This window comes from Bacillus sp. cl96 (assembly GCF_900100505.1).
In the GTDB taxonomy this organism is placed as follows: domain Bacteria; phylum Bacillota; class Bacilli; order Bacillales; family Bacillaceae_G; genus Bacillus_A; species Bacillus_A cereus.
The window spans coordinates 628,768-744,110 of record NZ_FNDM01000001.1; the positions used below are offsets into that span (position 1 = coordinate 628,768).

Genomic DNA, 115,343 nt, shown 5'->3' on the forward strand with positions numbered 1-115,343 from the left:
GCTTTCGTTTCTTTTAATGTGTACTTTCCTGGTTCTAATTTCTGAGAAACTACTTTACCAGTTTTATCTGTTCGTAACGTATCTACTTTTTTACCCTCTTTATACACTTCGAATTCTGCATCTGATAATACCTTCGTTTTATCTTCCGCATCTACTTTCACAATTTCAAATTGACCTGTTACTTTTTCGGGAATCTTTTTATTCACCACATCTACAGTCAATACTTTATTAGCCTCTACATCAACAGAAACTGAACTAGATGATAATTCATACCCTTTCGGTGCTTCTACTTCTTTTAATGTATAGCTTCCAACTGGAAGTCGTTTCGATAAGGCTTCACCTTTATCATCTGTAACAATTGTTTCCACAACTTTCCCATCTTTATCGATAACATCAAATTTTGCACCTGGCAGAAGTTGACCGGATTCACTATCTTTTTTCAATAATTTAAATTGGCCATTCTCTACTTTTTTCGTATTCTTCATAACAAGTTCAATTACGTTTGTATTATCAATTGTTACTTTGACTGGTGTATCAACTTTTATATATCCTTCTGGTGCATTTATTTCTTTTACAAAATAGTCACCAAGTGGTAAATCTTTAACTTCCGCAATACCCTTTTCGTTTGTTGTAACAGTAGCCACAACGTTATTATCTTTGTCTATAACATCAAATTTTGCGTCTTTTAAAACAATATTTCCATCGTTTTCATCAACTTTTTTAATTTGTAAATGTCCTTTTTCAGCTGCTGGTTTATTCCATTTTGGCCAGTTAAATTTAAAGTTATGAACCTCAAAACCATCTCTTTGGTGTAATCCTCCAACATAGGCTTGTCCATTAATAGAACCACCTTTTGTTTCTACAACTGCATTAGGTGCAAACACACTACCTACTACACCATAACCTTTAGTTGTTATCTTTGTAGCATTAGGAAATACCCAAATTACCTTACTAGCTAACTCAGTAAAAGATGAATTAGGGTCGTATGCTTGAGATGTATTAATTAAATCCGTCGCCATCCCAGTATTTCTTGTATCATACAAAATTGCACCGCCACCAAAACTCACTTCTTCTGCATCTGAATAAATAACAATAAAGTCTTTATTCTCTACATTCGGAAGAAAAACGTCTTTTACATCGAATGCTTTCTTTCCCGTCTGGCCTGAAGAGACATAAATATTAGGGTTGTTTACATCTTCACCGATTCCAAAGCTCATATTAGGTTTTGGCTTATCAGTGTGTAGTTTACTTGCATCCCCAATTACACCATCAACGTCTTTTCTAAATTCTTTAAACTTAGCATCAATCTCCGCTTGCTCTTTATAAGAGATACGGTCATATGATGTTTTCATCGCGCCATCTGGGTCACCGTCTTTTGTCATCGCCACTGTTCCATCTTGAATAATTACCTGTCCTGCTCCCGCTTTCGTAAATTGACCGCCTAGTAATAATGATGGATATCCTTCATCTATCCAAGTTGCTCCAGCTAAGTTATTTGCTCCAGTTGCAGCCGCTACGACTGTATAACTTGATGCGTTCATATTTTTCTGAACAGCCATCGCACCTTCAATATCAGCACTCGTTGCACTATGATCCCCAAAAATGATGGCGTTGTAATAAGATACATCACCTAAACCTTTTAACTCTGTTGTAGCTGCCTCTGCTTTAAATGGTAAATGGATTAAAAAATTCATACATATTAGTAATACAACTATTAAACTACTACTTAACTTTTTAATTTTTTGATTAAATGATTTCCTCAAGAAATTCATTCCCCCTTTTAAACTTCCTAAAATCACAAAAAGAAGTACATTTCATATGTACCAGGTCTTACTCACATTAACTTAAAATAATCCATTTAAATACAACAAAGGAACGCTACAACTACTTAATAAAATTACTACAATTCATTTTTGAAATAATACGTGAACTAAACTGTCATGCGGAAATACTTTTACGTATGGGAGCCCAATAAAATTAATCTGAAGAATATTTCATGTGGTGTAACTATTTTGACAACATCCTTCACTTTACATTAGTTTTCTAAAGGATTCAAGTGAATTGTATAGATTTCATACACAATTCACATTTTAAAACGTTTTCATTCATTTTAATAAGCTCAACAAAAAACGTAGCCAAAAAGCTACGTTTTTCTTTTATCGTTTCGGTGTATTTTTATGATTCTTCAAAAACGGAAGCGGGAACTGCTTACGGAAATGCTCTTTAATCATGTACTCTACACCGTTTTCACTATTTGAACGTGTAATCCAATCGGCTGCTTGCTTTAATTCTACAGGCGAGTTCCCCATCGCTACCCCAAGTCCCACGTTTTCAATAACCTCTAAATCTTCCATACTATCTCCAATCGCAACCATTTCATTTAGCGAAATATTTAAATGCTCTCCAAGCAATTGTAACCCGCGTAACTTTGATACATTTTGCGGTAAAATTTCTATTCGTTTTGAATCACATTCAACATACTCTACATCTTGGAACGCTTTTCTTAATGTATTTAGCCCGCGTTCTTTTTCACCTTTAGTTTGGAAAAGAACATCAATTTTTGGCGCCGCTACCGGATGGTCACGAAGCGCGTCACCTAACGAATCTACAAATTGAACTGGATAAAATAACGGATCTGCGCTTGATAATACAGTGCGCGCAATTAAGTTTGGTGTATTTCTCTCACGATTTCCTATCGAAAACCGTTCATGAGAAATACGTACGTTACAATCAAAGTGCTCTAACACTTGCACAATGTTAAAAGTCTTCTCTTCAGACAATCTTCTTTGAACGTACGGCTTATCTAACGTTGCTGAAACGAAAGCACCACCATGTGTCACTAATATAGAATCTAATTTTAACGCCTTTGCTACTTTATGAGCGGATTGAAAATTACGACTCGTAAATAACGTAACGTATACATCTTTTCTTTTCACAAATTCAATTGTTTCTCTTAATCCTTTTGCAATTTTTCCATTGTTGTATAGTAATGTCCCATCTATATTAAGAGCTAGTAAGCGATAAATCATGTCGCACTCCCCCTCTTCGCTGTTGTACTCTATCCATAATTTATGAAATAAATGTAGCAAATAGAACGAGTTAGAATTACTACTGAAAATTTGGTTTACTATATACATATACACTTAGCAAAGGAGATAGTACAATGCAGGCACCTCCTTCTTTTTATGAAGGCGATACGTTAGAAGTCGCAAAAAAATTACTCGGGCAAAAACTTGTTCATATTGTAGACGGAATAAAGCGAAGCGGAATCATTGTAGAAGTAGAAGCATATAAAGGCCCAGATGATAAGGCCGCACATAGTTATGGAGGCAGACGGACAGATCGCACAGAAGTTATGTTTGGTGCACCAGGGCATGCTTACGTATATTTAATTTACGGTATGTATCATTGCTTTAACGTTATTACAGCGCCAGTGGGCACCCCACAAGGTGTTCTCATTCGAGCTCTTGAACCGGTAGATGGAATAGAAGAAATAAAACTAGCGCGCTACAATAAGACCGAAATTACAAAAGCGCAGTACAAAAATTTAACGAACGGTCCTGGCAAACTATGCCGTGCACTTGGCATCACTTTAAAAGAACGCGGTGTATCGTTACAAAGTGATACGTTACATATTGAATTAGTTCCAAAAGAAGAACACATATCATCACAATATAAAATAACAGCAGGACCTCGTATTAATATCGACTATGCAGAAGAAGCTGTACACTATCCGTGGCGTTTTTATTATGAGGGACATCCGTTTGTTTCAAAAAAATAAGCGATATCAACAATTTTTCAAATATATCTATCGTAACTTACAATATATCAACGATTTTTCGAATATATCTATCGTAACTTACAATATATCAACGATTTTTCAAATATATCTATCGTAACTTACAATATATCAACGGTTCGACAAGAAATATAGATTTATCGACAAATAATAACATTACGAATAAAAGAAGACTGTTCCAAAATGGAACAGTCTTTCCCTCTTACTCTGCACCTTCCGCAGTTGCAATATTATCCTCTAAATTTTCTCTTGATAATGCAGCCGCCATAAAATCAGCTGTTTCTGGAAGTGCTAAATGCATATGAGCTTTTTGACAAATTTGGATGGTACAGTTTTCTATAACATAGTCGAAAACATGTCCGCCCCCGCTTCTTTCATCATCAATGTAATGTAAGTGGAATCCAGCTACCCCAATACCTTGCGCATAATCTGGTGTCCAAAATCCAGCAAGCGTACCTTCTGTATTTTCAAATGAAAAGATTGGTTGTGATTTCGTCACTTCAACGAGCGGTGTATACGGTTTTTCTTGTCTTGGAACAGTTCTCGTCCTTACTTCACGAAACGTACCGTCCATTCGAATACCGTAAAACAAGTTTTTACTTGGCATTAATTCATGTAATAACGCTTCAACTTCTTCACGATTCATCGGACGCTCTACCGTATAACTCATTTCTTTTTCAAAAAACGTTACAGTCGCAAATGGCGTTGTTTCTTCTGGCTCTACTTTTTCCGCTGAACCGTCTGAACGTAAATGATAAAATTCATTATCAAATGCAATCATTTCACCATCTAATTGATCAAATGTGCCGATGCCGAAATCACCATGTTTTTTCAAATCTTCAAAGCTAATTACACCATCATATATACCATCTAATAGCGCAAGCATTGTAGATGTTTGATATACTTCATTACTCGTTTTCGTTTTTTTCGCATCAATATCAATTAATTGCGCAACAGTCATCTCAAATCTGCCTCCATTAGTTTAATTGGTTTGGTAATAATTTTTCGCTTAATTTAATGTTGTCACGATAGTCAATTGGAATATCAATAATGACAGGACCATCTGCTGCTAGCGCGGATTTTAACACACCTTCTAATTCATCAGGCGTGTTAACACGAAGACCTAACGCCCCGAAACTTTCCGCATATTTCACAAGATCAACATCGCCAAACTCTGTAGCTGATGTTCTGCCGTATTTCATCATTTGTTGGAATGCAACCATATCATATGTGCCGTCTCTCCAAACAAGATGGACGATTGGAGAATTTAAACGTACCGCCGTTTCTAACTCCATCGCAGAAAATAAGAAACCACCGTCACCTGATACGGAAACTACTTTTTTACCTGGTTCTACTAAAGTAGCTGCGATTGCCCAAGGAAGTGCAACACCTAGCGTTTGCATACCGTTACTAAATAATAATCTACGTGGTTCATAAGAACGGAAACATCTCGCCATCCAAATAGAATGGGAACCGATGTCACATGTAACGGTTGTATCGTCACTAATTAAAGAACGAAGTGTACGAATCACTTGAAGTGGATGCGTAACACCTTCTGAAGGACGATTTGGAACTTCTGCTTGTTCTGATAATTTTGCGCGTAATCGTTCTAATACCGCTTCTGATTTCGTACTTAATACAAGTTTCGGTAATTTCTCCGCGATGCTATTTACCGTTAAAGCAATATCACCAATTAATTCACGCTCTGGCTGGTAATCATGGTCGATATCTGCTTGATGGTCGTCAAGATGAATAATCGTTCTGTCGCCAAGTTTATTCCAGAACTTTGGATCATACTCGATTGGATCATAACCGATAGAAATAACAAGGTCTGCTTCTTCTAGTAAAATATCACCTGGTTGGTTACGGAATAATCCAACGCGGCCGAAGAAATGATCTTCTAACTCACGTGAAATCGCACCAGCTGCTTGATATGTTTCAACGACAGGAAGCTCTGTATCCGCAATTAATTTACGAACAGCTTTCGTCACTTCATTTGTACTTGCTCTCATACCGAGTAAAATAACTGGTAATTTCGCTGCTTTTATTTTTTCTACTACGTATGTAATATCATGTGTGGGAGCGATTCCAAGCTGTGGCTTAGAAAGCGCACCGATAGACTCTACAGTCGTTTCCGCAGTCATAACGTCTTGCGGCAAACTTACTAAAGTTGCTCCTGGATTTGTAGAAGTCGCACTTCGGAATGCATTTGATAATGCTTCTGGCACATTATCAGGATGCTCTACTTCTACGCTATATTTTGTGATTGGTTCGAATAGTGCAGCATTATCCATAGATTGATGCGTACGTTTTAATCGATCCGTACGCGGTACTGCACCAGCTAAAGCAACAACGGGATCACTCTCCGCATTCGCAGTAACAAGACCTGTCGCTAAATTTGATGTCCCTGGTCCTGAAGTTACAAGACATACGCCCGGTTTCCCTGTTAATCTACCAATAGCAGCTGCCATAAATGCTGCATTTTGTTCATGACGACAAACGATTAACTCTGGTCCTCTTTCTTGCAATACATCAAATACAGAGTCAATCTTTGCTCCTGGAATACCGAAAACATGTGTAACACCTTGTTTAATTAAACAATCAACAACAAGATCTGCTCCCTTTGTTTTTGTCTTCACGTCGTTTGCTTTTACACCTGTACTCAAAACTAATCACCCTTTATTTCATAATGTGTGTAATAAAGATTTTAATTTCACCTAGTTAATTAAGCTGGTGAAGTATCATTTATCATTATATTACAAATGCATTATTTTTCCAACAATATGAATTCGACATTATTTTGACAAGTTTTAAAGAATGCGCTTACAACCTTTTGTTTATCTTAAAATAACATTTTTATATCTCTTCTAAAAATGTACAAAAATACTTCCACCTATTCACATTATTAATAATTTTATAGTACCTTGCTATTAGTATACCCCTTTCAAAATAACCAATAAAAAATGGCTATTTTGAAAGGGGTTTTTAATGTTTGAGGATGCACTTCATCCGTTTCCTATAAAAAAAGGCCTCCTTAAAGGAGGCCCAAGCAAAAACAACAAACGCAAAATAACAACAAATAATGGACGATAAAATCACTATATTGACAAAGTATAGGATTTTTATCAATTGGAGTAACTCAACCCTAAATTACTCTTTTAACAATGCAATACTAATAACTGATTACAGCAATTTTTTACCGTGTCTTAAAATAATTGACTGTCTTTCAAATAATTATATTTATATTGATTGTTATTAATTAGTATATACTTGAATACGACTATACATCCTAATAAAAGGCAATATATTAAGCTGTTAGTCCTCGCGAGTTTATTTTGCCTTTAATGTAACTATACTATATTCTTCCATTTATATCACCGAACATTCCTCTCGTATTCACGCATTTTTCTTGCGTGAATACCGCAATTTAATAAAGAGCTACATTAAAAATTTATAGTTGGAATAAACCATAGTTCTTTCGCCTTTTGTACTGCTTCCATTCTTGATGAAACTTGTAACTTATGAAATATGTCGGTCAATTTATATTCTACCGATCTTTGACTTAAGTTTAATATTTCGGCAAGCTCTCTATTTGTTTTTCCTTTACCAACTTCAACTAGAATCATCTTCTCTTCATCATTTAAAGAAATTATATTTTTCATTTCGCCTTCTACATTTATATTAGATGCATTTTCTACTATCCTTAACTGTCTTACAAGTTGATGAGAAAGAACTACTTCTTTTTTCACTGCATGGCGGATTGCGTTTACCACTTCTTTCTCAGAAGAAGTTTTACTTAATACACCAAGTACTCCGTTATCTATTAATAAATTATAATGTGGAAGCACATCAAATCCTGTAAAAATAAGAATAGCTGCTTCTGGTTGCACACTAAGTATATATTTAGAAAGCTCTAAACCATTTATTTTTGGCATTTGTAAATCTATTAAATATACATCATACTGTTTATTATGCATAACTTCTCTTATTTCTTCACTATCATGGAAAACATCAGCCTCTATATCATCATATCTTTCAATTAATGCTTTAGTCCCTAGGCCAACTGCAACGTGATCATCTACAACAAGAACAGAAATCATTTTTTCATCCCTTCCACATCTAAAGATTGAATCAATTAATCAATTTTCATACTAACTTTAATCTTTAATCCATTATTCACCTTTGAATCTATTGACATTTCTCCACCTAAACTATGAATTCTAGCTACAATCCCGGATAAACCTAAACTACTATAAGAATGATTTAACTCGTCTAAATCTATCCCCATTCCTATCCCATTATCATCATAAGTTAAATTCAAATATCCATTTTGCTCATATAATCGAATTGTAACTTTAGAAGCTTTTGAATGCTTTAGTGCATTATTTAATAACTCCTGAATAATTCTATAAATTGCTTGTTCATATTCTACATTAGGTAGAATAATATTATCTTGAATTTCATAATAGAAGAAAAATGTAGCTTTAAGATTTACTTGTTTAAATAAATCTAATAATGCTTTTTTCAAACCTAATTCATATAGAAATGGAGGACGTAAGTTATTACATGTTTCACGAATGACATAAATATGATCTAAGACATCTTCATATACTTCGTTAATTATTTTTTTCATATCGACATCTGGAATATCTTTATGATATTCCTCTAATTTCCTAGACAAGCGTATTTGGTCTTGTAATACACCATCATGAATATCACTCGCCAAATTTGTCCGCTCTTTTTCAGACAAATTAAATAGTAACTTTGAAAGCCAAATTGGAGGCTGTTTCGGTTCATTTATCGTTTGCAACTGATTCACTAATTCTTCCACTTGATATGAGCATTCTAATAATAAATCAGCATAACTACACAATGTCTCTAACCATCCAATTTCTTGAATGTTCAAACCTCTCCTATTATTAGACTTACATAACAATATAATCATTGTTTTTGCTGAAATGGACAAAACAAACACAAAATGATCTTCTAATTGTATAATGGAACCAACAGTATATGTCTCTAACTGATATCCATTCAATTGCTTTAGCACATCTTCAGAAACATATCCATCCCCAATAATTTGGAGCGAATTATCCCCTTTACTCACTTCAATACAGCATATTTCTTCTCTTCTTAATACATCATTGATTTCTCTCTTTATGCTAACAATTAAGTTTGAAAACTTATATTCATTTTTTGCCTGATGTAAAAATCTATGTAAACTAAACTGATAATTTTTCTGAGAATGATATAATTTTTTCCTTAATTTAAAATCCAAATAATCCTTTATAAAGCAAGAAAGCATTAACGAAACAAACAAGATACCAGCAAATCGAATAACATCTAATATGTTATCGCTAGTATTGTGGAAAATTAAAATCCCTAGTATAACGATGAAACCCGTTAGACATATCGACAGTAAAGCATAATATTGAACTCTATGAATAACAAAATTATAATCAAATATTTTCCCTTCAATAATCATATAAAAAATGCAAATTGGAACCAATAAAAAAAAGATCGCTGTCGTCTCGACACTTATTATTTCTTTGTAATTTATCAAATTAGGAATTAAAAATAAGAATATAAATGGCATGGCTGATATGATTGTGCTCATAATAATAACTCTTATAAACTTAAAATAATAACTTTTTCTACTTTTAAAATAAAATCTAAACAATACATATACTGTTAATAAAAACAAAACAGAACTTAACAATATAATATAACTCGTCGATAAATCATTATATTTTAAATAAATAAAAATGGTTAAACAAACTAAAATAAACGCTATTATATTTATGTAGATTAATTTTGTTTTTGTTATAAACCTTATCTTCAAGCTTTTCGTAAACATGTCCATAAATTTTATAAAAAAGACAACTGAGTACGTTAAAGAAATAGCAACTACAATATACGCTATTGAATCTTTTCGTAACCCCGCCATAATACTAATGTAACTCATTCCTAAACAATGCAGAAAATAGATTAAATCTTTCGTTCCTGCATTCAAGTATGGAGCACGTATTAAAATATATGTAGCCACAAAAAAACACGTTAGATAAAACACAGTTGGTAAAAAAAGATGATAAACCAATTGCTTATCGTACGGATTATACTCTACTTTATATTCTTCTATTGTTCCCCCTTTCTTGATTGTAATTTTCTTTACCCTTTCAGTAGCACCATATAATGAAATATTAGAGTTATCATCAGGGAGAATCCCATCTATTTTTTCAATAATATCCTCGACTGCTAGATCTTGTTCTGCTGCCCAGCTATTTTTCACAATATTATTAATCACCAAATGATTTTCTTGATGCTCTATCTCAATCCCTACCCTAGGATATAACATAATTTCGATTGCAAAATAACTAAATAAACTAAGCGATAGTAACGTTACAATCAATTGATATTCATACTTAAATACTCGAATCACTTTTGTACAAAACTCCTTTTTAACTACAGCAATAACTCCATTTTCTACATTTTGTCATCATAAATTAAAGCATACACATTTCATTTAACGGTTATAAGCACAAAAAATATAGTTATCCTCTGATATAGAATAACTTTCACATTATCATTCATTCAATAAATCTCTACTTTGTTAGTTGTAATACTAATATTATTTATCCTAATTTCAGATTCATTTATAAGTAAAATTCCTACTAGCTGAGAATTTTGATAAAAAATCACTTTCCATTATCACATGTACCAACTTTTTTAATGATATTTCATATTTAAAGTGATATAACTCGATACAACGCCTCACAGTTCACCTTCCTCCTTGTCCTAATATGTAATTTTAAAGAAAAACCTTAGTTAATACTAATGAAAGTTTATTCATATTTCATCAAAAATTGATTACGCTTTACCGAACATGAATTATTCGGATATATAATATAAAACGTACAGTTCCCCTTATTCCAAATATAAGCCTTTTTCTACAACAAAAAAGACGCCCCCATAGGGGCGTCTTCCACTATTACGCTTGTTGTTGCGCGCTATATAATTCTTCAAGTGGCTTCATGATAATTTTGTTAACGTCACCGATTACAACGTTTAGGCGTTGCTCAGTTTCCATTAATTTTGTAATTTTAGCATCTTGTTGAATGCGAGCTACAACTTCTTGTGCTTGTTGGTTGTCTTCTTCAGTGATTTCTTGGCCTTGCATCATTTTCTGTTGTAGGCTAAGTTGCATTGTACGGAACTCATCGAATAAGTTCTTTGAAGCTGTGTCAGCTTGAACTGCTGCGTAGCTCTCTTTTAAAGTTTTGAAGTCTTCGTTTTCAGCGATTGCTTTTTGTAATTCATATGCAACATCATGAATGTTCTTTGTCATTTTATTTTTCCTCCTTTAGAAGGCTAGCGCTTTTCACTCGCACTGCCTTTTACGTGCATTTACATACGCACCTCTTCTTACCATATCAAACTATGCAAGAGATGTGAAGAAATTTCACTTTTATTTCTATGTACTCACCTTATTATCTAAGAAACAATAGTAACAATCCTTGTACGAGCCCGATCATTCCGCCTAATAACGCTCCTAAATACGTAATCATTTTCAATTCGTTTTTCGTAATAGACAGAACTAAGTCTTCTAATCTTTCTGTTGAGAATGTAGACACTTCTTGCTGGACAATTTCCGCAAGGTGTAGATTATTTAGTATACTCTCTACATTTTCTGTTCCCCACTTTAAGCCTTTCGCTACTGCACTTGGAACCACTTTTTCAATAATTGTTTCTCGAACTGGTTCACATACTTGCTGAACAGATTGATTTAAAAACTTACTCACTGTTTCCTCTACTTTAACTGCTGACAGCACGGAGCTTACAATCATTTCTTTCTCTACAAATGCTTCTAATTCTTTTACATCTCTTCCTTTTAACTTTTCCCACTCTTTTTGCAGTACGTCAGTTAAAAGCTGCTTTGTAGCATCTTGCCCTAAAAACTTAATAACTTCTGGCTGCACACGATCCACAACACTTACATTTCCTAAAAACATTCCGACTAAGTTAAGTAGCGTTCCGCGAGAAGCAAAGAAATCATCAATCATTTTTGAAAGACGTGCTTTCCCTTCTTCACTTTCAAAAAAGCTAATTCCTCGCTCTAAAATAAACGCAGAGACATTCGGAATCGCATTCTCTACTTTTTCATTTACAGAATGAGGTAAAGCCTGTTCCCATGTATATGTATAATACTCTGCTAAAAATGCATGAATTTTTTCTGTAATAACATGTTCGATTTTTCGAGTCGCTTCTTCTTCTACATGCGCTACATTCCATTTTTCTAACATATGTCGCAGTGATTGTTCATTCGTAATTACTTTATCCACTTCCACTTGCGCCCAGTGAATTAAACCTTTTTGAAACTCTTCATTTGTTAGCTTTTTTCCAATTCCTTCTGGTGTTAACAAATGTTCTACAACCATTTTCCCTAATTGAACAGCAAGTTCATCACGACGCTTCGGAATTAACCCTGGTGTAAATGGAACTTGAAACTTTCCGATATAAATAGGACGATGAGGACGAAATAACATTTTTATCGCTAAATGATTCGTGTATCCCCCAATAATTGCTCCGAGTCCTGTCGTCGTTAACATATTTAACCATATATTCATTACAATCAACCTTTCACTTCTCCAAAACTATAGCATATCATCATACGGACAAAAGTATAATGGTATAAAAACGTATTTGCAATATATAGCTTCGCCTATTATGCAAATAGTAGTAAAGGAGTGATTTCGTTGGTTCTCGGCCTTTTAACTTCTAAACTTCATTATGAGCAAACGTATTACACCGAAATCGCTAAACGCGCTCGGCTTTATCATAATGTCGTTGCCCAGTTTACGCCATTTTGTATTGATTCTAAAACAGACCTTGTTTCTGGTCTTATTTACGATACAGATACAGGAAAATGGAAAGAGCAAACATTCCCTATTCCTTCTTATATATATGATCGTTATTCTTTTCACGAGGAAACAGACTTTGAAAAAGCAAAATCAATTATTCACTCTTTGCACAACCGTCCTTCCATTACCTTTTTAAATAACACACTTATTAACTTAAGTGAACTACATGATTTATTTCTCACTAATAAAAAACTGTCTCCTTATATACCCAAATTTGAAGTGGCAACGATACAAAACATTTTCAAACTGTTGTTAAAATCTAAAGATATTATTATACGCCCCACTAATATACATTCTAAAGATAACTTATATCGAGTCGCTTACAAAAATAAAACGTTTCATATCGATACAGTAAATGAAAAATACCATACTTCTCTTCCAATCAAGCGGACAGATGAATTTATATCTTGGTGTAAATCTAACATACGTTCATCACGCTACATAGTGCATACCATGCTACAACCACCAAATCAATTAACATACCCACTCCACATTCGAACTATTTTGCAAAAAAACAAAGAACAAACTTGGAATGTTATAGGTCAATTTATACAAAAAAGTTCATTTCCTAATCAGCTTTTACCTTCAGCAACAGACGATGATTCATTGCATTCATTTTCAAAAATTAAATACGTACTATCTAGTACAGGTGTGCAACTATTGCAAGACGCTTTACACGACATTATAAATGAAGTATTCCAAACACTAGATCAGTCTTATTCTTCATTATTCGAACTAGAACTTTCCACAATTATGGATCAAAAAGGCGCAATTTGGCTTATGTATGTCAACACGATTCCTCCTTACGAACAATACATTCGTCATAGTGATTCATTAGCTGAAAAGATATTTCACGGACCACTTAAATTCAGTCGCTTTACACCATAATGAAAGGAGGTAAACCTATTTTGAAAGAGCATATATATACATTAAATATTTCAGATGACCATCCAAATAGCATTACTTTACCTTACGTTTTTTCTATTACACCGCCTATTACATCTCTCTCGTTCGGCATACGTCATATTGCAAGTGAAGAGGTGAAAATTCATTATTCCTTTACTCGCGAAATTATTATCGGAAAGCATATTGCCGAAAAACTTTTACTGCCTCAATCAACTACTATTCATGCATTTACACAAAACCAAACAATTATTTTCGGACCATTAATCGGCATTTTTACAACTGGCTTTAATGATGATTCTTCTAACCCTTTAGGAAATCGTTCAATTGCTCTGAGTGAGTTGTTAACACCACCATTCTCATTACGACCGTTCGTATTCGTCTTTGGCGTTCAACATATACACTGGGAAGAAGAAACGATTGAAGGATATTTCTTTCAAGAGAAACAATGGATAAAGAAAAAAGTCCCTTTACCAAATGTCATTTATGATCGCTTACCGAATCGGCAAGCGGAAAATTATAAACCAATCGTCAGGGCAAAAAGAAAATTAGAACAAGACTACTGCATTCCATGGTTTAACCCAGGTTTTTTCAATAAATGGGAAGTTCATCAACTTCTTACGAAAGACGAATCAATTAAACCCTTATTACCAAATACAGAAGCATTTCAGCATTTTGAACAAGTAGAATGGTTTCTTGGCACGTATAAATCAGTGTACATGAAACCAATACACGGGAGCTTTGGTAGAAATATTCATCAAATATTTTATTCTCAAACAGAGAATTGCTACTACTGTCGTTATCGCGAAAATGAAGAAAATAAACTGAGAAAGTATCAATCATTAGAAACGCTTCTAAACCACGTATTAAAAGGACATGATTTAAAAAAGTTTATCGTACAGCAAGGTATTTCGTTACTTCGCTTCGATGGGCAACCTGTTGATTTCCGCATTCATACAAATAAAAACCATTTCGGTAATTGGATAGTTAGTGCAATCGTCGCCAAAATCGCCGGCAAAGGCAGTTTAACAACGCACGTAAATAGTGGCGGTGATACAAAATTATTACAAGAGCTTTTTCCAGATTCAACGAAACAAGTTCAAATTGAAAATAAATTAAAACATACTGCCTTACAAATAAGTTACGTGCTCGATGAACAAGTAACTGGAAATATTGGAGAAATCGGTTTTGATATCGGTTTAGACACAAAGGAAAATCCGTGGCTCTTTGAAGCCAACTCTAAACCTGGGCGAACTGTATTCCAAGATAAAAAATTAAAAGAGCAAAGTGAACTAACGCGCCAGTTATTTTACGAATATGCCGTCTACTTAACTGAACATTCTTTACGTGATACAAAAGAAAAAATGTCTCAAATAAAATCAGGGGCTTCATCGAACACCGAACATATCCCTTCTCCTATGATTCACTCACAAATACAAAAACAAAAACTTCCACCTAGATAATAAGGTGGAAGTTTTCTATTTACACAAGTTTTACTACAACCTCAGTTTCCACGTTACATACTCTGCAATAAAAAATATGATTGCAATATTCATTTGAATTATTATGCGTTAAACCATCTACTGCACTTAATAATTCTTGATCCATATAGGCACTATAATCGTCTATGTAATCTACAGACTTCCCATAATCTTGGAGTATACTTTGGCAATTTTGACAAGAATATGTTTGTGATTCTAATGCGTTACAAAGCGGGCAAATCCCCATCATGATTCCTCCATACGTTATCGTTTATAAGCCTCTCTTTTTTAGAGTGAAGAGAGCAACCTATCCAGACATAGGAGCGCCCACTCCATCCCTACTTAAAAATAGAACTATGAAGTTGCTACCGATTTCATTTTTATTTCAATAAATCATAAATAAGAAGCTAATAATTAGCCTACAAGTAGCAGGCTACAATGAAAAAATTATATTTAATATCACCCTTAGTTTGGCCTGTTTTCTTAAAAATACAACGATTACTCTTATTTCATAATTTACGAAATCAATACGTTTTTTTGACAAAATTTACAAATTATTATTTTGTATATCTTTCTAGGTAACATCCATACTATGAGTACAAACTTAATTACCGATGGATTAGCGCCAACCGGGGCGATAATCTGGTTCAACTCCAGCTAGTCCAACCAAAAAAACTTTTATAACTCTAAGGAGGATATATTCCTATGGCAAACCAAAATTCTTCAAATCAATTAGTAGTACCAGGTGCAACAGCTGCAATCGATCAAATGAAGTACGAAATCGCTCAAGAATTTGGTGTACAATTAGGAGCAGATTCTACGGCTCGCGCTAACGGTTCAGTTGGTGGAGAAATCACAAAACGTCTAGTTGCAATGGCTGAGCAAAGCCTTGGCGGATTCCACAAATAAATATATATGGCAAAAAGGTCTCAAGGCATATGCCTTGAGACCTTCCTTAATTTATTGCAACATTTGTAAAAACTTCTTCGTGCGTTCTTCTTTTGGATTTGTAAATACTTCTTCTGGTGTACCTTGTTCGACAACGACACCACCATCCATGAAAATAACACGGTTCGCAATTTGATGTGCAAAACGCATTTCGTGCGTTACAATAACCATCGTCATGCCCTCTTTAGCAAGTTCTTTCATTACTTTCAGAACTTCTTGAACGAGTTCAGGATCAAGCGCTGACGTCGGCTCATCAAATAGTAACACTTCCGGCTCCATCGCAAGTGCGCGCGCAATTCCAACGCGCTGTTGTTGTCCGCCTGATAATTGGAACGGATATAAATCCACTTTATCTGCTAAACCAACTTTTTCAAGGAAATAGTTTGCTTTTTTCTTCGCTTCTTCTTTCCCCATCTTTTTCACTGTAACGAGCCCTTCCATTACATTTTGAAGTGCTGTTAAATGCGGGAATAAATTATGGTGCTGGAATACCATACCTGTTTGCGTACGAAGATTAACAATATCTTTCTTCGTTACTTTTTGAGAGAAGTTAAGCTCTTTATTACCGATACGAATATTACCAGCGTTTGGCGTTTCTAATACATTGAGACAACGTAAGAATGTCGTTTTACCAGATCCAGACGGCCCAATAATAACAACAACCTCGCCCTTCTCAACTGTTAAATCTATATGCTTTAGTACGGTATTATCTCCGAAACTTTTTTGTAAGTGCTGAATTGAAATCATAAAAACAAAAACTCCTTTTGTAAAAGGATTATTTTAATGTATAGCGTTCTGAACGCTTTTCTAACATCTGTTGTACGATTGATAATAAGAAACAAATAACCCAGTAAATAAGACCTGCTTCAAAATAAACAATTAAAAACTCGTAGTTCATCGCCGCAATTTCCTGCGCTTTTCGGAACATTTCTGTTACTAAAATTAACGATGCTAATGAAGTATCCTTCACTAAGCTAATAAATGTATTTGAAAGCGGCGGGATTGATACGCGCGTTGCTTGTGGTAAAATAACACGTTTTAATGCTTGTGGATATGTCATCCCAATTGTATAAGCTGCTTCCCACTGCCCTTTCGGAATGGAAAGGATAGAAGCACGAATAATTTCAGATGCATATGCACCGACATTTAATGAAAATCCAACAACTGCTGCTGTATATGGCTCAACTTCAATATTAAGAGTTGGAAGACCATAGAAAATAATAAATAACTGTACAAGAAGTGGTGTTCCGCGAATGATAGATACATAGATACGAGCAATCCATTGTAAAATACGACTACCTGAAATACGTGCGAGCGCTGTTAACGTCGCAAGTATAAGACCGATAATAAATGTAATAAGCGTTAATGGAATTGTTGTAAAAACAGCTTCCTTCAGCATAGGCATGAAGGAAGTCTGCATAATATCTATCCAAGTAGACAATCGATCTGAAACTAATGCACTACTTAGATACATTTTCACCGAACCATTTTTTCGTTATTTTGTCATACGTACCGTCTTTTTTCATATCTTCTAACGCTTTATCTACTTCTTGTACAAGCTTATCGCTACCTTTACGGAATAAGAATCCACTTTGTGAAGCTTCTTTTTCTGTATCTACAATTTTAATTTTTGCATCTTTTTTCGTTTCTAAATAATTTAATACTGATAACTTATCATTAATTGTAAAATCAACGCGTCCTGAAGCTAATAATTCTGCCGCTTGGCTAAATCCTTCTACACCTTCGATTTCTGCACCGTTTTTCTTAGCAATATCTGCATAGTTACTCGTTAAAGATTGTGCTCCTTTTAACCCTTTTACATCAGCAAATGTAGCAGGCTTATCTTTATCTTTTGCGATAACTAATGCCGCTGAAGATGAAATGTATGGTTTAGAGAAATCGTATTTCTTTTGACGATCTTCACGAATACCAACTTCGTTTGCAACCATATCGAAACGTTTTGCATCTAGGCCAGCAAGTAAGCTATCCCATTGTGTTTCTTTAAATACAGGTTTTACACCTAAACGTTTTGCAACTTCTTCTGCTAATTCAACATCGAATCCAGTTAATTTATTGCTTGAATCGTGGAACGTAAATGGTGGATATGTACCTTCTGTACCAATTACAAGTTCACCGCTTTGTTTAATCTTTTGTAACGCGTCTTGACTAGCTGTATCTTTTTTCTCTTCTTTACCGCAGCCGGCTACAATCCCGATCGCTAATGTAGTTACTGCAAGCACTGAAAATAATTTCTTCATGATAGTAATCCTCCAAGTATTCTGATAGGAATTTAAAAACTATATTGATTGTATGCAATCTTGAACAATTTTTCAATGAAAATGTTCTTATTTAGTTTATCCTTTTTCTTCATAATCAAACAAAAGGGAAAAATAACGCTACATACAAAAAATAAGTAACATTTTTTAATATAGCATTTATGGAGAAAAAGGTAAAACAATACTTCTTATTTAACTGTCGTAATTCGCTAAAGAGTCGACATGTTCATCAATAAAAAAGAACTTGTGAAAATCACAAGTTCTCCTCCATGCATATTAAGCACTCTGATTGCCTTCCATTTGCGTTTTATACATATCGTAATAACGCCCCCGCTTTTTCATGAGTTCATCATGAGAGCCTTTTTCTAAAATGGTTCCTCTATCGAGCACAATAATTTGATCTGCGCTTTTAATCGTTGAAAGGCGGTGAGCGATAATAAATGTCGTTCTTCCTTTTTTTACAACTTCTAGTGCTTGTTGAATCATCGCCTCTGTTTCTGTATCAATACTAGACGTTGCTTCATCTAAAATTAAGATAGCTGGATCAAAAGCAAGCGCCCTAGCAAATGAAATAAGCTGACGTTCTCCAGTGGAAAGCGTACTTCCCTTTTCTGTAATTTCTTCATTTATATTATTCGCAAATCTTTCAGCACCAACATCATGCAATGCTTTTATGATACGCTCTTTTGAAATTTTTTCATTTTCTAAGCTTACATTGGAAGCGACCGTCCCGCTAAAAAGAAACGGGTCTTGCAGTACGATTCCCATATGTTCACGGGTTGCTTGTTTCGGCATCTCTTTTACATCGTGACCATCAATCGTAAGCTTTCCTTTTTCAAACTCATAAAATTGAAAGAGTACATTCATGATAGAACTTTTTCCTGATCCAGTATGACCGACAAGTGCCACTGTCTCGCCTTGTTTCGCTTCAAAAGAAATATTTTTTAACACTTCATCTTTTCCATTATAAGAAAATGATACATTATCAAATTTTACATTTCCTTTTAAACGAGGCATACGTTCTTCTTCTACCGGTTCCCCTTTTTCCTCTAACAATTCAAAGACACGTTCTGATGCAACGCGCGCTTGCTCTAAGTTTGCAAGCTGGTTCACCATATTCGTAATTGGCGAGAATAATCGTGTTAAATAATCGACGAACGCATACAGTACCCCAAGTGAAATAATACCTGTAGCACTTAATGACGCACCGCCGAAATACCAAATTACTCCTGTGAAAGCGATATTTCTTAATACGGCTACTAAGTTATGCGAAGTTGCTGCATTTAAATTTAAAATTTTATTTTGATACTTAAAATAATCGCCATTTAATTCTTCAAATTCTTTTTTCGTTTCACGCTCTTGACGGAACGCTTGAATAATTGGCATCCCTTGAATGGATTCATTCACTGTTCCGTTAATATCAGATAAGCGAGAGCGCATTTTATGATTGTATACAGACGCATATTTTCTATAAAGAATCGCCCAAACAATTAAAATTGGGATAATTAATAAACATAATGAAGCGAGCTTCACATCTAATAAAAATAACGCAGCGAATATCCCGATAATATAGATGATACTAGAAACGAATGTTGCCAGCACCGTTACATATAAATCACGAATGGCCTCTGTATCATTCGTCACACGCGAAACAATTTTCCCCGCCGGTAAATGATCAAAGTACCGAATTGGCAACGTTTGAATATGAGAAAAAACATCTTCCCTCATAATTTGAATAATTTTGTTCGCTGCCTTCTGCAAGAAGAACTGCTTTCCGTATGCAAATAATGACACGACTACTAATAAAGCGAAATAGCCACCACCAAGTAATAATAGACGGTTTATTTCTGGTTTATAAAATGCAAACACTTCTTCTTTCGTTAATGCTTTCGCTTTATACACTTGCACCGCCTTACCATTTTGAACGGTAATCATATCCCCTTTTACAGTCCGTGACCCTTCCGCATTTACTTTATTCGGTACAAAATAATATTGAAAACCGACTTGCATTACGCGTACTTCTTTTCCTTTTTTCTCGCCTTGTTCAAAGCGATCACTTCGCTTATAAAAAGCCCCATTATACGAAACAGCATCTTCACTCTGTTCTGTTTCATACCAAGGTTTCTCTATCCCGACGATATGATCGTCAATCATCGTTTTAGCGACGAAAGGACCAGCAAGCTCTGCGATGACGAAAATAAATAACATTAACATCGCAGCAAAAATCGTCCCCTTCACTTTCATCGCGTATTGAAACAACCGTTTTGAAACGCTCATATTTTCACCCCACTATCCGCACTTTCACTTTCACCTTGTTGTCTTTCAAACTGCTCAGCATACCAGCCTCCCTTTTGGATAAGCTGATCATGCGTACCTTCTTCTATAACTGCGCCTTCATCCATAACGAGAATCCAATCCGCATGTTGCACTGCAGATAAACGATGCGTCGTAATAATCGTCGTCTTTCCGCTTCTTTCCGTTCTTATATTTTCAATGATCGCTGCTTCCGTACGAGCATCTACAGCTGATAAAGAATCATCCAAAATTAAAATTTCTGGATTTTGAATAACAGCTCGTGCAATCGAGATCCTTTGTTTTTGCCCTCCTGATAAAGAAACACCTTTCTCTCCAACGAGCGTTTCTAACCCTTCTGGTAAAAACTCTAAATCCTTTTTAAACGCAGCAATTTCAATTGCTTTCTCTAGTTCTTCTTCAGTCGCTTCCCTATTTCCGAATAAAATATTTTCTCGCGCTGTTTTTGAGAACAAAATATGCTCCTGCGGTACATAACCAATCCAGCCGAGTACATTTTCATTCGTCATTTTATCTAAAGTCACATCAGAAACTGCAATATCTCCATCTCCAAGCGGATATTGGCGAAGAAGCTGACGTACAAGCGTCGTTTTCCCGCTTCCTGTTTTTCCGACAACCCCTAGCGTTTCTCCTTGCTTTAATGTGAAAGAAACCTTTTTTAAATTTTCTTCAGTTGATGAAGGATATGAGAAAGACACATCATCAAACTGAATATAATCCGGCTCTTGCACAAGCTTTGGATGTTTCGGATTCTTTACATCTGGCTCATACGCTAACGTTTCATTCACACGGTCAAGCGAAGCATTTCCTCTTTGCATAACATTAATTAATTCCCCAATTGCAAACATCGGCCAAATCATCATCCCTAAATACACGTTAAAAGAAACGAGTTCACCAAGCGTCACCTTTGACTGGAACACAAGGTATGCACCGTACACTAAGCCGATTAAATAACTAAGACCGACAAGCATTTTCACAGTTGGTTGGAATAATGCATCAATCTTTGCTACCTTCATATTTTTTTCGTAGACGTCATCTCCTAAATGATGAAATCTTTCCTCGTCTGCATTCTCTTGTACGTATGCACGAATAACGCGCACACCAGCGATTGATTCAAGCACTTTATCGTTCATATCACCAAACGCATCTTGTGCAACTGTAAATCTTTCATGCAATTTCTTTCCATATATATTCATCGCATACGCCATAATTGGAAGCGGAATAAGCGCTGCAAATGTAAGCTCCCAACTAATTGTAAACCCCATCATAAAGACAATCGTAAGCATATATAAACTAGAATCCACAAGCGTTAATATACCAAAACCAGCTGTCATAGCGATTGCTTTCAAATCATTTGTCGCTCTCGCCATTAAATCACCAGTACGATTTTTTTGATAAAAAGTCGGCGTCATCTTAAGTAAATGCCCCATAAATTTAGAGCGCATCGTTTTCTCAAGTACGAATGCACCGCCAAACAATTGATGTTGCCATACAAAAGTGAGGCCATATCCAACGATCGTAACCCCTATTAAAATAAGAATAGACTGTATAATAGCTTCGTTCGATAACGTTCCTGTTTTTATGTTATCTATCGTAACCCCTAACACTTTCGGGGGAATCACTTCAACTATATTCACAATTAAAAGAGCTCCAATGGCAATACTATATCTCTTCCAGTGCTCCCTAAAAAACCATTTTAGCTTTAGTAATACTGATAACAATGTAACCTCTCCCTTCTCGTTCTCGTTTACCTCTCATTTCTTTATCCACTATCCAGACCTATCACATTTACATTTCGTAACCCATACAATCTCATCACATTTTTCCACCTTCCAAAGTTTTTTATCGGAACTAAACAAGGGAAAATAAACAAAAAAAAGCATACCGCCGCTTGACGATATGCACAGGAATGCATAAAAAGCGTACGTTACGATATACGCAACGTACGCTTCTTATAAGACAAAGATGCCCTATATATCCGTACGGGTTGCGTAATGATATGAATGTTTTCTGCCATTTAACAGAGCTAAGCCCATTACATTTACGATTACAATCATTACGCACACCCCTTTCATTTATTTTCCATTTATAATCTTACAACTTTATTGAGTATTCTGTCAATTATTTTTTCACACTTTAAATAAAAATATATGATACACCATTTTGAAATAAGGGAATGTTCTGTAAGAAAGGGCATACAAAATAAAAAAAGAATAAGAAATCGTTTTCACAAACATTTCATTTGAAAAATGTTATCAAACCCCCTACAATCACCTTATACTCACTCTTACAAGTTGCTATTTTAGGAGGACTAATCATGACAACTAGCAATACGTACAAATTTTATTTAAACGGAGAATGGAGAGAAAGCTCTTCAGGAGAAACAATCGAAATTCCATCTCCATACTTACACGAAGTAATTGGACAAGTACAAGCAATTACTCGCGGAGAAGTAGATGAAGCAATTGCATCTGCAAAAGAAGCTCAAAAATCATGGGCTGAAGCTTCCCTACAAGATCGCGCAAAATACTTATATAAATGGGCTGATGAGCTCGTAAATATGCAGGATGAAATTGCCGATATCATTATGAAAGAAGTCGGTAAAGGATATAAAGATGCGAAGAAAGAAGTTGTTCGTACAGCTGACTTCATTCGTTACACGATCGAAGAAGCTTTACATATGCACGGAGAAAGCATGATGGGCGATAGCTTCCCGGGCGGTACAAAATCTAAGCTTGCGATTATCCAACGCGCACCACTTGGTGTTGTATTAGCAATCGCACCATTTAACTACCCAGTAAACTTATCTGCTGCAAAACTTGCACCAGCATTAATTATGGGTAACGCTGTTATTTTCAAACCAGCAACTCAAGGTGCAATTAGTGGTATTAAAATGGTTGAAGCACTCCACAAAGCTGGCCTTCCAAAAGGTCTTGTAAACGTAGCTACAGGACGCGGTTCTGTAATTGGTGACTACTTAGTAGAGCACGAAGGCATCAATATGGTATCGTTCACAGGTGGTACAAACACAGGTAAACATTTAGCGAAAAAAGCTTCAATGATTCCACTTGTATTAGAACTTGGTGGTAAAGATCCTGGTATCGTTCGTGAAGATGCTGACTTACAAGATGCTGCAAACCATATCGTAAGCGGTGCATTCTCTTACTCTGGTCAACGTTGTACAGCTATTAAACGTGTACTTGTACACGAAAACGTAGCGGACGAGCTTGTTAGCTTATTAAAAGCACAAGTAGCTGAACTATCAGTTGGATCTCCAGAACAAGATAGCACAATCGTTCCATTAATCGACGACAAGTCTGCTGACTTCGTTCAAGGTTTAGTTGACGACGCTGTAGAAAAAGGTGCTACAATCGTTATCGGTAACAAACGTGAGCGTAACTTAATTTACCCAACATTAATCGATCACGTAACAGAAGAGATGAAAGTTGCTTGGGAAGAGCCATTCGGCCCAATCCTTCCAATCATCCGTGTTTCTTCAGATGAACAAGCAATTGAAATTGCTAACAAATCAGAGTTCGGTCTGCAAGCAAGTGTCTTCACTAAAGACATTAACAAAGCATTTGCAATTGCTAACAAAATCGAAACTGGTTCTGTTCAAATTAACGGACGCACAGAGCGCGGCCCTGACCACTTCCCATTCATCGGTGTAAAAGGTTCAGGTATGGGCGCACAAGGTATTCGTAAGAGCCTTGAGTCTATGACACGTGAAAAAGTAACTGTATTAAACTTAGTTTAATCTTATAAAAAGAAGCTGATCTATAAATAGATCAGCTTCTTTTCTATATAAATACTTCCAAAAATGGAGTATTTCATTCTACTTCCGATTTGGTTTTCCAAATCGAACTAAAACATGCCATAATAATTTTAATTCCTGAAGCACTTCTTCATAAGTTCCACGATCACTCCAAGATAATGGATTGCGTTTCAAATCCACTACAGCAGAGCCAATTATATTTGCATCGATACAATGATTCCGTGCAATGCGTCTTGCTAAAGATGGCATTTTTGAACCTCTAAAATCCATCGGAACTTCGTCTACCGCAAGTACAAAACCGATGTGCCAATACAAATCAATAGCATACTTCAGGCAAATTTCTTCTAAAACTCTTCCTACATCCGTACCCTTAAATGAAGGATCTGCAACAAGCGCTTCCACGTCTTCTTTTAGAGAAATCTCTCCATGAATCTGCGCTTCAATATAATGATTAAGATTATGGGCTGGCTCTTTGCTTACTACATCTATAAACGGCCTTTTCAGATTAGCCAGTAAATGATTAATTAATATTGTTGGAGTCAAATTTCCTTCACCAATTGCAAAATCTCTTACGAATGTCTCTTCCAAAAGAGCAGCTAAAATCATATCAAACTCCTCATAAGTCCCCTTTTCTTTCGGATCTTGATGCGAATCTAAATATGTATATGTAGAACGCGAAGAAACTTTTGGAGATAAGAGAAAATAACAGGAACCAAAACGCGGAGCCGGCCCATCTGGATGTAACATTAAATTTAGCGCTCCGTATTTTGGACGTTGATCATTCGTTACGCCTTCTAATTGATATGCCCCTCCAAATATTCTCTTTTCCCAAAGGTCACGTTCACCACCAGGATAAGCAGATACGCTTCCATTAGATAGCAATGTTTCAAACTGACTTTTATATACTCCTTGCTCAAATAGTGCTTCAGCAACACTTTTCTTACTCGAATCTAGTCTGTCTGGATGAAAGTGTAAAGCAATCCTTGCGTGAGATTTTAAATTAGCGACAGCCTCTTCAAATATTTCATCTGTAATATTAGACATTTTAAGTATATGATTAATCGTTGCTTTAGCCTCACGTTTTTCGTTCTCTGCATATTTTGAAATATACTCCAAAGCAAATAATTGAGATCTTGATAATTCCATAATCAAACCTCTCCTTTAATTAAAATGACCTTAATCATTTCAATTAAAAGCTTATTCTTTCCTTCTTATGAAACGAACCTAATTTATTTAAAAACGTAATTTACTAAATCTTAATTATGCATACACGCATTTTTCATAGGCAAATGTACACATTCTACAGAAATTTGATACCCTAGCCATCGCTCAGCAATATGTTCAAATGATAAAACAGATCCCGTTGTAAAAAAACGATGCTTCGGATTCAGATTGTCAGACAAAATTCCTTTGTGCTGTAAAATGGTACTTAACTCTATCGCTGTTTCTTCTGCAGAACTAATAATCGTTACATCTTCTCCTAGTTCCTTTTTTATATAGGACTCTAAAAGTGGATAATGCGTACATCCAAGAATTAACGTATCTATATCTTCTTTCGTTAATGGAAGTAAAGCTTGTTTCACTTGCTGCGTGACATATGCTATATCTTCTAATCGATTTTCTACAACTGTAGCTAAATTCGGACACGCATGACTATGCACTTCCAAATATGTATCAAGCTCGTGTAATGCTTTTTCGTACATATTAGATTTTATCGTACCTACAGTTCCAATTACTCCGATTTTCTCTTTCTTTGTTACTTTAATTGCCGCTCTTGCTCCTGGATGTATAACGCCAATAACTGGAATGGAAAGTGCTTCTTGCAGCTCAGTCAATGCAGCAGCTGCAGCAGTATTACATGCTACGACTAGCGCTTTTAATGGAAACTGTTTGAGGAACTCAACCATTTCAAATACGAAAGATTGCACCTCCTCTACACTTCTTGGCCCATACGGGCAACGCTTATTATCACCAATATAATAAATGCTTTCTTTAGGCAATTGTCTTATAATTTCGCTCGCAACTGTTAATCCCCCAACTCCCGAATCTAGCACACCTATTACTGAATGTTTATGACATACAGACATTTACTTCATCCCCTTTTCAATCATCTAGCGCTAATAACATGTATTATATTACGAAAATTCAAATATCACATAACAATCCCTCTTACTTTTAATCACACACTCTTCTCTATAATCTGATTATTACTATATCCATTGACGTATAAAAATACATTTGTTACTCTTAAAGACGTTAATTTAATATTTAAATCCTCATTCGTATCTCGGTGAGGTAGAGGTTGCAATCATTAAGAGTATCATTTCAGGAGATGTAGTGGCATTGATGAAGGAATGAGAAAGGAATGGTTGCCGAAGTAAGTCGTGTCCACCATGCACGCTTGCTGGGTCTGCATTTAATAAGTGCAGAACTGTCACAAACGTTTCGTTTGTGGAGAGCTATCGAGAGGTATGTCGTGGGTTTCTTATAAGATAGAAAGCATGTAGCGGCAAATTACGTGCTTTTTTTGTTTTGTTTGGGACTTCTCTTCCTGACTCAGGAAGACATACATATCTCCTCGCTTGACTTGGTTATACTAACTTTGGAGGTATTTTCTATGCAACAAAAAAAATGGGGCTTTTGGGTACTAACAGCTTTCGTTGTCGGTAACATGGTTGGCGCTGGTATTTTCATGGTGCCAAGTACGTTGGCACAAACAGCAAGCCCACTCGGTGTCACTTTAGCTTGGTTAACTACAGGGTTCGGTGTTTTAATGCTAGCTCTTGTTTTCGGTAATTTAGCAATTCGTCGTCCTGATTTAACGACAGGGCCACAAAGTCATGCATATGCTTTATTCTCAACACCAAAAAAGAAAAAAATGGCTGGCTTCAGTATGGTATGGGGATATTGGGTTGCAAACTGGGCAAGTAACGTTGCCATCATTACATCATTTGCGGGATATTTATCACTCTTCTTCCCAATTATGAAAGATACGCGACTACTATTTTCAATCGGCTCGTTTAACGTAGAAGTCGGAAAACTAATTACATTTACGATTTGTTCCATCTTACTTTGGGGAACTCATATTATATTAACAAACGGTGTAAGCGGAGCTGGAAAACTAAACTTCTTAGCAACAACAACGAAAGTAACTGGATTCCTTTTATTCATCGTCGTTACGTTATTTGCATTCGAAGCTTCTAAATTTGGACAATGGTATACACCGATGATTGATAAGTCAGGGGCATCACACGGTCTTCTTTCACAAGTGAATTTAGCTGCTCTTACAACACTTTGGGCGTTTATCGGAATTGAATCAGCTGTTCTTTTATCAAACCGTGCTGTTTCTCCAAAAACGGTAAAACGCGCAACAGTTGCGGGATTACTTATTACAGTTGCCATCTACTTAGGAATCACAATTTTAACAATGGGTGTACTTCACGTTGATAAATTACAAGCTTCTGAACGTCCATTAGCAGATGCACTAAACGCTGCAATGGGTCACGGCGGCGGGAAACTGATGGCATTACTTGCTCTTACTTCCCTGTTCGGTTCTATCTTAGGCTGGATTTTATTAAGCTCAGAAGTACCTTATCAAGCAGCAAAAGAAGGTTTCTTCCCTTCCTTCTTCACAAAAACAAATAAAAAAGGAAGTCCAATTTACTCATTACGATTAACAAACATTATGTCGCAAGTATTCCTATTCTCAACATTATCAGGAACCATTGCGGAAGCTTATACATTCGTTATTACCGTATCGACACTGGCCTACCTCATTCCATATCTCGTTTCACCAATCTTCCAGTTAAAACTAGTCGCAACTGGTGAAACATATAAAAATGAAATGCGGGCAAGAATTACAGATGGCATAGTCGCAGTTATCGCACTTTGCTACGCACTATGGGTTATTAAAACGGGCGCATCCGATATAAAAACGTTCCTTCTCGGAATTGGTTTATTCGTAATCGGATTTGCTTTCTATCCATTAATGAATCGTGATCAGAAAAAAAATAACGAAAAGAAAAACGGGCAAGTTGCATAACGCAATTTGCTCGTTTTTTCTTTTGTAAAACATATATAATAGAATAAAGAGGTGAAAAACATGTCAATCGAATCGCTATGGAGCAGTCGCTTCCAACAACATATTCAAAATATCATTACATACTTTGCACGTATGATTAACGGTTTACTATATAGCTTTATCTTTATTTCATGCGTTGGTGCATATTATTATGCTCAGTTTCTAAAAGCATCTCCTTCTAAAGGAATATCTTTAATAATTATAACGATTGTACTTACATTCATTATAACGAGATGCCCTATCCGTACATTTATTCAAAAACCTGATGCTGTCTATTTACTAGCACTAGAAGAGAAATTAACATCTTATTTTAAAAAATCTCTTCTATACAATTACATCATGCAGCTTTTCCCATTATTATTTACGTTCCTTATTCTCGTTCCACTTGCTATGCAATCATTGCAATTAACTGTACCTTTTTTATGTACAATCTTTATCGTGTTAATGATTACGAAAGCCTGGAACATGTACATACATTGGATGTGGCGTGATAGTCACGAAAAAAATATATGGCTAATCATTCGTATTACTTGTAACGCCCTAATCATTTACATGCTGTTTTATTCCGCAAATGTTCTCATATTGGGCGGACTACTCTTACTACTTGCTTTCCTACTTCTATATACGAAAAAACAGCCTACAAAACGAATACCGTGGGATTACATAATCGAGCAAGAAGAAAAAATGAACGTTCGTTTTTATCAATTTGCTAGCATTTTCACAGATGTTCCGCAACTGAATAAACAAGTAAATAAAAGAAAATGGCTTACAAATTGGATTGAACCTTTATTACATAAAAAACGAGCAACTTTCTTCTATTTACATACATTAGCATTTTTACGTGGAAATGATTATTTCGGTATATATATTCGCTTAGGATTGATCGTTGCCTTCGCCTTATATTTTATACCAAACATATACGTAAAAGGCGCTATCGCTTACATCGTTCTATATATGATTTCTATGCAGCTCCGTTCCCTGTGGAAATATTTTTCGGGAAATATTATTGTAGCATTATATCCAATCCATACTGAAGAAAGGATGAAGCAATTTCTTCACTTAATCTTTATATTGCTAAGTATTCAACTCATTGTATTTTCGAGTGTTATACTCATTGCTACAGGTCAATTTTTACATATCCTTATCATTATGATTGTCGGGTTACTCTGGATCAAATTTATTATTGTACCAAAAACGAAGCAAAGAATTTCCGCATTTTAACGAAAAGAATTATCTTAAAAGCCAAGGAGAAAATAAACTTTCTCCTTGGCCTTTTTATTTTTCTTCCTTAAACAAGAATCACCAGCACAACCAATGTATTATGATTTTTACATACAAAAATTATAATACATGTTTACGTCCTAATAAAAAGGGTATCTATTAAATTAACAAAGTAAAGGAGGGGCCTATATTGTGAATAAAAAAATGGAGCAATTGAAGCACCATGTTACGGATAATCAACGCAAACATGCTTTAACAACAAACCAAGGAGTAAAAATAGCCGAGGATGAATTTTCTTTAAAGATGGGCTTAAGAGGCCCAACCTTAATGGAGGATTTCCACTTTCGCGAGAAAATGACCCACTTTGATCATGAACGAATTCCTGAAAGGATTGTTCATGCACGCGGAGTTGGCGCTCATGGTTATTTTCAGCTTTATGAATCGTTAGAAGCATATACGAAAGCAGATTTTCTTACTAATCCTTCAAAGAAAACACCTGTATTTGTACGGTTCTCAACCGTTCAAGGTTCTAAAGGATCCAACGACACAGTAAGAGATGTACGCGGATTCGCCACAAAATTTTATACAGATGAAGGAAACTATGATTTAGTGGGTAATAATATGCCCGTATTCTTTATCCAAGATGCTATTAAATTTCCTGATTTTGTCCATGCAGTTAAACCAGAACCACATAATGATATTCCTCAAGGAGCTAGCGCTCATGATACCTTTTGGGACTTTGTTGCGCATAATCCTGAGTCCACTCATATGGTCATGTGGCAAATGAGCGACCGAGCTATTCCGCGTAGTTTACGAATGATGGAAGGTTTTGGAGTTCACACATTTCGACTCATTAACACAGCAGGAAAAGCCCATTTCGTAAAGTTTCACTGGAAACCTACCCTTGGGGTTCATTCATTAGTATGGGATGAAGCTCAAAGGATTGCTGGGAAAAATCCTGATTTTCATCGTCAAGATTTATACGAAGCAATTGAAAAAGGGGATTATCCTGAATAGGAGCTTGGATTACAGTTAATTCCAGAAGAAGATGAACATAAATTTGATTTTGATATTTTAGATCCAACGAAATTATGGCCAGAAGAAGAAGTTCCCGTAAAATTAGTTGGTAAAATGACATTGAACAAAAATGTTGATAACTTCTTTGCTGAAACAGAGCAGGTAGCTTTTCACCCTGGTCATGTCGTACCAGGTATTGATTTTTCAAATGACCCTCTTCTGCAAGGAAGATTATTCTCCTATACAGATACACAATTATCTCGTTTAGGGGGCCCTAATTTCCATCAAATCCCTATCAATCAACCCGTATGTCCTTTTCATAATAATCAACGTGATGGTATGCATCAAATGCAGATTCATCGCGGTCAAACAAGCTATCATCCTAACGGATTAAATAACAATCAACCTGCAACCGTCCAAGCCGAACAAGGAGGATATGAACATTATCAAGAAAAGATTGATGGGCATAAAATTAGAGGTCGTAGTAAAAGCTTTCTTAACTTTTATTCTCAGGCTAAACTTTTCTACAATAGTATGAGCCCTATTGAAAAGCAGCACCTAAAAGAAGCTTTTTGCTTTGAAGTTGGGAAGTGTAAATCAGACATGGTGAAGACAAATGTAATTGCTCTCCTAAACCACGTCGATCGTCAATTAGCACAAGAAGTCGCTAACATTGTTGGAGCTCCTTTACCTAAAGAAAATCACGAAGTAAATTCAGATGCAAAATCACCTGCACTAAGTATGTCCAATACTATTTTTAAATCTGATTCTAAAAATGTCGCAATTCTATTAAATGGTGACCCAAGCGTCTCCCTTCTGTCCGAATGGATTCAAGCTTTTGCACAGCACCGAATGAACTATAGCATCATAGATAATAAAATTTATCATTTCAATGATTCCATTAAAGTAACTGATACTTATACAACAACAGACTCTTCGCTTTTTGATGCAGTATTAGTGTTTAGTAGTGAGTCTGTCATTCACCCCCCTGTTTTAGAATTTACAGAAACTACTTTTAAACATTTTAAACCGATAGCTCATGTCCTTAGTAATCCTCATGCTTTGGACAATAGTAAAATTAAATTAGATGGAGCAGGAGTTTATAACTTAACAAACACTTCAATTGAATCATTTATAGAAGGTATTGCCCAAGGAAGATTCTGGAACCGATAATATAATATAAGGAGCGGATTAGAATGAGTAAAAAAATTGCTATTTTAATAACGGATTATTTCGAGGACACAGAATACACAGAGCCAGTAGGAGCTTTTAAACAAAAGGGATATGAATTAACAACTATTGAAATGGAAAAAGGGAAAACGGTACACGGTAAACAAGGAAAAAGTGAAGTCGTAATTGATAAAAGTATTGACGATGTTTCTCCAGAAAACTTTGATGCCCTCTTCATACCAGGCGGGTTCTCCCCAGATATACTTCGTGCAGATGAACGTTTTGTTCGCTTTAGTAAAGCATTTATGGATGCGGACAAACCCGTTTTCGCTATTTGTCACGGACCTCAGCTACTCATCACTGCACAAACACTTGAAGGACGTGATGTAACTGGATATAAATCTATTGAAGTCGATTTAAAAAATGCCGGCGGGAACTTTCATGACAAAGAGGTTGTCGTATGTCAAAATCAGCTAGTAACAAGTAGACAGCCAGAGGACATCCCAGCGTTTATTGAAGAATCGTTGCGTATATTAGGATAACTAACCTCCTTTTATTTACATGAAAATAGTTAATCAGTGAGGTTTTATTCATCCCCCACTGATTAATTAGCCCCCACCAACTGGTCGTTTACAGGCAATCCGACCACCACAAATAGCAAGATAAATAAAAAGAGGGGAATCCAAAAGTTCAGTTTTAATAATCTTTTGGATTCCCCCTTTTTCTCGCCCAAAAATTCCTTATCACTTTTCATAGGCAGTTCTCATATAGTGAAAATGACTATATAATTCCTATCCATAAGTTAAATAATGATTTCGCACATATATAAATACAAAAGATGGGAGCCTTATTTATGAATAACAATCCACCTTCAACGCCCCCAAATCCAACGGAAACGAATAATAATGAAGTGAGCTTACAAACGTTACGCGTTATTGGGCTAATTGTACTGATTAGTGGCTACATATTAGTAACGCTTTCTGAAGTAGGCACATTAAAAAATCTTTTGCTACAGCCTAGTACTACTCCAAATTTAGCTGAAGTTGATCCGTTCTAAAAATTATATAAAAAGCGAATCCCAGTATAACTGGTTCGCTTTTTATATAGTTTCATCCAATTTGAGAAACATTTCTCTCATCCTCATACTTCTCTTTCCCTATCGCTTTCATAAATAGTAAAATACTGCTCATACCAACGATAAAGTACAGAGCACTCATGCCCCAAGAGGCAATAAATGAACCTAGCATAACACCTAATGCCCCGTTCATTTTTGCCACTTGAAAGACCATTCCGTTAATCGCCATATAAGAACCTCTTGCCTCATTTGGCACCATATCTGCCATAATAGATTGACGCACTGGCACATACATCATCTCACCTACCGTTTGGAAAAGCCCTGCAATTAATAAAATCCATAAGCTATTGCTCGTTCCGAGTATTGTAAATCCAATTGTATAAATGAATAAACCTACATATAAGATTTTCAAATCGTTGAAGCTTTTCAGCATTTTAATAAGAAGTGCTGAACATAACACAATTAAAATTGTATTCTCTGCAGAAATCCAGCTCAGCATGCGAATCCCTGTTAAATCAAACGTAATACCATTCCCGAATAAAAAGTGCACCGTTTCAAATTCCTTCTGCAAGCGAACACCTAAATAATTATTAATTTGAAACTCTAAAGACAATGTACATATACTCGCTGCACAAAAAATTAAAAATGCTTTATCTTTCATCACGACTTTATAACTATCTGCCATACCTTTTAATACATTTTTCTTCTCTACTGTTTTTCTCACTACATACACTTCTTCCATATATACAGTCATCACATATAAAGTAATAATTGCAACAAGCGTTAATACGATAAACAATTGCAATCTATAGTTTTCAAATAGTAACCCACCAAATATTGCTCCAATCGCAATGGATAAATTAATAGCCCAATAATTAATGCTATACATTACTTTTCGATTTTCAGGTGTACTCACATCAATTAACATCGCCTCTGTCGCAGGATTCATAAGTCCAGATCCTAAACTATTCACTAGCATAAAGATAAATGTTAACCACGGTGAATCTACATAATCCGAATTCGCAACTCCCATACAAGCAATAGAAATGACTTGTATACTTTGACCGATAATCATAACCTTTTTACGCCCAAGCCGATCCCCAACATATCCACCGTATAAACCAATTACTAATGAAGCTATGACATTAATGAGTAGTAAAGCACCAGCAATCGCACTACCTAACTTTATTGAAAAATAAATCGCCATAAATGGAAAAATCATCGTGGACACAGTACGTGTTAAAAACGAAGTTATAATTCTAATTTTTATATTTCGATGCATACTCCAAAATCCCATTGTTTCCTCCTCCTTATGCTTACTTATTTTACTTTGAAAAAAAGGAAGAAAAAGGTTAGAATATTCTAAAGAGTTTCCCCTTTTATAGATAGAAGGAAGTGTATATATGAAAATTATGGACTATTACATTAGACTAAGACTACATGCACAAGATCAAAAACATATACAAAATAGCTTACAAGAATTAGCGGATGTTTTATATTGCAGTACGAAAAACGTAAAGATTTTATTAAAGAAAATGAGCGAGGAACAATTAATTAGCTGGACTCCAGGGCGAGGCCGCGGAAATAAAACGGAAATTCTATTTATACATAATTTCGTAGAAGCGATTGAATCCTATACAGATGAACTGTTAGCGCAAGAAAAATTAAAGGATGTTTTTCTTCTTTTAAAAGAACCTCTACCCCTTGCACTTCAAAAAAAGATAGAAAATAAACTACATCATCATTTTGGATACGAACCTTCAAATGATATGTACGACGTATTAAAGATTCCTATATCGAGAAAGATATTCCCATTAGATCCGGCTTTTGTGGCTGTAACTACAGAGAGCCATCTTACGAGTCAAATTTTTGATACGTTAGTCGTCTATAACGATGTTACTGAAAAAATGGAGCCTCACATTGCGCATACGTGGGAATTAAGTGAAGATGGACTTACGTGGACCTTTTATTTACGAAAAGATATATATTTTCATAACGAAACAATTTTAACTTCTAAAGATGTACAATTTTCATTTGAAAGACTAAAACAAGTTCAATCCCCTTTCGAATGGTTAACAGAAGAAATTATTCAAATTGAAACACCATCACCACTGCAAATTCGATTCCATTTAGCAAAACCAAATTTATTTTTCTTACACTATGTAAGTTCCATGCAGCTCGCAATTTTACCGCGTGATACGAGTATTCAAAATCATCATTATATAGGTACTGGACCTTTCAAACTTGCTCATTACTCTGAAGATAATATCGTACTCGAAGCGTTCACCCATTATTTTAAAGAGCGCGCGTTATTAGACCGTATTGAATTTTGGGGTATTCCTGACCATGTGCAAATAGATGCTGATTATGAACTACCAAACGAAGAGGAAAATGAAAGGCATGATATACAAATAGAAGAAATAGGTTGTATTTATGCTAGCTTCAACTTTAAAAAACCTGGTCCTCATCACGACATTTACTTTCGAAAAGCTTGGAGAGAACTATATGATGTTGAAATGATACTTCGTAACATAGAGGGTAGACGGACAATTGCTGCATCAAGCTTCTTCCCTGATAGAAGCCGCCTTGCAACAAGAAGATCCTACTCTTTAGAAAAGGCAAAAGAGTATTTGAAAAAGAGTACATATAATGGAGAAACGATACATATTTACTTCTTCGCATTTAAAGATAGTGCAAATGATGCATATTTCTTAAAAGAACGATGTGAAAGTTTAGGTATACAAGTAGCGCTTCACCCATTTCCCGTTTCAGATTATATGGATCGCTCTATTGATAAACATGCTGATATTATTTTCATGGGAGAAGTCTTTGCTGCCAATCATGAAATTGCATTCTTAAATGTATTTAAAAATAAAAGTTGCTTCGTAAATCGGTTCATAGACCCGCACTACGAAAAACAAATTAACTGTTTACTAGATACATTTTTACTAGAAGAAAATAAAGAAAAGCGTTATGAACTCATGTATGAGATTGAAGAGTTTTTACAAGCAGAATACATCATTTTATTTAACTATCACGTTTTAAAAAGAAAAACATACCCTTCTTCTTTAAAAAACGTAACAATTGATTCATTCGGTTGGGCAAATTTTGCGAAGTTATGGATACAGCCATCCACGTCTTAAAATGCGATTCATTATAAAAGGAGAAGGTACTACATCCTTAGTAGTACCTTCTTCACATACAAATATAAACTATTATTTAATTACTTCATCTAAGTGATCTTTCAAGTTCAATAAATATTGCTCAATATCCGGATTCTTCACCACATCATAACAAGCAAAACTCTTTAACGGACTCATACCGAGAAACTTTTGCACGCGGTGTAAATGACTAAGCGCTGATTCTAAACTTTCTCCTTCAAAGAACTTCGTCTTATCTCCAAATGCTTTTTCAGGTGCATTCCAAGTTGTAGAGAACATATACTCTTTCTCTTTTAATAAACCACCTGTTCCATATTCATCTGCACCTTTAAAGAACAAACCGTATTCATATACTTCATCCATATACGTTTTAAATAAGCCCGGTACACTAAACCAATAAATCGGTGTTTGATAAATAACAACATCGGCCCATAAAAACTTATCTTGTTCTTCTTTAATATTGTAACCATCTTGAATCGTTGTTGTTTTCACATGATGATTCTCGCCTAATACAGTAACCATATAATCTACTAACGTTCTATTTAATCGTCCTTCCTTTGTACCGTATTTTTCATGTCCATTTATAATAAATATATTTTTCATTACTTTTCTCTCCCCTATATGATCTATCCTTCGGCTATTAAGCCGAGTTGCTGCTGTAGTGTAAGATTATCTTCTAAATGCCAATCTTCCGTTATCTTTCCGTCTTTCACATGTAAAATATCAATTGCAAAAAAATTAATTTTCTTACCATTATGCGTTCCTGTAAAAGAAAGACGGGCTGTTACTTTATCACCAACAACTAATAAGTCTTCAATCTCACAATGTATATCAGGCACAACTTTACGAAAATTTTGCGCTGCAAACTTTAATCCTTCAATGCCTTGTGGTCGCCCTTTCGGCAATGTATTATCGAAAAATTTTTCAGTAACAGTCTGCGGAATAAGTTCCTCCTTACCTGTATCCCAAAATGCATAAAAACGCTGCGCCGCATGAACCATTTCTGTCGCTTCTTTTTTACTTAGTGAGGGATCAATTGTCATTGCTTTTGGCCTTGGCATTTCTTTTAATAACTGGACTTCAGTTTTTTGTTCCACACCACATGCTACAAGCACAATACAAATAACAAACAAACTAAGGAATCCAAATAACTTTTTTATCCCCATGGAAATCACCACCTCCTCATATAAATCCTTTATGTTTCGTATTGCTATTGTATATGCACTAACTTCATTTATGGAAGTAGTGATATTTTTTTCATATAGTTACCAAAAGTATAGTTTTGTGATACTATAAAGCAAATTCATCCAAAAAAATTTTATGGAGGCTTGTTCCATGAACAATATAGATCCAGTTGAATTAACGAAAGGTTTACCTGGCATACCTTGTCCTATCGCTAAAACGCTTGATGTAATTAGTACAAAATGGACATTTTTAATCATTCGTGATCTTCTTATCGAAGGAACATTACGCTTTAGTGATTTACAAAAATCAATGGATGGGATTAGTCCAAAAACATTATCGCTTCGACTAAAAGAATTAGAATCGCAAGGCATTATAACGAGAAAAGTATATCCAGAAGTTCCGCCTCGTGTAGAGTACACATTAACGGATAAAGGAAAACAATTAGAGGGGATTTTTATTGAATTAAAACGGTTTGGGTTAAGTTTATAAAACAAAAACCCCTTACAGTCGTAAGGGGCTTCATTACTTCGCAAAACTTTCAGCCAACTGTTTCTCTCTCCACATAAATGTAATAGCGAGACCAACTATTAAAACAACTCCTGAAAATGCATATGGATAATGAATATTCATATCAAATAATATTCCGCCCATCGCTGGTCCTGCGATATTTCCTAAACTCGTATAAGTCGAGTTCATTCCAGCAACGAATCCTTGCTCTTTTCCAGCTGCTTTTGATAAAAACGTCGTTAAAGCTGGACGAAGTAAATCAAATGCTAAGAAAATGAAGCAAGTAACGAGAAGTACAATCCAATAATTAAAGACTACAGTTGAGACGAATGCTAATACTGCACCTACAATTAAACATATTTGAATTAATACTTTCTCACCGAACATGTCTACCAATTTGCCAAACATAAATACTTGCACAACTACCCCAAAGATTGAACTGATTGTAATAATTGCTGCAATATCTTTCGGCGAGAAACCAAATTTATGATCTGAGAATAAGCTAAACACAGTTTCATACGCCGATAATCCGAATGCGAGTACAAATACGATAATAAATGCAATTGCATACATTGGATGTAATGATTTCTTTAAATCACCAATAAAACTTGATTCTTTCGTATTAGAAGAAATCTCTGCAAGTTCTTCTTTCGTTAACGGTTCTTTTAAAATAAAGATTGAAATCACACATGCTATAAAAGCAATTGCTGCTGCAACGAAAAACGGCACACGTATACCGTATTCTGCAATAAATCCGCCGATTCCAGGCCCTATAATGAATCCAGTACTAATAGCCGCAGATAAGTATCCCATCGCCTTTGGACGTTCCTGAATAGATGTAATATCCGCAACATATGCCGTAACACCAGGCATAATAAAAGCAGCACTAATTCCGCCTAATACCCTTGCCACATAAAGCATCCACACATCTTTTCCTAATCCAAAAAGAAGCTCTGAAACACCAAAAATAAATAATCCAATGATTATCATTTTCTTCCTACCGTAAAGATCAACCCATCGGCCTGTAATAGGTGAAGTAATGAGCTGTGCCATTGCAAACACTGCAACGAGATATCCCATCGTCTTCCCTGTTAAATGCATATCATTCATAAAGGACGGCATAACCGGAATGATTAATCCAATCCCTAAAAAAGCGATAAATATATTACTCAAAAGAATAACCAATACCATCTTTTGTTCTTTTATCGGTTTCTTCACTTTTTAACACCTCTTCCCATAAGTTCCTCTCAAAAAATAATACCCAAGAAGCTTTTTCTTTATCCTGCTCTTTGCGGGCTAGTAATGAGTGAGGATGCCTCCACTCATTAGAATTTCACTCTATCCTTCTACACATACATAAGTATTAGGTGAATGACTATCATTCAGTTTTCCTCAAAAATGAACCTACCTTTTCAGACAGGTTCATCTTACTACTTCTTTATATGTAGTGCATGTGTTAAAAAATCTAGTACTTCTGCCTTTTGCAAATCCACTTGCTCATCATCTTTATGATCATATAAATAAACTTGTTCCGCTGCTGATTCAACAAGAGCGATAAATAACTTCGCTGTTCGCTCTGCGTGAACCGAATCACGAATTTCACCGGCTTCTTTCGCCTCACTTAAAAATTCGCTTAACCACATATAAAGAGGCTCATACACAGCTTCCCACTCTTTTATATGTTCAGTAGATGCAAGACCTGCATACATTAAAGCTTGTATTTCACGGTATTCCTCTATAAAGTGAAACACCGCATCGATTACTTGTGCCACTTTATTTGAAAAAGGTACATCTTTTTGTACTTTTTCTTTCACTGCAAGTATCATCTTTTCAACCATCACTTCTGCTATTGCAGGCATAACAGATAGCTTAGAAGGAAAATATAAATAGAAAGTTCCTTGCGCAATGCCAGCTAATTTCACGATATCAGAAATCTTCGTTTTTTCGACGCCCTTTTCCTGAAACACTTCAATAGCTGCATAGACAATTTTCTCTTTTTTATTCATCATCTAAACCCTTTCACACGCATATTGAATGACTGTCACTCATTTTATAAGATAATCGATTGTACTGTCAATGATAGTGAACTCTAAGAGGAAATCATTTTTTTATAATAAAATCTCCTAATAAACAATTAGGAGATAAAAATGCAATATATCTTTAAGAAAGTGCCTTTAATCCTGTCACTCCACATACAATAAGAAACACACTAATGATACGCGCTTTACTTTTCGACTCACCAAACAAGAACATGTTTAACAAAACTGCACCTGCTGTTCCGATACCAATCCAAACCGCATATGCGACACTTACTTGTAAAAATAAGAAGGAAGTATACAAAAATGCGAAGGATGTAGCAAACCCACCGATATAAATTGCACCATTGGCTAATGTCTTATCTTTACTGTACATTTTAAGACCTATCACACCGACTATTTCACTAATTGCAGCACAAAATACGAAAAACCAACCCATCTTTAAGCAGCTCCTTCCACAGTTTCTTCTTTATTATCAGCTAGCTTTAAACCGATAACGCCAGCTACAACCATCACGATAAAAAATAACTTCCCTACACTGAAACTTCCACCGAAAAGAAATACATCCATTAAGAAAGTACCTACCGTACCAGCTCCGGCGAAAACAGCATATACAGTCCCTGTTGCAAGATGTTCACACGCTTTAGAAAGGAAGTGAAAATCAACAGCGATAACTCCTAAAATAATAATCCAATGCCACCAAGTATTGGCTGTATTAAAACCAAACACCCAAAAAATTTCAAAGATACATGTTAATATGACATATAACCAAGCTCTATTTTTCATACCTCTCACCTCTTATGACTGACTATCAGTCATTTTTATTTTAAAAAAATATACTCTTTCATCAATACTATATAAAAACAACTATCATCCTCATTTACCATTGTATTTGTTCCATTTCTAAGCTAACTGCATCCTGTCACATAAAAATGACTGAATGTCATTCATATATATTGTACATGAACATTTTAAAAACTGTCAATGCCGAAAGTTTATTTAAAATTTCTTTCATCTGATTTGTATATTTCTTAATAATCTGTCAATACTGCTAGTAACATAATATTTTCTCCACTCCCCCTTGGAGAGATCCCTTGAATGGAGCAGTTAGCTTTTGCTAGCTGCTCTTTTTTATTTGTCCGCACACTTATGATGAAATACTCATAGATCAAATCCATTTTTCATCACATAACAACCATCTATTTATTTTCCAATAAGTTTTTGTATGCACGAATTTTATTCTCAAGCATCTTCTCTGTAACCTCTAAGTTTTCTCTTTGAATCTGAATAGATTTCCTATGATCTTCTAGGAGCTGTAAACGAGCTTCTGTTGTATGCTCCCCTTCTGTATATAATCTAGCGTATTCTCTTATTTTCGCTATTGGCATTTGCGTTTGTTTTAATTTCATTACAAACTGCAACCACTTTATATGTGACTCTTCGTAAAGTCGATTTCCATTTGTATCACGATTTGCAATTAATATATTTTCCTTTTCATAATAACGTAGTGTATGTGTGCTCACGCCTAATAATTTTGCTACCTCGCTAATTGTGTACATACTAAAACTCCCTTCACATGCTTACCCTCATATATTTTATAACCGTATCAAATTTATAAAAAACGTTTGACTTAGAGTATACTCTAACAAATACAATCTAACCATAAATGAATTTGAATTTAGGGGGATTTTATATGAAATACACTGTTATTACTGGCGCAAGTTCCGGAATTGGTTATGCAGCAGCTTTAGCATTTGCATCTCGCGGAAAAAATTTAGTACTTGTAGCTCGAAGACAAGAAGAATTAAACGGATTAAAATTGAAAATTAACGAAATGCATCCTGAGTTGGATGTTGTCATTCGAAAAACTGATTTATCTGTGACTGAAGATGTTTATAAACTTTATGAAAGCCTACAAGCTTTTCAAATTGAAACGTGGATTAACAACGCAGGTTTTGGTAATTTCGCCTCAATTGCTGAACAAAATTTAAATAAAATAGAGACGATGTTGCATGTCAATATAGAAGCACTAACAATACTCTCTTCTCTTTTCGTTCGAGATTATTCAATGATTGATGGAACACAGCTTATTAACGTTTCATCGGGCGGCGGATACACAATTGTTGCTGATGCTGTTACGTATTGCGCTACGAAATTCTATGTAAGTGCATTTACAGAAGGGCTGTCTCACGAACTGAAAGAACAAGGCGCAAAACTGCAAGCAAAAGTTTTAGCTCCTGCTGCAACTGAAACAGAATTTGCGAAGCGTTCATTTGATATTGATGAATTCCAATATGATAATGTTGTACCAAAATTCCACACTGCAAAACAAATGGCACAATTTATGCTCGACCTTTATGATAATGATAAAGTTGTAGGAATTGTCGACGGTTTAACGTATAACTATGAACTTAAAGATCCACTTTATAATTTTGCCGTGAGACAAAAGAATTCAAATTCTTAATAACCTGTCCATTTCTTATGGAAATATATGTTCCCACTATATATGTAAATAATAGTGGGAACTTTTTCTCTATAAATTTTTCATCCAACATACCGCACCATCGCCACTTCATCACAATAATCCACCTTTGGACAATGTCTACAATCAATCCATACTTTCTCTGGCAACGATTCTTTATTTATAAAATCAAATCCACACTTTTGAAAAAATACTGTTTCATATGTTAAGGAAATTACTCTTCTTACATTTATTTTCGTAGCTTCCTCCATTACATGATTTACGAGCATACGCCCTATCCCTTTCCCTGCATATGTATGCGAAACTACTAACGATCGTATTTCTGCAAGATCTTCTCCTAATACATGCAATCCAGCAACTCCAACAATTCTCTCATCTTCTTTCATAACATATAAACATTGCAAATATTGATAAAGAGACAAAAGAGAACGTGGTAAAACAACTCCCTCTTTTGCATAAACCTCAATAAGACTATAAATTTCTTTCACATCACTCGTCACTGCATTACAGATTTTCATATTACATCCCCTTGCCCCTCAATATTAATATTTATAACTTAAAATGAATTTTAATTCATAATTTTATATAATAATACATCTCTCTTTTCTCCTCGTCAATCAATTTATACAAACAAAAAACCAAGCAATCTAATCGATGCTCGGTTCCTCATTTCGTATCGGCAATACCGTCGAATATTTAATTTCACGAAGTGCTAAACTTGTCTGTATCCTTGTAATACCAAGCTTATTCAACTTTCTAATAAACTGCTCTAGTTCTTTACGATCACGATTTGCAACCTTTAATAAATAATCGTACTCTCCTGTTAAACAGTGACATTCTAACACTTCCGGCATCGATTCTAATTCTTTCTCCAACACTTCCAACTTGTCAAATTGATGAATATTCGTACTCATAAAAATAAAACATAATAAATCAAACCCAAGCTTTTCTTGATTTAAAATCGCAACTTGCTTATCGATGAAACCTTCCCCATCCAATCTTTTTATTCTTGCATGCATCGCAGCCGGTGATAAATTAACGCGACGTGCCAGCTCTGCATTACTTACTTGTGACTCCTTCTGCAATATATCTAAAATTTGTACATCCAAATCATCCAACACTTTAATAACAGACGACTCCATTACAATTCCCCCTTTTTTCTTACCGATGATTATTCGAAAAAACACCTTATACCTTACAAAAAACTGAATATCATTCCGTAAATATCATTCGCAACTAAAGATTTTATCGAATTTTCACCATTATACAAAAGAATATATTACATAATAAAGAAAAATGCTAAAATTATTTACAATTCGTATTGATTACAAAAAAGGGGATTTTAGCATGCCTTATTTTTACGTCTTTTTACTATTACTAACGAGCTTATTATGGGGAGGAAATTTTGTCGTTGGAAAATCACTCGTCGATCATGCATCGCCGATGACACTGACAAATTTAAGATGGATGATTGCGATTGTTTGTTTATTACCGATGGTATGGTTTAAAGAAAAGAAAATCCTTCCACCACGTACCGCAATACTTCCTTTAATATTGATGGGAATTTCAGGGGTCGCTCTTTTTAACATCTTTCAATTTTTAGCATTAGAAAAAACATCCGCTACGAATGTAGGTCTTATCTCTACATTGAATGCAATTTCAATCGCATTATTTTCAGTATTATTTCTAAAAGAAAAAGTAAATACACTCCAAATCCTATCCATGATTCTTTCATTCTTCGGGGTTATCCTCGTCCTATTAAAAGGTGATTTCTCGCTTTTATTTTCACTACATTTTAATAGCGGCGATTTATGGATGATTGCAGCAGTTTGTATTTGGGGAATCTATTCTGTTTGTAGTAAATGGGCAACAAAAACAACTACACCACTTATGGCAACGTTGTACTCTGGTATTTTCGGCGTTATTTTATTACTACCGTTTAACATAGGTAGCTTCACTGTTTCAAATATAAATACTTCTTTCATCACATCACTTTTATATACTGGGCTTATTTCGACAGTTCTTTGTATGGTATTTTGGAATATTGGCGTACAAAAATTAGGCGCAACTACATCAGGTATTTTTCTAAACTTCAATCCAATTTTCACAGCCATTTTAGCATTCATATTCCTCGGAGAAGAATTAACGTGGATACAAATTTTAGGAACAATTGTCGTTGTAACAGGGTGTTATTTATTTTCTCATTTCAAAACTGTTGCCGTTCAGCCTGTTAGACCTTTAATGCGAAAACATTCTTAATGAAAAAACATCGTCATCTGGGTTGGCGATGTTTTTATTTACTCTTCATTTCTTTTATATACTGTTTTTCCTCTTCTGGCGATAAACGTTCCGTCGCCTTACCAGTATCTCCACCTTGAAGGCTCCATAAAAAGTTATGCTCCTCAACAGTTTGAGAAAAATCTCCTTTTTCCCATCTATTTATAATAGAAAATAACTTCATTTTATATTGAAAACCTGTACTATTTTCAATATCCCTTTTCACATTAGAAATTTCCTTTTTTGTCATCTCTACAAATCCCCATTTTTCAGAGGATTTTACCTTTTGGTGCACCATTTTATGCATAGTAGAAATAATTTCACCTTCACTAATTTGCGGAGCTTCTTCTGCAGCTTTTTTCTCTTTTTCGTTTGCCGCTCGCTCGATTTGAATATTTTCATTTTCTTTTTCCACATATGCAAGCAATTTCTTTCCGCCAACTATAGACGAGAAAATTACTATAATTGTAATGCATATACCTAAGATCCATTTAAAAAGCATTATCTCTTCATCGCTTCCCTAACAATATGACTATCTACATATTGCTTAAACTTCACGATTTTTCCGTTCTCAAGTTGCCATACATGAACAAATTCTGCTTCAAATGATTTTCCTGTTTCTTTATAAACTCCAGAATACATACCTTCAGCAATAATTGCATCTTTTCCGTTTACTTCATGATATGTATTTACCCTTGCTTTATAATCATCCCATTCTGATCCTAAACGGCTAAATACATTTTCCATTATAGCTTCTACGCCTGTATATGTTCCGCCATACGGGAAACCTTCTGCCTCTGTCCATTCCACTTTTTCAGAGAGGGCTTCTGCTAAATGCTTTGCATTCGAAGAAGCTGATCCTTCATACGTGCTTTGAATAATTTCTAAATTTGATTTAGGCATATTACTTCCTCCCGTTTATTTATTTTTACACAAGATGTAACCTATACAGTTACATCTTGTGTAAAAAAATATTTAAATTGTTTCATTCGTAATTCATTAGTTGTAATCATTATAGTTACAATAATTCTTCAAGTCAACAATTTATAAATAAAATTTACTTCGTTTTCATTACTTTCTCTTTTAAGAAACGATCTACATATCCTTCTGCTTTTACTACGAATAAATACGCACCCATTGATAATAATGCAAGATCTAATTCATATCCTGGATTCTTTCCATCTCCTAATAAACCTGCTGCTCCATTTACCTTTACGATAGCTCCAGCTAAAATAAGAGCGAATAACAATCCTACATATCGTACACCTAAACCGATAATTAATAATATACCACCAACTAATTCTACAGTTGCTACGCCGTATGCAAGGCCACCTGGTAAACCGATGCTTGTAAACCATCCTGCTACATTATCGATACCTGATTGAAACTTTGCTAAACCGTGTGCAAAGAACGTAACTCCTAACACGATACGAATAATTAAATTCCCAATATATTGATTCATTTTGAACTCTCCTTTTTGTTTTGTTATGGTGAACTTTTATTTACAAGTCAAAACAATACGGTATTTTATTTCATTCGTCAAATACTTTTTTAAAGAAAACAAAAAACATTATCCGTTTTACGGATAATGTTTTCCTACAAAATAGCGCTAATTCAAGCTTTTATTCTATCGCATAGAAAAAGTTGAAACATTTTTCCAGCGCCAATATAAGGCAGTAAAGAAACGTCCTCTTCCACAACTATTCCAACAACATTCACTTTCTCATCTACAGGTAAATCATGTGTAGCAACTTGCATCTCCCCTGCATATCTACCGTACAATTCATTATCAATTGTAATACTGCCTTTCTTTCTTACAATTGTATGCATCGGCTGTAACACCACTCTATTTCCTTCCCTTGATTCTACAGATCGAATAACATCACGAGCTGGATCTAGTCTATTTGTATGCACTTGCTCCACCACTTTTAATACTTCTTTATCAGTTATAAATGATTTGTAACGCAATGGAATAATCCCTCTACTCGCACTAGCTACTTCTTGCATACTTTCCAAACTTGCGCTTATATCTCCAATCAATACTTTATCAACACCACAATCTTGAACAAGTTCTAAGTACGCTTCAAGCGGGCGCATATTGCGATGTTTTTCTAACGTTGGTAACCCTTCATATAACGGACCTCGTTTTTCCGCATCTCCTGGAATAAATGCCATCATCTTTATTCCGCACTCCTGTAAATATTGATTTTGCTTTTGTAAGAAGGACTTTGCTAGTCCTGTCTCTGGACGTGGGTAAAAATTATGCCATGCTTCTACATTCTCTACTCTTATATGTTCTGCAAGTAATTCTTTCCAAAATGGCTTTGTAATCGTACTCGCATTTAAAGCTACTTTCATCTTATGAGATACGCTTGCAATTTCTTTTGGCGCAATGCCGTAATCCATTCTTAAACCGGTAATGCCCCAGTCCAATAGTTCTTCCACATTTTCATATGTTAGCCCTAAATGGTGTAACGATTTTGGAGAAACATCAACCATTAACTCCATTTCATGTGCAAGAGCTTGTTTCCCTAATATTTGAATTAACTCTTTATACGTATTTGGATCATCTTCTGGAATGTGCAGTGATGTAAAAATAGATGTAAACCCATTTTCCTTCGCTACTTTTAGCCACTCTTCTTGTTTCTCTACTCGTTCTTTTGAAAGATAAATGGAAACTCCGATCATATAAATCTCCCTTTCTATTAATAGAAAAAGAGAAAGGAATCCCTTTCTCTATATGTTTTCTGCCATTTCTTCTTTAAATCCGAAGAAGTACGTAAAGATAAATCCGAAAGCATATGCAATTACTAAACCTAAGAAATAGAGTAAATATTTATTGTCAGCAATTAACGGAATTAAAGATAGCCCTGATACGCCAATTCCAAGAGAAGCTGTTTGCATAACTGCTTGGAATGCACCACCGACAGCCGCTCCTAAACAAGCAGTAATAAACGGTTTCCCAAGTGGTAATGTCACCCCGTATAATAACGGCTCACCAATTCCTAAAAAGCCAACTGGCAATCCACCTTTAATTACATTTCGAAGTCGTTTGTTTTTTGTTTTCACATAAATCGCAATTGCTGCGCCCACTTGGCCAGCACCAGCCATTGCGAGCACTGGTAATAAAGGTGTTACGTGTGTTTGATTAATAAATTCCATATGAATTGGTGTTAAACCGTGATGCAATCCGACCATAACGAGAGGTAAAAATGTTCCCGCAAGTACTGCGCCAGCAAATGCTCCGCCAATATTTAAAATAGCATTAATTCCGCTCGTAATACCATCTGATAAGAAACCTGCTAATGGCTGAATGGCTAACATCGTTACGATACTTACAACTAATACAGTAATGAGTGGTGTCACGATAATATCAACTGCGTTTGGCACTGCTTTTCGAACTTGTCTTTCCACTACAACCATAAGCCATGCTGCAAAAATAACTGCAAATAATCCGCCCCGTCCGGGCACTAATGCTTCACCAAACAATTTTACGTTTGCCATCGCCGGGTTGAAAATTAAAATACCAGCAATTGCCCCAAGAACCGGTGTCCCGCCAAATTCTTTCGCTGTATTCCAGCCGACTAAAATTCCTAAGAATGTAAAGATACCGCCGCCAATGAGTAGTAACATTTGTAACCACGTTGCATTTGGATCAGCACCAGCGTTTTTCGCAAAGTTAGCAACCCCGTTTATAATTCCTGACGCAACAAGTCCTGGAATTAACGGAATGAAAATACTTCCTATTTTTCGTAAAAAGTTTTTCACCGGTGTATTATTTTTCTTCTTAATCTCTGATTTCATCTCTTGCCCAATATCTTCAAGGTGATGATCTGCTACCTCACCAATTCGTAGTCCTGTCAAACCTTCCATTTCAGCTGCCACTTTATTTACTGTTCCCGGACCAACGACAACTTGAAGCGTCTCATCTTCTATAACACCCATAACGCCTTCAACTTTTTTCAAAAGGTTCATATTTACTTTACTTTCATCATGAAGCGTTAAACGTAGTCTCGTCATACAATGAGCAATACTACGAATATTTTTTATTCCTCCAAGTTGCTCCGAAATTTCCTTGGCCATTCTCTCTTCTTTCTTCATAATAGAATCCCCCTCCCTATTATTTTATAGTGCTTTCTTCACAAACCCTTTAGCGTATTTTAGTTTCTCCAGTGCTTCCCCATATTCACACTGCAACAACACCATAACAATTGCAGCTTTTACGTTACGTTCTGCCTTTTCATAATACTCTGCCGCTACTTCATAACTAGCGCCTGTTGCTTCCACAATAATTCGTTTTGACCGTTCTACTAACTTTTCATTTGTGGATTGAACATCTACCATTAAGTTTTTATATACTTTTCCTACACCAATCATCGAAGCTGTTGAAATCATATTCAGCACTAATTTTTGTGCTGTACCAGCTTTTAAACGCGTTGATCCTGTTAATATTTCTGCACCTGTTTCTACTTCCACATTTAAATTTGCATATTTACTTATTTCAGCATTTTTATTACAAGAAATACTCGCTGTACTCGCTCCTACGCTCTGTGCGTATTTCAAGCCGCCAATTACGTAAGGAGTTCTGCCACTGGCAGCAATTCCAATCACTGTATCTTTCTCATTTAATCCAATACTTTTTAAATCTTCTTCTGCTAACTCTTCGCGATCTTCGGCACCTTCCACCGCCTTAGTAAACGCTTTCAATCCACCTGCTATAAATCCTTGCACCATTTTATCATCCGTTCCAAATGTCGGCGGACATTCCACTGCATCTAGGATACCTAAACGACCACTCGTACCAGCACCAATGTAAATTAAGCGTCCCTCTTCTTCAAAAGATTTAATAACAGTCTGTACAACCTTTTCAATTTGTTCTATCTCTTTTTCAACTGCTAACGCAACAGTTCGATCTTCTTCATTCATACTTTGCAACACTTCTTTTATGCTCATTTCATCCAGTTTCATTGTTTTCTCATTACGATGTTCTGTCGATAAATTTTCTAACATATTTCCACCCTCTTTGAAATTATATTTCACACTTTTATTATAACTTTAAGAAACTAAAAATCAATAACCCTTTCTTATTTTATGAAATAAAATTTCACAACATGACATATTTGTGTCAAAGATAATAAAAAAGATGAGTCTCCTCATCTTTTCTTCTACTTTAACTTCCGTAACCGCAACGCTTCTTCTCGCGTCTCCATAAATTGATCCAATACTTTATTACCAATTCGATTGAAAGTAATAACATATAAAGCATCGATCATATTCAATTGTGTCATTCTCGAAGCAATACTCGCAATACGATGATCTTGTTCTACATCTGGCATACAAAGGCGAATATCCGCTTCTTTATATAGGGGTGATGATTGATCTAATTTCGTAATTCCAATAACAGTTGCACCTTGTCTCTTTGCATACTGCGCCATTTCAAGCACATCTCTCGTTCGACCAGATGTTGAAATCGCAACAAATATATCGCCTTCTTTTAAATTCGTCACAAGCGGCAACATCATATGAAAATCAGATAGCATCATCGCTGTAAATCCAAGCCGTGTAAATTTATACGCCCCATCCATCGCTGGCGTAGCTGATCCACCTACGCCGTAAAATATAATTTTGCCCGCATTGACGATACGATCCGCTGCTTTCTCAAGTTCCTTCTTATCTATCGCAGTAACACTCGCCTCAATTGCAGCTTTATTCACATAAGTAACTTTATTAAATAAATCATACGGTCCATCTTCTGTATTCATCACTGAAAAATCGTTAATATTATAATCAGCAATCGTTAATTCACGAACGAGTGCTATCTTAAATGCTTTAAAACTTCCGATTCCAATCGATTTACAAAAGCGAACGACACTCGCTTCACTTGCGCCTGCATTCGTTGACACTTCTTTCGTCGTTAAATTCGGTACAATCTCTGCATTCTCCATTATGTACATGGCAACCTTCTTCTCAGCTGGTGAAAATTGATCCATATTACTTTCAATTTTAAATAGTAATGTTGAAGCTTTCACTATTTAACCTCCACTTCTTACGGTTGCGTTCACTTATTTTCTCTTGCTTCAAGAAGGTAATAACCATCATCGCCAGGAGGATGAAACACATTTACAATGCGATTCCCTTTTTGATAAACAGTTCTTTCCCCCTCTGTCCACTTCTTTTCCCAACCGTTCATCCAAATCGCAACATCAGGTAAAAAAGCAGTATATTTCAGCTTCTGACCGTACTCACCATCTGCTTCTTCCGAAAAAATAGAAACCGGAAAATCTTTCACTTTTGATTCTTTCCATGCAGTAAATGGTATACATACTGCAATAAGTACGATTACACCGATAACCTTCTCCTTCGTAATCTTCACACTTCCCTCTCCTTGTCATATCACATACATAGATTTTACCATAATTACAAACCCTTCATGCTATATGATCATTGCTTTTGGGAATAAAAAAAGAGCTTACCTACATCAGATAAGCCCTTCCTGTCTATACAAAATATTTCTTCAAAAGTGGCGGTGTAATAATCGTCGTCAATATAACAACAATAACAATCGCTGTGAAATTTTCTTTCGCTAATAAATTCGCCGTAAGTCCATTTGCTGCGATGATAAGCGCTACTTCACCACGTGATACCATCCCCGCACCAATACTGATAGAAGATTGGCGATTAAATCCTGTCAGTCTTGCGCCTAAGCCGGATCCGATTAACTTTGTGAAAATCGCAACGAGAGTCATAATAATAATGAACCAAAGCTGACTTCCAATGCCTTGAAATGTAATTTCCATTCCGATACTTACGAAGAATACTGGAACAAATATTGCATAAGCAATCGGTTCAATTTTATGTTCCACTTCATGCTTATACTCTGTTTGAGAAATAGCAATTCCTGCTGCGAATGCTCCAATAATGCCTGCAATTCCCATCATTTCACTGTAATAAGAAAAAGAGAAGCAAATAATAAGAGCTGCACTAATTAACGCTTCTGTTACACGAAGCGGGACAAGCATTTTCATAATCCAAGGAACGACTTTCCAAGCAATAAAAACAATACTTACAAAGAAAATAATTTTCTTTACAATGACCAGTGTTATATTCACATCTTGCGTTCCTAAAAAACTCATTACAAATGCTAATAAAATAACGACAATGACATCATCAAATACGGCAGCACCTAAAATGGTTGTACTTTCTCTCGTATTCATTTTTCCTAGATCACGTAGCGTCTGCACCGTAATACTAACCGATGTTGCGCAAAGTAATAACCCTAAAAAAATGGCATGGGATTGTATTAATCCAAACAGCAATCCTGTTACATAACCACCGATGAAAGGAAAAATAATTCCACCGGCCGCTACTGCAAACGACGATTTCAAATTCCGATTTAACTCTTCTAAATCTGTTTCAAGTCCCGCCATAAACATAAGTAACAAAACACCAATCTCACTCAATTCATCAATCAGTTCAGAACTATTAATAATACCAAGTACAGCCGGACCGATAATAATACCAACAATTAACTTACCAAGTACAGAAGGCTGACCAAGTCTTACACTAATGTCACCAGCTAATTTCGTACAAAGTAAAATGACGACAAGTTCAAAATAAAATAACATAGCATCTGCTCCTACTTTAACTTTAATCAGTGGGTCGTTAACCCCCGTCCATTTCTGCAAGTAGTTTCCCCTATTGATCCGCATTTTATTTGTCATATTTTTATTTGACAAAATATTCTGAATTATATTAAGATTAATCCAGCAATTTTAAAAAACTACATACCATAACTGCACCTCCACTTCCTTACTTACTCTTTTTTAATGGACTCATACTATAGTCGCAGTTATGGAAATGAAAAAACGGGGGGAGAGTCCAAAGTGAAGTCATTATTACGAAAAAAAGCGCTTAGTACTGAATCACCAAAGCAGCTAGCTAGAACATTAACTGCACTCGATTTAACATTTTTAGGAATCGGCGCCGTAATTGGGACAGGGATCTTTGTATTAACAGGTATTGTTGCAGCAAAACATTCTGGTCCTGGTATTATGCTATCATTCCTTATTGCTGCATTTACTTGTGCTTGTGTAGCCTTTTGTTACGCTGAATTTGCTTCTTCTATTCCTGTCTCAGGAAGTGTGTATACTTACGCATACATGACAGTCGGAGAAGTCGTCGCCTTCATCGTCGGATGGTGTTTAATGCTCGAATATTTACTTGCCGTTGCAGCAGTAGCTGTCGGTTGGTCTGGTTATTTGCAATCATTACTACAAGGGTTCAATATACACCTGCCCGCCATAATCGCCTCGGCCCCCGGCGTAGGAAAAGGTGGTCTCATCGATTTACCTGCTGTCTGTATTTTACTTCTTATTACAGGCCTTTTAAGTTTTGGTATACGCGAAAGCGCACGCATTAATAATATTATGGTTCTTATTAAGTTAGCCGTTATTATCGCTTTTATCGTAGCAGGTGCAAAATATGTAAAACCTGAAAACTGGACACCGTTCATCCCATTCGGATACGACGGTATTATTACTGGGGCTGCCACTGTGTTCTTCGCCTTCTTAGGATTTGATGCAATCGCAACAGCTGCAGAAGAAACGAAAAAACCGCAGCGTGACTTACCAATTGGTATTATCGGTTCTCTTCTTATTTGTACTGTTTTATATATGATCGTATCTTTCGTTTTAACAGGTATGGTTCCTTATACGCAATTAGACGTTTCTGATCCAGTTGCATTTGCATTGCATTTCGTTGGTGAGGATACAATTGCAGGACTACTCGCTGTTGGAGCGATGACTGGAATGACAACCGTTCTCTTAGTCGTTATGTATGGACAAGTTCGCGTTTCGTATGCGATGAGCCGTGACGGTTTACTTCCAAAAGCGTTAGCACGTGTAAATAAAAAAGTAAAAATCCCTTTATTAAATACGTGGATTACTGGCGTTGTTGCTGCTTTATTAGCAGGCCTTTTAGACTTACATTTGCTAGCGAATTTAGTAAACATCGGTACGTTAACAGCCTTTACATTCGTTTGCTGCGCAGTACTTATTTTACGAAAAACACACCCTGATTTAAAACGTGGATTCCGTACACCTTTCGTACCTGTATTACCAGTTGTCGCGATTCTTTGCTGCTTATATTTAATGATCAATTTGTCTAAAACAACATGGATTAGCTTTGCAGTTTGGCTTATGGTCGGCTTATGCTTCTATTTCTTCTACTCTAGGAAACATAGTCATTTAGCTATTGAAAAAACAAATGATGAAAAGAAAAAAGCATAACAAAATAGCTCGCCGTTTTAGCGGCGAGCTATCTTTCTGTACTATTATATTTTTTCGTCAACGATTGTAAAATGAAAAATATGCCGATGCAAGCTGTAAACCATGCCCAATTTCCTATTGGCGTTGCGTATTTCACAATTCCAATACCTACAAGCAATAGGAAAATAATCACCTGATATATGAGCTTCCACTTTTGCATATATTCCCTCCTTTACTTCGTTCCCTTCTTTTTATTCTTCCAGGCATTTAAACTATCAAAGAAGAAATTAATAAATAACGTGCCTAAACCCGCTAATAAAAACGTCATTAAAAATAAAACCCATATACTTTTTTCTTTTAAGAAATAATATCCTACAAGGAGCACAACCGCGATCCATACATATTCAAGAATTCTTTTTAGCTTTTTCTGTTCCAAATTATTCGCTCCTTCATTCTATGCTATTTTTAGTATAACAAAAAAGAAGCCTATCATGATAAGCTTCTTTTCTTCTCTCTTATTTGTTTATGCTTTTTTCAACGAGTGAAATCGTATACTCTAATGTACGATTCATTGTTTCTACCTGTGTATCTTTTACTTTTACATCTTTCACTACAGCTTCGGCCACTGTAATTTTTTGACTCAGTGCTTTCACTGAACCGTCCGTTATATTTGCATCTTGCGCTTTTTTCACTACTACTTTTGCAGATTCAATATTGATTTGTAATTTTTCTTTCGGTGTTTTCGGTTGTTCTACTACTTTAGATTGTACAAATGTTACATTAGCTGTTTTTAATTCGTTATATGTTTGAACGATTTGCTCTCCCGTGCTCCCTACATTTTCAAACACTTGTTTTGCATTATTATAGCTTTTCTCTAGTTCTTGAAATGCTTCCTTTGAATATTGACCTGGCTTATCACCAAACTCATACGTACCAGCTAACACTTCTTTCCCTTTTCCAAGCTCTTCATATAACGCGTTCACTTGCTCTAATTTCGTACGGTTAGAAAACTCATTGTACGCTGCTAATACTTCTGAAGAACTTAACGCTTTACTATATAATTTCGCAAGCGCGATTTGTCCATTTAACGGAATGCCACCATTTCCATTGCTATCAGGATCCGCTCCAAGTGCAAATGGTACATTTGGATGATACACTTTCCCTGTAGCTGGTTGGCTATTTACTTTTTTACCATCGACATAAATAGCTACTTCACTTCCGTTATACGTTCCTGTTAAATGATACGTTTTGTTCGCTTCTAATTGAACTCCAACACGTTTATAGCTGCCACCAATGTGAGCCCATAATTCAACATATCCACTTCCTGTAGACTCAAATCCAATTCCGCCGCTCTCTGTATTTTGCAAAATACCTTGTCCACGGATTTGATTCATTGAAAATACCGTTTCTAACGTAAATGTATTTGCTACTTTCTCTTTTTGTGCTGCTGAAAATGGAAGGTATCCAAATGTATTAGATTGTCCGTTTAACTTCATAACATTCTTTTTCAATGCTTTATCATATTCAATAGTCACATTGCCCTTCACATCACCTTTTGTTCCAAATGGTGAATTGTCTTTAAATGTACCATCTGCAAAATTCACATCAAAAACATCAGCCTTTGGCACTTTTACATTCGGATCAATATCATCTTTTTTCGTAGTAATTTCTGCCGTTAACGGCTGCACACTTTCATTACCAAACGAATCAATTGCAACGACTTCAAGTGTATATGTTTTCCCGCCATCTAACCCCGCAAGCGTAAACGTAAGATCTTTCGGCACTGGATCACGATAAAACTCTGAGAATGCTAACAATTTATTTTTTATTTCACCCGTTTGCTTATCTCTAGCCTGCACACGGTAAGAGTGAACAAGGAGGTTGTCCAATGCTTGTGGGAATGTTACTGTTGCCGCATTTTCTGTTACATTTGATACAGCAAGCTTTGCATCCTTAGCAAAGTATGGCTTTTCTTTATCACGATCTTCTACATGTGTAAATGTTTCTTTCTTTGCTGGTAATTTAATTTTCCAAGGCTCGCCTGTCCAAGAATTCGTATGGAAATCACGACGATTAATCGTTACTTCTTTATCATCTACTTCTACTAATAAACCTTGGCTTAACGTACTAGCTCCTGGCGGGATATTCCCTTGTACTTTACCACCTTCAACTTCCATATAACTTACTGAAGATGTACCAACTGATGTAAAGTCTTTTTGATGTATCGATCTCGGATCATCTAATGGATAATGTGAATGACCTGAAAACGTAATAACTTGTGGGTATTCTTTTAATACTGCATTAATTTTTGCGCTATCTTGTGTTCCCCATTCATGACTACCGTATACTGTCTCTTTAATGTGTTGATGTAAAAATACAAAAATCGGTTTTTCTGGATCATCTTTTTGCGCTTTTGCCATTTCTTCTTTTAACCAATTAATTTGCTTGTCCGAATAATAGCCATGAGTTGTTCCATTCTCTGGAGACATAACAAGGAAGTGATAACCTTTTACCACTTTATGATAATAAATTGATTCCATACCTGTTTTTTCTAAGAAACGCTTCTGTGCGCCCTCTACAGATAAACCGTTCCAATAATCATGGTTACCAAGAGAATTCATTCTCACGGCATCTTTATTTGCATTTTCATTATACACTTGCATGAAACGATCATATTGCTGCACTGATCCTGTATCTGTGAAATCACCTACAATAACAAATGCATCTTGCTTTGGTGCTAGTGTATTAAACTGTTCAATCGCTCTTTTCCAGCGAAACGTATCATCTGTTCCACTGTTTTTAATATGCACATCACTTACAACTGGAAAAACTATCTTCTTCTCACTTGATGCCTTTTCTTGCTTTTTCTCTTCCGCCTTGACTGATGTACTCCATGGAAATGATGCGAATGCTAATACAAAAAACATTAATAATCCAATAAGGCCTTTTACTTTTCTTAAAGCATTTCTGTCCACGTGAATCCTCCTCATAATAATTGATTCATTACAAGGGCTATTTTATCTAATACATGTTAATGTCGTTTAAATAACAAATGAACTTTATTAGATTTTTGTAAATATACAGTTAATTAGAAATTAAGTTCAACATTACTCGTACTATTGTATACAACCACCTTTTGTCTAAAAGAGTCTGATCATTCTTTTCCTATGACTATTCACATATAATCTTTTCTATAACACTAATGATAAGTTAAGGTTTAAGCCTATTAGACAATCTTAATTTTTAATATTTCCTTCTTTTTTTAACACATCGGCCATGCTTTTACATTTAATAGTAATAAAAGACAACTTAAAAGGAGGGGTTGTATTGAAGAATAAAAAAAATATCGGCTGTTTCGCTCCTTTATCTATTATTTGTCCAGACCCTTGTCCACCGCCCCCTCCTCCAAATCCAAATTGCGAGCGAGTAACAAATGAATTTGCAGGGAATTTCCTCATAACTAATAACACCATCTCCTCTGCCAAAGATACATCACAATTAATGATACTATGGCAAAGTGATGGGATACTACTTATATCAGGTACTGTCTCGGTTTACAATAGTACTAGCAGCACCGAAGCAATTACAATTCAAATCGTTGGAACAGTAACCAATATTTTCACTGTGTTTCCTGGTAATACAATATCGTACACAGGAAAAGACCTACAGTCGATCAATATTATCAATATAACAAGTAATCCTTCACTATATTTAGAAGGCAAGTACTGTTGCGAATTTACATGTTGCTTATAGAATACCAATTTCATTATTTCCTTAATATAAAAAGCATACCGTTCACGGTATGCTTTTTATGAGATTGGATAACGTACTGTAATACAAAACTCTCCTTGATTAACAGTCGTTCCTGTCGTAGTAATTCGGACAGTAGTAAAATATCGGACAGTGAAAGTACCACTACTTTGTGGTTGTACAGTAATTGTATCAACCACTGTTGCACCTACTAAAAAATCAACTGTAATCGGGTTGGCACCTACATCATACTTCACGTAACCTGAACCATATACTTCTTGCGTGATATTATTTGTATATACAATTTGAGTACCAGCACCTGTAATAGACCAGTCTGTACATACTTGGTCTTGCACAAGTGTTTTATTAGAACAACAAGACAAACTGGAACTTCTCATTCCCATTTCGATCCTCTCCTATTCTGCTATGAAAGTGGATAACGTGTTGTAATACAAAATTCTCCCTGATACGTTCCAGCAGGTGTTGCAGGTAACACAACTTGTATACTATCAAAGCGGCGATACGTAAAAGCAATACTCGTTCCTGGGTTTAATGTTTGTGTATCAATTGTACCCCCAGCAGAATCAAGTACCTCTACAGTAATTGGGCCTGGTCCAACATCATATTTAACAAAGCCAGTACCAATTACGTTTTGGTTAATATTATTTGTATAGAGAACATTATCAATTGCTGTTGCAACTACAGTAGCAGACCACGGACTACACACTTTATCTTGCACATAATTTTTATCTGGACAACAAGTTAATGCTGACCCTGAGCACTCACAAGACATAGTTGTTTCCCCTCTCTCTTTTATATTCCCTATATGTGTATGTCCCTCAGAGTCTTTTGCCTGTACTATTCATCTATTTTCAAAAAATATTCAAATGACTAAATAGATTCCGTTTTATTTCTTTTCTTCATATATTTATAGACAAAGATACTAGCAACGATAAGAATAACGCCTCCTAATATTGGTAGCATATATTGTCCAACAACGTCCGCTGCCTTTTCCCAATGTGGACCTAATTTCATTCCAAAATAAACATACAAAGTCGTTAACGGGAACATTGCTACAAATGTATATATGCTAAATTTCCATATGTTCATTTTCGCCATACCACATGGAACAGAAATAAGCGTTCGAACTCCTGGCACAAAGCGTCCAACAAATGCTACAACCGGTCCATATTTCTCAAAGAAATCATCTGCTTTTTGAATTTGTTCTTCTTTAATGAAGAAGTATTTCCCGTATTTTATTAATAGAGGACGACCACCGTAATAACCGAGTGCATATAACGTTAAAGGTCCTGTCGTTCCGCCGAGGGTTCCGGCTAATACAGCAAGCCAAAAATTCATATCTCCCTCGTACACCCAATAACCAACCATGGGCAAAACTACTTCTGCTGGAATAAATTCAAACGTTAATGCTAACACAACTCCAAAATAAGAAAATTGCTTTAAAAACTCGATTATATCTAAAATAATTTGCTCCATATTTTCTACCCCAACTCCTATCCTACGTTTACGTTATGCTTTTCTTGTAATTGAACTGGCGCCATTTTTACAATTCGGTTCAAAATAAATAATACAATTCCAATATCATCTAAAATACCGATAAACGGTAAGAAGTCTGGAATTAAATCGAGCGGCATCGCAACATAACCAACTAAAAACGCAATAGATAAAATTTTCTTCTTTATTGAAACCTCTTTTGAAGTGAAAAAGTCAAATAGGAATGGAACAAATCGGCGAACATGAAATACAACTCTTAATCTACTAATAAGTTTTTTCATTTTTATATCTCCTCTCTTTGTATACAAAAAGGCCCCTACCAAACATGGTAAGGGTCCTAAAAAAGACAATAAGGGGCCTTTACCATTGCTGGTAAAGGTCTCACTAACAACGAAACGTTGCCAATAAAGCCGAGGGTTTCTCCCTGTAATGACGACTTTACTGTAATAAGTTACTCCCCTTTATATACACAATTTTATACAATCACATTAAAATATTTTGGAGGGCTTGTCAATATATTTTATATCCCACATCCTCCTGCTTAACATTCCGTAAAAACAAAAAACGTATAGGAAATTTCTTACTATCTCATAATATACATAATCATTTTTGAATGAAAGGAGAGGCTTCATTTGCATACCGTATGGAAAGGTGCCCTTTCACTTGGACTATTAAATATAGGAATCAAACTATACAGTGCCGTAGAAGAAAACGATATAAAATTTTTAAGTCTTCATAAAGAATGCTTAACACCTATTAAATATAAAAAATTTGCTCCTGATTGTACGGATGAAGAAATTGATGATAAAGATATTGTAAAAGCCTATGAATACGCACCTCATAAGTACATTATTATGGATGAAAAAGAACTAGCTGAGTTGCAAAAAGCTCACGAACCAAGATCTATTCGTATTATATCTTTTATCCAAAATAACGAAATTGATTCTGTTCTCTACGATCGTTCTTATTTTATAGGCCCTACCTCAGGACATGAAAAATCATATTTATTATTAAAAGAAGCACTTGAACGTACGAATAAACTTGGTCTTATCCATATTTCCATTAGAAAAAAACAACATTTAGCTATTATCCGTAACTTTGAAGATGGGCTTATATTACAAACTATTCACTACCCTAATGAAATTCGCGATATAACAAATACACCTAACTTACCAAGTAACGAAAATTATCCGATTCAAAAACAAGAACTCACGGCAGCAATCAATTTAATCCACCATCTTACAAATCCTTTTGAAAAAGAGATGTATACAGATGAGTATAAAGAAGCCCTTACCGAACTAATCGAAAACAAAATTGAACAACAGGAAAAAACCGAAACAATCTCTCCAACTCCAAACATCATCAATATTATGGAGACATTACAGGCAAGTATTGAACAAGCAAAAATAAAAAGAGAAAATAAAGCAGAAAAAGAGGCCAAATAAAATTGACCTCTTTTTTCTTTAAAGCGGATTACATTTTGGCATCTCAAGTCCAGACGATTGTGCTAATTTTAATAAGTAATAACATTCTTCTCTTGCCATATGATCCGCCATTCTAGCAGATAATGCACTTAATATTTCATTCGATAACTCCAGCTCTTCGACCTCATGGAGAAAATGCGAAAATAATTTTAACTCAAGTGAAACATCTTTTGTAAACTTCTTTAATGCAGGAAAATGATGAAGCTCTGTCCGTAAATACCCCGTCATTTCAACTGCCTTTAAGTAAAATTGTTCAAAGTGCTTCGTAAATTCTTCGCTTTTCTCTTTTAATCTTTTTTCAACAAGATCTAATCCACCAGAAATAGACCCTGCATGGCCAGCCGCATCCGTTAACCAAACGAGATGATAATGTAATTCATGAAAAACAGGCGGAACTTCTCCTTTATTTAAAAATTCTAACACTGTTATATACTCTTCTACTTCGTTTACCATATGATTGATGAAAGTTGGCGTAAAATGAATAGTGATTTTTCCCTCGAGTTGTTTCTGTATAATACTTAATTTAAACGTTCGTATTTCCTTTGCGGCTCGTTCTGCCTCTTTTGAAAACGCAATGAGATTCACATTACGAACTTTATTTAACAGATTCGTAAATGTTTCAACAAAATAAGTGGCCTTTTTTATATCCTCTTTTTCCTTCGGAGCTAATGCATCAAGTAAAAATTGCGAATGATCAGTAAGCACCTTTAGCCAAAATTGATGCTCAAACAATGCATTTTCTTCATAATTCCTCTCCACTAAATCCCCTCCGTTTATTCGTCCTTCTCTATCACTTGAATTTTATATCCATCTGGGTCTTGTACTACAATACTCTTCTCACTTTTGTTTTCTATATATGCAATTTTATAAAACACTAACCTCTTCTTTAAGTTCTCTATGTTAGAAATTGAAAACATTAGTACATCAACCGAATCCGTAACACTCTTCTCACGCCCACCCAAACTACGATTCATTACAAAACTAACTCTCATTGAATCAGCATCATACCAAACCCCTGTTATATCTAATTGGGGTCTTTCTAAACTAGGCTTGATTCCTAAAATCCCTTCATAAAAATACAAAGTTTCCTTTAAGTTTTTCACTTCCAATACAATGAATTGTTTCACATTCTCCACATTCATTCCCCCCGTACCTATTACTTTTTTATATGTGTCATAAAGGCCTATTATGTCTGAATACAATACGTAGTGATGAAGAATATAGGGAGGTTTATTAATGGATAAATATATGAAATCATATGTGCCATATCATAGTCCTCAAGATCCTTGTCCTCCTATTGGTAAAAAATATTACTCTACCCCTCCTAATTTATATTTAGGTTTTCAACCGCCAAATTTACCACAATTCTCACCGAAAGAAGCACTACAAAAAGGAACCTTATGGCCTATCTTTTATGATTATTACGAAAATCCTTATAAAAAAGGGCGGTGACTACTGACGTGAACCAGCCACTACCAGAAGAGTATTATCAACTTTTAGAGAATCTCCAAGAATTAGACTTTGTATTAGTTGAACTAACCCTTTACTTAGACACCCACCCAGACGATACAGCAGCTATTAACCAATTTAATGATTTTTCCTATAAACGAAGAGTATTAAAACAACAGATGGAAGAAAAATATGGACCGCTTCAACAGTATGGAAATAGCTATTCTAATGCCCCTTGGGAATGGAGCAAAGGTCCTTGGCCATGGCAAATATAAAGGAGAGAAACTATGTGGATTTATGAAAAAAAATTACAATACCCTGTTAAAGTAGGAACTTGTAATCCAGCACTTGCAAAATTATTAATTGAGCAATACGGTGGTGCAGATGGAGAATTAGCTGCTGCACTACGTTACTTAAATCAGCGTTATACAATCCCGGATAAAGTCATTGGCCTCCTTACCGATATTGGTACAGAAGAATTTGCGCATCTTGAAATGATTGCTACGATGGTTTATAAGCTGACAAAAGATGCGACTCCTGAACAGATGAAGGCAGCTGGTCTCGACCCTCATTACGTCGATCATGACAGCGCACTTCATTACCATAACGCAGCTGGTGTTCCATTTACTGCAACCTATATACAAGCTAAAGGTGATCCAATTGCCGACCTATACGAAGATATTGCGGCTGAAGAAAAAGCGCGTGCCACATATCAATGGCTTATCAACCAATCTGACGATCCCGACATAAATGACAGTTTACGCTTTTTACGCGAACGAGAAATTGTCCATTCACAACGTTTCCGAGAAGCGGTTGAAATTTTAAAAGAAGAACGCGATAGAAAAATATATTTTTAATACACGTATCCTAGCGATATGTGTTTTTTTTACGTTAAAAGTTAAATCCTTCCTATTAAACATACAAATAGTATATTTATTCGATTTAATGCATTATTTTTTAATTTTTTCAAAATTCCCTATTGCTTTCTAGTCATCAGACCTTTAAAATAATAACAGTTACTCGACAAATTATTTGAATTTTCGACAAAAATACTCATTAGGAGGATTTTCTTTATATGCGTACAACTTTGAAACCAGCGCAAATACTTTCGATTAGTTTATTACTCTTCGCAGTTTTCTTCGGTGCTGGTAATATGATTTTCCCGCCCCTTCTTGGCCTTTCTTCCGGAGAAAATATGTGGGTTTCCATTACAGGGTTTATTATTACAGACGTCGGTTTATCTTTACTTGCTATCGTTGCTGTTGCCCTTGCTGGTGGTAGTTTTAACACTTTAGCGAGCCGTGTTCATCCAAAATTCGCAGCAGTATTCGCTATCATTATTTATCTTTCAATCGGCCCACTATTTGTTATTCCACGAACTGGATCTGTATCTTATGAAATTGGGATTGCACCACTTTTCCCAGATCAATGGTATTCTATGTTAGTTTTTAGTGCGATTTTCTTTACAGTCGTTTACTTCTTATCATTAAATCCATCCAAGCTAGTAGATCATATTGGTAAAATATTAACGCCAATTTTACTTGTAATTATTGCAATTATGGCAACAAAAGCGATTCTTTCACCAGGAACGTTTGCAGAGCCTATCGGTGACTATAAAGACATCCCGTTTTTCAAAGGATTTCTTGAAGGATTTTTAACGTTAGATGCAATTGGCGCTCTCGTACTATCAACAATTGTTGTAAATGCAATTCGTCAAAACGGTATACAAGAGAAGAAATCTATCGCGAAATATACAATCATTTGCGGAAGTATCGCTGCTCTATTCTTAACAATTGTTTACTTCTTACTCGGTTATATCGGAGCTTCAAACGGAAACTTGGGACAATTCGAGAACGGTGGTCAACTATTAGCAACTGTTATGTACCAATTCTTTGGGACAAGCGGTAATGTTTTATTAAGTATCGCCATTATCTTCGCTTGTTTAACAACAGCAATTGGTGTTGTAAGTGCATTCGCCAACTATTTCGCAACAGTATTAACAAATGTTTCTTACAAAAAGCTCGTACTATACGTTTGTATCTTTAGTTTCGTTATTTCAAACTTAGGATTAAGCTTATTAATTAAAATCACACTACCTGTATTAATTATTTTGTACCCAATTACAATCATTTTAATTTTCGTATCATTTATCGATAAATATACGAAACGTAAACCTTCTGTCTACATCGGAGCAATGATCGCAGCATTCATTATTAGCTGTATTCATGCACTCGATAATGTGGGAATGATACCAAGTTTTATCGCTAATATCGTACACACGATTCCTTTTTATAACTTAGGAATCGGCTGGATCGTTCCAGCAATAATTGGTGGTATAATCGGATACTTTATTCCGCAAACAGAAGCTGAAGGTGAAGTTTCTGCAAAGTAAAAAGAAGCAAGCATGAAATCCATGCTTGCTTCTTTTTCTCTTCACATCGTATGTTTAAACGTAAACAACTCTTCCTTTGACTGTACAGCAGATTGTTCCTCTTCTACAACTTCCTTCTTTATCTCTCCCCCTAATCGAACTTTCAACATCGCCTCTTCTAGACTTTTTACAATCATATTTCCTGAAAAAATGGTAAGCCCGAAAAATGTAATTGGGACGAGAGGAATCCATGGATGCACTGTTAAAGATCTAAAATAGACTCCAATTAGCCCTGACCATTCATGTGTGTAAGATTCTATTTCTTCTATCGGTCCTAAAAACTTAACCGTTCCGCCAAAGAATATTTCTAGTAACCCTAAGTGCAGTAAAATAGTAAGAGTCTGCGTAAACTGCTGAAAAAATACAAGTATAAACGTCATATAAAGGTGCGGGAAAAGATGCTTTATAACAATATGTCTTCTCGATCCACCTAATATGCGTGCGGCATCAACAAATTCCTCCGTTCGCAATTTACGAACTTCCTTCGCAACATACAGTGCAATAACTGGCATTACAAGCATTACAAGTAAGACAACTTGAAACGAAGCCCTTTCAAAAAAGGTTGTTGTTTCCTCCCCGCTTCCAAATGCATTTACAGATTGAAGAAAAAAATACGCAATCATAACTGTCGGAATAACTGTAAAACTATCAAAGAAAGCCTCAATTTTTGAAAATCCTCTTTTTATATACGTTCCGAGTACGACACCGAAAAACACACCTATTACCATTCTAAGTGCCGCAATTAAAATAGATATACCAATCGTCCACTTCGCGCCTTCAATAACTAAATGTAAAAGGTCGTATCCTTTCCGATCTGTCCCGAGTAAAAATTGGAATGAAGGTGAAAACGGTGGCACTTGTGGATTTTCATCCGCATCATATTGCAATGTAACTTGTCTAATATGTCCATCATTCCATAACGTATTTCCGATGCTCAAAAGAACTAATAGGAGAAGAAACCCAATGCTTATCCAAAATCTTTTATCACGTTTTATATACGTCCACATATTATAATCTCTCCTTCATCGCAGCCGGAATGAGATAATGAAACAATTTAAATAAAATAAAAATCGGAATATATATAAGAAGCACACTAACGATGAAAACCTCAACTCTAATACCAAAATAAGATTTCAAAAACATAAAAATACCACCCGTATTAAAAATCCATTCTATAATATATAAATTAGATAACATAAAAAAGATATTCGTTTTCGCAAAGAATAATGTACTAAGCAACACATTTCGTAAAATATGACGATTTAAAATATGAAAGCGCCCCAGCCCTTTCGCCTTAGCAAATAGTACATAATCTTTTTCTAGTTCATTTTCAAAACGAAGCACGACCATTTTTACAAACATAATCGTAGTCGGGATGCTCAAACAAAGTATCGGCAATCCTCTAATTGACTCGCCTCCAATTGAAGCAATTTGAAAAGGTAAAAAACCTGTTTGTTTAAAAAACCATATAACTAAAATTTGTGATACTAAAATAAGAAGGATATCTGGAATAGATTCTAGGAAGATAAGAAATGATTTAATTCGATGTTGTATACGCGGTGAACTACTCATAATTACATAAACAATACAAAATGCTACAAATAATGAAATAAAAAAAGCAGCTAAAAAAATAATAATCGTTTCTTTATAATGGACGAACAGCTGCGGAAATAAAAATTTACCTTTCACATATTGCAAATTGGAAATATCCATTAAGTTCACAAACACTTCTTTTAAACTCTGTATGTACTTTGATACATCCAGCTTAAATCCATAAAACAATTTCGGCAGAGCCCCTAACATAATAATCCCCAAAATCGAAATAATAAATTGAATTGTCACTTCCATCCCATTCAGAAAAACTTTTTTGACCACGTTTTCCCTTCTCTCTCTTTATATTTTACTCTCTAATTTTATTCTTAATTTTCTGAATTGTAAATATTCAATCATAAAAAATCACTAGGTTATGATCCTAGTGATTCTTTATGCGCATGCCTTTCTCTTTTTGCAAACGGCATATACAAAATAAAACACCCAATAAGCGCTGCGAGTTCTAATGAAATAATATAGTAAGGATGCGGTCCTAACATATCGAGTAATGAAGCTGTTTCTGGCTTATGAGCTAAAAACATATAATTACCGCCTGTTTTATAATTCACAAACGAAACAAGCGGAATCAATATGTTTAAAAATATCATCGTACGCTTAATAGATTGCAAGGTCGGTCTATAGCCTTCCACCCAAGTCATAAAGAGTGGTGCCCAAATGAGCAATATATGCGCGCTAAAATATTCAATGAAACGAAAATGCGGAAAAGCATACTGCAAGTTTGGCGTTAAAATAGCTTGTGATGCACCAATAATTCCCGTGAAAAATACAATCTCATATATGCGGTAACTTTTCGTTACGATCATAATCGACGCTAATAATAAACTAATCGTACATAATTCAAACGGTAATGAAGTAGCTAGCTCAAAAATCCCCGCTTTCCACTCCCACATATGAAGCCCAATTTCACTACCTATAAATAAAAATGCAATTGCATATCGAACCGTTATATTCCACTCACTTTGACGTAATACATCTTGGTATTGATACAGAAAAAATATCCCCACCAACATAATAAATAATATAAGGGCATGTTGCCTTGAGTATGGAATAAATGGTTTTAATGGGTGTGCGCTAAAATAAGCTTCCATCTTCCTTCCTCCTTTCCTCCATACAATATTATTGTAAGAAAGAAACGACGAGTCAATTCATTTGCTTACACTAGGACAACCTCTACCTTACATTTACATATTCATACCTTACAAAACTGTAAGGTTATTGTAAGCTAAAACGATTTGTCAGATTCTTTACCTCTTCTATACTTAATGTAGATACTAAAACGAACGAAAAGGTGATAAATAGATGAAGAAGAAAAATAAAGTGTTAATTACTAGTGTAGTAGCAATCGGAATTGCAGCTGGATCATACTTTGCATTTGCTGGTGGCGGTTCAGATGTAGCAATGGCATATAGCGGATATAAAGTAACCGAAAAACAAATCCAAAACGCGCAAAAATTTGGTGGCGAAGTTATTCCAAATGGAATTGAAACTATTTCATTCGATCCAACAAAAGGAACATATGAATTAGCTGTGAAAAAAGGCGATGAAGTGAAAAAAGGTCAGCTTCTATTTAAATACAATGATCCGACTGCGAAACAAGGTGTAACAGAAGCAGAAATGCAAAAGAAAATCGCACAAAAAGAAGTAACGTTGCTCCAAAAACAAATTGATGTAGCGAAACAAAAATTACAAAAAGATAAAAATGCAGGCCTTCCTGCTGAAGCATTAAAAGCATCAGAAGCCGAAGTTGGGCAATTAGAATCACAAATTGAAATGAAAAAGTTTGAAGTTGAAAAAGCTGATGAAATGATTAAAGCAGCAAAAGAGAAAGTAAACAATCTTTCTGTAACAAGTCCTGCTGATGGCGTAATTGATGATATCGTAAAAACTGCTGACGAAAAAACAGGTATGAGCGGAATTACCCTTCGTCACGCTGGTCAATTTAAAGTAAAAGGTCAAATTTCTGAATATGAGCTTGCTAGTATGAAAGTTGGGCAAGAAGTAACTGTTTCATCAAAAACTGTCGCTGGTAAGACTTGGACAGGAAAAGTAACAGAAATCGGTTCTACACCATTAAAGAGCATGGATGAAAATAAAACTGTTTCTAACTATCAATTCACTGTCACATTAGATAATAGTGACGAATTACAAAACGGCTTCCACGTTTACGTAACAAGTAAATCTGGCGAAGCAACTGGTACAATTGTTCCGAAAAGCAGTATCGTGAAAAAAGGTGACAAAAATGTTGTCTTCGTTGTAAAAGACGGTAAGGCGAAAGAACAAGCAGTTACTGTTGAATTCGAGACTGATAGCGAAGCAAAAGTTTCTGGAGTGAAAAAAGGAGAGGAAATTATCTCTAAACCTGAAAAAGACTTAAAAGATGGTATGGAGGTTGTCGCCCAGTGATTAACTTAAAAGGCATCACGAAATCCTTCCAAAATGGTGCAGAGTCCGTTCAAATATTACACGGAATTGACGTAACACTGAACCAAGGAGAATTCACTTCAATTATGGGACCTTCTGGTTCTGGTAAATCAACATTAATGAACATTATCGGTTGCTTAGATAAACCGACGACAGGTACGTACGAACTAGCCGGTCAAAATATTTCAAACATGACTGAAACAGAACTTGCACACGTACGTAATAAAGAGATCGGATTCGTATTCCAAAACTTCATGTTATTACCGAGACTTACAGCGCTTCAAAATGTAGAACTACCTCTTATTTACGCTGGAGTCGATAAAAAAGAAAGACGCGAGCGCTCATTAGCCGCTTTAACAAAAGTCGGTTTAGCTGATCGCGCTACTCACTTACCGAACGAATTATCCGGTGGTCAAAAGCAACGTGTCGCCGTTGCCCGCGCAATCGTAAATAACCCGAAATTCATTTTAGCCGATGAACCGACGGGAGCACTTGATACGAAAACAAGTACACAAATTATGGACCTCTTTTACGAATTAAATAAACAAGGCTCAACAATCATTATGATTACCCATGACCGTGAAATCGGGGAAGCTGCAGCACGTCAAATTGTAATTCGTGACGGAAATATCGTCCAAGATTGGAGAGGTTAATTTTGAATACGAGTGAAAATATACGCATGGCCCTTTCCTCTATCTTTGCTCATAAAATGCGTTCTATCTTAACGATGTTAGGTATTATTATCGGTATTAGTGCCATTATTACTATCATTTCAATGGGTGATGGTACAAACGCAAAGTTTAAAAAAGAATTAGGCCAAGGAAAAGATAACGAAGTAACGATTTACTACAACAATCCTGATTACGGAACAGATAGTGCCAAAATCACACCTGATATGCTAAACCGTCTGCAAACTGTACCAGGCGTTAAAGATGTGTATCCAGACGTAAGTATGAAAGTAAAAGCATCTGCTGGTTCAAAAGATGTAAATCTTGATTTAAAAGGTGGAACAGGCGCCTTTATGACAGATTCGAAAATAAAATTAGTTCACGGTCGTGAATTAAATGACAGTGAACTAAATCAAGCAATCCCTGCTGTTATATTAAATGAAGAAGCTTTCAACAAATTATTTAGTAGTGGTTGGGAATCAAATCAATACACAGATATAAAAGGAAAGCCGTATAAAATAGTTGGTGTATACGAAACGAAAAATGACTTTGGAATGCCTATGCCTGAAGGTTATACATCACTTGAAAATGCGCCTGTCATTTCAGGAGTAAATGAGTATGACTCTGTAAGATTAACAATGACCTCTCCGACCGAACGTAAAAGTGTAGAAAAACAAGCTGTTTCTGTCTTAAACGAAATGAAAGCTCCTAAATTTGAGCACAAATTCGAAGCACAAGATTTAGGTGAATTTACGAAACAACTAGACGAATCAATCGGTATGATGAAAATGGTATTCGGTGGTATTGCCGCTATCTCCTTACTTGTTGGTGGTATCGGTGTAATGAACATCATGCTCGTATCTGTAACAGAACGTACACGTGAGATTGGTATTCGTAAAGCACTTGGTGCAACACGTGGTAAAGTATTAACACAATTCTTAATCGAATCTTGTATATTAACAGGACTTGGTGGTTTCATCGGATTCATGCTCGGTATTTTCTTCGCTTGGATCGTCTCAATCTTTGCTGGATGGCCACTCGTTGTCTCAAAAGAACTTGGACTTCTTGCAGTAGGTATCTCAATGTTAATCGGTATTATATTCGGTTTACTGCCAGCTAACAAAGCTGCCAAACTGGATCCAATTGAATGTTTACGATATGAATAAACAAAAACGTAGGAGTTTACACTCCTGCGTTTTTTATTTATCTACTAAATTGAGTTTCTTCTATTATATATGTTTCACGTTACAACTACCATTCTAATACTCTTCATTATTTATAGGTACTAAGGCTATTATCTAATTCTATTATTGCAAAAATACTATGTAACAGACGAAAATCAAGGCGTAATTTTTTCCATACTTCGACTGATTTTGTAACAATTATATCGATATTTTATTAAATTTCACCTCATTTATATATTTTCACGCCTAAAAAGATTATCGTTTCATAACTAAATTTCCATTCAAACAGTAAAATAAGCTATTTTTGTAACGCTATAGATATCACTAAGAAATATTACTGTAACATTATTAACGTTACAGTAATTGAAATACTACTCATTTTGTGTTTCATATGCCCTAATACGCCAAAAAACAACAAGGAAGCGCTATCAGGATATTTATGGAATTGTTACAGAATATTAATGCCCCGTTACGAAAGCTTTGTAATTTTATGTTTTTCGCAAATAAGAAAATAATGGTTGCTATAATGAGGTCAACGAAAACAAATGCAATGGAGGCTATTATGAAAAAATTTATGGGTATAGCAACAGCAGCGGTTTTTGGTCTTGGGATTTTCACAACATCTGCTAAAGCAGAAACAATCGTAACGACTGACGTACTAAACGTACGAGAAAACCCAACTACTGAATCAAAAGTTGTAGGAAAATTATTAGATGGATATAAAGTAAATGTTTTACATACAGAAAATGGTTGGTCAAAAGTTCAATTGAATAGCGGTAAAGAAGCTTTCATAAGCGCTGACTATACAAAAGACACTTACTACGTAACAGCAAACGTATTAAACGTACGTGCTGGAGCAAACACAGACTCAGAGATTCTTGGTAAGTTGAAAAAAGATGATGTAATTGAAACAACACACCAAGTACAAAATGATTGGATTCAATTTGAATATAACGGAAAAACAGCTTATGTTCATGTTCCTTACTTAACAGGTAAAGCACCAGTTAAAGTTCAACCAGTAGTTAAAGTTGAGAAAACAACTACAGTTCAAGATACAACTAAAGTTCGTGAAGCAGCTAAAGCTCAGGAAGTAGCTGAAACTCAAGCAAAAGCTAAAGCAGTGGAAGCAACTAAAGCTCGCGAAGCAGCTGAAGCTCAAGCAGAAGTTAAAGCTCAAGAAGCGGCTAAAGCTCGTGAAGCAGCTAAGGCTCAAGAAGCAGCTAAAGCTCAGGCAGATGCTGAAGCTCAAGCAGAAGTTAAAGCTCAAGAGGCAGCTAAAGCTCGTGAAGCAGCTAAAGCTCAAGCAGATGCTGAAGCTCAAGCAGCGGCTAAGGCTCAAGAAGCAGCTAAAGCTCGTGAAGCAGCTAAAGCTCAAGAGGCAGCTGAAGCTCGTGAAGCAGCTAAGGCTCAAGAGGCAGCTAAGGCTCAAGAAGCAGCTAAAGCTCGTGAAGCGGCTAAAGCTCGTGAAGTGGCTAAAGCTCAAAAACAAGCTACACAACAACCTGCTGCAAAAGAAACTGAAACAAGTGCACCATCATCTTCTCGTGAGTTACGTGTTGTAGCAACAGCTTATACAGCAGATCCACTTGAAAATGGTTATAAAGCAGGCGACCAAGTAAAATCAGCTATGGGTCATAACTTAACAGCTAATCCAAACATGAAACTAATTGCAGTTGATCCAAGTGTCATTCCATTAGGTTCAAAAGTATGGGTTGAAGGTTACGGAGTAGCAATTGCTGGTGATACTGGTGGAGCTATTAAAGGAAATAAAATTGATGTTTTAATGCCAGATAAAGGTTCATCAAGTAGCTGGGGACGTAAAACAGTTACAGTTAAAGTATTAAACTAGTTAGTAAAAAAAGAGCCAGTCTCATCGTTGAGACTGGCTCTTTTTTTACTCTATTAAACTACTGAAAAATAACATAGTAAATGAAATTATATCAACGATTTTTCAAATATATCTATCGTAACCTACAATATATCAACGATTTTTCGAATATATCTATCGTAACTTATAATATATCAACGATTCGACAAGAGATATCGATTTACCGACAAATTTTGACGTTAAAAGTACTTTAATATTAAAAAGGCGGTCCAAAATTTGGAACGCCCCCTATCTTCCCTATTCCACACAAGTAAACTGCGTCCAAGCTCCTACATAATCTAGTAAGAATAACTCCTCTTCCGCAATTGTACCGACGATATTTTTCCGTTCATCTATCGGCATTTCTTTCAGAATGATTTGCAGTTCACCTTTATACTTACCAAATGAATTGTTTCCAATTACAACTTGCCCTCTTTCCTGCAGCACACTTTCACGCACTGGGAAGTCATAATCTTTGTACTTTTTACGTACTTCTGTAGAACGTACCATATACTCTGTTATGTCGCCGCGCCTTACGTGTAATTCTTGCAGCGTAGCTCTCTTCTCTACTTCAGTCGCTTCGTCTACAAAGTGCACTTTTAGCTGTAACATGTAGCGATTTAAGTTTCCTAGTTTCTCTAACTCTTCCTCACTCGCATAAGCATTTCCGATAATGACATCATCAATTAACCCTGTTGCCCATAAATGCTTCGCTTGTACTTCAATTGGTAAATTACGATGCTCTTCTAATGTACATAATCCATCGTTAATATCCCATGGACCGATGTTTGCGACATGTGATGTAATAAAGGCTGCACTGCGAATACCATGCTTTTTAAAGCGTTCACTACAGCGAATGAAATAATCGTATGGAAGACCAGTGAATTTTTGCGGATAAAAATTATGGCAACCAATTAAAGCTGATTTATTCGCTTGATGCGAAAGAATATTTTCTAAGTACGCAATATCGTTACTTACATTTAACTCAATTTTTAAACCGTACGGATTATTCGTCATTTTCGCTTCCGTTAATCCGTCAAAACCTACATCTAAACGAATACCGTCTGCGCCTAATTCTGCGAAAAATGATAGATCGCTATAACTAATACCAAGCTGATCAAACACAGCTGGAGCTACATCTAAAATAACTTCCATATTGTTATCTTTTGCGTGATTGATAATCTCTTTAAATTCAGCTACAATTTCTTCTTTCGGACGATTCACAGATAACAAACAAGTAAATATTCTTGAGAAACCGTGTCGTGCCGCTGCGGAAATATAAGCCATATCTTTTTCTTTCGTTGAATGTTCTGGATAAAGTGAAATTCCTAATTTACGCTCCATGCTTTTGCATCTCCTTCACACGTTGTATTAATGCCATGCTCGTAAATCTATATTTTGCAGATAAACACGTTGCACATAAAATTGTCGGTACAATAATTACGTACGGTGATTGCAATCCTAACATTACATATGCACCCATTGAACAACCGATAAATAAAACTGATACTAGTAGTAACACTAATAAAGATTTACTTTGTACCCATTTCGAATAATGGGCAATACACTGTCCGACCACGAATGTAATTAAGATGATAATTGCTCCGAGCATTCTGTTTTCTCCTCTCCTGCTAATTGTTGTTTCTCATACATTTTGAAGAATGGATAGTAAATAACGAATGAGATGACAAAGTTAACAAGTACAAGTACACCAGCCATAATTGTCCAGTCCGTACTAATTACCGCTGCAATTGGTGCTAACATCGTAAATGGCAGTTTCGCCATCATAAGTGGAATCATACCTGAAACAACTGCAAAATATGATACTGTCGTTGTCACTAACGGTGTAATAACGAACGGAATAATTAGAATTGGGTTCATTACAATCGGTGCCCCAAAAATAATTGGTTCGTTAATATTGAATAAACCTGGTACGAATGATAATCTACCTAACTCTTTTAGGAACTTAGATTTAGAGAACATAAACATAATTACTAAAGCTAACGTTGAGCCTGATCCGCCAATCCATACGAACCATTGAATAAATTGCTCTGTAAATAAGTTTGGTAACTGATGTGCATTTCCTGTAGCCGTGAATACTTCCATATTTTCAAGAATTGCTGAATCCCACATCGGACGAATAATTGGTCCTAAAATCGCTGGTCCATGTATACCGAATGACCAGAAAAACACGATTAAGAATACTGTTAATAAACCACCGAATAAATTATTTCCTACTAATACTGATTTTAATGGTGCGATTAAATATGTGATCGTTGTATTCACATCAAATTTCAAACCGTAGCGAATGCCCCAGAATAAAAGAATAACTGCTAATGTTGGAATTAATGCTGCAAACGAATTTGAAACTGCTGGTGGTACACTATCTGGTAATTTAATCGAGATATTATGCTTAATCATAAAATGATAAATTTCTACTGCAATTAATGCTGTAACAATTGCGCCGAATAAAGACGTTGCACTTAATGTTCCTACTGAAATATATCTCCCTGCATCAATAACACCTGGTACAGCTTTCGTAATTTGAATTGGTTCAACTGATGCTAGTAAAAAGGCGAGTACAGATAATAACCCTGCACTTAACTGATTGAGCTGATAAAAGTTCGCGAGCGAAGCCCCTACACCAAACGCTGCGTATAACGCCATTAGTCCTACTGTAAATCGGAATGGAATATCTAAAATATGGCGAAACGGTGCGATCCATTCCATATATGCATCAATTGGTAAATTTAAAAAGATAACAAAAAATGATCCGACGATCGTTAACGGTAATGTAGAAATAACCCCGTTTCGAATTGCTAATAAATGTCGTTGTCCTGCAATCTTTTGCGTTGTTGGCATAATCTTTTGTTCCATAAAACTCATAAACCCATTCATCAATAGCCCTCCTCTTTCTCTCTACTATAAAAGAACGAAATAAACTTTATAACATTATAATGTTTATATTTAAAAAGATATAATTATGCTAAAGCTAATTGTTCTGCTTGCTTAAGCACCTTCAAACCATCACACATGCCATAATCTCGTTGGTCTATAATCGCAACTGGTATATTGTATGAATTTGCAAGAAACTCTACAGCTGGAAATAAATATTTCACCTGTGGGCCAATTAAAACGACATCGGCTTCCTTAATTTCAAGCTTCACTAGTTCTGAATCAACTGCCTTAATTTTATAATTCTTCCCCTGTTTCTTTGCCTCTTCTTGCATTTTTCTTACGACCATACTCGTTGACATACCTGCTGCACAACATAATAAAATGTACATCTTATACGGTCACTTTCTCTTCTACTCGTTTATGAAGAGCAATAAATTCTTCAGCCAGTTCTTTCACTGTAATTGCATTCATTAAATGATCTTGTGCGTGCACCAACAGTAAACTAATTTCTGCATGATTTCCTCTTGCCTCTTCTTGAATTAAATCCGTTTGAATACGATGCGCTGCTGAAATTTCCTCACTAGCAAGTTTCATCTTTTCACCGGCATTCCCGAAATCCCCTTGTCTTGCAAAAGCAATTGCTTCAAGCGCAGCACTTCTCGCATTGCCACCATGTAAAATTAACGCAAATGGAGTTTGCATATCAGCCATTTTAAATTCCCCCAAGCTATATGTTTTCTATATTTCCATCTTATTATGAAAACGCATACAATTAAACATAAAAAACTTCCGTTATGTAACGGAAGTTTTTATATACTTTTTCAAAATGATAATAAAATCTCTTGAAAATCTTCAATTACCTCGGTCTGAGTAAGTTTCTCTATCGTAGTTTGACTAGACATAATATCATATAAAAAATCATAAAGCCTTTGCAAATCTTCATTATTATTGCGCTTTACACTAAATAAAATAATTACTTGTACTTTTTTATCTCCCCAATCAACAGCCTTTTCAAGTGTGCAAAACATCAAAAAAGTTTCCTCACTTAATAACTGCATCGGATGCGGGATTGCAACTGAATTCCCAACCGCTGTCGGAGACGTATTTTCTCTTTCCATAACAGAAGCATAAAAGTTTTCTGGTACATAGCGTTTCTCAGCAGCTTTCTCACATAAAAACTGAATAACATCCTCTTTCGTAGAAGCACTATAATTTAAAAAGATTAAATCTTCCTTAATATAAGGCTGCACACTAGTATTCACATGCGTAAACAACCGCTGACCAATCGATTTAATCTCTTTATCATCAAATATTGAATTCACTTTTATAACTGGAACAGGCAAGCCACTCGGTATATGAATCGTACTAATAATACAATCTATTTTTTCTTTATAAAGATCTTCTACTTTCAATTGATAATAGCCTGTAATACCTACAATCTCTAATTTATCTCGGAACTGTGATAAAATTTTATATTTTAATAGTTGGGCACTTCCTTGACCAGTCGCACAAACTAATAAGCATCTTTTCTTTTGATTTTGCTCCTGCAAACGGCTCATAGCTCCACCGAAGTGAATTGCAATATAACCAATTTCACTTTCAGGGATCGATTCACCCGTATATTCACCAATGATATCTCCAACGAGAACCGCAATTTCAAAAGCATACGGATAATTCTTTTTCACTTCTGCCAAAAGAGGATTTCTCGTATTTAACTTATACTTCAAACGATTTAATAACGTTTTTAAATGAATACCAAATCCAAATAATAATTCTTCATCATAATAAAAAATAAGATTCCGTTCTTCCGCTACTTTAAAAAGAATATGTTGCATAAATGCATATATATCTTTCCCTAATAGCTCTTCTATATTTTCATAGCGATTTCTCGTTGTAACAGCAGTACTTAATAAATGCATCGTCACATATAATACTTCTTCTTCTGGAAATGAAAATTTTAATGCTTTCTCTAAATCTCCTAAAATCTGCTTCGCAATTGTATATTCTTTCTTTATTATAAGTTCTGATTGCTCCGCATGCAGTCCTTTCATATAATGTTGACTTTGACAACGCTTTAATGCGATTGCAATATGAATGACTAAATTATCAATTTCTATATCAGATAAATATATTGTTCCGCCTTCAATATACTTTAATATAATTGAACGAATGAGTGATATATGCGGTAGCGATAAATATGTCTCCGTCTGCTCAAATTGCTCATGAAACGGAGTATGGTCATAACGCGGTAAACCATATTGTGATAAACAAGAACGAATATTAAATTCCTCTCCAACAATACGTATACCATAATACGGTCTCTTCTCAATTTGTAATTTATAGCGACCACATATATCTGTAACATCTTTCATAATTAAATTGACCGTTGATTTGCTCACATACATCTCTTCCGCTAATTCTGAAAGCTTCACATATCCCTCTGTCATTAAAACACGCTGCAGAATGTACGCTATTCTTTCTTCATAAGAAGTTGGGATCTTTTCCGTCTGTTTTTGAAATAGACTCACACAAAAGTCTTCAAATTTCTTCTTTTGTATAATTTCTAATTCGTACCCAGTCCCTCTTTGCGATTCGATTTTCGCTCCATTTTCTTCCAATATATCATTTAATAATTTTATATCCTTTTGAATCGTCTTCGTCGATACATGTAAACGGCCCGCTAAAAAAGCTCGATTTAACATCGATTTCTCTTCTAAAAATTCCTCTAAAATAGAAATTAATCGCTGATGCACCTTTGTCATAGCTCTTCCTCTCGCTCTTTATATATAAAGGGGGAAAAGCTGCTGAAATCAGTAGTTTTTCCCCTTTATATTCTCTCTATTTCTTTAATGTAAATCCGAATTTATCCCATGCTTGTAAATAGTCTAGTAAGAAAATCTCTTCTTCTACAATTCGACCAACTACATTTGTTTTTCCTGTATTCACCATATCTTTTAATGCAATTTGTAATTCGCCTTTATACTGACCATATTGTTCATTATCAATTAATAAATCCCCACGCTTAATTTCACGCGTATTATGAGGTTTAAACTCTTCTTTTTTATATTTCACACGACTTTGTGTAGAACGAATCATATATTCAGATACATCTCCGCGATAAAAATGTGGTTCGTTTAATACGATAATTCTTTCTAGTTCTGTCGTTGTATCATATATTTCTATATCAAATGTTTGTTTCTCTTTATTTAATGCACCTAGTGCTTGTAATTCTTCTTCTGACGCATATGCGTTTGCAATAATAACATCATCAATTAATTCCGTCGCGAATAAATGTTTCGCCTGTGTTGTCATCGGTAATTCACGATGCTGCTCTAATGTACATAACCCTTCTGTTACTGGCCAAGGTCCATATGTTGCATCAAATGATGAAATAAAAGCAGCCGTTCTCATACCGTAATCTTTAAATTGTTTCGAGCATTTAATGAAATGATCGTATGATAACCCTGAATAACGATGCGGATAAAAATTATGACAACCAATTAAATTTTCACGATTTGGTCTATGACTCATAATGTTATCTACATACTTCGTACCATTGCTCATATTAATCTCAATTTTCAAACCATACGGATTATAAGTCATAATTGATTCTTCTAATCCTGAAAAACCAACATCTAAACGAATACCGTACGCACCCAATTCATGGAAGAATGATAAATCATTATACGAAATACCTAATTGTTCAAAAACAGATGGACTAATATCCACTAATACTTGGAACCCTAATGCATTCGCATGTGAGATCGTTTCTTTAAATTCTTCAATAATTTTCTCTTTTTCTCCATCCACAGATAATAAACATGTGAACACACGTGTAAACCCATATTTACTTGCTAATGTTAAATACTCCTTATCTTTCTCTACTGTTGAATGTTCTGGATAAATAGAAATACCTAATCGTCTCATATGTACACGCCTCTTTCTTCATCATATTGTAAACCTTTTCAAATATATGTAGTGAAAAAGTATATATCCCCTTCTTGTTCACTACTCCTTTGAATCCGCTTTCTTTAAAGAAAAAACAATTTCTATCATTCTTAACACCTACAAGTCTATACATCTATACTTTACATCTTTTTTTCATAGTTGTGTAGCCTTTACACAAATTTGTCAGTTTTTCACCTTAAAAATTGTTATCCGTTTTCAAGACACCTTCCTTGACTGTTGCATTGGCCAATACATATACTCGAAAGAAAAGAGAAAATTTTATATAGGGGATGAATATATGGGAGAAGCAATACTCGTAAAACGAGAACCGTTATGGACAAAAGAGTTTGTTGCTTTAATTTTTGCAAACTTATGTATGTTTTTAGGGTTTCAAATGTTAATTCCAACCTTACCTGTTTATGTGAAAGAAATTGGTGGCACAAGTTCAAATATCGGATTTGTTGTCGGCATGTTTACCGTTGCGGCACTTTTTGTTAGACCGCTAACTGGGAACGCCTTGCAAAAATTCAATAAAAAAATCATTTTAATGACCGGTACTGCTATTTGTTTACTCGCTATGGGCAGTTACCTTTTCGCCTCAACTATTTTTCTCTTGCTTGCTGTTCGTATTTTGCACGGAGCTGGTTTCGGTATTACAACGACTACATATGGAACTGTCGTTTCTGATTTAATTCCCTCAGCTCGCCGCGGAGAAGGCATGGGATATTTTGGTCTTTCTGGAACACTTGCAATGGCCCTCGGTCCACTTATCGGACTATGGCTTATGCAAACATATAACTTCACAATTCTTTTTTTATGTGCATTATCGTGCACAATTGTTTCATTAATATTAACGAAACTACTTCAAATCCAAAAAACGAAACAGCCTCCACAACAATCATCTAGTACTTTTCTCGATGGATTTATTGAGCGTAAAGCTTTACTTCCTTCATTATTAATATTATGTATTACATTAATGTACGGAGGAATCGGAAGTTTTATCACACTATTTGCTACAGAAGTCGGCATAGCTGATATTAGTCTCTTCTTTTTATGTAACGCACTAGCAATCGCTGTGACTCGTCCATTCTCTGGAAAGCTATATGATGCGAAAGGCCATACATTCGTCATCATTCCGGGAGTTATTATAACGTTTACAGGTATTATTTTATTGTCGTATACGACGACAATTCCGAGCTTAATTATTGCTGCAGCATGTTACGGAAGTGGTTTTGGAGCGATCCAACCTGCACTACAAGCATGGATGATTGACCGCGTAGCACCGCATCGACGCGGCGTAGCAACTGCTACATTCTTCTCCGCATTTGACCTTGGAATCGGCGCTGGAGCGATTATCTTTGGATTTATTGCTCACTTTACAAACTATGCAACTGTATATCGTTACTCCTCTCTATTACTTATTGCTTTTCTCTTCATTTACATTACAAGCATAAGAAAACAAAAGCATGGCGATAAAAACACGGAAAAAGCTGCTGGATAATTCAGTGGCTTTTTTATCATGTTAAAAGAATTGTTTTCCCTCATTTTGCTGTTCTAAAACTACATGCATTTCCCTACATATTTTTTTTAAGTTCATCAAAAAATATACGATGAACTTGCAGACGCTTTCCTTGATATTCGACTGAACAACATTATTCTAAAAAGTGTGATTTCTTTACAAAATTAAGATTTATACAAGATAAAAACCAATGAAATGCAGTTGTTTCTTTAAGGGATTGTAAACTTTTATTCCCTTTGTAAATTTAGTGTAAATTTTACTAGCAAACCGTTTACAGTGACTCAAGGTTCAGTTAATAATTACATCGTACATGAAATTTAAGGAGTGGAATGCGTGGAATATAATGTTCAAGATATGATCTTCCAGTTCATTGGTGGATTAGGTATTTTCTTATTCGGGATTAAATACATGGGCGATGGACTGCAACAAGCAGCTGGAGATCGTCTTCGCGATATTCTAGATCGTTTTACAACAAACCCACTTATGGGTGTACTAGCAGGTATGTTAGTTACTGTATTAATCCAATCCAGTTCAGGAACAACCGCTTTAACAGTCGGACTTGTAAGTGCCGGATTTATGACATTAAGACAAGCAATCGGTGTTATTATGGGTGCAAACATCGGTACGACAGTTACTGCATTTATTATCGGAATTAAAATCGGAGAATATGCTCTCCCAGTTATGGCAGTTGGAGCAATCTTACTATTCTTCTTTAAAAATAAAAAAGTACATTCTGTAGGTCAAGTTGTATTCGGTTTTGGTATGTTATTCTTCGGTTTAGAATTAATGAGCGCAGGTATGAAACCTCTTCGTTCTTTAGAATCATTCCAAGAATTAACAGTGAGCATGAGTGATAATCCAATTTTAGGAATTGTTGTCGGTACAGTCTTTACTTTAATTGTACAAAGTTCAAGTGCAACAATCGGTATTTTACAAGAACTATTCGGTCAAGGTGCAATCGATTTACAAGCAGCTCTTCCTGTATTATTCGGTGATAACATCGGTACAACAATTACAGCTGTATTAGCAGCAATCGGTACTTCAATTGCAGCAAGACGTGCAGCATTAGTTCACGTTATCTTTAATATTATCGGTACAATTATCTTTACAATTTTATTAATACCATTTACAAGTTTAATTCAATATTTCCAAACATCATTAAACTTGAATCCAGAAATGACTATTGCATTTGCACACGGAACATTTAACGTAACAAATACAATCATTCAATTCCCGTTTATTGCAGTGTTAGCATGGATCGTAACAAAAATTATTCGTGGTGAAGATGCAGCGATTGACTTCAAACCACAACATTTAAATCCAATCTTTATTGAACAATCTCCAGCCATCGCTTTAACTGAAGCTCAAAAAGAGATTATCCGTATGGCTGAGTTCTCATTACATGGATTAAAAGAAGCAAATCAATTTTTAAATACACAAGACAAAAAACACGCAAACATGGCTACTCAATTAGAAGGAGCTATTAACAATTTAGATAAAAAAATTACCGAGTATTTAGTTTTACTATCAGAAAAGCCACTTTCACCTACGGATTCTGAAAAACATTCTGTTTTAGCAGGTGTTGTTGGAGATATTGAACGTGTCGGTGATCATGTAGAAAACCTTGTAGAACTTGTAGATTTCCAAATTTCAAACCGTGTTTCACTATCAGATGAAGCATTAGCTGAATTAAACGAAATGCTTGAGTTAACAATTTCAACACTGCAAGACTCAGTTGAAGCTTTAACAAACTTCGATACTGAACTAGCTCAAACTGTTATTGCCAAAGAACGCAAAATCGACCAAATGGAACGTGTTCTTCGTAAACGTCACGTATTACGTCTAAACGAACGCAGCTGTTCAGGTGATGCAAGTATCATCTTCGTCGATATGGTAAGTAACTTAGAGCGCATTGGCGATCACGCTGTAAATATCGCTGACGGTGTTTTAGGTGAACAAGGAAAAATCAATCTAAAACAATCATTATAATAAGAAAGAGACGCTAACTTAAGCGTCTCTTTTTTCATTATATTTTAACAACTGTTCTTCCTTTTAACTTTCCTTGCAATATAAGTGCAAACTTCTTCTCTAATTCTTCTAATGTACATTCTTCTGTATAAGATAGTAACTCTTTATTTCCCCATTCTTTCGCTAAAAGCGTCCAAACATCTCTTCTCACATCTACTGGGCATTGCACGGAATCTATCCCTAAAAGGCTTATACCTCGTAAAATAAACGGATATACCGTTGTTTGTAGTTCCTGGCCTGCCACATTACCGCATGTCGTTACACAACCACCATACTTTACTGTTTTTAAAGCTGTTTCTAGCATATGTCCACCTACAGTATCGATAACTCCCGCGTATATCCCTTTTAACATCGGTCTTCCTGATTCATCATTCAATTCCGCGCGATGAATCACCTTTTTCGCTCCTAGACGTAGTAGCATATCTTCCTCTTCCATTTTTCCTGTCGCTCCTACTACGTTAAACCCTAGCTTACTTAATATACTAACAGCTACACTCCCTACGCCGCCTGTAGCACCCGTTACTAAAACATCTCCCATACTAGGCTTGACTCCTGCTCCAATAAGCTTATATACCGACAAAGCCGCAGTAAAACCTGCTGTCCCATACATCATACTTTCCTTTAATGACATTCCTTCCGGTAAAGGCACGACCCAAGATGATGGCACGCGAATATATTCTCCGAAACCACCAGAGGTATTCATACCTAAGTCATATCCCGTTACAATAACTTGATCTCCTGCTTTAATGGTAGCATCTTCACTACTCACAACCACTCCTGCAGCATCAATTCCTGGCGTATGAGGATATGTTCTCGTAACACCCTTATTACCAGTAGCTGAAAGAGCATCTTTATAATTTAATGAAGAATAATGAACTTGTATGAATACGTCTCCTTCAGGTAAACTACTTACTTCTCTCTCAACAACTTTTCTTACAAACTGATGATTTTCCTTTTCGTTCACAACGATTGCTCGGAATGATGTATGATTCATTATGCTCTCTCCTTTATCCGTCAAATTCTTCTTTATTATATAGAAGAAATAAGTAAGCTTACTCATTTCTTCTTGGCTATATTTCAACAAATCTTACTTCTCTATCACTTTCTCACAATACATATTTTCATTTCTACTAAAACAACTTATACTTATTCTACATCTAAAAAAGATAATATAGAAAATCTGACTTTTTATAAATATATTGAATTTTTACGAAATGTAAATGTTTTGTAATGTTTTTTTTCGCTAAATTTCATTATAATAAGTGGATATGAGTGTCGTATTTCAATCCAAATGAAGGAGTACAGGAAATGGAGCAAAACCCATCTTTGCAAGAAAATACACGCAATAAACCGAAAAAAAATAAGAAAAAAATAAAAATTATTATAAGCGCTATACTATTCGTTTTATTAATAGGCGGCGGTTATACTTGGTTTTTAGTAAATAAAGCATCTTCTGCTGTTCGAAATGCCGCACACGATTTAGCACGCGGTGATAAATCTGATTTACGAGATAAAGCTGTAAAACCTATTACAAATAACGTCTCTGTTTTAATAATGGGTGTTGATGAAAGCGATGTCCGAGGAAAAGAATATGGTGAAGCTATAAGAACAGATGCGCTTTTACTTGCAACATTTAATAAAGATAGCAAAACTGTTAAACTATTAAGTATCCCACGTGACACATATACTTATATCCCAATAGAAAAGAAAAAAGATAAAATTACACACGCTCATGCATTCGGTTCTGCTAAAAACGGAAAAAATGGTGGACCACAAGCAAGCATTGATGCAGTTGAAAAATTAATGAATGTTCCTGTCGATTATTTTGTAAAATTCAACTTTAAATCATTTATAAAAATCGTCGATGACTTGGGCGGTGTTGAAGTTGATGTACCAGTTGAATTTACTGAGCAAGATAGCAATGATAATGCTGAGGCTATTCACCTAGAAAAAGGTGTTCAAAAGCTAAATGGCGAAGAAGCTCTTGCTCTTGCTAGAACAAGACACATCGATAGTGATGCAATGCGTGGACAACGTCAACAACTCGTTATCGAGGCTATTTTAAAGAAACTAACAAGTGTTGGTTCTGTAACAAAAGTTGGCAACATCATTGATGATATTAACGGCCAATTCGTTACAAACTTAACATTTGATGATATGCTTTCATTCTATAAATATGGATCGGATTCGGAAATTGAGAAATTACAAATCCAAGGTGATGATTGCTATATGGCAAAAGGTGACGATACTTGTAGCAAATCTGCTGGTGGTGGTCGAACTTACTACTACAATCCAGATAAAAAAGAATTAGCTAATGTTACAAATGAACTTCGTACTCATCTTGGGCTACCTGCATATACAAAGTCTGACTCAGACTCTGATTCGAAAAAGACAAAAGAATCTAAGTCTGAAAATTCAAGTGAACGCGAATCAAGTAACAATGAAGTGAAAAATAAGAACAAAAATAGCAGTGAAGATACAGAAACATCGTCTAACGACAATGAATAGTAAAGAAGCCGTACTCTATGGAGGTAGAGTACGGCTTCTTTTTATTTCTTCAGAATTAAAAATCAGAACTTTCTAACTATCTTTTTTAATATTTTTAAATTATAATAAATAGTAGCAATCTATTCCAATTATCAGGGGGCTCATACATATGAAAGCTGCAGTAAAACATAACATCTCAGATTTTAAAGACTACTTAAAATCCAACGATATATACATGGAAGAAAATATAGATGAAAATGATGGCTCTGTTCATTTTTCAGTAGGATTAGAGACTGAAGCTGGCGCAAAAATTCAACTTATCGCTGCTTTCCAAAACGAACATCCTACGGTGGATATATACTGCTTCAATGTTGCTCACGTACCTGATGCAACATCAACAAATGATATTTTACATGTCATCAATGAATTAAATACATCTTATCGCTTTGCAAAATTCACATTAAATAAGCAAAATGCAATTGATATTTCAACATCTCTTGCATTCTCAGAACCAAACTTTAATCCAGCACTTGTCTTTGAACATACGAGAATGCTATATAAATTAGCGAATGACGAATATAAAAACTTAATGAAAGTTATTTGGGCATAAATAAAAGGATGGGCTGCAAGCAGCCCATCCTTTTATTTCGATATCATATCAATCCACATCTTAATAGCAGTGCCGACAATTAAAATCGATAACATATATTGTAGTACTTTTTGATTTATCCTCTTCCCGACTCGCGCTCCAAGTGGCGCAGCAAATATACTTGCAACCGCAATAATTAGAGCTGGAATGATAACTACTTGTCCAGTAATCACTTTTCCAGTCGTAATCCCTACTGAGGAAATAAACGTAATAGCGATAGATGTCGCTATCGTCATGCGCAATGGTAATTTTAAAATAACTAGCATAATAGGAACTAAAAGAAACGCACCTCCAGCTCCAATAATGCCCGAAACACCTCCTACAATAAACGCTAACACACTTGCTAACCATTTATTATACTTAACTGCTCCACTATTATTTTTCTTTGGTACAAACATCATCATAGCTGCAATGGTCGCCAATACTGTATAAACAACATTTACAGCGTGTTCATCTAATAGATTTGCACTAAAACTTCCTATAAAACTTCCTATTAATATACTAGCTCCCATATACACAACTAACATTTTATTCATATCAGTACTTTTCCGATATGCCCAGGCGCCTGCAAAAGTTGCAAAGAATACTTGTACCGCTGTAATACCGCTCACTTCATGTGACGTATAGCCAGTAAATCCTAACAATACTGGAATATATAAGATCATCGGATAATTAATAATTGCACCGCCAATTCCAACCATTCCTGATATAAACGATCCTATAAACCCAATTATAAAAAGTAATAATACTCCACTCACCTTACATCCCCCTCCTTCTAAAAAGAAGGTGATTAAATGAATAAGTTTACATTCCCATCCGAAGCATCTGCTAAATATGCCCCTACACCTGCAAACTCTACGCCTTCCATAATCTCTTTCTCTTTTAACCCTAATAAATCTACTGTCATTTGACAAGCTACAAGTTTAATCCCCTGTTCTTTTGCCAAATCAATTAAATCTGGCAAAGGCATTGCATTATGTTTTTTCATAATGCCTTTAATCATCTTTGGTCCCATACCTGCAAAATTCATTTTTGATAATCCCATCTTATCAGCACCGCGTGGCATCATTTTTCCAAACACTTTTTCTATAAAAGTTTTCTTTACCTTCAGATGCTCATCTTTCCTTAAAGCATTTAATCCCCAAAAAGTATGAAAAATAGTTACCTCTTGATCATACGCCGCTGCACCATTTGCAATAATATAAGCAGCCATTGCTTTATCATAATCTCCGCTAAATAAAACGATTGTTGTTTTCTTCTGTTGTTCCATATTGTTCTCCCTCCAATTACCTATAGGGGTATTTATTTGTTTATAAAAAGGCCCAAATCACTTACTTCACTATATGACTTTACCTTCCCACGCTAACATACCACCTACCATATTGATTGCTTGAAAACCATAACTTTCTAAAAATTGAACAGCTCTTGCACTTCTCCCGCCTGAACGACAAACGATAATATATTCCTGATTTTTATTTAATTCATGCATACGAAACTCTAATAGTCCTAGTGGAATATTACATGCTTCTGGAATTTTCCCTTCAGCTACTTCTTCTACTTCACGTACATCCACAATATTTACCGCTTCTTTACGCAACAATTTTTCTTCTAATTCTTTTGTAGTCATTTCTTTCATTTTAAATTTCCTCCTCACAAACCATTCATCCCGCCTGAAACGTTTATTACTTGCTGAAACCCTAGTTTTTTCAATACCTTTGCTGCTTGCTTACTTCTCATTCCACTTTGGCAAATAACGATTACTTCCTTATTCTTATCTAATTGATTCGCCTTACTTGCTAGATCATTTAGGGGGATATTTTGAAAGCCTTTCATATGATTCCCTCTATATTCACCTACTGTACGGACATCAATAAAATACTTCCCCTTTTTCCCCACTATACTTTTCAATTCTTTGCCATTTATATTTTGAACACCTTTCACTGGTAAAAATCGTGAAATAACAAACCATGCAGCAAGTACAATGAAAAGCGTACTTAATATTGTGTTCATATAACCAACCTCTCTATATTTACAAAACTATTGCTTCACTACGCCTTCCTAATCCAAAACTTCAGCACATCGCCTTCTTCTTCAAGCTTTACGATGTCATGGCCACATTTATTTGCCCACGCTGGAATATCCTTAACTGACCCTTTATCCGTTACATGTATTTCTAACACTTCTCCAGTTTGCAAAGTATCCATTGCTCTCTTTGTTCTTACAATCGGCATTGGACATGCTAAACCTTTCGCATCTAACACTTGTTTTATATTCATCATCAATTCCTCCATTTTTTATTTATTTCATTATTCGTGCACTGCACAACGATTTGGACCAATCTCCATTTCACGCTCTTTATCCACACTTGGGTGAATTTTACCCATATTGGTTTGACGAATTTCTTCATATGCATTTGGCTGAGGTGGTAAGTTTTCTGTTACAACTTTACGGAACTCTCCCTCATCCTCAATATTTAATCCTGCATTATGCTCAAATAAATCTTTTAATTTTGCGCTAACAATACCACTTTCGTTCATTTCACTTACTTTTGAATAATGAGCCGGTAACACAACTAAATTTTGAGATAGCTCTTTATATCGGCTATACAAAGTATTACGTAAATCACTCACCCAATCTTCAGCCTTACCAGCAAGATCAGGACGCCCAATTGAATCTACAAATAAAATATCGCCTGATAATAAATAAGAATCATTTACAATGAATGACGTACTTCCAATCGTATGCCCTGGTGAGTATAACGCGTCAATTTCAATTTTAGTCCCCCCCACCGTAATAACAGATCCTTCAACGAGCGGTTCGTATGAGAAAACGACTTCCTCCGCATCTTTTGGCGGTAACCAATACGTACCCCCTACTTTTTCCGCTAACTTACGTCCTCCAGAAATATGGTCTGCATGTAAATGTGTATCCATTACATTCGTAATCGTAACAGCATGCTCTTTCGCAAATTCTTCATATGCCTCGGCTGTCCTTACCGCATCAATAACTGCTGCTTCACCGTTTGAAATAACCATATATGATAAACAACCTTTTCCAAGACGGTTAAACTGATACATACTTCCGCCATCTTTTAAATCTCCCACTTTTATAGGCTTTACATATTCACTCCAAGCCTTCATACCACCAGATAAATAATAAATATTTTCTAATCCAGCCTCTGTTAATTGCTCTGCCACAAATATAGAAGACCCTTCTTTTGCACATACTACTAAAACATCTTTATCTTTAGGTAGTTCACTGACAATATGATCTACACCATCTAACAAGTCAAAATAAGGTTTATTAATAGAAGAAACTTGTTTCCCTTCAATTTTCCAATCTTCATAATCCGCCTCATTACGAACATCTAAAATGAATAACTCTCCGAATAAAACTTTCTCTGCAACATCTTTTGCTTGTAATGCTTTAATATCCATCTCATTACCCCCGTAGGTATATTTTTATTTAAAAAATTTTATTTTTCCACATTCCCTTTCCACTCTAACATGCCTGGGATGACATTTTTCACATTTGCATAACCTTTCTCTTTCAACATGTGGCAAGCTACATCACTACGGTTACCAGTTCGACAAATAACATAAATTTGCTTCATCTTATCTAATACTGCGCTGTCTAATTCACCTAATGGCACCGAAATGGCGGATGGAATATGGCCAAAAGCAAATTCCGCTGCTTCGCGAACATCTAATACAATGCTCTCTTCTCCATGAGACAATATAGACTGTAATTCTGCATTCGTAATTGTATGTGGATATTTCACAACTTCATTCACTTCATGCTCGTTTGCTTTCCTAACATAATGCACCAATACATCACCCTCGTGTTTCGTCCCGATATATTGATGTCCTACTTTACTAGCCCAACTTTTTATATCTACCGTAGATCCTTTATCTGTTGCCTTAACTTCAATCACTTGCCCTGGTGCTAATCCTTCTATCGCCTTCTTCGTTTTCACAATAGGCATCGGACAAGCCAAACCTTTACAATCTAAACTCATATCCACTTTTATACTCATAATCGATTCCTCCACAATTTATATACATATACCTATAGGGGTATATTGAACCGTTTTTGAAAATCTGTCAACACTTACGTTTGACAGATTATCGGCTTTTTACAAGTAATTGAACGGCTTCTTTAATTAACTCTTCATTTGAACCATTTCCACTTTCAAACTGTTCACGCAAACATTGCTCTAAATTCGTTCCAACAACGAGTCCAATTGTACGATCAAGTGCAGAACGAGATGCCGTTAACTGTGTAATAACCTCTCGGCAATCTTTTCCTTCTTCCATCATACGAAGCACACCACGAACTTGACCTTCAATACGTTTCAATCTATTTTTCATATCTTGATTATATTCCATCCTATAATCACCTCATTACCATTATGTCACTATTTATAACCTATGACAATATATTATACCCTATAGGGTATTTTGTAAACCTCTATTTTTATTTTTCGCCTTATATGTTCGCAAAACAAAAAGTAAAACCTTAATCTATAGGTTTTCATCTTCCACTAAATCTTGAAATAGAAAATGAAAAATATCAATATACAACACGTTCTGGCAATACTGTCCCATACAATTTAAAACCACCATCTACATTCTTTACCTTATATCCCTTTTCCATTAACATACGCGCTGCAACATACCCTCTCATACCAAGTTGACAAGTGATATATATTTCTTTGTCCATTGGCACTTCATCCAATCTATCACGTAATTCATCTAACGGAATATTAATAGAGCCTTTAATCATTCCTTGTTTTAGTTCATTGGGCTCCCGAACATCTATAAGATATCCACCATTGTCAACAATACGATCTATTTCATGCCATTGTACCGTTTCCACAAAACCATCTACTATATTACTTGCGGCATACCCCACCATGTTTACTGGATCTTTTGCAGAAGAATACGGCGGGGCATATGATAATTCTAAATCTGGTAAATCGATTACAGTTAAATTTGCCTTCATTGCCGTTGCAATAACATCGATACGCTTATCTACTCCATCACGCCCTAAAGCCTGTGCTCCGTAAATTTTTCCGCTATCTTTATTAAAAATTAATTTTATTAGCACTGGCGTAGCATTTGGATAGTATCCTGCATGAGAATTTGCCTGTACATGTACTACCTCATAGGGTATATTTAATCGTTTTAATATTTTCTCATTTACTCCAGTCGAAGCAACTGTTAAATCAAAAACTTTAGCCACAGAAGTTCCCATCGTACCTTTATATAAAGACTCCGTATGGCCATGAATAATATCTGCTAACATACGACCTTGACGATTAGCGGGCCACGCTAAAGGAATCATCGTTTCTGTTTCTGTAACAAAATCTTTCACTTCAATCGCATCACCAATTGCATATACATATGGGTCAGATGTTTGAAATTTCTCATTTACCTTTATCGTTCCTTTAACTCCTAATGATAATCCTGCATCTTTCGCTAAACTACTCTCTGGTTGTACACCAATTGCTAAAATAATCATATCTGTTTTTATAACTGAGCCACTTTTTAAACGTACAACAGTCCCATTCTCTTCTAACGCATCTACACCATCTTCAAAAACAAGCTCAACATTGTGCACCTTCATATGCTCATGTACATATGCCGCCATTTCGTAATCAATTGGTGGCATCACTTGATTTGCCATCTCTACAAGAGTAATCTCAATCCCGCGTTCTCTTAAATTCTCAACCATTTCCACTCCAATAAATCCTCCACCAATAACCGTCGCATGACGTGGTTTCTTCTCATCAATATACGCTTTTATACGATCTGTATCAGGTACATTTCGTAACGTAAACAACGCCTTCGCTTCTTCAATGCCCGGAATAGGTGGAACAATTGGTTTCGCCCCTGGTGAAAGAATCAAAACATCATATTCCTCGTTATATGTTTCATCTGTAGTTACATTCTTTATCGTAATTGTTTTCTCTTCTTTATTAATCTTTACAACTTCACTCAATACACGTATATCTAAATTAAAACGTTTTGACATCCTTTCAACAGTTTGTACTAATAACTTTTGTCTTTCTGTAATGACACCGCCAATATAATATGGCAATCCACAGTTTGCGAACGAAATGTATTCACCGCGTTCAACCATAATAATTTCATCTTCCTCACTTAAACGACGAAGCCTTGCAGCTACTGATGCCCCGCCAGCAACTCCGCCTACTACTATAATTTTTCTAGACATATGTCAAACCTCCATACTATTTATTATTTAATTCCCTCATATATCACACATATAAAACCTATACCTGTACGGGTATATAATAAATTATAAAAAATTTAATTTCAATCAATATGTCTTTCACAAATTTGAAACAAAAAAAGAACTTAGATATTTCCAAGTTCTTTACGAATGAATCAATCCATCGTTCTATTATCATACTTCCTATAATCTCTTTGTAAAACTATACTCCATGTTCCCGCCTAGGGCTGCCGCTGTATCACCAGTTTCTCTAAAATCATGTGTATATATTTTTTCAAATGAACCGAAATCTACTTGCTTATAAAATTCAAAACAAGGGAATCCATCATGCTCCCCTTGAATATCAATACTACCATCCTGTTTCACACATACATTTAATACATAATCCACAGGAGGTGCATATACATTTAATGGATTACTTGCACTCGCACTCATTTTGAATTGCACACCTTCAGAATTCCATGTGATATCAGTGCACACAATATTTTCTGTACTTGCTTTCCCTGTTCTTTTACTCACAGAACCATCTGGACTTGTAATCTTCTCGGTCGTAATACCCGTGTTCGCATATGAAAACACTTCTTCTTTATAGAAATCAACTACTACCTCTTGCTCAACTCTAGAGCGCATCGCATTTACCGCATACGGTGTGAATTCACGTGAATCACCTTCGAATTGAATTACTTTTTCTGTTTCCATATCCTTCTTAGCCTCAGTCCAAGACATTGGAATAAATACACTGGCTCTAATTTTCACGATATTAGTCATAAGAAACACCTCTATAATTTTATTTTAGATGCTGAATGCTTATTAAATAAAACAGACCATAATTTCAATCCTAAAACCAATAGATTTCTCTTTTACTTTTCTATTTCCTTCTAAAAAATAGCGCTATATTTATGTTTAGACTGTCGTTTTAAAGCTATATTCCATCTCTCCAGCTAGTGCTGCTGGGGTATCATCCGTTTTTCTGAAATCATGTGTGTATATCAATTCAAACGAACCAAAATCTACTTGTTTATAAAATTCATAGCAAGGGAAACCATCATGTACACCTTCAATATTCACAGTGCCACTTTCATTAGCTCGTATAGTCAAAAAATAATCAGCTGCAGGTGCTGCTGCGTTTAAAGGATTACTTGCACTTGCTCTCATTTCAAATGAAACTTCATCTTCACTCCATACAATATTTGTACATACAATGTTTTCTGTACTTGTTTCTCCCTTTTGATACTCAATTGAGCCATCTGAATTTGTAATCTTCACGGTGACGATACAAGCATCTGCATATGTGAAAATTTCTCTTTTATAAAAATCAATATTCACTTCTTGTTCTAATCTTGAACGCTTTGTGTTCACAGCTTGTGGTGTAAACTCACGTGCATCTCCAGCATATTCAAACACTCTTCCTGTTGCAGGGTCCTTAATAGGTTCCAGCGATGCATACGGTGCAAATACACTCCCTCTAATTTTCACGATATTAACCATGTGAAACCTCCATTGATTCTATATTATATAAATCATTATTTGTTCTACCGACATAATATAGTCAATTTGATTGACTATATTATGTATAGTACAATAGACATTACATATAGTCAACTTAATTGACTACAAGCGCGGAGGTTATATACATGGATCAAACATTTAACGAGTTAGATCTTACATCGCTTTTATCATTATCATTTAGCACATTAATCACTGAGCTACATGACAAATTAAGTGAATTAGGATTTGAAGATATTAGGCCAGCACATGGTTTTATGTTCAAACGCATCCTTCCTAATGGGGCAACTGGTATAGAGCTAGCTGAGTATTTGGGGATTTCCAAACAAGCTGTAAGTAAAATGGTGGATTCTCTTGAGAGTAATGGCTACGTTACACGCAAAACACATCCTACTGATAAAAGAGGTAAAATCATCGTTTTAACCGAACGTGGTTTGTCAGTAATGAAAGTAAAAGAAGAAATAGTAGCTGAAATAGAACAGCGATGGATTGAAAACATAGGTATAGAACGAATGCAAATACTGAAAGAGGATTTAACAACATTCGTTACTAAAGAAAATACAGAGAAATTATCATCAAATATACGACCTGTCTGGTAAACAAAAAACGAATCCATTTTGATTCATCTTCTTCAAAATGGATTCGTTTTCTACAGATGTATTAAAAATCATTAATTTCTTTAAATTTTATTCTACTAAATATATTTTTTACGCGTTATATAATTCCATAACTCTCTTCACAACCAACTCCGCAGTATTCTCCTCCGGTGGTATCAATAAATTCGTAACCGATCCATACACAACAGGGCTTAATTCCACTTCATACCCACCGTATAAGAATTCTTCCTTCGTTGGTAAATAACCAATATATCCATTCGTATATCCACCAAAGAAAGCTAATTCATTTTGAAGATTCTCTTTCACTTCTAATGCCGTTTCCGAAAAAGGTTCCATCGGTAAACCTGAAAACATACCATCATTAACTTGAAATAACTGCACTTCTAAATCAATACTTAACCGCCGAATACCTTGCTCATATTTCTCTAAAACGATAGTAAGCCATTCATCCGTATTCACGCCCCACTGCTTCTCGGCTAATCGAGCCATGCTTCGTATCTCATCAAATTCAGGAATATCCTTCAACTTCATTTGCATCATACTCGAAACTGTCCTTAAATTTACAATTGAGCTATATGTAACTGTTGGCAACATCATTAATACATGTCCACTAAGTAAATAGGCCATTTGTTTTAACGCTTCACTTGAACCGCGGTACTTCGCATTCACATTTCCAGCGGCACCTTGAACGATAATAACAGGGCAGTTCACTATCTGCTCTAAAATCTCTCTCGTCATTCCAGGATAATCCGCTGATAATTCATCACTATCACCTTTTAAAACATTAGGATGCGCAGTACAAAATACTAAAATCCCAGATAACTCCTTCGTTTCAGCATCTCTTATTGCTAACATACCAATTCGCTTATCTACAACACCATCTATATTTGTTCCCATCTTCGCTCTTCCATCACATGTTCTCTCTCTTCGATTTACCCCAATATCACCTGTCGTAACACCCCAGCCAACTTCACATAGCTTCAAGTTGTTATTCGCAGTAATAGCACCATGCACTACATTATTTACTAAAATCGTTTTATACGACTGCACTAGCGGATTATCACCGACTGTCTCTGGACCGGAATGCGTATGAGTATAAACAACCGTTATTCGCTCAAATGGCACATGAAGCCTACTTGCTACTCGCTCACGAATCATATTCGTATCTTCTACTAGCATCCCAATATTATCAATACTTATAAACACAGTCTTCATTTCATCTTTTTCAAATACAAAAACTGTCCCGTAAATACGTTCTTCAACATTATTTATGCCTGTCTCTCTATGATATCCGACAAAATCAATACCTACAGGCGGCGTAATATCAACCTTACATATCCCTACTTTGCTCATTTAAATCACTCCATTTCTCTATGTAACTCCCTTTTTTCAAGAATAGCATATTTAACTTTGTTCCAAATAAAAAGAACGGACACAGTATCCTATGTCCGTTCTTCCCCTCACACATACTTCCGATGCACCATCTTCCCATCATAAGAAAACACAACGCCCTTACTCTCCACAATCGACTCCATATGCACCGTTCTTCCCCATAGCTGATGAAGATATGGTAATACTTTTTCTAAGTATTTTAAATCGAGCTCGATTCCTTCGTAACTATGTTTAATGTATAATTCTCCGTTCTTTAAGTAGTCTCCATCTTCTACTACTAAGTACGGGAACCCACCATTTGTCCGCATATTTACGAGTTGATCACGCACATTCTCCCATTCTTTATCTATTACTTTATATTCTTTTCCTTGGCGCTGGAATAAGTACATATCTTCTCGCATAACAAGATCTTTATTTAAGTAGTTTCTTAGGAACGATACGTCCCATTCAATTTCGCGTACTTCAAACATTTTGTCACGGCCAGATCCTGGTTTTACGCCTCGTCGTTTCATTTCTTCAGTCGGATTATTGTACCGTTCTTCAATATCTTCAAAGATTTTAATACCGAGGTAGTATGGATTAATACTTGTTTTTGATGGCTGTACAACACCTGCATTTAATTTCGCAAATTCAATTGCTTCATCAGAGGTTAAGTCCATTTCACGAAGTATGCGTTGATGCCAGTAGGATGCCCAGCCTTCGTTCATGATTTTCGTTTCAAGCTGTGGCCAAAAATATAACATTTCTTCGCGCATCATCGTTAATATATCACGCTGCCAATCTTCTAACTCACGGCTATATTCTTCAATAAAGAGCAGTAAATCTTTCTCTGGTTGTGGTGGAATTTTCTTCTTTTTACGCACATTAGAACGTTCCTGCTTTTTATTGCGATTATCTAAATTCCATAAATCATCGTATTGCGACACCTTTTTCTTTTCTACTTCTTCATCTTCTAAATCATCAATACTCCATGCGAGCTTCGGACGCATAAGCGACGGATCAATATGCTCTTGAATGGCAAGTACGGCATCTAAAAATGTTTCTACCTCTGCCTTTCCGTACTTATGCTCATACGCTTTCACACGGTCCGCTGTTGCCGCCATACTCTCCACCATGTCTCGCTTCGTATTTGAAAAACGAATATTATTTTTGAAGAAATCACAGTGTGCTAAAACGTGCGCTACAATTAATTTGTTTTGAATTAAAGAGTTCGTATCTAATAAAAAGGCGTAACATGGATCAGAGTTAATAACGAGTTCGTATATTTTACTAAGTCCTAAATCGTATTGTAATTTCATTCTGAAAAATTGTTTTCCAAAACTCCAATGTGAAAACCTTGTCGGCATCCCATATGCACCAAATGTATAAATAATTTCCGCTGGACATATTTCATAACGCATCGGATAAAAATCAAGCCCAAATCCAGTCGCAATTTCCGTAATTTCCGCAATCGCATATTGCAGTGCTTTATCATCACTTGCTCTCATTATTTTCCCTCCTTACACTTTCCCTTAAGAAAGTGTATGATGAAGAACAAGCTTTCATGAAAAATAAACGTAGTTACTTCATTTATTCAATTTAAAGATTTAATATCCCCATCATTCATCACCTATTTATAAATCAGAAGGATATTCAGCTACTTGTCTAATTAATTTATTAGTTTTAGTATTGACATTATATAAAATAAAAACGATTAAATAAGATGATGGTTTATACTACATCGTCCTATTTATTCAATATGTAAATTCTTTACCCTTTTCATACTTTCAAAAATTCTTCAATTAAAATTCTCCTCTTTAGTTTATGAAACAGGTAGCCTACCTCTCTTATTGATTAATCTTTCGTTTCAAATTTGTCATGGATATCACATCCTGATAATGCCATTCAATCAATTTAACTTTATTTCCCTTACATTTTTCTTTTTTTAATGCATCGAGTTTTTGGCGATATAGAAAAGCATCTTCTCCTCCAAAAAATTCAACAGGCTCATAATGTTATTGTCCTTGAAATTCAATAGCAATTTTCAAACTAGAAATATACACATCAAGAGACTATTTATCAAGTCAATCTGCTCTATACTGGAAAATTGCGTCCGGATAATGTTTTACTACGAGTTTAAATAACTCCGCTTCATTCTTCCATTTAACCTTCGCATCTCCACTTAACATGAGTTGTTGATAAATTTCTTCTCGATGTCCTTTATCATCTTGGATACAAATTTGTGTATATCCTTTCCGTCATAAAATCTTACTTTATAATAAATAAAACGATACAGCGGTGGCATTTGCCCATAGTCCTGAAGAATTGTCATCCTTTTACTCCAATCATTTGATAGTATCTTTCATTATATAATCCTCGTTATTTCCATTTAAATTCCTGCATAATATCTAAATACATTTTCTATACTCAATTGTTGTTATCCTGTTTCAAAATATATAAAACCTCACTAAATTGTTCCTAATGTTTATGCTCTGAAGAATGATTTGTATTATTACAATTCATTCTTATAATGTAGTTACTTCTTGCATTATGCTTTAATCTTTTTTGAATTTCTCGACTCCAACTGCTCTGTAATGTTCCTTTGTAATTTAAAGCTTGCTGTATCAAATCCCATTGATCCTCACGCTTTAAGTCATAAAAATTTTTCTCTTTTAAAACCCACTTGAGCTTTTGTAATTTGTCCGTTGTTAAACGATCAATGTGTCTTTGTGGTAGCACCACTTTTTCGTACAATCTATCTTTCAAAAATGAATGTAATTTCAACTTTCGAATCTGTTCTAAATTAATAAAGCTACCACTGTTTTGATAAGCCTTTTCAATAACACTTATTGGAATATCAGGGTGAATGAAATATCTTTTAATATCAGATTTATTGACCCCTAATTTTTTCGAAATTGTATCTATGCTTTTTTCATCATAAACCATTTGACTGATTAATATGTGTTTATCTATCCATTTGGTAACTTGGTGATGGAACATTCTCTGTAACAACTTCAACCTTTGTTCTGTCTCATTAGAATAAGGCTGTACAACGCAATAGACTGTATTATATTGTAGGTTTGCATCATCAATCTCGAGATAAGCTATATATTCTGGAAACCCTGACACAAGCCAATATTTATCCTCAAACTTATCTTTTTCAACTATGATGCTACTACTTAACATACTTCCTTGTTCCAAAGCTCGAACTAGTTTCTTCACAGCACTTTTTGAAACATGTTCAGCATAAATAGGGACGATGCTTTGTATTTTCACCAACTCTAAGCGAATATTACTAAGCTGCATGTTCTCTTCTCCCCTTCTTTTATTTATAAACCATATGAAAAAGGAAGAATGTCTTATAACAAAAAGGTACTGAAGCCTATTAGGACGACAGTACCTTTTTGTTATAAATTCACTTCACAATATTACCCCATTATTTAGTATTACGCATTCAAAACCCTATTAATTATTTTTAAGCCTAGCTAATCTCCGTGATAATTTACACTCTCTAACAACTTCTCTTAATACATCTTCCACATCATTTATACTTTATTTTAAAATAATTAGATTTGGTTCATTTAATTGTTTAAGATCATTTTCTATATCTTCATAACTATTTCCAAAAATATCATGCAAATTAAATACTTCCTTTTAAACCTTTCTTAAAATAAGACATCAGTACTTTAACCTCAATATACTCAGTTGGAACTTGCTATCTTTAATTACAAACTGAATACCTTGTTACCTTACTATTTCTTCAGGAGTAATTAAAACTCATTTCTTTCTAATTGGATCAAAAAAGCATTTTTGTCCATTTCTTATAAATATTTTTGGAATTTCATATTTGTTATACCTTACAGATTAATACATGATTCCTACCCAATTCAATCTTTCTATATTTCAAACATACATATAGAATTTTATGTTAAATCAATCTAACATTTCTTGTTTTTCACAAAAAACCTGTAATATCCTTCGATAATATTGTAATATTTTAATTATATTATAGGAAAATTTTATCATGAAGGGAACGATTTGAATGCCATTACCATTTATTCCATTAGCTGTTGCTGCTGGTGCTGCAGTTGCCACTGCAGTCGCTGGAAAAAAAGGACATGACTCATACAAAAACATGAAAGAAACAAAGAATATTGCTCAATCGATGGATAAGCAATACAAAACTGTATTTAATATATTTGATCAAGTACGTCAAGATACAAATACTCAATTTGAAAAGTATGGAGAATTAAAACTGAATATTCTTAATGGAACAATGAAAGAATTCATTTCAGAATTCAAGAAGTTAAAAAATGTTGATTTTACAGATAAAACAACTATTGATTCTCTAGAAGATGTTTCTGATTCTAAACACTTCATGCAAGAAATAGAAAAACAAGTCATCGCTGCATCTGATCTATTAAAATCTGGCGTTTCTGCAATTGCTGGCGGTGGACTTGCAGCTTTCGGAGCACTCGGAGCAGCAACAACATTTGGTGCCGCTTCAACTGGGACAGCTATTGCTTCTTTAAGCGGAGTAGCAGCGACCAATGCAACGTTAGCATTTTTAGGTGGTGGATCACTGGCTGCTGGTGGATTAGGAATGGCTGGTGGCATGGCTGTTCTAGGTGGAATTGCTCTTGCTCCTGCTTTAGCATTAGGAAGTATGATCTTTGCTGCATCCACTAAAAAGAAGCTAGAAGAAATGAAAATAAAAAAAGAAGAAGTTTCAGTAGAAATGCAAAAATTACAAAGTGCCACTTCTATCTTAAAAGAGATAAAATTGTACACTATTAAATTATCAAACTTAACAACTGAAACAACTACACTTTTTGCTGATTATATTGCAACAATGAGTTCTATCATCGATGAAAAGGGTATCGACTATCGTAACTTCTCCGATGATGAACAACTTGCGATCCGTTATACTGCTGAACTTGCAATTATTTTGAAAAAATTATTAGATACACCTGTTATTGATGAAGGTGGCAACCGATCCAAAACCTTGGAAAATATTCTTAAAACCACAGAAAAATCAATTAAACACATGTACTAGGTAATTGCATATGAAGAAAAATCTAGATATTCTCGCAACTCAAATTGTAGCTGAGCAAATTGAGCGCTATGGAAATGCTACTATTGAAACATTTGCTGGAATGGATACACTAACCAAAGTAGCAAAACAATATATGAACTGTTCACCCAATATCACACAAGGACGGCTTTTTGAAATTATTGAAGCAACCAAATTTAATAAAGACGCAGCCTTAAAAGGTGAAAGTTTGCGTGCTTTTACAACAGACTCTTTAGGAGATCCACATGCCGCGGCTGATATCTTAATCAAAGATGGTGATACATTAATTAAAGAAGTACAAGCAAAGTCTGGTGCTAAAGCTGCATCACTAGCAAGAATGGTATCGAGCGAAAAGTATGGGGATATGGATCGTTTAGTTAACAGTGAAAAAGCTGATAAAGTAAAAGAATTAGTTGAGAAACGTGCAAATTCCCAAAGTATTTATGCAAAAGACTACGAACAAGCAGCTCCTCACATAAACGGAAAACTAGAAGCAAACAACATTACAAGTGGTGGCACTACATATGAGGAAGCTTTAAAAGCTACAAATCAACCACAAACATACGCACTAAAAGAAAAAATATATACATTTGCTGAAGGAACATTCTCTTCTATGATGAATGGTGCTTTAGCAGGGGCATGTGTAGGTGGCGGAGTATCACTTGTACAACAAACTGTTGAGATTTGTAAAAGCGAAAAGCAAATAAAAGATGGATTTATACAAGTAGGAAAAGATAGTGGCAAACAAGCTGGAAAAAGCGCTGCTGTTGCAGGCATTGCTCATGGCATTAAATTTATTGGTAAAGATAGTGTGATGATGAAAGGAAACGTAGCAGCAGCTCTTGCTTCTTCAGCTGTTCGACTAACGGAAAGCTCCTACCAACTCATAAAAGGAAAATTATCTATTGAAGAATTTTTAGAAATAGTTGGTGAAAACGCTGTTACTACTTTTTCTGGAATTGTATTCAGCGCAGCAGGAGCAATGCTTCTCGGTCCTGTCGGTGCAGCTGTCGGCGCTACCGTCGCTATGCTAGGAATGAAACAACTTTATGGAGCATTCACTCGTGCTCAACAAGAATTGGAATTAACAATTGAGGAACGAAAAAGAGCTGAAGAATTAAGTAAAGTCCTTATAGATTACATTAAACAAGAAGAAGAACGTATTTGTAACTTTTATCAAGAAACTGGTGCAAAAATAGAACACGTAACTGGATTGGTTAAACAAACGATTCATACAGGTGAAAATATAGAAGCGACTATTCATCAACTTGCCGAAAATTTAAACGTCTCGTTTAAATTTAAAAATCAAGATGAGTTCAATTCATTTATGCTAAGTGAAGAGTCATTCATATTATGATAACTTTTCCTTGTACCCAATGTGGAATCTGTTGTCAAAACATACAAGGTATTGACTCCCTATCTCATTTAAACAGAGGTGATGGCTGTTGTATCCATTATGATATTGACAATCGGTCATGTAAAATTTATGAAGAACGTCCTCTTCTCTGCAATATCGAACTAGCATATGAGGAGCTTTTTAAAAAATCTATATCAAAAAAGGACTTTTATCTCCTAAATGCTAAATCATGTAATGAATTACAGGAAATGCATAACATCTCTTCCATATATAGAACTGATATTAAACAAATTGATGAATAAATACAAACAAGCGCATCCTAATTGAGGAATGTGCTTGTTTGTATTTATTCTCCCTACGCCTATTTAAATTAATTACATATTTATGATTATCATATAAAAGAGTAGCTTCTCTACATAAAAAATATAACAAATAAACCTTTATTCTCAAAAATTATCAACATAGCTAGATTGCTATTTCATAGTCTTCTCAAAAACAAAAAACATCCTTGTTTTTAACAAGGATGCCTCACCTATTTAACCTTCGATAATCTCCATCTTCTCCGTAATCGGAGTACGAGCTTTTCCTTCTGGTGCTTTATCGAAATAGCCGATATGAAGAATTCCAACGATACGTTGGCCTCTTGTTAAACCGATTCCTTCTATAAATAATGGATTGTAGTTTAATCCGCCTGATTTCCAAACGCAACCTAATCCACGTTCCCAAGCAAGAAGTTGGAAGTTTTGCATAAATGCACATGTTGCAGCGTAATCTTCATCACGTTGAATTTGACGTGGATCTTCATTTATATATACAACGATTTGTGCAGGCGTGCTTAAAAAACGATCTGATAAAATTTTACCGCGTTTCGCTCTTTCTTCTTCCGTGAAAGAGTTTAATACCGCATCTACTAATTTCTTGCGGCCTTCTCCGATGTATAGTTTACAATTCCATGGTTCACGGTGCTTATGATTAGGTGCCCATGTTGCATCGTTTAATAGTTCAATTAATAAATCTTTTTCTACTGCTTTGTCTGTAAATGTACGAACAGAGCGTCTTTCTTTAATCACATTAGCGATGGAAGTATATGTAGTCATATTTATCTCTCCCTTATTTTTATCTATATGTATAAGTTTATCATTAGTATTGATATTGATTTTCAATTTCGATTATACCTTAGTTTTTTACTATTAATCAATGTTTTATGTTGGAAAACTTCTAAAAACGTCATTCCATGCTGTGAATAAAAAAACTTAACTTGTTCACAAATATTTCACATTTTATGGAAATGATATGTGTACAGTTTTCTACATTATCCATCTAGGAGGAGTTTACATGTACAAAAAAATCGCGGTAAGTATGACTATGGCAGCATTATTATGCGGAGCAATTATCTTCCCCGCTTCCGCTGCCACCCCAAAAGAAGTAACAATGCATCACCATAAACCAATTTCAGATGAAGAAATACAATCGCTAGAAAAACTCGGCTATAACAAACATGAAATTTGGAAAGCTGCTCATATTGCAAGAATTAGTAATAAAGAAATACAAGATGTTTTAGCTTACTATAAGCAAAATAAATCTTGGGAGAAAACAGCCGAGCATTTCGGTATAGATCCAAGTAAGCTGAAAAAGCATCATATGAATAAAGAAACAAAGCAAGCACTGCTACAACAGTTAGCAACTATGCAAAAATCCACACCGGATCAGCTAAAGCAAAAAATGAAAGAATATAACATCAAATTGCGTCATCTTACTGTGTTAACAATCATCTCTCAAAAAAGCAATACTCCTCTTGATGATGTATTAAAGATGAAAAAAGATGGAATGGACATTAAACAAATTGCCGAAAAATTAAATGTAAAAAGAGAAGATATACGAGCGGAAATGATGAAATTAGTGAAGTCTATTAAAGAACAAAAAACAAATTAAAATGCTAAAAAGGAAGAGGCATTCACCACTCTTCCTTTTCTTTATGAACTTTCAATTTTTAAGTATAAATTCCCGTCTTTCCCAAAAACTAACACAAGTAAATGATATATGTTAGGGGTGAGAAAATGTTCGGTTTATCATCTAAAAAATCAAAAAAGACTAATACAAAAACACTTTGTTCTATTCCAGAATTTATACAAACCATGAAAGAATCAAGCGACTTTGTTTCTCATAACGTACTTGAAAATGAAACATTGTGCTTGTTTTATTATAGATCTGTCGTGGAAGCACTTATTATTAAACAATTCATTTTAACTCCTCTAAAAAAGGAATCGGAACAAATCCAAAACATCTCTGATTTATGTAATATCGTCTCTATTGAAGACATTATTATCTCCCCTTCTATTGATGATATTCGTGAGAAATTATTAGGTGGATATATTTTAATACGCTTAAAAAACAATTCGAATCCTGATCAATATGCTTTAATTCGTGCCGAAAGTACTGTTTTAGGAACACGATTATATAACGATACAGAAAATGAGTATAGCGTAATCGGGCCTAAAATCGGTTTCGTTGAAAACCTTGATACAAATATACACTTATTACGCCGAAATATCGTAACGGAGCAACTCATTTTTAAAGAAGTTACCGTCGGATCTATGTCAAAAACGAAAGTAGCAGTTGCTTATATAGAAGGAGTTACAAATGAACAATTCATCAACACCGCAATTCAACGGCTAGAAGACATTGACTTTGATGTCCCATTTGATTCAACTATGATTGAGCAATTTATTAGTGATAATAGCAATTCACCTTTTCCAGTTCTATTACCTACAGAACGATTAGATCGAGCTGTATTTGCATTAATTAACGGGGAAGTTTTAATTTTAACAGATGGCTCTCCATATGCTTTATCAGGACCAACAACGTTACTGGATTTTTTCATTTCACCAGAAGATTATTATTTACCGTGGATGATTGGATCGTTCTTTCGTATTATTCGTTTTTTCGGAGCTATATTTTCTCTTTTTTCCTCCGCTATTTATACAGCGGCTTTAACATATCATTATCAAATGATTCCAGCTGATTTACTAGGTCCTATTATTTTCTCGAGAGCTAACGTACCTTTCCCTCCCATTCTAGAAGCACTCTTTTTAGAAATTACAATTGAATTGCTTCGTGAAGCTGGAGCGCGTTTACCGACAAAAGTCGGACAAACGATTGGTATTGTTGGGGGGATTGTAATTGGCCAAGCATCCGTGGAGGCAGCTTTGACTAGTACAATTTTATTAATTGCAGTTGCTTTATCCGCTCTTGCATCTTTCACAACACCGACCGTAAAGATGTCTTCTACTATCCGGTTATTACGCTTTCCACTTATTCTTTTAGCCGGTGCATTCGGAGGATTAGGTCTTATTGTCGGATTTGTATTTATTTTAGCTCATTTAATTAAATTAAAATCACTTGGATCACCTTATTTATTACCTTTATATCCATTTCGTGGTTTAGGTACAGCAGAAGGTTTTCTTCGATTACCATTTAGTCAAACAGCTCAAAGACCTTCTTTTCTTAGACCAAAATCAAAATGGCGCTATAATCCAAACAAAGCGAAGCAAAAACGTGATGGTGAGAATGAATGAAAAAATTTTTATTGCACCTTATTATAATTATCTTCTTCATTTTACAAACTGGCTGTACACAAACCTATATAGTGGATACGCAGCGTATCATTCATATCGCTGGATTTGACATCACAAAAAACAAAAGATTCCAAGGAACTATTCTATTCCCAGAGTACACACATGGTGTAAAGTCTAAACCAGAAACGCAATCAACATCTGCCCGTTCACTTGAGACAATCGCTTCACGATTAAATGCAAAATCTCCTCACAATGTCGTTGTAGGTCAAATGCGTGTCGTCCTATTTGGAAAAGCTCTAGGAGAACGCGGAATGGGAGAGATTATTACTAACTTACAACGTGACCCAAATATCGGGCGTGATGTACAACTAGCAATTGTAGATGGATCAGCTGAAGAGCTTTTAAATTACGGAAAAAAAAATGGGTCTTTATATATTGCTGATTTACTCGAACAAAATATAAGAAATGAAAACATTCCACAAACCGAATTAAACATTTTTTTATATAATTATTACTCTTCCGTATGTGATGCCTATGTTCCTTATATTAAAATGGACGATAATCATTCTGTCGCTGTCAAAGGGCTTGCCTTTTTAAAAGGCGATAAAGTCGTCATGTATACGGACAAAAGACATTCTGTTTTAGCAAAATTACTTATTAATCCTACGAAAAATGGACGTTACGAAGCAGCGATAAAAAAGGATAAACATAAAGGTATGGTTGTTATACAAAACTTAGCTGGGGAAAATAAGTATAATATAGATCAAACTGGCGACATACCAAAAGTAAAAATCCATTTAAAATTAAATGGATTAATTAAAAACTCTCCTAATTGGATTGATTTAAGAAAAGAAACAAATATCAACTATATAAAAAAACAAATTGAACGAAATGTTGAAAAAGACTGTGAAGATCTAATAAAACAATTTCAAGAAAAGGAAATTGATCCTTTAGGAATACGAGATGAAATTAGAAGCCATACGAGAAAATGGAATATAACACAAATTCGAAATATGTATAAAAATGTAGCGGTGGATGTAAATTTAGATCTTAATATTGTACAATCTGGAATCGGAGAATAGTGAGGTGAAATAAGCAATGAATACAATGAATAAAACAAAGACAGTCTCTCCATATTTTGCATTTATTTTATTGCATTCTCTCCAGATTGGTATAGGAATTCTCGGATATCAACGTGTAATTTTAAAAAACGCTGGTTATGATGCCTGGATTTCTCTTATTATTGCGGGAATTGCAACTCATATTGTGCTGTTTTGTATGTTAAAAATGCTTGAAAAAGACGGAGATTTAATTAGCATTCATACAACAACCTTTGGAAAATGGGTTGGCTCTATATTTTCTGTAATTTTCACTCTTTATTGCTTATTATTTTGCCTTACGGTTCTTCGTACGTATATGGAAGTGATACAAGTTTGGATTTTCCCTACCATTAAGTTATGGAAACTTACGCTTATGTTTTTATTAGTCACTTACTACATTATAAAAGGTGGCTTCCGTTCTGTGACAGGGATATGTTTTTGGGGTATTGTTCTTCCTATTTTCGTTGTATTCTTTTTAATCTATCCAATGAAATATGCTCATTTTCGTAATATTTTACCTATTTTTACACATTCACCTTTTGACATGCTTATATCTGCAAAACAATCCGCATTGGAATTTCTGGGGTTTGAAACAATTCTTATCTTTTATCCCTTTATTGAAAAAGGAAAATCTTTAAAGCGATGGGCCCATGCTGGAATTGCTTTTAGCACCTTAATTTATGTAGTTTTAGCTATCGTATCTTTTATGTATTACAGCGAGGGACAATTAAACCGTACTATTTGGCCTACTTTAACGATGTTAAAAATAATTAAAGTTCCTTTTATCCAGCGCTTTGAATATATTATTATTTTCGTTTGGTTTTTAATTATTTTACCAAACCTCTGCTTAACCATTTGGTCATCATGTCAAACGATGAAGCGTTCCTTTCATATTTCATTTAAATTTACATTACCGTTTTTTATTTTCATCATATTTTCAGCTTCTCTACTTTTCACAAACCGTGAAAGTATCAACACATTAAATACCGTACTATCTCAAGCGGGTTTATATATTGTATACGCTTATATCCCAATTTTATTTTTGTTTCATTCACTAAGATGGTACTTCAAAAATCGTTCAAAAAAAACTTCTCCCTAGGTGTCCCTTAGTCTGATACAATTTGATTAATACATTTATAAAGGGGACAAGCGAATGAAAAAGTATGTATTTTCTTTACTTGCAGTACTAAGCTTAATTCTTGCTGGATGCGGAAGTACTAGTACAAATGACCAAAAATCTTCTGAATCAAAAAAAGAAGAACATGACCACGCATCGCACACTCAGCAAGCTGACATTCAAGAGAAAACAAAAGGAGTCGACACACTTCCTACCTTCCTAGACAAGCTTGATCCACAAATGAAAGATATCTACACTGTCGCTGGACAAAATGCAGAACTATTAGATTGGATTCCATGCTATTGTGGTTGCGGTGAAAGTGTAGGACATAAAAATAATAAAAACTGCTTTATTCGTGAAATTAAAAAGAATGGTGAAGTTGTTTGGGACTCCCATGCAACGACTTGCGTCAATTGCCTAGAAATCGCAGTTGAATCTGCTTCCATGAAACAAAAAGGAAAATCAACGCTTGAAATTCGTAACTATATCGATAATAAATACAAAGAAGGCTATGGCAAACCAACACCTACGCCAATGCCAAAAGCTTAAAAAACGAGGAAACTCCTCGTTTTTTCTTTTCATTCACTTTTTTTCTTAACAAATTCTTTCAAGTGTATTTCCCCTTACTTATCACACACTATATATAACTCTCGGTAAGGAGGGTACACAGTGCAAACATATAACGACTATGATAAAGCTCTCTATTACACGTATTGCTGTAATTGGGATAAATTACTCGTTCTCATGGTTCAAACGAACGATCAATTATTTTCTAAACGTATTGAGCATTTTTTACACGCTTATCAATACAGTAAAGAACTTCCAGAAGTTGATAAACAATTGCAGCTCCTATTTCAATATATTGACCACGCATCCCAAAAGTCGCATGTAGAAGAAGTAGAACAAATTCAAATGTAAAATATAGCGCTATTCTCTTCCGGAGAATGGCGCTTTTTTAAAATGTTTATATCAATAAAAGTTTCTCCTTATAAAACTTTTATTGATAAACATATTTTTTCTTTCTTTTCCATACTACTTCATACTATAATTTAGTATGTAACTATTATAAGAGAGGTATAAAATATGGGACGAGAAAAAAAGCAAGAATATGCTTTACTTACCGCATGGGGAGCTTCTTTTATCGCTACACTAGGAAGTCTGTACTTTTCCGAAATCATGAAATTTGAGCCTTGTGTTCTTTGTTGGTATCAACGTATTTTTATGTATCCATTCGTTTTATGGCTTGGTATCGCTGTAGCAAAGAAAGATTATCGCATTGCAAGTTATTCTTTACCAATCGCAACTATTGGTGCTTGTATTTCTTTATATCACTATGCAATTCAAAAAGTCGCAGCATTTTCAGCTGCTGGGGCAGCTTGTGGACGTGTACCATGTACGGGAGAATACATAAACTGGTTCGGTTTTGTGACAATCCCGTTTTTAGCACTTATCGGCTTTATTACAATCGCTGTTTGTAGCTTTATTGTCATCAAAAACAAATAAGGAGATGAAAGAATGAAAAAAATGCTTATATTTGGTGGTATTATTATCGCCTTGTTTGCGGCAATTTTCGCTGTAACACAAATGGAAGAAAAAAACGCTTCAACTAGCCAAAAAATTGATAATGCTACTGGTAGTCAAACAGATGGTCCTGACTACTACACAAATAAAATTTCTCTTTCAGATCTTCAAAAGAACTTAAAAGAGAAAAAAGAAGAAACAGTATACTTTTATCAAACATCTTGCGTTCATTGCCAAAAATTATCTCCTGTCGTAGTGCCAATGGCTAAAGACTTGAACGTTGATATGAAAGTTATGGATATTGAAAAATTAGATGCTCCTTGGGATGAATATAAAATTCAAGGTACACCAACAATCATTCATTTTAAAGATGGCAAAGAAGTGAGTCGTATTAGCGGTGAACAGCCGAAAGACAAATTAAAAGAATGGCTTGAACAAACGAAAAAGTAATTAGAAAAGGAAACTCCTTCTACACATGAAATGGGCGTAAAATCCCACACTAATGTATAAGGAGGGGGTTTTATGCCAGAAGTAAGATGTTCTGTTTCCAACTGTTCTTTTTGGGGACAAGGTAACTTTTGTCAAGCAAGTGCGATCATCGTTCAGCCTGATGCAGATGAAACTGGTCAAACTGAAAATGATTCATATACAGCTGCTGTTTTAACAAACGAGACGCTAGAAAGTTCTGTAGCAACGAGTGTAGAGACTTGTTGTCATACATTTAAGCCTAGATATTAACAATTATTCCACCTCATATACGTGAGGTGGTCTTTTCTTTCCCTCTTCTTGTTTACGTCATCTCTAATTCTCCCTATAATAAAGTTAACATTTTTATGAATACGAAGGTGAAATACTATGGCTAAAACAATTGCAGATATCGCCAAATTGGCTGGAGTTGCAAAAAGCACAGTCTCTCGTTACTTAAACGGCGGATATGTAAGTGATAAAACAAAACTTAAAATCGAAGGTATTATTCAAGAAACAAATTTCTCTCCCAATACATTTGCTCAAAGTTTAAAAGCAAAAACAACAAATTTAATTGGTGTCATCATCCCCCGATTAGACTCCTTCGCTACAATGAAAACACTTATCGGGATCGATAAAACATTACAGGAAAATAACTATCAAATGCTTGTAGCAAATGCAAATCAAACAACCGGAACTGAAATACAAGCAATTGAAAACTTTATAAAACAAAAGGTAGCTGGCATTATTTTATTAACAAAAACATTGACGAATGAACATCAAAAAATTATGGCTAATTCAAACATCCCTATTTTATTCGTCGGGCAAGAATATAAAGATCAATATTGCCTCGTTCACGATGATTATGATGCAGCTTATGAGTTAGGGGCATACGTTTTATCGCAAGGCCATCGACATATTGCCTATTTAGGGATAGAAAAAGATGATATTTCTGTTGGAATAAATCGAAAAAATGGTTTTCAAAAAGCAATTGAAAATTTAGAACCGACTTGCAACGTTTCATATTACGAAACAACTTTCCGCATAGAAGATGCCATGAAACAAGTACAACATATTTTAGATAATAATTGCCCAACTCTTATCGTATGTGCTACAGATAACATCGCTCTTGGCGCAATGAAAGTCATTCACTCCCACTCTCTTTCTGTACCAGGTGATATTTCTGTAACAGGATTCGGTGGATATGATATTTCAGAAATGGTACACCCTAGTTTAACGACAATTGCGTTTGACTATGAGTATGCTGGAAAGCTTGCTGCCACTTCTCTTTCACAGCTTGTTGAAAACAAAACTATACCAAAAATATTACACTCCCGTTATACATTAAAAATCCAAGAAAGCGTTGACAAAATATAAAGGCGCTCTATAATAAAATTAAAACCGGTTCCACATTTTAAAAACAGGATTTTCAACATCATTTCCCTGTTTTTTATTTTAACTTATTGCGGAACCGGTTCCATAAAAGAGAATTTATAGTAAGGGGGAATTTTTATGGATATGAAACAAATTGCAACTCAAGTAATACAGAATATTGGTGGAAAGGAAAACATTGTTCGTGCCACACATTGTGCGACTCGCCTTCGTCTTATATTAAAGGATGATACGAAAATAAACGCTGCAGAAATCGAAAACATCGATGGAGTAAAAGGTGCTTTTGCAACGACCGAGCAATATCAAATTATTTTTGGAACTGGCATAGTAAACAAAGTATATGATGAATTCTCAAAACTAATTGGAATAGCCGAACTAGATTCTACAACATCAAACGATATACCTAAGAAAAAAATGAATCCTATCGCCCGCCTAGCAAAGACACTATCTAATATTTTTGTTCCAATTATTCCAGCTATCGTTGCAAGCGGTTTACTTATGGGTCTACTCGGAATGTTGAAAGCGTTTAAATTAGTTCCTGGAGATCACTCACTTATCCAATTACTTGATATGTTCTCAAGTGCAGCTTTCATCATTTTACCCATTTTAATTGGAGTTAGTGCCGCTAAAGAATTTGGTGGAAACATTTTCTTAGGTGCAGTTGTTGGTGGTATATTAACTCACCCAAGCTTAACAAATCCTTGGACTCTTTCAAATGCAAAACCCACAGTTTTACATTTCCTTGGTATGGATATTGATATGATTGGCTATCAAGGTACTGTTTTACCTATTTTATTATGTGTATATGTTATGAGTACAATTGAAAAAGAACTTCGAAAACGTGTTCCGAACTCTTTAGATTTATTAGTTACACCATTCTTAACAATTATTATAACTGGCTTTTTATCACTTATTATTATCGGACCAATTGGATATAAAATCGGTGACGGCATTACGTACCTTTTAAATACAATTTATCAATTTGCAGGGCCAGTAGCTGGACTTATATTCGGTGGGTTGTATTCAACAATTGTTCTTACTGGCTTACATCATAGCTTCCACGCTATTGAAGCGGGCTTACTCGCAAATAAAGATATCGGTGTCAATTTCTTACTCCCTATTTGGTCAATGGCGAACGTTGCACAGGGCGGTGCTACTTTAGCTGTCTATTTCAAAACCAAAAACAAAAAAACGAAAGAAATTGCAATTCCAGCAGCAGCTTCAGCATTTTTAGGAATTACAGAACCAGCTATTTTTGGTGTCAATTTAAAACTTGGTAAACCATTTATTGCAGCAGCTATTGGCGGCGCAATTGGAGGCGCTTACGTTGTTTGGATGCAAGTAGCGGCTAATGCATACGGTTTAACAGGTATTCCGATGCTTACAATTGTTGCACCTCTTGGCATGATGAACATGATTCACTATATAATTGGTTTCGCTATTGCAGTTATCACTGCTTTTGTTGCCACATTCATTTTATATAAAGAAAGTAAATAATAACGGGGTGAAAACCTATGTCAAAATATAAAACAATACTGCAATCTAATAAAGACGAATTACATTCTTTATATGAAATTGCAAACCAAGATTCATGGAAACCAATTTATCATATCCACCCACCATTTGGATTAATGAATGATCCTAACGGTGTATCATACTACAATGATGAATATCACGTTTTTTATCAGTGGTATCCATTTGGTCCCATTCATGGAATGAAGCATTGGGGGCATGTGAGGTCAAAAGACCTTATTAACTGGGAGCGTATGCCTGTAGCCATCATCCCTACTGAAAGCTATGAATCACACGGTGCATATTCTGGTAGTGCTATCGTAAAAGATGGCCTTCTTCATCTACTTTATACAGGGAATATAAAAAAGCCTGATGATTCCCGTGATGCAAAACAATGTATGGCAACAATGGATTCACAATATACGATGACGAAATATAGTAATAATCCTGTTATTGATATAATTCCTGACGGATATACAAAACATGTACGTGATCCAAAAGTCTGGAAACATAATGATATGTACTATATGTTACTCGGGGCCCAACGTGAAAATAAAACAGGAACTCTATTACTATACAAATCACAAGACCTATACAATTGGCATTTCCAAGGCGAGATTACAACAAACTTAAAAGAATTCGGATTTATGTGGGAATGCCCCGATTACTTCCAATTATCAGGGAAAGATGTACTTCTCTTTTCACCGCAAGGAATTGAAAAAGACGGAGAAAACTTTCACAATGTATACAATGTCGTTTATGCTATAGGCCATTTCGATATTAAAAATTTATATTTCCATGTTGATTCCTATTACGAAGCTGATAAAGGGTTCGATTTTTATGCCCCTCAAACTTTAGAAGACTCTACTAGTCGTCGCCTATTGTTTGCTTGGGCAGGATCAAGTGAAATCACATATCCTTCTGATGATTATATGTGGGCTCATTGCCTAACACTTCCACGTGAATTAACATTAGAAGATAACATCTTAAAACAAAAACCAGTTTCAGAATTAACAAAACTACGAACAACAAAAAAAGACATTTCAGGAGATATAACAGCCGGATTAAATGTATTATCAACGCTTGATGATGAAGACTCCTATGAATTAATTGTTACACTTAAAACAGAAGATGCAAAACGGTTTGGTCTTTCTCTCTTCCACAATGAGGAGGAATGTTTCCCCATTACATTTAATCGGGAACAAGGTACTATTTCTATAGACAGGGGCAACTTCTACCATCAATTTGGCGGAGAATATGGATTTGAACGCTGTAAAAAAATCGATATTCAAGATACGATAGAACTACAAATATTTGTAGATAAAAGCATCGTGGAAATTTTCTTATACGATGGTTCAACAGTCTTTACGTCCCGAGTTTTTCCTCGAAAAGACATGAAACATCATATCGCAATCTTTTCAGATGCAAAACTAAACTTTACCATCACACAATATAAGCTGAAAAGAGGGATTGTATGAGAAATGTCTTTTGTATAGGTGAACTATTAATTGATTTTGTGTGCCGAAATACTAATGTTTCTTTAGTAAACGGTTCAGATTTCGAAAAAAAAGCTGGTGGAGCACCCGCTAACGTTGCTGCTGCGATTACAAAATTAGGTGGACACGCTACATTTATGGGGCAAGTAGGAAACGACCCATTTGGTGAGTTTCTTGAACAAACTTTACAGCGTGCGCAAGTCGATACATCCATGCTCATAAAAGATAAACAAACAACACTTGCATTCGTATCCATCGATCAAGATGGCGAACGTGATTTTACTTTTATGCGTGGTGCAGATGGTGAATATCAATTCAATAGCATTGATTTATCAAAAATACAAACGAATGATTTAATACATTTCGGTTCAGCGACAGCTTTACTATCAAGCCCATTAAAAGAAACGTATTTTCAGTTGTTACAATATGCGAAAGATAAAGGGCATTTTATTTCTTTTGATCCAAATTATCGAAGTGCACTCATTACAAATACAGAACAATTCTCTCAAGATTGTCTAACCTTTATAAAACATGCACACTTCGTAAAAGTAAGTCAAGAGGAAGCTACTATGCTCTCTAAAGAGAGTGATTTACAACAAGCTGCACTCAAATTATTAAATTATGGCGCAAAAGTAGTAGCTATTACACTTGGAAAAGACGGTACCCTTCTTGCGACAAATGAAGGTCAAACTATTGTCTCTTCTATTTCCATTCAACAAGTCGATACAACTGGTGCTGGTGACGCTTTCGTTGGAGCAATGTTATATCAGATTGCCCAAAGTGAACATACACTTTCGTATCATTTCAAAGACTTAACAGCATTTATCTCCTTTGCAAATAAAGTAGGCGCTATCACATGTACAAATTACGGTGCAATTGCCTCTCTTCCATCATTAACAGATATAAAAGCATACGATTAATCGTATGCTTTTTTTACATTCCTCTCCAAAAATCATGCATAATAAAAAAGTACAAAATAACGAGAACGGCCGTCCCGCATAGGGTAATGCGCCGATATATACTCTTCTCTCCTTCCCTCGCTTTCACAAACGCCCAAATAAATCCGAAGAATAATATTAAATCAACATATGGAACATAAAAAGAAAAGACGAGAAACGCATATAAATACACGATAAATAAACAGGTCGTTACTAAGAAAACTTTAAACGCAAATTCACTTTTCAT

General features: G+C 35.2%; 118 protein-coding genes, 1 pseudogene and 1 riboswitch. Of the genes and pseudogenes, 46 read left to right on the top strand and 73 right to left on the bottom strand.

Annotation, left to right across the window (positions count from 1 at the left end):
- Positions 1-1,763: MSCRAMM family protein (locus BLT20_RS03500; protein ID WP_016125546.1), on the bottom strand; the 1,763-nt coding region annotated here is incomplete at its 3' end.
- Positions 1,764-2,156: 393 nt separating this feature from the next.
- Positions 2,157-3,029 (bottom strand): Cof-type HAD-IIB family hydrolase, encoded by an 873-nt coding sequence (locus BLT20_RS03505; protein ID WP_000640431.1) that lies wholly within the window; start codon positions 3,027-3,029, stop codon positions 2,157-2,159.
- A 134-nt stretch (positions 3,030-3,163) separates the two neighbouring features.
- Between BLT20_RS03505 and BLT20_RS03510 the strand changes: the two genes are divergently transcribed.
- The gene (locus BLT20_RS03510; protein WP_001148797.1) at positions 3,164-3,781 is read left to right on the top strand and encodes a DNA-3-methyladenine glycosylase; all 618 of its coding nucleotides are present in this window, start codon (positions 3,164-3,166) and stop codon (positions 3,779-3,781) included.
- Positions 3,782-4,001: 220 nt separating this feature from the next.
- Here BLT20_RS03510 and alsD read toward each other — a convergent pair whose 3' ends face one another.
- The 6 genes from alsD to BLT20_RS03545 form a co-directional block, all read right to left on the bottom strand.
- Complete coding sequence (gene alsD, locus BLT20_RS03520; RefSeq protein WP_000215022.1) at positions 4,002-4,760, bottom strand: alpha-acetolactate decarboxylase; 759 nt, start codon at positions 4,758-4,760, stop codon at positions 4,002-4,004.
- 16 nt (positions 4,761-4,776) lie between these two features.
- Positions 4,777-6,465: an acetolactate synthase AlsS gene (gene alsS / locus BLT20_RS03525; RefSeq protein WP_000103520.1), complete on the bottom strand. Its 1,689-nt coding sequence runs from the start codon at positions 6,463-6,465 to the stop codon at positions 4,777-4,779.
- Between the two features lie 777 nt (positions 6,466-7,242).
- Positions 7,243-7,899, bottom strand: coding sequence for a response regulator transcription factor (locus BLT20_RS03530; RefSeq protein WP_000626499.1), 657 nt, complete (start codon positions 7,897-7,899; stop codon positions 7,243-7,245).
- 35 nt (positions 7,900-7,934) lie between these two features.
- Complete coding sequence (locus BLT20_RS03535; RefSeq protein WP_000621687.1) at positions 7,935-10,238, bottom strand: ATP-binding protein; 2,304 nt, start codon at positions 10,236-10,238, stop codon at positions 7,935-7,937.
- Positions 10,239-10,787: 549 nt separating this feature from the next.
- Positions 10,788-11,144: a YlbF/YmcA family competence regulator gene (locus BLT20_RS03540; RefSeq protein WP_000164614.1), complete on the bottom strand. Its 357-nt coding sequence runs from the start codon at positions 11,142-11,144 to the stop codon at positions 10,788-10,790.
- A 142-nt stretch (positions 11,145-11,286) separates the two neighbouring features.
- Positions 11,287-12,423, bottom strand: a complete 1,137-nt coding sequence (locus BLT20_RS03545; RefSeq protein WP_002195186.1) for a DUF445 domain-containing protein — start codon at positions 12,421-12,423, stop codon at positions 11,287-11,289.
- Positions 12,424-12,552: 129 nt separating this feature from the next.
- Here BLT20_RS03545 and BLT20_RS03550 point away from each other — a divergent pair, with 129 nt between their 5' ends.
- Entirely contained in the window at positions 12,553-13,605 is a 1,053-nt protein-coding gene (locus tag BLT20_RS03550) for a YheC/YheD family endospore coat-associated protein (RefSeq protein ID WP_000242820.1), read from the top strand.
- A gap of 20 nt (positions 13,606-13,625) precedes the next feature.
- Entirely contained in the window at positions 13,626-15,083 is a 1,458-nt protein-coding gene (locus tag BLT20_RS03555; RefSeq protein ID WP_073339908.1) for a YheC/YheD family endospore coat-associated protein, read from the top strand.
- A gap of 19 nt (positions 15,084-15,102) precedes the next feature.
- Here BLT20_RS03555 and BLT20_RS03560 read toward each other — a convergent pair whose 3' ends face one another.
- On the bottom strand, positions 15,103-15,348 hold the full coding sequence (locus tag BLT20_RS03560; protein ID WP_000510476.1) for a hypothetical protein: 246 nt from the start codon (positions 15,346-15,348) through the stop codon (positions 15,103-15,105).
- A 458-nt stretch (positions 15,349-15,806) separates the two neighbouring features.
- Here BLT20_RS03560 and sasP point away from each other — a divergent pair, with 458 nt between their 5' ends.
- Positions 15,807-16,010 carry a small acid-soluble spore protein, SasP family gene (gene sasP, locus BLT20_RS03565; RefSeq protein ID WP_000013338.1) on the top strand — a complete coding sequence of 68 codons (204 nt, stop codon included), beginning with the start codon at positions 15,807-15,809 and terminating at the stop codon, positions 16,008-16,010.
- 51 nt (positions 16,011-16,061) lie between these two features.
- Here sasP and BLT20_RS03570 read toward each other — a convergent pair whose 3' ends face one another.
- The 5 genes from BLT20_RS03570 to BLT20_RS03595 all read right to left on the bottom strand — a co-directional run bounded on the left by BLT20_RS03570 (position 16,062) and on the right by BLT20_RS03595 (position 22,359).
- On the bottom strand, positions 16,062-16,796 hold the full coding sequence (locus BLT20_RS03570; protein ID WP_000623610.1) for an amino acid ABC transporter ATP-binding protein: 735 nt from the start codon (positions 16,794-16,796) through the stop codon (positions 16,062-16,064).
- Between the two features lie 28 nt (positions 16,797-16,824).
- On the bottom strand, positions 16,825-17,523 hold the full coding sequence (locus BLT20_RS03575) for an amino acid ABC transporter permease (RefSeq protein ID WP_000281501.1): 699 nt from the start codon (positions 17,521-17,523) through the stop codon (positions 16,825-16,827).
- On the bottom strand, positions 17,510-18,307 hold the full coding sequence (locus BLT20_RS03580; RefSeq protein WP_000732840.1) for an amino acid ABC transporter substrate-binding protein: 798 nt from the start codon (positions 18,305-18,307) through the stop codon (positions 17,510-17,512). Before BLT20_RS03580 ends, BLT20_RS03575 begins: the two co-directional genes overlap by 14 nt.
- 294 nt (positions 18,308-18,601) lie before the next feature.
- Positions 18,602-20,602, bottom strand: a complete 2,001-nt coding sequence (locus BLT20_RS03590; protein ID WP_000116641.1) for an ABC transporter ATP-binding protein — start codon at positions 20,600-20,602, stop codon at positions 18,602-18,604.
- A complete protein-coding gene (locus BLT20_RS03595; RefSeq protein WP_000953783.1) occupies positions 20,599-22,359 on the bottom strand; it encodes an ABC transporter ATP-binding protein in 1,761 nt (586 codons plus the stop codon). The genes BLT20_RS03590 and BLT20_RS03595 overlap by 4 nt, the downstream gene beginning before the upstream one ends.
- A 596-nt stretch (positions 22,360-22,955) precedes the next feature.
- Here BLT20_RS03595 and gapN point away from each other — a divergent pair.
- Complete coding sequence (gene gapN / locus BLT20_RS03615; RefSeq protein ID WP_000213634.1) at positions 22,956-24,395, top strand: NADP-dependent glyceraldehyde-3-phosphate dehydrogenase; 1,440 nt, start codon at positions 22,956-22,958, stop codon at positions 24,393-24,395.
- 78 nt (positions 24,396-24,473) lie between these two features.
- On the opposite strand, the gene BLT20_RS03620 is transcribed toward gapN, so the two are convergent.
- Together BLT20_RS03620 and racE are read right to left on the bottom strand one after the other, a co-directional pair.
- The gene (locus BLT20_RS03620) at positions 24,474-25,559 is read right to left on the bottom strand and encodes a DUF3626 domain-containing protein (RefSeq protein WP_000423679.1); all 1,086 of its coding nucleotides are present in this window, start codon (positions 25,557-25,559) and stop codon (positions 24,474-24,476) included.
- A 110-nt stretch (positions 25,560-25,669) separates the two neighbouring features.
- Positions 25,670-26,500: a glutamate racemase gene (racE, locus tag BLT20_RS03625; protein ID WP_000109672.1), complete on the bottom strand. Its 831-nt coding sequence runs from the start codon at positions 26,498-26,500 to the stop codon at positions 25,670-25,672.
- Between the two features lie 201 nt (positions 26,501-26,701).
- Positions 26,702-26,883, top strand: a riboswitch (Lysine riboswitch).
- A 147-nt stretch (positions 26,884-27,030) separates the two neighbouring features.
- Between racE and BLT20_RS03630 the strand changes: the two genes are divergently transcribed.
- The 4 genes and pseudogenes from BLT20_RS03630 to BLT20_RS03645 all read left to right on the top strand — a co-directional run bounded on the left by BLT20_RS03630 (position 27,031) and on the right by BLT20_RS03645 (position 32,444).
- The gene (locus tag BLT20_RS03630) at positions 27,031-28,455 is read left to right on the top strand and encodes an amino acid permease (RefSeq protein ID WP_001186301.1); all 1,425 of its coding nucleotides are present in this window, start codon (positions 27,031-27,033) and stop codon (positions 28,453-28,455) included.
- A 60-nt stretch (positions 28,456-28,515) separates the two neighbouring features.
- Positions 28,516-29,715, top strand: a complete 1,200-nt coding sequence (locus BLT20_RS03635) for an ABC transporter permease (protein ID WP_073339903.1) — start codon at positions 28,516-28,518, stop codon at positions 29,713-29,715.
- Positions 29,716-29,907: 192 nt separating this feature from the next.
- Positions 29,908-31,905, top strand: a pseudogene (locus BLT20_RS03640) (catalase).
- A 23-nt stretch (positions 31,906-31,928) separates the two neighbouring features.
- A complete protein-coding gene (locus BLT20_RS03645; RefSeq protein ID WP_000037548.1) occupies positions 31,929-32,444 on the top strand; it encodes a type 1 glutamine amidotransferase domain-containing protein in 516 nt (171 codons plus the stop codon).
- 62 nt (positions 32,445-32,506) lie between these two features.
- Here the strand turns inward: BLT20_RS03645 and BLT20_RS30475 are convergent, their stop codons facing one another.
- On the bottom strand, positions 32,507-32,656 hold the full coding sequence (locus tag BLT20_RS30475; RefSeq protein ID WP_162900581.1) for a hypothetical protein: 150 nt from the start codon (positions 32,654-32,656) through the stop codon (positions 32,507-32,509).
- Positions 32,657-32,755: 99 nt separating this feature from the next.
- Between BLT20_RS30475 and BLT20_RS03650 the strand changes: the two genes are divergently transcribed.
- On the top strand, positions 32,756-32,959 hold the full coding sequence (locus tag BLT20_RS03650; RefSeq protein ID WP_001063866.1) for a hypothetical protein: 204 nt from the start codon (positions 32,756-32,758) through the stop codon (positions 32,957-32,959).
- 52 nt (positions 32,960-33,011) lie between these two features.
- Here the strand turns inward: BLT20_RS03650 and BLT20_RS03655 are convergent, their stop codons facing one another.
- The gene (locus BLT20_RS03655) at positions 33,012-34,274 is read right to left on the bottom strand and encodes an MDR family MFS transporter (protein ID WP_000508209.1); all 1,263 of its coding nucleotides are present in this window, start codon (positions 34,272-34,274) and stop codon (positions 33,012-33,014) included.
- A 106-nt stretch (positions 34,275-34,380) separates the two neighbouring features.
- On the opposite strand from BLT20_RS03655, the gene BLT20_RS03660 reads away from it, so the two are divergent.
- On the top strand, positions 34,381-36,120 hold the full coding sequence (locus BLT20_RS03660; protein WP_000699825.1) for an SgrR family transcriptional regulator: 1,740 nt from the start codon (positions 34,381-34,383) through the stop codon (positions 36,118-36,120).
- A 72-nt stretch (positions 36,121-36,192) separates the two neighbouring features.
- Here the strand turns inward: BLT20_RS03660 and BLT20_RS03665 are convergent, their stop codons facing one another.
- Positions 36,193-36,741, bottom strand: coding sequence for an NAD(P)H-dependent oxidoreductase (locus BLT20_RS03665; protein ID WP_000789191.1), 549 nt, complete (start codon positions 36,739-36,741; stop codon positions 36,193-36,195).
- A gap of 23 nt (positions 36,742-36,764) precedes the next feature.
- Entirely contained in the window at positions 36,765-37,304 is a 540-nt protein-coding gene (locus BLT20_RS03670; protein WP_000511563.1) for an ester cyclase, read from the bottom strand.
- Positions 37,305-37,473: 169 nt separating this feature from the next.
- Here BLT20_RS03670 and BLT20_RS03675 point away from each other — a divergent pair, with 169 nt between their 5' ends.
- Positions 37,474-37,812 carry a winged helix-turn-helix transcriptional regulator gene (locus tag BLT20_RS03675; RefSeq protein WP_001059470.1) on the top strand — a complete coding sequence of 113 codons (339 nt, stop codon included), beginning with the start codon at positions 37,474-37,476 and terminating at the stop codon, positions 37,810-37,812.
- Between the two features lie 33 nt (positions 37,813-37,845).
- Here BLT20_RS03675 and BLT20_RS03680 read toward each other — a convergent pair whose 3' ends face one another.
- The 5 genes from BLT20_RS03680 to BLT20_RS03700 form a co-directional block, all read right to left on the bottom strand.
- Positions 37,846-39,048 carry an MFS transporter gene (locus BLT20_RS03680; RefSeq protein ID WP_000742952.1) on the bottom strand — a complete coding sequence of 401 codons (1,203 nt, stop codon included), beginning with the start codon at positions 39,046-39,048 and terminating at the stop codon, positions 37,846-37,848.
- 212 nt (positions 39,049-39,260) lie between these two features.
- Positions 39,261-39,839 (bottom strand): TetR/AcrR family transcriptional regulator, encoded by a 579-nt coding sequence (locus tag BLT20_RS03685; RefSeq protein WP_002025356.1) that lies wholly within the window; start codon positions 39,837-39,839, stop codon positions 39,261-39,263.
- A gap of 151 nt (positions 39,840-39,990) precedes the next feature.
- Positions 39,991-40,305 carry a DMT family transporter gene (locus BLT20_RS03690; RefSeq protein ID WP_000539671.1) on the bottom strand — a complete coding sequence of 105 codons (315 nt, stop codon included), beginning with the start codon at positions 40,303-40,305 and terminating at the stop codon, positions 39,991-39,993.
- 2 nt (positions 40,306-40,307) lie between these two features.
- The gene (locus BLT20_RS03695) at positions 40,308-40,652 is read right to left on the bottom strand and encodes a DMT family transporter (protein ID WP_000796022.1); all 345 of its coding nucleotides are present in this window, start codon (positions 40,650-40,652) and stop codon (positions 40,308-40,310) included.
- A 413-nt stretch (positions 40,653-41,065) separates the two neighbouring features.
- Positions 41,066-41,425 carry a MerR family transcriptional regulator gene (locus tag BLT20_RS03700; protein ID WP_000288065.1) on the bottom strand — a complete coding sequence of 120 codons (360 nt, stop codon included), beginning with the start codon at positions 41,423-41,425 and terminating at the stop codon, positions 41,066-41,068.
- A gap of 134 nt (positions 41,426-41,559) precedes the next feature.
- Here BLT20_RS03700 and BLT20_RS03705 point away from each other — a divergent pair, with 134 nt between their 5' ends.
- Positions 41,560-42,330: an SDR family NAD(P)-dependent oxidoreductase gene (locus BLT20_RS03705; RefSeq protein ID WP_000878068.1), complete on the top strand. Its 771-nt coding sequence runs from the start codon at positions 41,560-41,562 to the stop codon at positions 42,328-42,330.
- 80 nt (positions 42,331-42,410) lie between these two features.
- Here the strand turns inward: BLT20_RS03705 and BLT20_RS03710 are convergent, their stop codons facing one another.
- Together BLT20_RS03710 and BLT20_RS03715 are read right to left on the bottom strand one after the other, a co-directional pair.
- On the bottom strand, positions 42,411-42,866 hold the full coding sequence (locus BLT20_RS03710; protein WP_000686665.1) for an N-acetyltransferase: 456 nt from the start codon (positions 42,864-42,866) through the stop codon (positions 42,411-42,413).
- 129 nt (positions 42,867-42,995) lie between these two features.
- Positions 42,996-43,490, bottom strand: coding sequence for an Lrp/AsnC family transcriptional regulator (locus BLT20_RS03715; RefSeq protein ID WP_000446097.1), 495 nt, complete (start codon positions 43,488-43,490; stop codon positions 42,996-42,998).
- A gap of 205 nt (positions 43,491-43,695) precedes the next feature.
- On the opposite strand from BLT20_RS03715, the gene BLT20_RS03720 reads away from it, so the two are divergent.
- Positions 43,696-44,607 carry a DMT family transporter gene (locus BLT20_RS03720; RefSeq protein ID WP_001146242.1) on the top strand — a complete coding sequence of 304 codons (912 nt, stop codon included), beginning with the start codon at positions 43,696-43,698 and terminating at the stop codon, positions 44,605-44,607.
- A gap of 34 nt (positions 44,608-44,641) precedes the next feature.
- Here the strand turns inward: BLT20_RS03720 and BLT20_RS03725 are convergent, their stop codons facing one another.
- From BLT20_RS03725 to BLT20_RS03765, 9 genes are all read right to left on the bottom strand, one after another.
- Positions 44,642-45,127 (bottom strand): PRK06770 family protein, encoded by a 486-nt coding sequence (locus BLT20_RS03725; protein ID WP_000897975.1) that lies wholly within the window; start codon positions 45,125-45,127, stop codon positions 44,642-44,644.
- On the bottom strand, positions 45,127-45,528 hold the full coding sequence (locus BLT20_RS03730) for a nuclear transport factor 2 family protein (protein ID WP_001126706.1): 402 nt from the start codon (positions 45,526-45,528) through the stop codon (positions 45,127-45,129). The genes BLT20_RS03725 and BLT20_RS03730 overlap by 1 nt, the downstream gene beginning before the upstream one ends.
- 154 nt (positions 45,529-45,682) lie before the next feature.
- Positions 45,683-46,087, bottom strand: coding sequence for a DoxX family protein (locus BLT20_RS03735; protein WP_001077751.1), 405 nt, complete (start codon positions 46,085-46,087; stop codon positions 45,683-45,685).
- Positions 46,088-46,239: 152 nt separating this feature from the next.
- Positions 46,240-47,313 (bottom strand): DUF871 domain-containing protein, encoded by a 1,074-nt coding sequence (locus BLT20_RS03740; RefSeq protein WP_000580625.1) that lies wholly within the window; start codon positions 47,311-47,313, stop codon positions 46,240-46,242.
- 48 nt (positions 47,314-47,361) lie between these two features.
- Complete coding sequence (locus BLT20_RS03745; protein ID WP_000711301.1) at positions 47,362-48,726, bottom strand: PTS transporter subunit EIIC; 1,365 nt, start codon at positions 48,724-48,726, stop codon at positions 47,362-47,364.
- A 24-nt stretch (positions 48,727-48,750) separates the two neighbouring features.
- Positions 48,751-49,635, bottom strand: coding sequence for an N-acetylmuramic acid 6-phosphate etherase (gene murQ, locus BLT20_RS03750; protein WP_000892327.1), 885 nt, complete (start codon positions 49,633-49,635; stop codon positions 48,751-48,753).
- A 155-nt stretch (positions 49,636-49,790) separates the two neighbouring features.
- A complete protein-coding gene (locus tag BLT20_RS03755) occupies positions 49,791-50,654 on the bottom strand; it encodes a MurR/RpiR family transcriptional regulator (RefSeq protein ID WP_000648168.1) in 864 nt (287 codons plus the stop codon).
- A 29-nt stretch (positions 50,655-50,683) separates the two neighbouring features.
- Entirely contained in the window at positions 50,684-50,998 is a 315-nt protein-coding gene (locus tag BLT20_RS03760; protein WP_000704958.1) for a hypothetical protein, read from the bottom strand.
- 124 nt (positions 50,999-51,122) lie between these two features.
- Complete coding sequence (locus BLT20_RS03765) at positions 51,123-52,346, bottom strand: cation:proton antiporter (RefSeq protein ID WP_060852387.1); 1,224 nt, start codon at positions 52,344-52,346, stop codon at positions 51,123-51,125.
- Positions 52,347-52,451: 105 nt separating this feature from the next.
- Between BLT20_RS03765 and BLT20_RS03770 the strand changes: the two genes are divergently transcribed.
- Positions 52,452-53,912, top strand: coding sequence for a branched-chain amino acid transporter BcaP (locus tag BLT20_RS03770; RefSeq protein ID WP_210734248.1), 1,461 nt, complete (start codon positions 52,452-52,454; stop codon positions 53,910-53,912).
- A gap of 28 nt (positions 53,913-53,940) precedes the next feature.
- On the opposite strand, the gene BLT20_RS30480 is transcribed toward BLT20_RS03770, so the two are convergent.
- The 4 genes from BLT20_RS30480 to BLT20_RS30925 all read right to left on the bottom strand — a co-directional run bounded on the left by BLT20_RS30480 (position 53,941) and on the right by BLT20_RS30925 (position 57,376).
- A complete protein-coding gene (locus tag BLT20_RS30480) occupies positions 53,941-54,111 on the bottom strand; it encodes a hypothetical protein (RefSeq protein WP_001174839.1) in 171 nt (56 codons plus the stop codon).
- Positions 54,112-54,123: 12 nt separating this feature from the next.
- Positions 54,124-54,327 (bottom strand): hypothetical protein, encoded by a 204-nt coding sequence (locus BLT20_RS03780; RefSeq protein ID WP_000435797.1) that lies wholly within the window; start codon positions 54,325-54,327, stop codon positions 54,124-54,126.
- 79 nt (positions 54,328-54,406) lie between these two features.
- Positions 54,407-56,866 (bottom strand): LamG-like jellyroll fold domain-containing protein, encoded by a 2,460-nt coding sequence (locus tag BLT20_RS03785; protein WP_000375657.1) that lies wholly within the window; start codon positions 56,864-56,866, stop codon positions 54,407-54,409.
- Between the two features lie 261 nt (positions 56,867-57,127).
- The gene (locus tag BLT20_RS30925) at positions 57,128-57,376 is read right to left on the bottom strand and encodes a hypothetical protein (RefSeq protein ID WP_002025365.1); all 249 of its coding nucleotides are present in this window, start codon (positions 57,374-57,376) and stop codon (positions 57,128-57,130) included.
- Here BLT20_RS30925 and BLT20_RS03790 point away from each other — a divergent pair.
- Positions 57,264-57,644, top strand: coding sequence for an S-Ena type endospore appendage (locus BLT20_RS03790; RefSeq protein ID WP_227078150.1), 381 nt, complete (start codon positions 57,264-57,266; stop codon positions 57,642-57,644). The two genes, BLT20_RS30925 and BLT20_RS03790, sit on opposite strands and share 113 nt — an antisense overlap.
- 56 nt (positions 57,645-57,700) lie before the next feature.
- On the opposite strand, the gene BLT20_RS03795 is transcribed toward BLT20_RS03790, so the two are convergent.
- The 4 genes from BLT20_RS03795 to BLT20_RS03810 all read right to left on the bottom strand — a co-directional run bounded on the left by BLT20_RS03795 (position 57,701) and on the right by BLT20_RS03810 (position 59,437).
- Positions 57,701-58,045, bottom strand: coding sequence for a DUF3992 domain-containing protein (locus tag BLT20_RS03795; RefSeq protein WP_000525819.1), 345 nt, complete (start codon positions 58,043-58,045; stop codon positions 57,701-57,703).
- A gap of 20 nt (positions 58,046-58,065) precedes the next feature.
- Positions 58,066-58,434 (bottom strand): DUF3992 domain-containing protein, encoded by a 369-nt coding sequence (locus tag BLT20_RS03800; RefSeq protein ID WP_001277537.1) that lies wholly within the window; start codon positions 58,432-58,434, stop codon positions 58,066-58,068.
- A gap of 98 nt (positions 58,435-58,532) precedes the next feature.
- Positions 58,533-59,138 carry a DedA family protein gene (locus BLT20_RS03805; protein ID WP_000435017.1) on the bottom strand — a complete coding sequence of 202 codons (606 nt, stop codon included), beginning with the start codon at positions 59,136-59,138 and terminating at the stop codon, positions 58,533-58,535.
- Between the two features lie 17 nt (positions 59,139-59,155).
- Positions 59,156-59,437: a YkvA family protein gene (locus BLT20_RS03810; protein WP_000733844.1), complete on the bottom strand. Its 282-nt coding sequence runs from the start codon at positions 59,435-59,437 to the stop codon at positions 59,156-59,158.
- A 351-nt stretch (positions 59,438-59,788) separates the two neighbouring features.
- Here BLT20_RS03810 and BLT20_RS03815 point away from each other — a divergent pair, with 351 nt between their 5' ends.
- The gene (locus BLT20_RS03815; RefSeq protein WP_000557734.1) at positions 59,789-60,601 is read left to right on the top strand and encodes a non-homologous end joining protein Ku; all 813 of its coding nucleotides are present in this window, start codon (positions 59,789-59,791) and stop codon (positions 60,599-60,601) included.
- Between the two features lie 18 nt (positions 60,602-60,619).
- Here BLT20_RS03815 and BLT20_RS03820 read toward each other — a convergent pair whose 3' ends face one another.
- Positions 60,620-61,399: a DUF2935 domain-containing protein gene (locus BLT20_RS03820; protein ID WP_000440950.1), complete on the bottom strand. Its 780-nt coding sequence runs from the start codon at positions 61,397-61,399 to the stop codon at positions 60,620-60,622.
- A gap of 14 nt (positions 61,400-61,413) precedes the next feature.
- The gene (locus tag BLT20_RS03825; RefSeq protein WP_168171565.1) at positions 61,414-61,842 is read right to left on the bottom strand and encodes a VOC family protein; all 429 of its coding nucleotides are present in this window, start codon (positions 61,840-61,842) and stop codon (positions 61,414-61,416) included.
- 34 nt (positions 61,843-61,876) lie between these two features.
- Between BLT20_RS03825 and BLT20_RS03830 the strand changes: the two genes are divergently transcribed.
- From BLT20_RS03830 to brnQ, 4 genes are all read left to right on the top strand, one after another.
- On the top strand, positions 61,877-62,092 hold the full coding sequence (locus BLT20_RS03830) for a spore coat associated protein CotJA (protein ID WP_000362187.1): 216 nt from the start codon (positions 61,877-61,879) through the stop codon (positions 62,090-62,092).
- Between the two features lie 8 nt (positions 62,093-62,100).
- Positions 62,101-62,364, top strand: coding sequence for a spore coat protein CotJB (gene cotJB, locus BLT20_RS03835; RefSeq protein ID WP_001075542.1), 264 nt, complete (start codon positions 62,101-62,103; stop codon positions 62,362-62,364).
- A 12-nt stretch (positions 62,365-62,376) separates the two neighbouring features.
- Complete coding sequence (gene cotJC, locus BLT20_RS03840) at positions 62,377-62,946, top strand: spore coat protein CotJC (protein ID WP_000265278.1); 570 nt, start codon at positions 62,377-62,379, stop codon at positions 62,944-62,946.
- 218 nt (positions 62,947-63,164) lie between these two features.
- Entirely contained in the window at positions 63,165-64,481 is a 1,317-nt protein-coding gene (brnQ, locus tag BLT20_RS03845) for a branched-chain amino acid transport system II carrier protein BrnQ2 (protein WP_001260934.1), read from the top strand.
- A 41-nt stretch (positions 64,482-64,522) separates the two neighbouring features.
- On the opposite strand, the gene BLT20_RS03850 is transcribed toward brnQ, so the two are convergent.
- From BLT20_RS03850 to BLT20_RS03860, 3 genes are all read right to left on the bottom strand, one after another.
- Positions 64,523-65,527, bottom strand: a complete 1,005-nt coding sequence (locus BLT20_RS03850) for an ABC transporter permease (RefSeq protein ID WP_000269967.1) — start codon at positions 65,525-65,527, stop codon at positions 64,523-64,525.
- A gap of 1 nt (position 65,528) precedes the next feature.
- On the bottom strand, positions 65,529-66,395 hold the full coding sequence (locus tag BLT20_RS03855; protein ID WP_000239670.1) for an ABC transporter permease subunit: 867 nt from the start codon (positions 66,393-66,395) through the stop codon (positions 65,529-65,531).
- A gap of 89 nt (positions 66,396-66,484) precedes the next feature.
- Positions 66,485-67,219 carry a YwaF family protein gene (locus tag BLT20_RS03860; protein WP_000388701.1) on the bottom strand — a complete coding sequence of 245 codons (735 nt, stop codon included), beginning with the start codon at positions 67,217-67,219 and terminating at the stop codon, positions 66,485-66,487.
- 211 nt (positions 67,220-67,430) lie between these two features.
- Between BLT20_RS03860 and BLT20_RS03865 the strand changes: the two genes are divergently transcribed.
- The 4 genes from BLT20_RS03865 (at position 67,431) to entC (ending at position 72,253) form a co-directional block, all read left to right on the top strand.
- On the top strand, positions 67,431-68,534 hold the full coding sequence (locus tag BLT20_RS03865; protein ID WP_000728807.1) for an efflux RND transporter periplasmic adaptor subunit: 1,104 nt from the start codon (positions 67,431-67,433) through the stop codon (positions 68,532-68,534).
- The gene (locus BLT20_RS03870; RefSeq protein WP_000609104.1) at positions 68,531-69,205 is read left to right on the top strand and encodes an ABC transporter ATP-binding protein; all 675 of its coding nucleotides are present in this window, start codon (positions 68,531-68,533) and stop codon (positions 69,203-69,205) included. The genes BLT20_RS03865 and BLT20_RS03870 overlap by 4 nt, the downstream gene beginning before the upstream one ends.
- A 2-nt stretch (positions 69,206-69,207) precedes the next feature.
- Entirely contained in the window at positions 69,208-70,386 is a 1,179-nt protein-coding gene (locus tag BLT20_RS03875) for an ABC transporter permease (RefSeq protein ID WP_001097719.1), read from the top strand.
- Between the two features lie 457 nt (positions 70,387-70,843).
- The gene (entC, locus tag BLT20_RS03880) at positions 70,844-72,253 is read left to right on the top strand and encodes a cell wall-binding protein EntC (protein WP_061685120.1); all 1,410 of its coding nucleotides are present in this window, start codon (positions 70,844-70,846) and stop codon (positions 72,251-72,253) included.
- A gap of 276 nt (positions 72,254-72,529) precedes the next feature.
- Here entC and BLT20_RS03885 read toward each other — a convergent pair whose 3' ends face one another.
- The 7 genes from BLT20_RS03885 to BLT20_RS03915 all read right to left on the bottom strand — a co-directional run bounded on the left by BLT20_RS03885 (position 72,530) and on the right by BLT20_RS03915 (position 79,096).
- The gene (locus BLT20_RS03885) at positions 72,530-73,615 is read right to left on the bottom strand and encodes a DUF871 domain-containing protein (protein ID WP_000440054.1); all 1,086 of its coding nucleotides are present in this window, start codon (positions 73,613-73,615) and stop codon (positions 72,530-72,532) included.
- Positions 73,605-73,883 (bottom strand): hypothetical protein, encoded by a 279-nt coding sequence (locus BLT20_RS03890; protein ID WP_000900048.1) that lies wholly within the window; start codon positions 73,881-73,883, stop codon positions 73,605-73,607. The genes BLT20_RS03885 and BLT20_RS03890 overlap by 11 nt, the downstream gene beginning before the upstream one ends.
- Entirely contained in the window at positions 73,859-75,169 is a 1,311-nt protein-coding gene (locus BLT20_RS03895; protein ID WP_001013053.1) for a PTS sugar transporter subunit IIC, read from the bottom strand. Before BLT20_RS03895 ends, BLT20_RS03890 begins: the two co-directional genes overlap by 25 nt.
- An 83-nt stretch (positions 75,170-75,252) precedes the next feature.
- Positions 75,253-75,558 (bottom strand): PTS sugar transporter subunit IIB, encoded by a 306-nt coding sequence (locus BLT20_RS03900; protein WP_000275641.1) that lies wholly within the window; start codon positions 75,556-75,558, stop codon positions 75,253-75,255.
- Position 75,559: 1 nt separating this feature from the next.
- A complete protein-coding gene (locus BLT20_RS03905) occupies positions 75,560-75,880 on the bottom strand; it encodes a PTS lactose/cellobiose transporter subunit IIA (protein ID WP_000774631.1) in 321 nt (106 codons plus the stop codon).
- A gap of 110 nt (positions 75,881-75,990) precedes the next feature.
- The gene (locus BLT20_RS03910; RefSeq protein WP_000169796.1) at positions 75,991-77,931 is read right to left on the bottom strand and encodes a BglG family transcription antiterminator; all 1,941 of its coding nucleotides are present in this window, start codon (positions 77,929-77,931) and stop codon (positions 75,991-75,993) included.
- 76 nt (positions 77,932-78,007) lie between these two features.
- Positions 78,008-79,096, bottom strand: a complete 1,089-nt coding sequence (locus BLT20_RS03915) for a DUF871 domain-containing protein (RefSeq protein WP_001253349.1) — start codon at positions 79,094-79,096, stop codon at positions 78,008-78,010.
- A 319-nt stretch (positions 79,097-79,415) separates the two neighbouring features.
- On the opposite strand from BLT20_RS03915, the gene BLT20_RS03925 reads away from it, so the two are divergent.
- Both BLT20_RS03925 and BLT20_RS03930 read left to right on the top strand, forming a co-directional pair.
- Positions 79,416-80,618 carry an MFS transporter gene (locus BLT20_RS03925; RefSeq protein ID WP_000503248.1) on the top strand — a complete coding sequence of 401 codons (1,203 nt, stop codon included), beginning with the start codon at positions 79,416-79,418 and terminating at the stop codon, positions 80,616-80,618.
- A gap of 351 nt (positions 80,619-80,969) precedes the next feature.
- A complete protein-coding gene (locus BLT20_RS03930; protein WP_000456278.1) occupies positions 80,970-82,625 on the top strand; it encodes a Na/Pi cotransporter family protein in 1,656 nt (551 codons plus the stop codon).
- Between the two features lie 37 nt (positions 82,626-82,662).
- Here BLT20_RS03930 and BLT20_RS03935 read toward each other — a convergent pair whose 3' ends face one another.
- Positions 82,663-83,658: a YhdH/YhfP family quinone oxidoreductase gene (locus BLT20_RS03935; RefSeq protein ID WP_001016960.1), complete on the bottom strand. Its 996-nt coding sequence runs from the start codon at positions 83,656-83,658 to the stop codon at positions 82,663-82,665.
- A gap of 314 nt (positions 83,659-83,972) precedes the next feature.
- Here BLT20_RS03935 and BLT20_RS03940 point away from each other — a divergent pair, with 314 nt between their 5' ends.
- Positions 83,973-85,172: an LCP family protein gene (locus BLT20_RS03940; RefSeq protein ID WP_000437391.1), complete on the top strand. Its 1,200-nt coding sequence runs from the start codon at positions 83,973-83,975 to the stop codon at positions 85,170-85,172.
- Between the two features lie 148 nt (positions 85,173-85,320).
- Positions 85,321-85,761, top strand: a complete 441-nt coding sequence (locus BLT20_RS03945; protein ID WP_000642362.1) for a hypothetical protein — start codon at positions 85,321-85,323, stop codon at positions 85,759-85,761.
- Positions 85,762-85,793: 32 nt separating this feature from the next.
- On the opposite strand, the gene BLT20_RS03950 is transcribed toward BLT20_RS03945, so the two are convergent.
- The 11 genes from BLT20_RS03950 to BLT20_RS04000 all read right to left on the bottom strand — a co-directional run bounded on the left by BLT20_RS03950 (position 85,794) and on the right by BLT20_RS04000 (position 93,543).
- Entirely contained in the window at positions 85,794-86,558 is a 765-nt protein-coding gene (locus BLT20_RS03950; RefSeq protein ID WP_000017249.1) for a sulfite exporter TauE/SafE family protein, read from the bottom strand.
- A 32-nt stretch (positions 86,559-86,590) separates the two neighbouring features.
- Positions 86,591-87,070, bottom strand: a complete 480-nt coding sequence (locus tag BLT20_RS03955; RefSeq protein WP_000437717.1) for a DsrE/DsrF/DrsH-like family protein — start codon at positions 87,068-87,070, stop codon at positions 86,591-86,593.
- Positions 87,071-87,139: 69 nt separating this feature from the next.
- Positions 87,140-87,436: a rhodanese-like domain-containing protein gene (locus BLT20_RS03960; RefSeq protein ID WP_000661809.1), complete on the bottom strand. Its 297-nt coding sequence runs from the start codon at positions 87,434-87,436 to the stop codon at positions 87,140-87,142.
- 14 nt (positions 87,437-87,450) lie between these two features.
- Complete coding sequence (locus tag BLT20_RS03965; RefSeq protein WP_001092318.1) at positions 87,451-87,810, bottom strand: rhodanese-like domain-containing protein; 360 nt, start codon at positions 87,808-87,810, stop codon at positions 87,451-87,453.
- Between the two features lie 38 nt (positions 87,811-87,848).
- Positions 87,849-88,079: a sulfurtransferase TusA family protein gene (locus tag BLT20_RS03970; RefSeq protein WP_002182462.1), complete on the bottom strand. Its 231-nt coding sequence runs from the start codon at positions 88,077-88,079 to the stop codon at positions 87,849-87,851.
- Positions 88,080-88,106: 27 nt separating this feature from the next.
- Positions 88,107-89,237 (bottom strand): MBL fold metallo-hydrolase, encoded by a 1,131-nt coding sequence (locus tag BLT20_RS03975; RefSeq protein ID WP_000351647.1) that lies wholly within the window; start codon positions 89,235-89,237, stop codon positions 88,107-88,109.
- A gap of 38 nt (positions 89,238-89,275) precedes the next feature.
- Positions 89,276-89,836 (bottom strand): sulfurtransferase TusA family protein, encoded by a 561-nt coding sequence (locus BLT20_RS03980; RefSeq protein ID WP_000023952.1) that lies wholly within the window; start codon positions 89,834-89,836, stop codon positions 89,276-89,278.
- 88 nt (positions 89,837-89,924) lie between these two features.
- Positions 89,925-90,188, bottom strand: coding sequence for a metal-sensitive transcriptional regulator (locus BLT20_RS03985; protein ID WP_000456206.1), 264 nt, complete (start codon positions 90,186-90,188; stop codon positions 89,925-89,927).
- A 184-nt stretch (positions 90,189-90,372) separates the two neighbouring features.
- The gene (cdr, locus tag BLT20_RS03990; RefSeq protein ID WP_000087546.1) at positions 90,373-92,037 is read right to left on the bottom strand and encodes a CoA-disulfide reductase; all 1,665 of its coding nucleotides are present in this window, start codon (positions 92,035-92,037) and stop codon (positions 90,373-90,375) included.
- 201 nt (positions 92,038-92,238) lie between these two features.
- Positions 92,239-92,823 carry a DUF3238 domain-containing protein gene (locus tag BLT20_RS03995; RefSeq protein ID WP_000182101.1) on the bottom strand — a complete coding sequence of 195 codons (585 nt, stop codon included), beginning with the start codon at positions 92,821-92,823 and terminating at the stop codon, positions 92,239-92,241.
- Between the two features lie 135 nt (positions 92,824-92,958).
- A complete protein-coding gene (locus tag BLT20_RS04000) occupies positions 92,959-93,543 on the bottom strand; it encodes a DUF3238 domain-containing protein (protein WP_000247265.1) in 585 nt (194 codons plus the stop codon).
- 146 nt (positions 93,544-93,689) lie between these two features.
- On the opposite strand from BLT20_RS04000, the gene BLT20_RS04005 reads away from it, so the two are divergent.
- Positions 93,690-94,160 (top strand): MarR family winged helix-turn-helix transcriptional regulator, encoded by a 471-nt coding sequence (locus BLT20_RS04005; protein ID WP_000372891.1) that lies wholly within the window; start codon positions 93,690-93,692, stop codon positions 94,158-94,160.
- A gap of 108 nt (positions 94,161-94,268) precedes the next feature.
- On the opposite strand, the gene BLT20_RS04010 is transcribed toward BLT20_RS04005, so the two are convergent.
- From BLT20_RS04010 to BLT20_RS04025, 3 genes are all read right to left on the bottom strand, one after another.
- Positions 94,269-95,531: a neutral/alkaline non-lysosomal ceramidase N-terminal domain-containing protein gene (locus BLT20_RS04010; protein ID WP_000048638.1), complete on the bottom strand. Its 1,263-nt coding sequence runs from the start codon at positions 95,529-95,531 to the stop codon at positions 94,269-94,271.
- A 107-nt stretch (positions 95,532-95,638) separates the two neighbouring features.
- Positions 95,639-97,057 carry a stage V sporulation protein SpoVR gene (gene spoVR, locus BLT20_RS04015; protein ID WP_001202693.1) on the bottom strand — a complete coding sequence of 473 codons (1,419 nt, stop codon included), beginning with the start codon at positions 97,055-97,057 and terminating at the stop codon, positions 95,639-95,641.
- 970 nt (positions 97,058-98,027) lie between these two features.
- Entirely contained in the window at positions 98,028-98,855 is an 828-nt protein-coding gene (locus tag BLT20_RS04025; RefSeq protein WP_001177271.1) for a hypothetical protein, read from the bottom strand.
- A gap of 736 nt (positions 98,856-99,591) precedes the next feature.
- On the opposite strand from BLT20_RS04025, the gene BLT20_RS04035 reads away from it, so the two are divergent.
- Genes BLT20_RS04035 through BLT20_RS31295 form a run of 3 tightly spaced genes read left to right on the top strand, consistent with a single transcriptional unit; the run spans position 99,592 to position 102,282 of the window.
- Positions 99,592-100,605 (top strand): hypothetical protein, encoded by a 1,014-nt coding sequence (locus BLT20_RS04035; protein ID WP_001130767.1) that lies wholly within the window; start codon positions 99,592-99,594, stop codon positions 100,603-100,605.
- A gap of 10 nt (positions 100,606-100,615) precedes the next feature.
- Positions 100,616-101,980 (top strand): hypothetical protein, encoded by a 1,365-nt coding sequence (locus BLT20_RS04040; protein ID WP_000739847.1) that lies wholly within the window; start codon positions 100,616-100,618, stop codon positions 101,978-101,980.
- Positions 101,977-102,282 carry a YkgJ family cysteine cluster protein gene (locus tag BLT20_RS31295; RefSeq protein WP_000627670.1) on the top strand — a complete coding sequence of 102 codons (306 nt, stop codon included), beginning with the start codon at positions 101,977-101,979 and terminating at the stop codon, positions 102,280-102,282. The genes BLT20_RS04040 and BLT20_RS31295 overlap by 4 nt, the downstream gene beginning before the upstream one ends.
- A 234-nt stretch (positions 102,283-102,516) precedes the next feature.
- On the opposite strand, the gene BLT20_RS04050 is transcribed toward BLT20_RS31295, so the two are convergent.
- Entirely contained in the window at positions 102,517-103,077 is a 561-nt protein-coding gene (locus BLT20_RS04050; protein WP_000214819.1) for a nitroreductase family protein, read from the bottom strand.
- 238 nt (positions 103,078-103,315) lie between these two features.
- Between BLT20_RS04050 and BLT20_RS04055 the strand changes: the two genes are divergently transcribed.
- The 13 genes from BLT20_RS04055 (at position 103,316) to BLT20_RS04115 (ending at position 115,078) form a co-directional block, all read left to right on the top strand.
- Positions 103,316-103,912, top strand: a complete 597-nt coding sequence (locus BLT20_RS04055; RefSeq protein ID WP_000276979.1) for a hypothetical protein — start codon at positions 103,316-103,318, stop codon at positions 103,910-103,912.
- A 125-nt stretch (positions 103,913-104,037) separates the two neighbouring features.
- Positions 104,038-105,555 (top strand): spore germination protein, encoded by a 1,518-nt coding sequence (locus BLT20_RS04060; RefSeq protein WP_000467485.1) that lies wholly within the window; start codon positions 104,038-104,040, stop codon positions 105,553-105,555.
- On the top strand, positions 105,552-106,637 hold the full coding sequence (locus BLT20_RS04065; RefSeq protein ID WP_000714134.1) for a Ger(x)C family spore germination protein: 1,086 nt from the start codon (positions 105,552-105,554) through the stop codon (positions 106,635-106,637). Before BLT20_RS04060 ends, BLT20_RS04065 begins: the two co-directional genes overlap by 4 nt.
- Positions 106,638-106,653: 16 nt before the next feature.
- The gene (locus tag BLT20_RS04070) at positions 106,654-107,754 is read left to right on the top strand and encodes a GerAB/ArcD/ProY family transporter (RefSeq protein WP_001095038.1); all 1,101 of its coding nucleotides are present in this window, start codon (positions 106,654-106,656) and stop codon (positions 107,752-107,754) included.
- Positions 107,755-107,808: 54 nt separating this feature from the next.
- Positions 107,809-108,321 carry a PCYCGC domain-containing protein gene (locus BLT20_RS04075; RefSeq protein ID WP_000761036.1) on the top strand — a complete coding sequence of 171 codons (513 nt, stop codon included), beginning with the start codon at positions 107,809-107,811 and terminating at the stop codon, positions 108,319-108,321.
- Between the two features lie 120 nt (positions 108,322-108,441).
- On the top strand, positions 108,442-108,690 hold the full coding sequence (locus tag BLT20_RS04080; protein ID WP_001195459.1) for a YhdB family protein: 249 nt from the start codon (positions 108,442-108,444) through the stop codon (positions 108,688-108,690).
- A gap of 165 nt (positions 108,691-108,855) precedes the next feature.
- Positions 108,856-109,275 carry a disulfide formation protein C gene (locus BLT20_RS04085; RefSeq protein WP_000532265.1) on the top strand — a complete coding sequence of 140 codons (420 nt, stop codon included), beginning with the start codon at positions 108,856-108,858 and terminating at the stop codon, positions 109,273-109,275.
- 12 nt (positions 109,276-109,287) lie between these two features.
- The gene (locus BLT20_RS04090) at positions 109,288-109,743 is read left to right on the top strand and encodes a thioredoxin family protein (protein ID WP_000738435.1); all 456 of its coding nucleotides are present in this window, start codon (positions 109,288-109,290) and stop codon (positions 109,741-109,743) included.
- A gap of 72 nt (positions 109,744-109,815) precedes the next feature.
- Positions 109,816-110,031, top strand: a complete 216-nt coding sequence (locus tag BLT20_RS04095) for a DUF1540 domain-containing protein (RefSeq protein ID WP_001115482.1) — start codon at positions 109,816-109,818, stop codon at positions 110,029-110,031.
- A gap of 117 nt (positions 110,032-110,148) precedes the next feature.
- Positions 110,149-111,135, top strand: a complete 987-nt coding sequence (locus BLT20_RS04100; protein ID WP_001140401.1) for a LacI family DNA-binding transcriptional regulator — start codon at positions 110,149-110,151, stop codon at positions 111,133-111,135.
- A 135-nt stretch (positions 111,136-111,270) separates the two neighbouring features.
- Entirely contained in the window at positions 111,271-112,647 is a 1,377-nt protein-coding gene (locus tag BLT20_RS04105; RefSeq protein WP_000367320.1) for a sucrose-specific PTS transporter subunit IIBC, read from the top strand.
- Positions 112,648-112,664: 17 nt separating this feature from the next.
- Positions 112,665-114,140: a beta-fructofuranosidase gene (scrB, locus tag BLT20_RS04110; protein ID WP_000049750.1), complete on the top strand. Its 1,476-nt coding sequence runs from the start codon at positions 112,665-112,667 to the stop codon at positions 114,138-114,140.
- Positions 114,137-115,078 (top strand): carbohydrate kinase family protein, encoded by a 942-nt coding sequence (locus BLT20_RS04115; protein ID WP_001246640.1) that lies wholly within the window; start codon positions 114,137-114,139, stop codon positions 115,076-115,078. Before scrB ends, BLT20_RS04115 begins: the two co-directional genes overlap by 4 nt.
- 13 nt (positions 115,079-115,091) lie before the next feature.
- Here the strand turns inward: BLT20_RS04115 and BLT20_RS04120 are convergent, their stop codons facing one another.
- Positions 115,092-115,343, bottom strand: coding sequence for a hypothetical protein (locus BLT20_RS04120; RefSeq protein WP_000834195.1), 252 nt, complete (start codon positions 115,341-115,343; stop codon positions 115,092-115,094).

What these genes read in the sequence shown, in the direction of transcription:
- BLT20_RS03505 (WP_000640431.1), bottom strand. Translation starts at nt 3,029, where the DNA reads ATGATTTATCGCTTACTAGCTCTTAATATAGATGGGACATTACTATAC.
- BLT20_RS03510 (WP_001148797.1), top strand. Translation starts at nt 3,164, where the DNA reads ATGCAGGCACCTCCTTCTTTTTATGAAGGCGATACGTTAGAAGTCGCA.
- alsD (WP_000215022.1), bottom strand. Translation starts at nt 4,760, where the DNA reads ATGACTGTTGCGCAATTAATTGATATTGATGCGAAAAAAACGAAAACG.
- BLT20_RS03530 (WP_000626499.1), bottom strand. Translation starts at nt 7,899, where the DNA reads ATGATTTCTGTTCTTGTTGTAGATGATCACGTTGCAGTTGGCCTAGGG.
- BLT20_RS03540 (WP_000164614.1), bottom strand. Translation starts at nt 11,144, where the DNA reads ATGACAAAGAACATTCATGATGTTGCATATGAATTACAAAAAGCAATC.
- BLT20_RS03545 (WP_002195186.1), bottom strand. Translation starts at nt 12,423, where the DNA reads ATGAATATATGGTTAAATATGTTAACGACGACAGGACTCGGAGCAATT.
- BLT20_RS03560 (WP_000510476.1), bottom strand. Translation starts at nt 15,348, where the DNA reads ATGGGGATTTGCCCGCTTTGTAACGCATTAGAATCACAAACATATTCT.
- sasP (WP_000013338.1), top strand. Translation starts at nt 15,807, where the DNA reads ATGGCAAACCAAAATTCTTCAAATCAATTAGTAGTACCAGGTGCAACA.
- BLT20_RS03570 (WP_000623610.1), bottom strand. Translation starts at nt 16,796, where the DNA reads ATGATTTCAATTCAGCACTTACAAAAAAGTTTCGGAGATAATACCGTA.
- BLT20_RS03575 (WP_000281501.1), bottom strand. Translation starts at nt 17,523, where the DNA reads ATGTATCTAAGTAGTGCATTAGTTTCAGATCGATTGTCTACTTGGATA.
- BLT20_RS03580 (WP_000732840.1), bottom strand. Translation starts at nt 18,307, where the DNA reads ATGAAGAAATTATTTTCAGTGCTTGCAGTAACTACATTAGCGATCGGG.
- BLT20_RS03590 (WP_000116641.1), bottom strand. Translation starts at nt 20,602, where the DNA reads ATGAGCGTTTCAAAACGGTTGTTTCAATACGCGATGAAAGTGAAGGGG.
- gapN (WP_000213634.1), top strand. Translation starts at nt 22,956, where the DNA reads ATGACAACTAGCAATACGTACAAATTTTATTTAAACGGAGAATGGAGA.
- BLT20_RS03620 (WP_000423679.1), bottom strand. Translation starts at nt 25,559, where the DNA reads ATGGAATTATCAAGATCTCAATTATTTGCTTTGGAGTATATTTCAAAA.
- racE (WP_000109672.1), bottom strand. Translation starts at nt 26,500, where the DNA reads ATGTCTGTATGTCATAAACATTCAGTAATAGGTGTGCTAGATTCGGGA.
- BLT20_RS03630 (WP_001186301.1), top strand. Translation starts at nt 27,031, where the DNA reads ATGCAACAAAAAAAATGGGGCTTTTGGGTACTAACAGCTTTCGTTGTC.
- BLT20_RS03635 (WP_073339903.1), top strand. Translation starts at nt 28,516, where the DNA reads ATGTCAATCGAATCGCTATGGAGCAGTCGCTTCCAACAACATATTCAA.
- BLT20_RS03645 (WP_000037548.1), top strand. Translation starts at nt 31,929, where the DNA reads ATGAGTAAAAAAATTGCTATTTTAATAACGGATTATTTCGAGGACACA.
- BLT20_RS30475 (WP_162900581.1), bottom strand. Translation starts at nt 32,656, where the DNA reads ATGAAAAGTGATAAGGAATTTTTGGGCGAGAAAAAGGGGGAATCCAAA.
- BLT20_RS03650 (WP_001063866.1), top strand. Translation starts at nt 32,756, where the DNA reads ATGAATAACAATCCACCTTCAACGCCCCCAAATCCAACGGAAACGAAT.
- BLT20_RS03655 (WP_000508209.1), bottom strand. Translation starts at nt 34,274, where the DNA reads ATGGGATTTTGGAGTATGCATCGAAATATAAAAATTAGAATTATAACT.
- BLT20_RS03660 (WP_000699825.1), top strand. Translation starts at nt 34,381, where the DNA reads ATGAAAATTATGGACTATTACATTAGACTAAGACTACATGCACAAGAT.
- BLT20_RS03665 (WP_000789191.1), bottom strand. Translation starts at nt 36,741, where the DNA reads ATGAAAAATATATTTATTATAAATGGACATGAAAAATACGGTACAAAG.
- BLT20_RS03670 (WP_000511563.1), bottom strand. Translation starts at nt 37,304, where the DNA reads ATGGGGATAAAAAAGTTATTTGGATTCCTTAGTTTGTTTGTTATTTGT.
- BLT20_RS03675 (WP_001059470.1), top strand. Translation starts at nt 37,474, where the DNA reads ATGAACAATATAGATCCAGTTGAATTAACGAAAGGTTTACCTGGCATA.
- BLT20_RS03685 (WP_002025356.1), bottom strand. Translation starts at nt 39,839, where the DNA reads ATGATGAATAAAAAAGAGAAAATTGTCTATGCAGCTATTGAAGTGTTT.
- BLT20_RS03690 (WP_000539671.1), bottom strand. Translation starts at nt 40,305, where the DNA reads ATGGGTTGGTTTTTCGTATTTTGTGCTGCAATTAGTGAAATAGTCGGT.
- BLT20_RS03695 (WP_000796022.1), bottom strand. Translation starts at nt 40,652, where the DNA reads ATGAAAAATAGAGCTTGGTTATATGTCATATTAACATGTATCTTTGAA.
- BLT20_RS03700 (WP_000288065.1), bottom strand. Translation starts at nt 41,425, where the DNA reads ATGTACACAATTAGCGAGGTAGCAAAATTATTAGGCGTGAGCACACAT.
- BLT20_RS03705 (WP_000878068.1), top strand. Translation starts at nt 41,560, where the DNA reads ATGAAATACACTGTTATTACTGGCGCAAGTTCCGGAATTGGTTATGCA.
- BLT20_RS03710 (WP_000686665.1), bottom strand. Translation starts at nt 42,866, where the DNA reads ATGAAAATCTGTAATGCAGTGACGAGTGATGTGAAAGAAATTTATAGT.
- BLT20_RS03715 (WP_000446097.1), bottom strand. Translation starts at nt 43,490, where the DNA reads ATGGAGTCGTCTGTTATTAAAGTGTTGGATGATTTGGATGTACAAATT.
- BLT20_RS03720 (WP_001146242.1), top strand. Translation starts at nt 43,696, where the DNA reads ATGCCTTATTTTTACGTCTTTTTACTATTACTAACGAGCTTATTATGG.
- BLT20_RS03725 (WP_000897975.1), bottom strand. Translation starts at nt 45,127, where the DNA reads ATGCTTTTTAAATGGATCTTAGGTATATGCATTACAATTATAGTAATT.
- BLT20_RS03730 (WP_001126706.1), bottom strand. Translation starts at nt 45,528, where the DNA reads ATGCCTAAATCAAATTTAGAAATTATTCAAAGCACGTATGAAGGATCA.
- BLT20_RS03735 (WP_001077751.1), bottom strand. Translation starts at nt 46,087, where the DNA reads ATGAATCAATATATTGGGAATTTAATTATTCGTATCGTGTTAGGAGTT.
- BLT20_RS03740 (WP_000580625.1), bottom strand. Translation starts at nt 47,313, where the DNA reads ATGATCGGAGTTTCCATTTATCTTTCAAAAGAACGAGTAGAGAAACAA.
- BLT20_RS03745 (WP_000711301.1), bottom strand. Translation starts at nt 48,726, where the DNA reads ATGAAGAAAGAAGAGAGAATGGCCAAGGAAATTTCGGAGCAACTTGGA.
- murQ (WP_000892327.1), bottom strand. Translation starts at nt 49,635, where the DNA reads ATGTTAGAAAATTTATCGACAGAACATCGTAATGAGAAAACAATGAAA.
- BLT20_RS03765 (WP_060852387.1), bottom strand. Translation starts at nt 52,346, where the DNA reads ATGACAAATAAAATGCGGATCAATAGGGGAAACTACTTGCAGAAATGG.
- BLT20_RS03770 (WP_210734248.1), top strand. Translation starts at nt 52,452, where the DNA reads ATGGACTCATACTATAGTCGCAGTTATGGAAATGAAAAAACGGGGGGA.
- BLT20_RS30480 (WP_001174839.1), bottom strand. Translation starts at nt 54,111, where the DNA reads ATGCAAAAGTGGAAGCTCATATATCAGGTGATTATTTTCCTATTGCTT.
- BLT20_RS03795 (WP_000525819.1), bottom strand. Translation starts at nt 58,045, where the DNA reads ATGGGAATGAGAAGTTCCAGTTTGTCTTGTTGTTCTAATAAAACACTT.
- BLT20_RS03800 (WP_001277537.1), bottom strand. Translation starts at nt 58,434, where the DNA reads ATGTCTTGTGAGTGCTCAGGGTCAGCATTAACTTGTTGTCCAGATAAA.
- BLT20_RS03805 (WP_000435017.1), bottom strand. Translation starts at nt 59,138, where the DNA reads ATGGAGCAAATTATTTTAGATATAATCGAGTTTTTAAAGCAATTTTCT.
- BLT20_RS03810 (WP_000733844.1), bottom strand. Translation starts at nt 59,437, where the DNA reads ATGAAAAAACTTATTAGTAGATTAAGAGTTGTATTTCATGTTCGCCGA.
- BLT20_RS03830 (WP_000362187.1), top strand. Translation starts at nt 61,877, where the DNA reads ATGGATAAATATATGAAATCATATGTGCCATATCATAGTCCTCAAGAT.
- cotJC (WP_000265278.1), top strand. Translation starts at nt 62,377, where the DNA reads ATGTGGATTTATGAAAAAAAATTACAATACCCTGTTAAAGTAGGAACT.
- brnQ (WP_001260934.1), top strand. Translation starts at nt 63,165, where the DNA reads ATGCGTACAACTTTGAAACCAGCGCAAATACTTTCGATTAGTTTATTA.
- BLT20_RS03850 (WP_000269967.1), bottom strand. Translation starts at nt 65,527, where the DNA reads ATGTGGACGTATATAAAACGTGATAAAAGATTTTGGATAAGCATTGGG.
- BLT20_RS03860 (WP_000388701.1), bottom strand. Translation starts at nt 67,219, where the DNA reads ATGGAAGCTTATTTTAGCGCACACCCATTAAAACCATTTATTCCATAC.
- BLT20_RS03865 (WP_000728807.1), top strand. Translation starts at nt 67,431, where the DNA reads ATGAAGAAGAAAAATAAAGTGTTAATTACTAGTGTAGTAGCAATCGGA.
- entC (WP_061685120.1), top strand. Translation starts at nt 70,844, where the DNA reads ATGGAATTGTTACAGAATATTAATGCCCCGTTACGAAAGCTTTGTAAT.
- BLT20_RS03885 (WP_000440054.1), bottom strand. Translation starts at nt 73,615, where the DNA reads ATGGAGCGTAAATTAGGAATTTCACTTTATCCAGAACATTCAACGAAA.
- BLT20_RS03890 (WP_000900048.1), bottom strand. Translation starts at nt 73,883, where the DNA reads ATGCTCGGAGCAATTATCATCTTAATTACATTCGTGGTCGGACAGTGT.
- BLT20_RS03895 (WP_001013053.1), bottom strand. Translation starts at nt 75,169, where the DNA reads ATGAATGGGTTTATGAGTTTTATGGAACAAAAGATTATGCCAACAACG.
- BLT20_RS03900 (WP_000275641.1), bottom strand. Translation starts at nt 75,558, where the DNA reads ATGTACATTTTATTATGTTGTGCAGCAGGTATGTCAACGAGTATGGTC.
- BLT20_RS03905 (WP_000774631.1), bottom strand. Translation starts at nt 75,880, where the DNA reads ATGGCTGATATGCAAACTCCATTTGCGTTAATTTTACATGGTGGCAAT.
- BLT20_RS03910 (WP_000169796.1), bottom strand. Translation starts at nt 77,931, where the DNA reads ATGACAAAGGTGCATCAGCGATTAATTTCTATTTTAGAGGAATTTTTA.
- BLT20_RS03915 (WP_001253349.1), bottom strand. Translation starts at nt 79,096, where the DNA reads ATGAGACGATTAGGTATTTCTATTTATCCAGAACATTCAACAGTAGAG.
- BLT20_RS03925 (WP_000503248.1), top strand. Translation starts at nt 79,416, where the DNA reads ATGGGAGAAGCAATACTCGTAAAACGAGAACCGTTATGGACAAAAGAG.
- BLT20_RS03935 (WP_001016960.1), bottom strand. Translation starts at nt 83,658, where the DNA reads ATGAATCATACATCATTCCGAGCAATCGTTGTGAACGAAAAGGAAAAT.
- BLT20_RS03940 (WP_000437391.1), top strand. Translation starts at nt 83,973, where the DNA reads ATGGAGCAAAACCCATCTTTGCAAGAAAATACACGCAATAAACCGAAA.
- BLT20_RS03945 (WP_000642362.1), top strand. Translation starts at nt 85,321, where the DNA reads ATGAAAGCTGCAGTAAAACATAACATCTCAGATTTTAAAGACTACTTA.
- BLT20_RS03955 (WP_000437717.1), bottom strand. Translation starts at nt 87,070, where the DNA reads ATGGAACAACAGAAGAAAACAACAATCGTTTTATTTAGCGGAGATTAT.
- BLT20_RS03960 (WP_000661809.1), bottom strand. Translation starts at nt 87,436, where the DNA reads ATGAAAGAAATGACTACAAAAGAATTAGAAGAAAAATTGTTGCGTAAA.
- BLT20_RS03965 (WP_001092318.1), bottom strand. Translation starts at nt 87,810, where the DNA reads ATGAACACAATATTAAGTACGCTTTTCATTGTACTTGCTGCATGGTTT.
- BLT20_RS03970 (WP_002182462.1), bottom strand. Translation starts at nt 88,079, where the DNA reads ATGATGAATATAAAACAAGTGTTAGATGCGAAAGGTTTAGCATGTCCA.
- BLT20_RS03975 (WP_000351647.1), bottom strand. Translation starts at nt 89,237, where the DNA reads ATGGATATTAAAGCATTACAAGCAAAAGATGTTGCAGAGAAAGTTTTA.
- BLT20_RS03980 (WP_000023952.1), bottom strand. Translation starts at nt 89,836, where the DNA reads ATGAGTATAAAAGTGGATATGAGTTTAGATTGTAAAGGTTTGGCTTGT.
- BLT20_RS03985 (WP_000456206.1), bottom strand. Translation starts at nt 90,188, where the DNA reads ATGGAATATAATCAAGATATGAAAAATAGATTGAAACGTATTGAAGGT.
- cdr (WP_000087546.1), bottom strand. Translation starts at nt 92,037, where the DNA reads ATGTCTAGAAAAATTATAGTAGTAGGCGGAGTTGCTGGCGGGGCATCA.
- BLT20_RS03995 (WP_000182101.1), bottom strand. Translation starts at nt 92,823, where the DNA reads ATGACTAATATCGTGAAAATTAGAGCCAGTGTATTTATTCCAATGTCT.
- BLT20_RS04000 (WP_000247265.1), bottom strand. Translation starts at nt 93,543, where the DNA reads ATGGTTAATATCGTGAAAATTAGAGGGAGTGTATTTGCACCGTATGCA.
- BLT20_RS04005 (WP_000372891.1), top strand. Translation starts at nt 93,690, where the DNA reads ATGGATCAAACATTTAACGAGTTAGATCTTACATCGCTTTTATCATTA.
- BLT20_RS04010 (WP_000048638.1), bottom strand. Translation starts at nt 95,531, where the DNA reads ATGAGCAAAGTAGGGATATGTAAGGTTGATATTACGCCGCCTGTAGGT.
- spoVR (WP_001202693.1), bottom strand. Translation starts at nt 97,057, where the DNA reads ATGAGAGCAAGTGATGATAAAGCACTGCAATATGCGATTGCGGAAATT.
- BLT20_RS04025 (WP_001177271.1), bottom strand. Translation starts at nt 98,855, where the DNA reads ATGCAGCTTAGTAATATTCGCTTAGAGTTGGTGAAAATACAAAGCATC.
- BLT20_RS04035 (WP_001130767.1), top strand. Translation starts at nt 99,592, where the DNA reads ATGCCATTACCATTTATTCCATTAGCTGTTGCTGCTGGTGCTGCAGTT.
- BLT20_RS04040 (WP_000739847.1), top strand. Translation starts at nt 100,616, where the DNA reads ATGAAGAAAAATCTAGATATTCTCGCAACTCAAATTGTAGCTGAGCAA.
- BLT20_RS31295 (WP_000627670.1), top strand. Translation starts at nt 101,977, where the DNA reads ATGATAACTTTTCCTTGTACCCAATGTGGAATCTGTTGTCAAAACATA.
- BLT20_RS04050 (WP_000214819.1), bottom strand. Translation starts at nt 103,077, where the DNA reads ATGACTACATATACTTCCATCGCTAATGTGATTAAAGAAAGACGCTCT.
- BLT20_RS04055 (WP_000276979.1), top strand. Translation starts at nt 103,316, where the DNA reads ATGTACAAAAAAATCGCGGTAAGTATGACTATGGCAGCATTATTATGC.
- BLT20_RS04060 (WP_000467485.1), top strand. Translation starts at nt 104,038, where the DNA reads ATGTTCGGTTTATCATCTAAAAAATCAAAAAAGACTAATACAAAAACA.
- BLT20_RS04065 (WP_000714134.1), top strand. Translation starts at nt 105,552, where the DNA reads ATGAAAAAATTTTTATTGCACCTTATTATAATTATCTTCTTCATTTTA.
- BLT20_RS04070 (WP_001095038.1), top strand. Translation starts at nt 106,654, where the DNA reads ATGAATACAATGAATAAAACAAAGACAGTCTCTCCATATTTTGCATTT.
- BLT20_RS04075 (WP_000761036.1), top strand. Translation starts at nt 107,809, where the DNA reads ATGAAAAAGTATGTATTTTCTTTACTTGCAGTACTAAGCTTAATTCTT.
- BLT20_RS04085 (WP_000532265.1), top strand. Translation starts at nt 108,856, where the DNA reads ATGGGACGAGAAAAAAAGCAAGAATATGCTTTACTTACCGCATGGGGA.
- BLT20_RS04090 (WP_000738435.1), top strand. Translation starts at nt 109,288, where the DNA reads ATGAAAAAAATGCTTATATTTGGTGGTATTATTATCGCCTTGTTTGCG.
- BLT20_RS04095 (WP_001115482.1), top strand. Translation starts at nt 109,816, where the DNA reads ATGCCAGAAGTAAGATGTTCTGTTTCCAACTGTTCTTTTTGGGGACAA.
- BLT20_RS04100 (WP_001140401.1), top strand. Translation starts at nt 110,149, where the DNA reads ATGGCTAAAACAATTGCAGATATCGCCAAATTGGCTGGAGTTGCAAAA.
- BLT20_RS04105 (WP_000367320.1), top strand. Translation starts at nt 111,271, where the DNA reads ATGGATATGAAACAAATTGCAACTCAAGTAATACAGAATATTGGTGGA.
- scrB (WP_000049750.1), top strand. Translation starts at nt 112,665, where the DNA reads ATGTCAAAATATAAAACAATACTGCAATCTAATAAAGACGAATTACAT.
- BLT20_RS04115 (WP_001246640.1), top strand. Translation starts at nt 114,137, where the DNA reads ATGAGAAATGTCTTTTGTATAGGTGAACTATTAATTGATTTTGTGTGC.
- BLT20_RS04120 (WP_000834195.1), bottom strand. Translation starts at nt 115,343, where the DNA reads ATGAAAAGTGAATTTGCGTTTAAAGTTTTCTTAGTAACGACCTGTTTA.